Below are 108,233 nucleotides of genomic sequence, written 5' to 3'. Positions count from 1 at the left end.
TTTTCAAGGATTTCCTTAACAACTTCAACCACTTGCGCTTCAGATCTCTCATCAGCGGGAGGCGAATTCTACAGCGTTACCCGCTGATGTCAACACCTCTTTTTCAACTTCCTTTTGGCTTCGATGAACTGAAGCAACCTGCTGCCGAAAACTGCGTAACTCTTTGTTTACCAAGGAATTTTCCGTTTCGACTGCGCCGGAAGTGGGGCGAATTATAGACACCTGAGATCTGCCGTCAAGCACTGATTTTGCTTTTCTATCAATAGCTTGCAGAAAGGACCTGCCTACCCTCTATATAGAGGTGCAAATACGCGCCTCTATATAGAAGACATAATCAAAGAACGCCGGACGCTTTGAAAGCAGACACCACCGAAGCATCCATTCCCAGCACCCGCTGTAACACCTCCAGCGTATGCTCACCCAGCAAAGGCGGCGCATTACGGTACTCCACCGGCGTCTCCGACAGACGAATCGGACTCGCTACCTGAGGCACTATTCCGGCCAGCGCATGCGGCAGTTCGATTGCCAAGCCACGCGCCTTGACCTGGGGATCGGCAAACATCTGTGCCAGATCATTGATAGGCCCGCACGGAACACCAGCTTGCTCCAGCTGTGCCACCCATTGCGCCGTAGTCTTGAACACTGTCGCCTGACGTATCAGCGGAATCAGCACTGCCCGGTTAGCCACCCGCAATTTGTTGGTCACAAAGCGCGGGTCGTCTGCCCACTGCGGCTGCCCAGCCACTTCCGCGAACTTGCGGAACTGTCCGTCATTACCCACGGTAAGGATGAAATCACCATCCGCCGTAGGAAAATCCTGATACGGCACGATGTTCGGATGAGCATTACCCAAACGTTTTGGCGCATTGCCCGTGGTCAGATAGTTCATCGCCTGGTTGGCCAGGCATGCCACCTGGACGTCGAGCAAGGCCATATCGATATGCTGACCACCACCATCGTGATCCCGATGCGCAAGCGCCGCCAGGATCGCGACTGTCGAGTAGAGCCCGGTCAGAATGTCCGTCAACGCGACGCCCACCTTCACCGGTCCTTCACCTTCTTCGCCTTCAGGTCGCCCAGTCAGGCTCATGAGCCCGCCCAACCCCTGGATCATGAAGTCATAACCAGCACGCTTGGCATACGGTCCAGTCTGACCAAACCCGGTAATCGAGCAATAGATCAGATCCGGATTGATTGCCTTCAGCGACTCATAGTCCAAACCATAAGCCGCCAGGCCTCCGACCTTGAAGTTCTCGATCAGGATGTCCGACTTGGCGGCCAGATCACGAACCAGTTTCTGCCCTTCTGGACGCGTGAAGTCGATGGTGACCGATTGCTTGTTGCGATTGGCCGACAGGTAGTAGGCGGCCTCGCTGGTGTTCTCGCCATAGGCGTCTTTAAGGAACGGCGGCCCCCAGGCACGCGTGTCATCACCGTTGCCCGGGCGCTCGACCTTGATCACTTCGGCGCCAAGGTCGGCCAGGATCTGCCCGGCCCAAGGCCCTGCCAGCACCCGCGATAAATCCAGTACCCGTAGATGCGATAGCGCGCCCATGGACGTTCTCCTATTAATAGAACGCCTGGAGGCCAGTCTGCGCACGACCCAGGATCAGTGCATGGACGTCGTGCGTACCTTCGTAGGTGTTCACCACTTCCAGGTTGACCAGGTGACGTGCAACGCCGAACTCATCGGAAATACCATTGCCACCCAGCATGTCACGAGCCATGCGGGCGATGTCCAGGGACTTGCCGCAAGAGTTGCGCTTCATCATCGAGGTGATTTCGACCGCCGCCGTGCCTTCATCCTTCATACGCCCCAGACGCAGGCAACCTTGCAGTGCCATGGTGATCTCGGTCTGCATGTCGGCCAGTTTTTTCTGGATCAACTGAGTAGCGGCCAATGGGCGACCGAACTGTTGACGATCCAGGGTGTACTGACGAGCGGTGTGCCAGCAGAACTCGGCGGCACCCAATGCACCCCAGGAGATGCCGTAGCGCGCGGAGTTGAGGCAGGTAAAAGGACCTTTCAGGCCACGGACATCCGGGAAGATGTTCTCTTCCGGAACAAACACGTTATCCATGACGATCTCACCGGTGATCGACGCCCGCAGGCCGACCTTGCCGTGAATCGCCGGAGCGCTCAGGCCTTTCCAGCCCTTTTCCAGTACGAAGCCACGGATGTCGCCAGCATCGTCCTTGCCCCAGACCACGAACACATCGGCGATCGGGCTGTTGGTGATCCACATTTTGCTGCCGGTCAGGCTGTAGCCGCCTTCGACTTTGCGTGCACGAGTAATCATCGCGCCCGGGTCGGAACCGTGGTTAGGCTCGGTCAGACCGAAGCAACCGATCCATTCACCCGACGCCAGTTTCGGCAGGTATTTCTGCTTCTGGGCTTCGGTACCGAATTCATTGATGGGCACCATCACCAGCGAAGACTGCACGCTCATCATCGAACGATAACCAGAGTCGATACGCTCGACTTCTCGGGCGATCAGGCCGTAGCTGACATAGTTCAGACCGCTGCCGCCGTATTCCTCCGGGATGGTGGCGCCCAACAGGCCAACTTCGCCCATCTCGCGGAAGATCGCCGGATCGGTCTTCTCATGGCGGAAAGCTTCAAGAATGCGAGGCGCAAGACTCTGCTGGGCGAATTGCGCAGCGGTGTCGCGAATCATGCGCTCTTCTTCAGTAAGCTGTTGATCCAGCAGCAGTGGATCGATCCAGTTGAAGCTAGCTTTACCGGCCATGAGTGTGTCCTCTCGAAACAGGTCAAATAACGTGGACTGATCCTAGGCCGGGTTCGTCGTCTCGGCAAACGAGGATTTCGCATACTGTTGTGCTAATTTCTCACTTCGAAACGTCGCAGAAGAGCCTTTATGCGATGCATTAGTGAGGTTGACGTACATGCGCAGGAAGATTCCCAGTACCACCGCCCTGATCAGCTTCGAGGCGGCAGCACGCCATGAAAGCTTTACCAAGGCAGCCCAGGAATTGTCGCTGACCCAAGGGGCGATTTGCCGACAGATCGCCAGCCTTGAGGAGTTCCTCAGCGTGGAACTGTTCCGACGCTCGAGACGCGGAGTGAAGCTGACGGAGGCCGGACTTTCCTACAGTCGCCGCGTCGCCACCCAGCTCGATGCCGTTGAACGAGACACGCTGTCGGTCATGGGCCAGCAGGGCGCCAATGTGATTGAGCTGGCCGTGGTTCCGACCTTCGGCACCCAGTGGTTGCTGCCGCGCCTCAAGGACTTCCAGCAAAAACACCCTGAGGTGACAGTCAACCTGACCAACCGCACACGCCCGTTTCTGTTTGCAGACACCGAATTCGACGCGGCAATCTATTTCGGCGATGCAGATTGGTCAGGTACGGAATCCCACAGGTTGATGGGTGAAAATCCGATGCCTGTGTGCAGCCCCAACTTACTGGGAAAAAAGCCTCTTCTGACGCCCGGCGAAATCGCTGACCTGCCCCTCCTGCAACAAACCACACGCCCTTACGCCTGGCGCCAATGGTTCGACTCTCAACACCTGAATGTCCCCCGAGACATGACAGGACCGCGCTACGAACTATTCTCCATGCTTGCCCAAGCAGCCATGCACGACATGGGCATTGCCCTGATCCCGCCGTTCCTGATTCAGCGTGAACTGGCCGAGAAACGCCTGGTGATTGCCAACCCTCAGGCACTCTCCAGCATTAAGGCCTATTACCTGATGATTCCAGAGCGAAAGGTCGAATCCGCGTCATTAAGGGCCTTTCGTGACTGGCTGGTAAATCAGGCCCACGGCTACAGCCTAGAAGGATAAAGGCTCGAAGCCATTATCTGACCTCGTAGTCAGCAAACACAAAGCCCTACAGATATAAGTATTTGTCGCGTAACAGCAAACTGTACTAAGCAGCCGAACAATCGTCCCACAAGCGCCGGTTGACGCGGCTTTGCGCCACTATTTTGCGACGATGCCGCATCATTCATACGGCCGATGTGCAAATTATTGAATTTCGCTCAAAATCCTTACAAAGCACGGTCTACAAGGGATCGGGCCTGTCGGTTGCGACATTCGGTCACGGGGTGACTTGTAGTTAATTTTCCGTCACCCGTCATAATCCCTTGAAGGGCACAAAGTTCGCCTGCAAAATGCCGCGCCCCGCCCTGATTTGGCGGGATCGTGCTGATCGGCCGCCCCAGCCGCACCATCCGTAGTGCATGGGTTTACTCAATAAGATCACGCAGGAGATTTGACGTGCACATTGGTGTTCCTCTCGAAACCCAGACCGGTGAAACACGGGTTGCTGCAACCCCGGAAACCATCAAGAAGCTGATCGGCCAGGGCCATAAGGTCACTGTACAAAGCGGCGCCGGCATTAATGCCAGCGTTGTCGACAGTGCCTATGAAGCGGCAGGCGCAAGCATTGGCAGCGCCAACGATGCGTTTGGTGCAGAGCTGATTCTCAAAGTTGTCGCCCCCAGTGACAGCGAGCTCGCACTGATCAAGAGCGGCACCATTGTGGTGGGCATGCTCAACCCGTTCAGCAATGAAACCATCGCAAAAATGGCCGAGTGCGGCATTACTGCCTTCGCTCTGGAAGCGGCGCCTCGTACCTCACGCGCCCAGAGCCTGGACGTGCTGTCCTCGCAAGCCAACATCGCCGGTTATAAAGCCGTGTTGCTGGCTGCTCACCACTATCCGCGCTTCATGCCAATGCTGATGACCGCTGCGGGCACCGTGAAAGCGGCGCGCGTGCTGATTCTCGGTGCCGGTGTTGCCGGCTTGCAGGCGATCGCCACGGCCAAACGCCTGGGTGCAGTGATCGAAGCGTCTGACGTGCGTCCTGCGGTTAAAGAGCAGATCGAATCCCTCGGCGCCAAGTTCGTTGACGTGCCGTACGAGACCGATGAAGAGCGTGAATGCGCCGTCGGTGTCGGCGGTTACGCACGCCCTATGCCAGCCAGCTGGATGCAGCGCCAGGCCGCGGCCGTACACGAACGCGCCAAGCAGGCTGACATCGTCATCACTACCGCACTGATTCCGGGTCGCAAGGCTCCGACGCTGTTGAGCGCGGAAACCGTGTCGCAGATGAAGCCGGGCTCGGTGGTCATCGACCTCGCGGCAGCCCAGGGCGGCAACTGCCCGCTGACCGTGGCCGATCAGGTGGTCATCGAGAATGGCGTGACCATTGTCGGCCCGACCAACCTGGCCGGCGCGGTGGCGGCTGACGCTTCGGCGCTGTATGCCCGCAACCTGCTGGACTTCATGAAACTGTTGTTCGATAAAGAAGGACAACTGGTGATCAACCTTGAAGACGACATCGTCGCCGCGTGCCTGATGTGCCGCGACGGCCAGATCGTGCGCAAGAACGGCTGAGGATAAAAACAATGGAAGACATGCTGATCTCTGACGGTATCTACAACCTGATCATCTTCGTGCTGGCGATTTATGTCGGTTACCACGTGGTCTGGAACGTGACGCCTGCGCTGCACACCCCGTTGATGGCGGTGACCAACGCGATCTCGGCGATCGTGATCGTCGGTGCCATGCTGGCAGCGGCTTTGACCGTGACGCCACTGGGCAAGACCATGGGCACTCTGGCTGTGGCCCTGGCCGCGGTGAACGTGTTCGGTGGCTTTTTGGTCACCCGTCGCATGCTGGAAATGTTCAAGAAGAAAGCGCCAGCAAAAGCGCCGGCCGCCAAGGCTGAAGCAGTCAAGGCTGAGGTGCAGCAAGCATGAGCATGAACCTGGTTACGTCCCTGTATTTGATCGCCTCGGTCTGCTTCATCCAGGCGCTCAAGGGCCTTTCGCACCCCACCACGTCGCGTCGCGGCAACCTGTTCGGCATGCTCGGCATGGGCCTGGCGATCCTCACCACGGTCGGCCTGATCTACAAGCTCGGTGCCGAACTGGCACAGGACGGTATCGTCTACGTGATCGTCGGCCTGCTGATCGGCGGTACCGCCGGTTCGATCATGGCCAAACGCGTTGAAATGACCAAGATGCCGGAGCTGGTCGCCTTCATGCACAGCATGATCGGTTTGGCTGCGGTGTTCATCGCCGTGGCTGCCGTGGTCGAGCCACAGTCGCTGGGGATCGTCCATCAGCTCGGCGACGCAATTCCGGCCGGTAATCGCCTGGAACTGTTCCTCGGCGCGGCCATTGGTGCAATCACCTTCTCCGGTTCGGTGATCGCGTTCGGCAAGCTGTCAGGCAAGTACAAGTTCCGCCTGTTCCAGGGTGCCCCGGTGCAGTTCACCGGCCAGCACAAGCTGAACCTGCTGCTGGGTCTGGCGACACTGGGCCTGGGCGTGACCTTCATGCTCACCGGCGACTACACCGCTTTCGCAGTGATGCTGGCCCTGGCCTTCGTGCTCGGCGTGCTGATCATCATCCCGATCGGTGGCGCCGACATGCCGGTCGTGGTGTCGATGCTCAACAGCTACTCCGGTTGGGCGGCAGCGGGTATCGGCTTCTCGCTGAACAACTCGATGCTGATCATCGCCGGTTCGCTGGTGGGTTCGTCCGGTGCGATCCTCTCGTACATCATGTGCAAGGCGATGAACCGTTCCTTCTTTAATGTGCTGCTCGGTGGCTTCGGCAATACGGCGGATGCGGCCGGCCCGGCGGGTTCGAAAGAAGCCCGTCCGGTGAAATCCGGTTCGGCTGACGACGCGACCTTCCTGCTGACCAACGCCGACACCGTGATCATCGTTCCGGGCTACGGCCTGGCGGTAGCGCGGGCACAGCACGCACTGAAAGAACTGACCGAGAAGCTAACTCATCGCGGCGTGACCGTGAAGTACGCGATCCACCCGGTTGCCGGTCGTATGCCGGGCCACATGAACGTATTGCTGGCCGAGGCCGAAGTGCCTTACGACCAGGTGTTCGAGATGGAAGACATCAACTCCGAGTTCGGCCAGGCCGACGTGGTATTGGTATTGGGCGCCAACGACGTGGTCAACCCGGCCGCCAAGAACGATCCGAAGTCGCCGATTGCCGGCATGCCGATCCTCGAAGCGTTCAAGGCCAAGACCATCATCGTCAACAAACGCTCGATGGCCAGCGGTTATGCCGGCCTGGACAACGAACTGTTCTACCTGGATAAAACCATGATGGTGTTCGGCGACGCTAAAAAGGTCATCGAAGACATGGTCAAAGCCGTCGAGTAATTCTGCGCGGCATACAGAACGCCCCGATTCGTCGGGGCGTTTTTGTTTGCGCAAATCGTCGGACAAAACTACGCTTTTGTTACCGATCCGGTAATGGTGTTTTGCTCAAAAGGCCCGAAATAGACAGCTCTTTTGCGACCTTGGTAGCGGGACAGGACTCGGCGTAATTCACTAGACTGCACGTCCTGTTACTTGTTGCCCGAGATAATAATCCATGTACCGTGACCGTATTCGCCTGCCTTCGTTGTTGGACAAAGTGATGGGCGCTGCCGAAGCCGCCGCCTTGATTGAAGACGGCATGACCGTCGGCATGAGTGGTTTCACCCGCGCCGGTGAAGCCAAGGCCGTGCCACAGGCACTGGCCGAACGCGCCAAGGTCACGCCGCTGAAGATCACCCTGATGACAGGTGCGAGCCTGGGCAACGACCTCGACAAGCAACTCACCGAAGCCGGCGTGCTGTCACGACGCATGCCGTTCCAGGTCGACAGCACCTTGCGCAAGGCGATCAACGCCGGCGAGGTCATGTTCATCGACCAGCATTTGTCCGAGACCGTGGAGCAATTGCGCAACCAGCAACTGAAGCTGCCGGACATCGCCGTGATTGAAGCTGTGGCAATCACCGAACAAGGGCACATTGTGCCGACGACTTCGGTGGGCAACTCGGCCAGCTTCGCGATTTTCGCCAAGCACGTCATTGTCGAAATCAATATGGCGCACAACCCGAACCTCGAAGGTCTGCACGACATCTACATCCCGACCTATCGCCCGACCCGCACGCCTATTCCGCTGGTCAAGGTCGATGACCGTATCGGCAGCACCGCCATCCCGATTCCACCGGAAAAGATTGTCGCCATCGTCATCACCAATCAGGGCGACTCGCCATCCACGGTGCTGGCGCCAGACGCCGAGACTCAGGGCATTGCCGACCACCTGATCAACTTCTTCAAGCAGGAAGTCGCGGCTGGGCGCATGACCAACAAGCTCGGCCCGCTGCAGGCCGGTATCGGCACCATTGCCAACTCGGTGATGTGCGGCCTGATCGATTCGCCGTTCGAAGACCTGACGATGTATTCCGAAGTACTTCAGGACTCGACCTTCGACCTGATCGACGCCGGCAAGCTGAGCTTTGCGTCGGGCAGCTCGATCACCTTGTCGAGTCGACGTAATGCCGACGTATTCGGCAACCTGGAGCGCTACAAGGACAAACTGGTGCTGCGCACGCAGGAGATTTCCAACCATCCTGAAGTCGTGCGCCGCCTGGGCATCATCGGCGTCAACACGGCGCTTGAGTTCGACCTCTACGGCAACGTCAACTCCACTCACGTTTGCGGTACGCGGATGATGAACGGGATCGGTGGTTCTGGCGATTTCGCGCGCAATGCGCATTTGTCCATCTTCGTGACCAAGTCGATCGCCAAGAACGGCGCGATCTCAAGCGTAGTGCCGATGGTCAGCCACGTAGACCACACCGAGCATGACGTCGACATCCTCGTCACCGAAGTCGGCCTGGCGGACCTGCGCGGCCTGGCGCCTCGGGAGCGGGCGCGCATCATCATCGATAATTGTGTGCACCCGGATTATCGCCAGGCGCTTGATGACTACTTCACAGCCGCTTGTGCTCTCGGTGGACACACCCCGCATATCCTGCGCGATGCACTGAGCTGGCACATCAACCTGGAAGAAACCGGGCAAATGCTGAAGAAGTAATTGATACAGATAGGAGCTGACGCAAACACAGTTTCGTCAGCTCCTCATTGTCCGTTTCTATTATTGAAAAAACTGTACTGCTGTACTGGTCATTTCCTACCGAAAAAGCCTACACCCTCCGACCAAAAACCTAAAAATGCACAGAATTAGTGCAGATAGGTACAGTTGCCTCAATTTAGACCAGTACACCCCCTATAAACAGTTAACTGAGCTCTCACAATACAGATGAACTGTATCTACAGAGACTAGGCAAAGAAGAGGAACATGGGCACCAGTTAAACCACTACCTGATCCCGCCACAAGCGGAAGGATGTCAACCATGGAACGTACACTCAGTTCCGAACTGTTCTTCGAAAACACTGCTGCAAAAACCCAGGCTTCCATGCCTCTGCGCGTTATCGCCAACCTGATGCTGTGGCAGCGCCGCATCTCCAGCCGCCACCAATTGGCTCGCCTGGATTCGCGTCTGCTGGCTGACGCCGGGATTAGCGAAGCACAACGCTACGAAGAGCTGAGCAAGCCGTTCTGGCGCTAAGTTAGCGTCGCTGGCTCTGACCTGAAGGGTCCACCGCCAGCACCCGAATTGAACAAACAAGACCCGTCGTGGGAAACCACGACGGGTCTTGTCGTTTAAGGGTCAAAAAAGTAAAAATAGTACAGTTTCACAAAATCAAAAAATGCACAGGTACAGTTGAACTGTAAGGTTTAACCTTGCAGCTGTTACACAGAGTTTTTTCAAGCAGGCTGGTCGACCGACATATACAGGCCTAATATCCAACCAGAACGGGGTGATCGAAGCTCCGGCGCTGAATGGCCGGGCACGCACCTCTCATCGAGCTTTTCCAAAGGAGTAACACCATGTCCCGACTACGTCTGCTCAGCGCTGCAGCCTTGCTTGCCGTGGCTGCCAATTCCCACGCCACCAGCTTCATCGTGACCACCGACGCCGTCGTTGGAGCACTCAAGTCGAGCTCCGATTCGACGTCCGACGTCACGTCGTCCTTCAAGGATGACAAGATCGTGCTTGCTGCCCGTGATGACGCTGCCAGCTTCGTCGCCAGCGAAGGCTCTATCCGCGGTGTAAAACTCGAAAGCGCACTCGACCACATTCGCCACCAGGCGCCTGCGTTGAATGCGACAGACGCACAGCTGGCGCAAGCCATCCTGTCGATCTAAGCGAAACCGCTGATATGGGACGCGCCGGTCGCGTCCCGATATTTCGGCGCTGGCTCTAGAATGGGCCTTACGCTAGCCTTGGGACTCACTTGCAACTGTCGAGTCTCATGCGTTTTCTTTCAAATCTGTTGATCGCTCCAGTGTTCCTTGCTCTTGGCTATAACGGTTCGGCCCAAGCCTACGACGCTTTCAACCTGTCTACCCAAGGCACGGTTGCCAGCGGTTACGCCACAAGCCTGGTGACCTCCGCCCCCTTCGACCATAAACTGCTCGACGCCCGGGATGATGCCGCGGCATTCATTGCCAGTGACGGTCGATTGAGAGGCGCGCAACTGGAAGCGGCCCTGCTGTATCTACGCCAGACCCAGCCGAAACTTCATGCTGGCGACCTTGAACTGGCACAGGCAATACTCGTCCAATAGTTATCCTTGTTTTATCTGGAGTCGTTCCATGCGTAACCCGCTCATTGCTGCCGTCTTAGGCCTGTTTCTGTTGGCCGACGTGGCCCAGGCACAAACTCTGGTCGCCACCAGTAACATTCTGATTCGCGCTACCCAGCGCACACTTGATTTCACTTCCGATACCACCACGTCCATTCGCGATTCGAAGATTGTCCGCGAAGCCCAGGACGATGCCGCCAGCTTCGTCGCCAGCAATGGCGATATTCGTGGCGCACACCTGGAGTCCGCGTTTGATTTGTTGCGCACCCGCGTGCCGGAAGCTCGTGATGCCAGTGACCAGGATCTCGCCGAAGCCATCCTCGCACTGTGAAGGGTCCAGGCGCCTGGCTGCTGGCCGGGGCCCTGTTGCTGCTTGGCAACACGGCCCACGCTGGCCTTCAATTACAGCTCAAGACCGAAGGTCTGACGCCCGCGCAACAGCAAGCCAGCCAGGCCCTGCTCGATGAAGCCATGCAGGCCCTGCCGCCGCGCTTCATCGAGCAACTGGACCGGCGCATTGATGTCGGCTGGACCGATGACATGCCCAAGAATGCCTACGGACAGGCATCACTGGTCTCGGAGCTCGATCTGAATCGCAATCTGTTGGCCAGCCTCACGGACGGCAGTGCCGCGACCAAAAAGACTTATCGCCCCCACGGCACTGTGCGCCGGGAAATGCTGGCCACCGTCCTGCATGAGTTGACTCATATTTATGATCGTTCGCGCCTGTGGTCGGATATCGAGCGCAAACTGATTCAGCGTTGCACCCAACGCAGTAACAGTTCGGGCCTGATTGGCATTCCGGACGAATGCCGGAGCCAATCCGATCGGCGCTTTACCCTCAGCGACGATCCGCGCCTGCTTGACCTCGCCGGGTGGCAGCAATACGTCGGCCGTCGTGGCGAGCGCGAACAGCACAACCGGCAGATCGCCCGCAGCCCGGACATCTACGAGACAAGCAGTCCGAAGGAGTTCGTCGCGGTCAACATGGAGTACTTCCTCCTCGACCCGAGCTACGCCTGCCGTCGCCCCGCGCTGTATCGCTACTACGAAGAACGCTTTGGCTGGGCGCCCGCTGCCAGGAACGCTTGCGGCCAAACCTTCGCCTTCCTCAATGCCGGTAATGACTTCGCCAAAACGCCGTTAGGCCACGTTGATCCGGAACGGGTCTACGCCGTTGACTATCTGCTGGCCGAGGCCAATCAGAACTGGGTCAGCCGCTGGGGCCACAGCATGTTGCGGCTGGTGATCTGCGCACCGGGCCGTCCACGCGGGCCGGATTGCCGGCTGGATCTGGATCAGCATCTGGTGCTGTCGTACCGCGCCTTCGTCGGCGACGTTCAACTGTCGAGCTGGGACGGACTTGTGGGTAAATACCCGTCACGCCTGTTTGTTTTGCCCCTTGCCCAGGTCATCGACGAATACACCAAGACCGAACTGCGCAGCCTGGCCTCCGTGCCGTTGAACCTGTCGCGCAGCGAGATCGATGGCGTGGTGGAGCGTGCCGCCGAAATGCACTGGAGTTACGACGGCAACTACTTCTTCCTGTCGAACAACTGCGCAGTGGAAGAGCTGAAACTGCTACGCGGCGGCACCAACAATGCGCAACTGGTCGCCCTCGACAACATCATGCCCAACGGTTTGCTGGAAGTGTTGAAAGGCCGCGGACTGGCGGACACCAGCGTGTTGAACGATCAACGGGAAGCCCTGCGTCTGGGCTATCGCTTCGACTCTTTCCGCGATCGTTATCAAGCCATGTTCGAAGTGCTGAAGAAGCACCTGCCGATCAAGCAGGACACCGTCGAAGAATGGCTGGACTTGAAAGCCCATGAGCGCCGCGAATGGTTCGGCCAGGCTGACTTGCGCACCAGCGCAGCCTTGCTGCTATTGGAACAGGCGAGCTTTCGGCGCCAGATGCTGTTGGCTCAGGATGAAGTGAAGCAGCGATATCTAGGCGCTCGAGAGCTGAAGAACGGCGGCATGGACAGGGCCAACGAAACGCTCAGGCAGATTCTCGACAACAGTGGCTTCCTCAGTCGCCCGGCGGAGTTGCTGGGCACTGGCGGTTATGGATTGCCGCAGCCAAGCGAGTCGCAGCATCTGGAAGCGGAAACCAGTTTGCGCCAGAAAAAACTCCAGGCACTGACCGGTGATCTCGACAAAGAGGTGAGGGCGCTGCTCGAACCGAGCCGAGCCGCCGAGATGGCCGCCAATGAAGCCAACGTGAAGCAAATCGGCGAACATCTGCGCAAACTGCATAAGGCATCGGGCGGACTGGAGTTGCCTTGATAGCTTAGAAAGCAAAGATCGCAGCCTGCGACAGCTCCTACAGATCACATTTCATCTGTAGGAGCTGTCGCAGGCTGCGATCTTTTGATGCACGTTACTTTCAGCTGATGCGGGCCTTGCGCACGCCTTCGGCCAACGCCGAGCAGAGGCTCAGCACGCCATCCACCGCTTGTTCCGGCGAGGTGGCATTGGCGATGTGATCGATCAATGCCGAACCCACCACAACACCGTCGGCCAGACGCGCGATAGACGCAGCCTGTTCAGGGGTGCGGATACCGAAACCGATGCTGATCGGCAGATCGGTATGACGACGCAGACGAGCGACGGCTTCTTCAACGTGCTCCAGCGTCGCGGCACCGGCACCGGTCACACCGGCCACCGATACGTAATACACAAACCCGGAGCTGCCGTTGAGAACGGTCGGCAGGCGGACATCGTCGGTGGTCGGCGTGGTCAGACGGATAAAGTCCAGGCCCGCGGCCTGCGCCGGGTCGCACAGCTCGCCGTTATGCTCCGGCGGCAGATCGACCACGATCAGGCCGTCAACGCCGGCCTCTTTGGCATCGGCGATGAAACGCGGCACGCCGTACATGTGGATCGGGTTGAAGTAACCCATCAACACCAGCGGCGTCTCTTGATTGCCTTCGCGGAACTCGCGGACCATTTGCAGGGTTTTCGCCAGATTCTGTTTGGCGCCCAACGCACGAATGTTGGCCAGTTGAATCGCCGGGCCATCGGCCATCGGATCGGTGAAGGGCATGCCCAGTTCGATCACGTCTGCACCAGCGGCCGGCAAGCCTTTGAGGATGGCCAGGGACGTGTCGTAGCTCGGGTCGCCCGCGGTGACGAAGGTCACCAGGGCGGCGCGGTTCTGTTCCTTGAGTTCGGCAAAACGCGTTTGCAGGCGGCTCATCAGTGTTTCTCCTGCTTGGATTGTTCCATGTGGTGCATCACGGTCTGCATGTCTTTGTCGCCACGGCCGGACAGGTTGACCACCATCAGGTGATCCTTCGGCAAGGTCGGTGCGCGCTTGAACACTTCGGCCAGGGCATGGGCACTTTCCAGGGCAGGAATGATGCCTTCCAGACGGCAGCACTGGTGGAACGCGGCGAGGGCTTCGTCGTCGGTCACCGAGGTGTATTGAACGCGGCCGATGTCATGCAACCAGGCGTGTTCCGGGCCGATGCCTGGGTAGTCCAGGCCAGCAGAAATCGAGTGGGCGTCGATGATCTGGCCATCGTCGTCCTGCAGCAGGAAGGTACGGTTGCCGTGCAATACGCCCGGTACGCCACCGTTCAGGCTCGCCGCATGCTTGCCGGTTTCGATGCCGTAGCCAGCGGCTTCAACGCCGATGATTTCGACGCTCTTGTCGTCGAGGAACGGGTGGAACAGGCCCATGGCGTTGGAACCACCGCCAATGCACGCTACCAGGCTGTCCGGCAGGCGGCCTTCCTGGGCTTGCAGCTGCTCACGGGTTTCCTTGCCGATCACGGCCTGGAAGTCGCGAACCATTGCAGGATATGGGTGTGGACCGGCCACAGTGCCGATCAGGTAGAACGTGCTGTCGACGTTGGTCACCCAGTCACGCAACGCTTCGTTCATCGCGTCTTTCAAGGTGCCGGTGCCCGCCACGACCGGGATCACTTCAGCGCCCAGCAGCTTCATGCGGAATACGTTGGCCTGCTGACGCTCAATGTCAGTGGTGCCCATGTAGATCACGCAGTCCAGACCGAAACGCGCAGCCACGGTGGCAGTGGCCACACCGTGCATGCCGGCGCCGGTCTCGGCGATGATGCGTTTTTTACCCATGCGCCGTGCCAGCAGGATCTGGCCGATGCAGTTGTTGATCTTGTGCGCGCCGGTGTGGTTCAGCTCTTCACGCTTGAGGTAGATCTTGGCGCCACCACAGAATTCGGTCAGGCGCTCGGCGAAATAGAGCGGGCTTGGACGACCGACGTAGTCACGCTGGAAATAGGCCAGCTCTTCCTTGAAGGCAGGATCTTCCTTGGCCAATTCGTATTCGCGGGCCAGGTCGAGGATCAGCGGCATCAGGGTTTCAGCGACGTAACGGCCGCCGAACGCGCCGAACAGGCCGTTGGCGTCGGGGCCGTTGCGCAGATTAGTCTGGGTCATGGGGCGCTCCAGTTGAATGCGTGAAGTGATAATGGGCTTCACTCTACCCCTGACGTCCTCGGCTGAAAACCGATAAGATCACCACAACCTGTCAGGAAAACTCACAGATCTAATGAGCCACGATCTCCCACCGCTGAACGCCTTGCGCGCCTTCGAAGCCACTGCTCGCTTAAACAGCGTCAGTCAGGCTGCCGAACAGCTGCACGTGACCCATGGCGCCGTCAGCCGTCAGTTGAAAGTGCTGGAAGAGCACTTGGGTGTGAGCCTGTTCATCAAGGAAGGTCGCGGCCTTAAACTCACAGATGCCGGCATGCGACTGCGCGATGTGAGCGCCGAAGCGTTTGAACGCTTGCGCACCGTGTGCGCTGAGCTCACGCAAAGCACCGCCGACGCACCCTTCGTGCTTGGTTGTTCGGGAAGCCTGTTGGCGCGCTGGTTCATCCCGCGCCTGGGACGGCTCAATGCGGATCTGCCAGACCTTCGGTTGCACCTGTCTGCCGGAGAAGGCGATCTCGACCCACGACGGCCGGGGCTGGACGCACTCCTGGTGTTCGCCGAACCGCCGTGGCCAGCGGACATGCAGGTCTTCGAACTGGCCAGCGAACGCATCGGACCGGTCATGAGCCCGCGCTTTGCCGGTTATGAAGGACTAAAACACTCGCCTGCTACGGCACTGCTGAGCGAACCACTGTTGCACACCACATCACGCCCACAAGCCTGGCCAAGCTGGGCGCAGCAGCGCGACCTCGACGCCGGGACATTGACGTATGGTCAGGGCTTCGAGCATTTGTATTACTTGCTGGAGGCTGCCGTTGCGGGGCTGGGTGTGGCGATTGCCCCCGAGCCGTTAGTGGCCGAGGACTTGAAGGCTGGCCGCCTGGTTGCACCTTGGGGTTTCAGCGAAACCTCGGCGCAACTGGCGTTGTGGCTGCCCAAGCGCGCCGCAGACGGACGCGCCCGGCAACTGGCGCAGTGGCTCAAGAATGAGCTGCGTCGAGCGGATTAATCACGCTTGCACAGCAAATAAGCAGCCAACAGGCCCAACGCACCCACCGCGACTCCGGCTGTTGTCCAGGGATGTTCCTGAGCGTAATCGCGGGTGGCGATCCCGGTTTCACGGGTTTTGACCTTGACCTCTTCATAGGCATCGGAGAGTAGGTGTCGCGAATGCGTCAACGCATTCTCGGCGTTGACTTTCAGGCTTTTCAGGGTTCTACGCGACTCGTCCGAGGTGTCGTCCTTAAGGCTTTCCAACGACTTGAGCAGACTCTCGATCTCGGCTTCCATGCTTTGCAATGAGGCTTTACGTAACGAAGTGCTGGCCATGGTGGCTCTCCTGCATTGGTGATGAGTAGCGTGTGTTGGTTGGGACTTCAGGTGAAGGAGAAAGTGCAGTAAATCTGAACTTCACTGCGGATGTGTCGACTGAAGTAATAGGAAAAATCACTGCTAGGCTGTAATTCACACGCCGAGGAGAACGCCATGACTGACCATCACACCTATAAGAAAGTCGAGCTGGTCGGCTCGTCCACCACCAGCATTGAAGATGCGATCAACAACGCACTGGCCGAAGCCAGTAAAACCATCAAGTATTTGGAATGGTTTGAAGTGACCGAAACCCGAGGGCATATCAAGGATGGCAAGGCCGCGCACTTTCAGGTGACCCTTAAGGTCGGGTTCCGGATTGCCAGCAGCTGACTTTAGTCTAGTCTTCTGAACTTGCGTGCTGGCCGTATGCCACAGGGAATGGCAAAGCGCTGTATGAGCGCGTCTGGCAGACCGCTGGATAACCCTTTTGATTCGACCAGGGGATGCAACCGATGAAGAAATTTATATTGGCAGCAGGTTTGTTGAGCCTTGCCGGTTCTGTGTTTGCGGCCGGCAAGCCATGCGAAGAACTGAAAGCCGAAATCGCAGCGAAACTGGATGCCAAGGGCGTTTCCGGTTATTCACTGGAAATCGTCGATAAAGGCGCTGAGGCCGGCGGACAAATCGTCGGCACCTGTGAAAGCGGCACCAAGGTCATTGTTTACAAGCGATAGCCCGATTTCTGTGCGTTATTAAAAGCCGACGCCAAGGCGTCGGCTTTTTTGTCATCGGGTTTTCGCATCAACCTTTCATGACTTGCGCCAGCAGTTCGTAGGAATGCACGCGATCGGAATGTTCGTACAAGTCACAGGTAAAAATCAGCTCGTCCGCCTGAGTCTGCTCAATGAGCACGTCCAGCTTGGCGCGGATTTTCTGCGGGCTGCCCACCATGGCCAACCCCAGGAAATCACGCACAGCTTCTCGCTCATGGGGTAGCCACAGGCCATCCATGGATTCCACCGGCGGACGCTGCACCAGGCTCTGACCACGCATGAGCGCGAGAATCCTTTGGTACACCGACGTCGCCAGGTAATCGGCTTGCTCATCGGTGTCGGCAGCCACCAGCGGCACACCGAGCATCACGTAGGGTTTGTCCAACACGGCCGATGGCTTGAAATGGTTGCGATAGACGCGAATCGCCTCGTGCATGTAGCGCGGCGCGAAATGTGAGGCGAATGCGTAGGGCAAACCGCGCTCACCTGCCAGTTGTGCACTGAACAGGCTCGAACCCAACAGCCAGACCGGTACATTCGTACCGGTGCCCGGCATTGCGATGATGCGTTGGTCCGGGGTTCGCGGGCCTAGGTAGCGGACCAGTTCGGCGACATCTTCCGGGAAGTCATCGGCGCTGCCGGAGCGTTCACGGCGCAGCGCGCGCGCGGTCATCTGATCGGAGCCAGGCGCACGGCCAAGGCCCAGATCGATCCGGCCAGGATAGAGGCTTTCCAGGGTGCCGAACTGCTCCGCGATCACCAGCGGCGCGTGGTTGGGTAACATCACGCCACCCGAACCGACACGAATGGTCGATGTGCCGCCCGCAAGATAGCCGAGCAGCACCGATGTAGCGGAACTGGCGATGCCATCCATGTTGTGGTGCTCGGCGACCCAGAAGCGGTTGTAGCCGAACTTCTCGACGTGTTGCGCCAGGTCCAGCGAGTTGCGCAGCGACTGGGCGGGGCTGCCGTTCTCGCGCACAGGCACCAGATCGAGGGTCGAGAACTTGATATCGGACAGTCGTTTCATAAACCTGCTTCTCCAAATGAGGGCGCAGGTTTTTATGCGAGCAAAAACCTGCCGAATCCAAAGGCGTGTTTCATGCAATGTGGGCATATACCCGAGATTCAATAGCCGGGTAAAAAATCCTGCAAAAAAAGCGTCCCGATCGGACAGGATGAACTTTGCGCCTCGGTCTATCCTCACAACCCTGCTAATCGAAAACCACAAAGGCGTGACATTTCGCGCCGCTCTTGAGGAGACAGGCATGGCTATCACCAAGAAAGCATCGGCTCATTGGGAAGGGGACCTGAAAACCGGCATCGGCTCGATTTCCACGGAAACCGGCGTACTCAGAGAGGCACCTTATGGCTTCAAAGCGCGCTTCGAGGGCGGCAAAGGTACCAACCCGGAAGAGCTGATCGGCGCAGCCCACGCGGGTTGTTTCTCCATGGCGTTTTCTATGATTCTGGGGGAGGCGGGGCTGAAAGCCGACAGCATCGATACCAACGCTGAAGTGACTCTGGACCAGGTGGATGGCGGCTTTGCGATCACGGCCGTGAAACTGATCCTCAAGGCGAAAATCCCCGGCGCAACTCAAGCCCAGTTCGAAGAGCTGAGCAACAAGGCTAAAGAAGGCTGTCCGGTGTCCAAAGTGCTGAATGCGAAAATCAGCCTGGATGCGACGCTGGTTGGCTAATACGCTTGCGCTTCGCAGCCTTCGGGCTGCGAACTTTTTGCCCTGAAACAAAACCTGAACGGCAAAACTGTGGTCGAATAAATGACAGCAGCCAAAACGCATTACCGTGCGTGCTGCCTCAAAGGAGCTTCAACCATGAAACGTTTTGCCTTGGCGGTTATCTGTTGCGCGCTGGCCACATCGGCGATCGCCGCACCGAAACCCTGTGAAGAACTCAAGGCCGAGATCGAAGCCAAGATCCAGGCCAGCGGAGTAACCTCCTACACGCTTGAAATCGTCACCAACGACGAAGTGCACGACAAGAATATGGTCGTGGGTTCGTGTGAAAACGGCACCAAGAAGATCATCTACCAGAAGAACGACCGCTGACACTCACATCAGGCAGTAGGCTTCCCGATCTTCAGCGACGATCTCCCGCTTGGCGTTATACAGCCGGGCGCCAGGGGTGAAGGCGATTGAGCGGCCTTCGAGCACGTAACGCTGACCGGCTTCGAAATGATCATATCTGATGGTCAGGTAGCAAAGCCGTTCCGAGGGCCCACTCATCATACTCATGCCCCCGCCACCGGGTACTTCGAAGTCGAACCGGACGACCAGCTCATGGCTGCCGGGCAACACTTCGAAATAACGCCCGTCGCGCAATCGCTGCTTGTCGAGGCGCTCGGCCATCAACAACTTGTCGTTAGGGAAGGGCGTAGAGAACTCCACCCAGGCCATTTGAGGATTGGGTGTCGGCATCGGGGTTTGGCAGCCCGCGACCACACTGGCGGCGAACAACAGCATCAACCTGCGCATGTTGGATGTCTCAAGGGGTAGGCATCCAGCATAACGCTGATCAGGTGCGTTGGCAGCCCGCCGGCGTGCCCTGACCAATCACTTTGCGCTGTTGATCGTAGAGCTTTGCCCAAGGCCGGAAACCGATATTGCCCGCCTGCAGTTCATAGCGCTCGCCGGCATTGAATTCCTTGAATTTCACGTTGATCTGACAATCGCGCCACAGCGGCTCAGCGTCGGGCCCGATGTTGGTGGGTTGCACGGTGAACTGGTAGCGAACGGTCAACTCATGGCTGCCGGGTTGAACCTCAAAGTAGCGCTTGTCCTCAGTGGCCTTGTCGTCGACCTCCAGTGCCTGCAAAGCCGTATCTTCTTGTTGTGAATCCAGATCGATCCAGGCTTGCGAGGGATCGTGGTGCGGTAGTCCAAATCCAGCACAGCCAGCCAGCAACAGCAGGCTTCCCGTCAGCATCAACATGCGCATAGCGGAGCTCCAGTCAGGCGGGATAGTCTTGCGGGCAGACTCTCCAGGGTAAATTCATTTTGATCAGGCCACTTCCAAGCCTTGGGTTACTTGATCGCGTTTTTCGCGTTTTGTTTCCGGGTGTGATGTTTTTGTTGCTCAACGGTTGCAGCAGCGTCAGCTATTACAGTCAGTTGGCCAGTGGCCAGCTGCAACTGTTGCGAGCGCGGGAGCCTGTTTGCGAAGTGATCGCCGATCCGGCTCGCGATCAAAAACTGCGCGCTCACCTGGCCCAGTCACAAAAGGCCCGGACGTTCGCCAGCCAGCAGCTGCGTCTACCGGACAACCAGAGCTATCGCCTGTACGCCGATATTGGCCGGCCATATGTGGTCTGGAATGTTTTCGTCACGCCGGAATTCTCCCTGACCCCGCAAAACCACTGCTTTCCCATCGCGGGTTGCGTGGCCTATCGCGGTTATTACAGCCAGAGCGCGGCTCGCGGTGAAGCAGCCCTGCAACGTCTGCAAGGTATGGATGTGTCGATTGGCGGTGTCGAGGCCTATTCGACACTCGGCTGGTTCAACGATCCGATCTTGAATTCGATGATGGGTTGGGGCGATGAACGACTGGCTACGCTGATTTTTCACGAGTTGGCGCATCAGCGTATGTATGTGAAGGACGACACCGAGTTCAACGAGTCGTTTGCCACGTTTGTCGAGCAAGAGGGCACTCGTCAGTGGCGCGCCTTTCGCAACCTTCCTCCCGATAACAATGCGCAGGCACGCCAGCGTGATCAGTTCATCGAACGGGTGCTGGATACCCGCAAGCGGTTGGAGAAGCTCTACGCGCTGCCATTGCCGGCCGAACAAATGCGTCAGCGCAAAGCGGCGGAGTTTGAGCGGTTACGTGGCGAATACCGGCAAATGCGCGACCGTCAGTGGGCAGGCGACAAACGCTACGACGCCTGGATCAATGCTCCGATGAACAATGCCCGATTGCTGCCGTTTGGCCTGTATGACCAATGGGTACCCGCATTTGCGGCATTGTTCAACCAGGCGGGCGGTGACTGGCTGAAGTTCTACGCCGCCGTGGAAAAGCTTGGCGCCTTGCCGCTCGAGGAGCGCAAGACAGCACTCAAAGCGCTGTCCGGATCAGCAAGCACCCATCAACCGAAGAACCAGTAGCAAACGCCGATCGCACCGAGCACCCCGGCCAGTTCCGCCAGCAGCGCACAACCGACCGCATGCCGAGCGCGCTGGATGCCCACGGCGCCGAAGTACACCGCCAGCACATAGAACGTCGTTTCGGTGCTGCCCTGGACGGTTGCCGCCACCAGCGCCGGGAAGCTGTCCACGCCCGAGGTCTTCATGGTTTCAATCAACATCGCCCGGGCAGCGCTGCCGGAGAAGGGTTTGACCATGGCGGTTGGCAACGCATCGACGAATCGCGTATCCCAACCAGCCCATTCCACCAGATGACGAATCCCGTCCAGGCCAAAGTCCAGCGCCCCGGACGCCCGCAGCACGCCCACCGCACACAGCATCGCCACCAGATACGGCAGCAGGTTCTTCGCGACATCGAAGCCTTCTTTGGCACCCTCGACGAAGGCCTCGTAGACCTTCACTTTGCGCAGCGCGCCGATCACAAGGAACAGCATGATCAGACCGAACAGCGTCAGGTTGCCGAGGATCGATGACAAACCGGCCAGTGCGGCGGCCGACATCGTGCCCAACAGCGCCATGAAGCCACCGAGGATGAGGGCACCGGGAATCATGTAGGCCAGCACCACCGGGTCCCAGATGCGCAGGCGTTGCATGAAGGCCACGGATAAAAAGCCGACGATGGTCGAGCAACTGGTGGCCAGCAGAATGGGCAGGAACACCAGCGTCGGGTCAGGCGCGCCTTGTTGGGCGCGGTACATGAAGATCGTCACCGGCAACAGCGTCAGGGACGACGCGTTGAGCACCAGGAACAGGATCTGCGCGTTACTGGCGATGGTGGCGCTGGGATTGAGCTCCTGCAGGGCCTTCATGGCTTTGAGGCCAATCGGCGTGGCTGCGTTGTCCAGGCCCAGGCCGTTGGCGGCGAAGTTCAGGGTGATCAGGCCGATGGCCGGGTGACCGGGCGGGACTTCCGGCATGAGGCGCAAAAACAGCGGGCCGAGCGCCTTGGCCAGCCATTCGACGATCCCGGCTTTCTCGGCGATCCGCAGAAAGCCGAGCCAGAGGGTGAGGGTGCCGAACAGCAGGACCATCACTTCGACCGACAGCTTGGCCATGGCGAAAATGCTCTCCACCATCGCCGCAAAAATCCCGGCATTACTGCCGACCAGCCACTGCACCAGCGCCGATATTGCGGCCACAACGAAGAAGCCAAGCCACAGGCCATTAAGCATCAGTCAAATCCCCCAAAAGATGCGCGAATGATAGCGGGGTGGCCAGAAACGACAAACCCCGGATTTCTCCGGGGTTTGTCTATGCGCTACACATCTGTAGGAGCCGGCTTGCTGGCGATTGCTGCACCGCGGTGTATCTGTCACATCGCGTTATCGTTCATCGCCAGCAAGCCGGTTTCTACAGAGGGTGTCAGTTGCTGGAAACTTCACCAGCCGGCAGCTTTTCCTTGCTGCGCCAGTGTGGCAGGGAGTTCCAGTAGCGCTGGCCCTTGGCATCGTCGTACATGCCTTCCCAACGCGAGATAACCAGTACGGCCAGGGCGTTGCCGATCACGTTCAGTGCGGTACGCGCCATGTCCATGATGCGGTCGACACCGGCGATGAACGCCAGACCTTCCAGCGGAATACCAACGCTGCCCAGAGTTGCCAGCAGTACCACGAAGGACACGCCCGGTACGCCGGCGATGCCTTTGGAGGTGACCATCAGGGTCAGGACCAGCAGCAGTTGCTGGCCGACCGACAGGTCAATGCCGTACAGCTGAGCAATGAAGATCGCCGCGATGCTTTGATACAGGGTCGAACCGTCGAGGTTGAACGAGTAGCCGGTCGGTACCACGAAGCTGCAAATGGCTTTCGGTGCGCCGTAGGCTTCCATCTTCTCGATCACGCGCGGCAGCACGGTCTCGGAGGAAGCGGTGGAGTAGGCCAGCACCAGCTCATCCTTGAAGATGCGCATCAGCTTGATCACCGAGAAGCCGAACAGGCGTGCGATCAGGCCCAGCACCACGAAGGCGAAGAAGGCGATGGCGACGTAAACCAGGATCACCAGTTTCGCCAGCGGCAGCAGGGAAGCGAAACCGAAGTTGGCCACGGTTACCGCGATCAGTGCGAAGACGCCGATCGGGGCGTAGTTCATGATCATGTGGGTGACCTTGAACATGCTTTCCGACACGCCCTGGAACATCGTGACCAGCGGATCACGCAACTCTGGCTTGAGGCTCGACAGACCGAGACCGAACAGCACGGAGAAGAAGATGATCGGCAGCATTTCGCCGCGGGTCATGGCCGCGAAGATGTTCGACGGGATCAGGTTGAGGATGGTCTCAATGAACGCGTGTTCATGCTGGACCTCCGCCGCCGTCGCCTGGTACTTGGAGATATCCACCGTTCCCAGCGTGCTCATGTCGATGCCGGCACCCGGATGGAACAGGTTGGCCATCAGCAGGCCTACGACGATGGCAATGGTGGTGACGACTTCAAAGTAGATGATGGTTTTGAGGCCGATGCTACCGAGTTTCTTCGCATCACCCACACCGGCAATGCCGACGATCAGCGAAGAGATCACGATCGGGATCACAATCATCTTGATCAGACGGATAAAGATATCGCCTGCCGGTTGCAGGACGTTGCTGATCCACCAGGCTTTTTCGGCACTGAAATGGTTGAGCAGCGCACCGATTGCAATCCCCAATACCAGACCGATGAGGATCTGCCAGGCGAGGCTAAGCTTTGCCTTCTTCATATCTTTACCCTTACTTCAGTTTGACTCGGACAGACGCATGGACTGGCCCGCTTGTGGCGAAACCGTCTGTGCATCTGCCCCCGTATAAGGAGCCCCGGAGCACTTGTTAATAGCTCTCTGGCAGGCGAAAAAAGGCGCAACTATTCCGATGCAAGGAAGCGACGTCTAATGCCGTAAACGCCTACCCCATGCCGAATCGGCATGAGGTTTTTTTACTGAAAGCGACGTCGCAATCGGTTCGAATACGACATTTCAGCAGGCATAAGCGCCGTGAACCGGTCATCACAGAGCAGGTTGGTTGTTTTTTGAGCAGGGCAGGATCGTGGTTTTTTCAGCAAAATCCCACGTGATGGCGAGAAAAATCACAGCAAAATAACGGTTATTTTTCTCGATATACGGTCACAGAGATTGCTGCGCAAATCATGTTTGTGAGCGCAGATGACCAACGGGAGAGGAAAAACGAAGGAATGACGGTCTCAAGCGTATGTGTGATCAAGCCCTTCGCAAGTCCGTCGAGCCTGGGTCGGTCGGCGAACTTGCGACGCAGCTTTTCCTGACCCGGCCCTCGCGCAGGCACTCCCTGTACCCGTAGGTCACTCCGCCCCTGACACAGGCAGAACGTCCCGACCCCATGGTCATGCGCCGGCCTTCCTCAGGTGGCGCAGATGGAAAGAAGCGCGGCGGCCTCTTTCCTGTACAAATTCTGATCTTTCAACAAACCCTGCATACGCAGATCAGGCATGTCGGCAAGCCCTGGCACTACCGCCCAACAGCAGGGCGGCTGCCAGTGTTTTCGACAAACCGCTCATGTCAGCCGCGACCGCGACGGCTAAAGAAGAAGGAAGCAATGAACATCACCAGGAACACGACAAACAGAATCTTGGCGATACCCGTGGCGGTGCCCGCGATACCACCGAAGCCCAGTACGGCAGCGACAATGGCAATGATCAGGAATGTGATTGCCCAGCTCAACATGGTGATTCTCCTTACGCGTCTATTAAAGGTGCTGCGTTTCCCGGCGCATCAAAGGCGACAGGTGTATTGCCTAGAACACCCAACGCTCCTGGGGACGCATCTCGTCCACAGGCTGGGCCTGGTCGACGTCCATCATTCGCATCGGGGTGCTGTCGGCCTGGCTGCTGACAGCGCTGAATTGGGTTTGGGTCGGGTACTGAAACGTTGGGCGCGCCGCGTCTGGCTGCTGACTCTGCTCCCAGCGCACAAACTGCTGGCCGCCGATCAATGTGATCATCAGCGCCAGAGCAGCGAACAAGCCTTGCTGGAAATACAGCGGCGATAGGCGCAAGTGGGCGGCACGTTGACGGTTCATCCTGAAGCTCCTCCCAATCAAGTCGGGATTGACGGGCGTTTGTTCTTGAATGCCCTGGTTAATCAGACCATTGCACCCTGCATGCCAGATTTTTTTGAGAACAAAACACCTTTTAAATCAATACGTTATCAACTTAACGAAAATCACTTCAGGCGCATCCTGCACGATGCCGACCCTAGAACCGTGCGAATTGCACGATCCCAATCAAGGAAGTCGTAATTTTTTTGGAATTGCGAGGAGGGCGCAGATGTCAGAAATGGACGCAGGACGTTGTCTGAAACCGGGATTCTATTAAAAGACCCAAAGAATCAGGCTGCTAACTGATCATTGAGATGAGCGCTACCCTCTCTGTGCAGGAATGGCTCAGAATCAACCATGCAACTTGCCCGATTTTTCCGGGACTAAATTCAGACCATTCACTAAGGAGCGTAGGAAAATGGAATCAGCCACTGAGCATCAAGGCCGTATTCTGCTGGTGGACGATGAATCCGCCATCCTGCGTACTTTCCGATATTGCCTCGAAGACGAAGGCTACAGCGTGGCCACTGCCACCAGCGCCGCGCAGGCAGAGACGTTGCTGCAACGTCAGGTTTTCGATCTGTGCTTCCTCGATTTGCGCCTTGGCGAAGACAACGGGCTCGATGTGCTGGCGCAAATGCGCGTACAAGCGCCCTGGATGCGGGTCGTGATTGTCACGGCGCACTCGGCCGTCGACACGGCAGTGGACGCCATCCAGGCCGGTGCCGCCGACTATCTGGTCAAGCCATGCAGCCCTGATCAATTGCGACTGGCCACCGCCAAGCAATTGGAGGTGCGGCAACTGTCGGCGCGCCTGGAAGCCCTGGAAGGTGAGGTACGCAAACCCAAGGATGGTCTGGACTCCCACAGTCCGGCCATGAAGGTGGTTCTCGAAACCGCCCGACAGGTCGCCACCACCGACGCCAACATCCTGATTCTTGGCGAATCCGGCACCGGCAAGGGTGAGTTGTCCCAGGCGATCCACGGCTGGAGCAAGCGGGCGAAGAAATCCTGCGTCACGATCAATTGCCCGTCGCTGACGGCCGAGCTCATGGAAAGCGAGCTCTTCGGCCATAGCCGTGGCGCATTCACCGGGGCGAGCGAAAGCACCCTGGGTCGCGTCAACCAGGCTGACGGTGGCACGTTGTTTCTTGACGAAATCGGCGATTTTCCACTGACGTTGCAGCCAAAGTTGCTGCGCTTCATCCAGGACAAGGAGTATGAACGCGTCGGCGATCCCGTGACCCGTCGCGCCGATGTGCGCATCCTCGCGGCCACCAACCTCAACCTTGAGGACATGGTGCGTGACGGCCGCTTCCGCGAAGATCTGCTCTATCGACTGAACGTCATTACTTTGCACCTGCCGCCGCTGCGTGAACGCCGCGAAGATATTCTCACCCTCGCCGATCGGTTCCTGGCGCGGTTCGTCAAAGAGTACGCACGTCCGGCACGGGCCTTCAGCGATGAGGCGCGGGAAGCGCTGCTGAGCTACCGCTGGCCGGGCAACATCCGCGAGCTGCGCAATGTCGTCGAACGCGCGAGCATCATCTGCCCGCAGGAGCGCGTCGAGATCAACCACCTGGGCATGGCCGAAACCCCGGTCAACAATGCGCCACGTATCGGCGCGGCGCTGAGCCTGGACGAACTGGAAAAAGCCCACATCGGCGCAGTCCTGGCCACCGCCGACACGCTCGACCAAGCCGCCAAAACCCTCGGCATCGATGCTTCGACGCTGTACCGCAAACGCAAGCAGTACAACTTGTGAGCCACTGCCAATGAAACTGGCGATGAAGTTGAGGACACGGCTCTTCCTGAGCATTTCCGCACTCATCACCGCAGCCTTGTTCGGGCTGCTACTCGGGCTGATCGGCGTGATGCAGATGGCGGCTAGCCAGGAATCGCTGATCCGCAACAATTTCGCCACTCTGGATCTGGGTCTCAAGCTACGTCAGACCCTGGGCGACCAACTGGTCATCCTGCTCAGCGACAAACCCGATCCAAATGCCTTCGAAGCCTCCAAGCAGCAATACTTCAGTTTGCTTGAAGAAGGTATCGCCCAAGAGCCACAAGACGAGAAAGGCAACGAGTACGGATTCAGAAAAGCCAAGGCGGATTACCAGAGCTTCATCCAGGCGTATGAGCTGTCCCCGAACACCACAAATGTCCTCGGCAGCCACAATGACCTCGCCGACAAGTTCAACGCACTGCGTAATGGCTTGATCATCGAACACAAACGCGCGCTGGACGCCATCAACCTGATCCAGCAACAGGCCCGTGAACGTGCGCTTCTGGTAGCCGGGTTACTCGGGCTGGTGGGACTGGCAGTGCTGATCATCGGCTTCGTCACCGCCCATGCCCTTGCTCGGCGTTTCGGAGCGCCGATTGAAGCCCTGGTCCAGGCAGCGGATAACATCGGCCAAGGTAATTTCGACGTCACCCTGCCGATCTCGTCGGCTGCGGAGTTGAACCAACTGACCCGGCGTTTCGGGATCATGGCCGAAGCATTGCGTGACCATCAGGCCACCAACGTCGACGAGCTTCTGGCAGGTCAGCAGCGTTTGCAGGCAGTCCTCGACAGTATCGACGACGGTCTACTGATGATCGACCGCCAGGGCAACCTGGAGCACCTCAACCCCGTGGCCCAACGCCAACTCGGCTGGGACTCTGACCGCTTGGGGCAGGGCTTGGGCACGGCATTGGAGCGCCCTGAACTCGATCCGCAGCTGCAACTGGTCCTGCGCGGCGGCACGCTGGAGCGAGCGCCGGACGATTTGAGCATCGAGGTCGACGGTGAAGCGCGCGTGTTGACCTACAGCCTGACCCCGGTCAGCCATACCCAGGGCCATATTCTCGGTGCCGTGATGGTGCTGCATGACGTAACGGAACAGCGGGCCTTCGAACGGGTACGCAGCGAGTTCGTGTTACGAGCGTCTCATGAGTTGCGAACACCGGTCACCGGCATGCACATGGCGTTCGGTCTGTTTCGCGAACGTGCGCACTTTGCCCCTGACTCCCGGGAGGCCGATCTGCTGGACACGGTCAACGAAGAGATGCAGCGCCTGATGCAACTGATCAACGACCTGCTGAACTTCTCCCGCTACCAGAACGGCTTGCAAAAACTCACCCTGACACCCTGTTCCATCGAGGATTTGCTGGAGCAGGCTCAAACACGCTTTGCCGAATCAGCCAGCGAAAAGGAAATCGACCTGCTGGTAGAAGTGCAGGGACCGTTGCCTTGGCTGCAAGCTGACCAGCTGCAATTGGACCGGGTACTCGATAACCTGATCGACAACGCGCTGCGCCACACCGGCTCGGGCGGGCGCATACGTCTGCAGGCCCGACGGCATGGCGATCGGGTGATCATCAGCGTTGAAGACAATGGCGAAGGCATTGCCTACGGCCAGCAAGGACGGATCTTTGAACCGTTCGTGCAGGTCGGGCGCAAGAAGGGCGGTGCCGGGCTCGGTCTGGCCCTGTGCAAGGAAATCGTGCAATTGCATGGCGGTCGGATGGGCGTCTATTCACGACCAGGACAGGGCACACAGTTCTACATGGCGCTGACCGTTTAGAGCGGCGTCAGGCTTCATCATCCAATCGTCGCACCGTGCGGCGGCGCCCTCGGGTGATCAGTTCAATGAACTGCACCGCGCTCAGGGCCTGGGCGAACAGCCAGCCCTGACCGAACTTCACGCCCTCGCTGCTGAGTAACGCAGCCTGGGCTTCATGTTCGATGCCCTCGGCAATCACCTTGAGGTGCAGTGACTGGGCCATGTGGATGATGTGCGGAGCCACACCACTGCTGGCGGCGTCATGGCCCAGGGCGTCGATAAACGCCTTGTCGATTTTCAGGCAGTCCACCGGCAAGGTTTGCAGGTAGGCGAGGCTGCAATAGCCGGTACCGAAATCATCGATCAACACCTGATGCCCGACATCCCGCAAGGCTTGCAGGTTTTCCCGGGCCACTACCACATCGATCAGGCCGCGCTCGGTGACCTCGAAGGCAATCTGCCGGGCCGCGACCCGATGCAGTGTCAGCAACCGCTCCATGACCTGGCCGATCCGCGGAACCATCACGTCACACGCCGCGAGATTGACCGAAATGTAGAGCTGAGGATTGGCGCGCAGCAGTTGCCCGAGTTGTTCAAGCAGGCGTTGCAGCACGAAGTCTGTCATCTGGCGAATTTGCCCGGTGTTCTCCGCCATTGGAATGAACAGATCGGGACTGGTCAGTGTGCCGTCCGGCCTGCGCCAACGCAGCAGGGCTTCAGCGCCCACACAGTTACGGCTATCGAGGTCGAAGATCGGTTGATACAACACCTGCAACTCGCCGCGTCGAATCGCGCCGGTCAGCTCGGCGTCCAGCGACTGTCGCTGACGCACCAGCAGAAACACCAGGAATCCCACGCACACACCCAACGCCAAACTGGCCGGCAACAACCACCACCAGACCGTCGGCACATGCATGCCGCTACGTGGACTGATCAACACCAATTGGTATTCCGGGTTGTCGGTGGGCATGCGGTAAATCAGGCGCGTCCCGGTAATTTGCAGCGCGTCTCGATTTTTCGGTGGCCAGCCTTTTTTCGGTGGCCAGGGCTGTGAGACCCCCAGCACCGGAATGGCCCGCGCGCCATCGTCCAGAACAACCAGCAGGCTGCTACCCGGCGACAGATCGACCATGTCGGTCAAATGCCCACGAGACGTCGCCACGCGAAAATTGCCGCGCCCGAGCATCAGCGCGGCACGGTTTTCGTCGGGTTCAGTCGTGGTATTGAGCCAGTAACTGTAGGTAGGGCCTTCGATGTCTGGCGGTCGAATCAGCGACAACCCTTCCTGACGCGGTCGATTTGAGCAGACACGCGAAGCATCCATGTAGGCTGCTTCGTAAACGAAACGGTAATTGAAACTGACCGCCTGCAAGGTCGCGATCATCTCATCGTCGCAGCCTCTTAACGGCTGGGCCTCAAGGTCGTCGAGACTTTCTCGCAACTGCCCGAAAAGTTGTTCCAGACGGGCGAGGAAACGTTCGCCCTGAGCGTTCATTTCCTCGCTCTCGTTTTGCTCAACCTGATGCAGTGCGACGAACAGACTGCCTGTCATCAACATGCCTGTGCTCAAGACAGCCGCCATCAACCCCAGAAACCAGGGGTGATAGAACCAACTTCGAAAGGTATCTCGAGCAGCAGCCATTGTGGAATTCCGGCGAATTACCAATGAGTTATAGCTGCTGATTGAGAAAGCGCCCGCACCGTCGGGCGGTCGTCATTATTTTGTCTGATTTAAGACCATCAACATCGCCGCCGTTTGCGCATCCGGCGTGCCGTCGAAACGGGCTGGCCGGAAACGCATCTGAAACGCTGCGATCACATGCCGTGTTGCAACATCCAGCTCACCGGTTTGTGGCGTGGAATAGCCTAATCGTGCCAATTGCGACTGAAACCAGCTGATGCTCGGCAATTGTGCGGCGAACTGCATTTGCTGGCGCGCCACGGCCTGTTCGTTCGGCCAGATGCCGATACCCTCGGCGGCGAGGCGCTTCCAGGGGAACAGCGGGCCCGGGTCCAGTTTGCGCAGCGGTGCGATGTCACTGTGACCGATGATGTAGCGAGGATTGATGGTGTAGCGCTTGCTGATGTCCTTGAGCAGCACGATCAAGGACTGAATCTGATCCTCGGTGTACGGATACCAGAGCCGGCCGGTCGGGGTGTCCTTGAAGCCCGGATTGACGATTTCGATGCCGATGGAGCTGGAGTTCAGCCAGGTCCTGCCGTCCCACTCGCTTTCACCGGCGTGCCAGGCACGCTGGCTTTCGTCCATCAGCTTGAAAATGGTGGCGCCCTTGTCATCACCGATCAGGTAATGACTGCTGACCTCGCCATGGGTCAGCAATTGCAGCGAACGCTCCATTGAGGCATTGGTGTAGTGCACCACCACGAACTGGATGCGGCTGTCGAAATTGGCAGACTTGTGACGGGTGTCGAATCGAGGGCCGCTGGCACAGCCGGCCAGCAGGATCAGAGACACGATGAGGGCGAAATATTTCATGGCGAGAGGCAGTACGCAGGAGTCGATAATGCAACAGTGTAACGTACCGTCCCGAACACGGACGGCATTCACGCTGAATTAAACATAATGGAACAATTGGCGATCAGCCCGGTTCGACCCGATTACGACCTGCATTTTTCGCTCGATATAACGCCTGATCGGCCCTTTTAAGCGCCTGATCGCTATGCTCGCCCGGGCGCAACGCTGTCATCCCCATAGAAATGGTGATGGTCACCGGCTCACCCTTGAAGTGAAACGGGCAGGCCTCGATGGCAGCACGGAGGTTTTCCAGCAGTTTCAGACCGGCCGCAGGCACCATGGAAGGCATCAACAGGACAAACTCTTCACCACCGAACCGGGCAATGAAATCCGTACCACGCAGCCGCTTGCGCAACACACCGGCAATGATTTTCAACACTTTGTCGCCCGCCAGGTGCCCGTAGTTATCATTGATGCGCTTGAAATGATCGAGGTCGAGCATGGCCAGCAACAACGTGTTGCCATGTTGCTGCCACTGTTTGACTTCATCCTCCAGCCGCTCGCTCCAGGCGGCCCGATTGGGCAGCCCGGTCAACGGATCGATCAAGGCTTTCTGGCGCTGCTCTTCAAGGTGTTCGCGGTAACCTTGGGCTTCCTGCTCCATATGGGCGACCCGTTCCGCCAGACTGTGCAGGCGTGCGGCGACCTCTTGCTCGCGTTCGTCGCGTTTTTTCTGGTGCTCGTCCATGGTGCCGAGCAGGCCTTCTAGGTGGTTTTCCAGGACGACTTTGAGATCGTCCAGATCCGCCGCTTCTTGCATGCTGCTCTGCAAACCGTCGACCTGTTCGCGGATCTGCGTGTCCATCTCGCGTGCGGCCGAACGGTTGTCGGCGTGACCGGCGCTGGCTGCCTGAAGGTTGCTCTGGAACGACTCAAGACGCTCGTTGAGTCGCTGCAGGTAGGCTTCGAATTCGTGCTGGCCACTATCAGTAATCGCCAGCATCAACGTCGCGAAATCGTCGAGGATCGGCAGCAATTCGTACCAGTTCAAACCATTTTTCAGACGATCACGCATGGACTCGGCTTGCGGTCGATGGCGCTCGGGCAACGTCAGGTTCTCCAGCAGGCCCAGCAGTGTGTCTTCAATATGGCTGGCCACCGAGCTGTAAGACGGCTCGGGGGAGTCTGGCAGGGCGTAAAGGATGTGCTCGGATAACGCCGGATCGACCGGGGTGATTTCAACCGTGGCGGTCGGTGGACGGGGCGCGTTTTCTGCCGATGCCTGGGTGATCAGTTCATCGGGGTTGATGGCCGATACAGTAATTGGCAGCAGCGTCTCGGGGGCCTGTTGCTCCTGGGTTTCGCTTACTGGAGCAGGTTCGGGATGGCCCACAACAAGCGGCTGGACGATTGAATCGTCGGCCGGCACAAGTAATTCGGTAAGCCGGGGTTCGGGCGCCAGTGACTGTGGCTTCGACACCTCGACCAAAGGTTGCCGGGCCGTAGGTGGCTCGACGCTGACAGGCGCCGCAGGGGCATCCGGGGTGTTCGCTGCCTCCGCATCACGATGTCCAAACAACCGCTGCAACAGACCCGGTCGATCCTGCTCGGCCGGGTTCTCAAGCTGGCTCAGCGCTTTACCTTGCAGACCACTCAGCTCACTGAGCAACAATGGAATCTCACGCGCCTGACCCACTCGGGCATCCAGTTGTTTGGCAAAACTCTTGAGCGGCCGACTCACTTCCCGTGGCAACGGCAGTGTTTGCAACTGAGTGACCAGCGCGGTCAGGGCGGCGCTGGTCTGGTTGATCCGGGTTTCGCGGCGTTGCTCAGAGTCGAGCACGGCTTTTTCCAGACGCGGAATCAACGCCGCCAGGCCGGCGTCCATGTCATCGGTACGCACGACTTCGCGCATTTCCTTCATGCACTGGTCCACGGCGCGGTCGGTGCCTTCCGCCGCCAAGGTGCTGCGCACCAGCCCGCGCCGCAACAGGTCGAGTCGTGCATCCCAACGGCGTTCGAGTTTTTCCTGTTGTTCGATGCTTTTGAGGTACTTCTCTTTCCAGCGCTGTGTTTCGTCGCTCATTCAGGGGTTCCGCGAAGGGCAGGACTCAACGCGGGCAATGCATCGGCCGTGAGCGAACCCGGCAGACGAATCTCTACCGCGACCGGCAGGTGATCGGAAATGGGTTGGGCCAGCACCTCGACCTTTTCAAGGGTCAGGGTCGGACTCAAAAGAATATGGTCCAGGCAGCGCTGTGGGCGCCAGCTGGGGAACGTCGCTTCCAGCTGCGGGGCCAGCAGGCCGAGGTCACGCAATGGAGAGTTTTGCAGCAGGTCACTGGCATGGGTGTTCATGTCGCCCATCAGCACCTGGTGCTTATAGCCACCAATGAGCTCGCGGATATAAGCCAATTGCAGGCTTCGAGTACGCGCACCGAGCGCGAGATGCATCATGACCACCACCAGTGCCTCCGGACCTTCGCCGAAGCGCACCAGAATCGCTCCACGGCCTTTTGGCCCAGGCAATGGATGGTCCTCGATCGCCCATGGGCGCAGACGGCTGAGCACGCCATTGCTGTGCTGGCCGAGACGGCCGAGATTGCGATTGAGCTGTTGATACCAGTAGGGGAATGCGCCGAGCTGGGCCAGGTGTTCGACCTGATTGACGTAACCTGAACGCAGGCTGCCGCCATCGGCTTCCTGCAAGGCGACCAGATCGAAGTCGCCCAGCAGATTGCCGATCTTCTGCAGATTACCGGCGCGCCCGGTGTGGGGCAGCAGATGTTGCCAGCCCCGCGTCAGGTAGTGCCGATAGCGCTCGGTACTGATGCCGACCTGAATATTGAAACTGAGCAGGCGCAAACGACTGTCTGCGGGCAGGCCCGTCGACTCCAGATGGTGCTCGTTAACCCGCGGATCATGCAGGCCAACGATGCGTTCAGTACCCCAGCGGCGCATGGAAAACGATGCCCTTAGTTGGCGGCAGCCTTATTAGCCGCTCGCTCTTTGTCGATCAGTTTATCGGCCAGTTGCAAGGCTTGTTCGGCACCGCCGGCAGAGCCCACGTCGAAGCGATACTTGCCGTTGACGATCAAGGTTGGAACGCCGGTGATTTCATATTTTTTGGCCAGTTCAGTGGCTTTGGTGATTTGGCCTTTGATGGCGAAAGAATCGAAAGTCGCCAGGAATTTGTCCTTGTCGACGCCCTGGGTGGCCAGGAAATCGGCCATGTCATTCTTGTCGGTCAGCTTTTTGTGCTCTTTCTGAATCGCTTCGAACACCGCGGTATGGACCTTGTGCTCGACACCCATCGCTTCGAGGGTCAGGAACAGCTGGCCGTGTGCGTTCCAAGGGCCACCGAACATGGCAGGGATACGGACGAAGTTCACGTCGGAAGGCAGCTTCTCGACCCATGGATTGATCACCGGCTCGAAAGCGTAGCAATGCGGGCAGCCGTACCAGAACAGCTCAACCACTTCGATCTTGCCAGGCACGGCAACCGGAACCGGATTGGTCAGTTCGACATAAGGGGCGGCTGGGGCTTCGGCGGCCTGGGCAGTCATGCCGAACAGGCTGGCAGCGGCAAAAACGGCGCTGATGATCAGATTACGCATGCTTTACTCCTGGACAATTTTATCGCCTCGCGCGACCTGTTCTCAGACAGATCGCGGCGGGCTCGAGTTCTGTAGTGTAGCGGCAGCGGCCACAAAAAAGGGCGGCCAAAGCCACCCTTTTTATACTTGCTGTGACGGATTAATCGAGCGTTAACGTTGCAAGAGATATGCAACCGCGTCACGCCCGATTCGTCGGTCTTAGTGCAGGCCCTGAATGTAGCTGGACACTGCGGCGATGTCTTCGTCGCTCAGGCGCTTGGCGATGGTCTGCATGGTTTTCGCATCGCCATCGTTGGTGCGACCGCCTTCTTCCTTGCGGAAATCAGTCAGTTGCTTGGCGACGTATTGAGCGTGCTGGCCACCCAGGTGCGGGAAACCGGCGGCAGCGTTGCCGGTGCCGTTTGGCGAGTGACAGCCGGTGCAGGATGGCAGGCCCTTGGCCATGTCGCCGCCACGGAACAGTGCTTCACCCCGTGCCACGATTTTCGGATCGGCGGCGCCGACGCTGCCTTTCTGGCTGGCGAAGTAAGCGGCGATGTCCGCCAGGTCCTGATCGCTCAGGTTGGTCAGCAGGCCGGTCATTTCCAGAACCGTGCGCTTGCCCGACTTGATGTCGTGCAGCTGCTTGGTCAGGTAGCGTTCGCCCTGACCCGCCAGTTTTGGAAAGTTTGGCGCCATGCTGTTGCCATCCGGTCCGTGGCAAGCGCCACATACGGCGGCTTTTGCCTGGCCTGCGGCGGCGTCACCGGGTTTTACTGGCTCACCTGCAGCATTGGCAATGCCGGAGATCCCCATGGTCAACAGCAGACTCACGATCAATTTGTTCATCAGCTAATCCAACTACGGCTAAGGGTTGAAGAGTTATGGACCGGGCTTACTCGCTCATCCAATGGATGATGGCTTGGTAATCCTCGGCACTGCAGTCCATGCACAAACCACGCGGCGGCATCGCCTTGAAACCCTGGGTCACGTGTTGCACCAGCGTCTCCATACCTTTCGCCAACCTCGGCGTCCAGGCTTCCTGATCGCCCTTGCGGGGCGCCGTTGGAAGCTGGCCGGAATGACAGGCACCACAAACACGGTTGTACACAGCTTCCGGATCCTGTGTAGCCTGAGCGCTGTAAAGCGGCATCAAGACACCGGCAGCTAGCAGCCATTTCGTCATAAAACGACCTTTTCAGGGTTGAGAGCGTGCTGCGTTCTAGTGCGCAATCAAGGTCTGTCGCTCTCGTGAACTTCATCCTACGCTGGGACAAAGCGCACACAAAATCTGCGGCATTATATACTGGCGTCACTGAAACGGAAGCGACACTGCTTGCCGCACCTATTCCTGGCGCCGCCCACATCGGAAATCCCATGCAACTCAAGAATCCCATCCTCGGTCTGTGCCAACAGTCCACCTTCATGCTCAGCGCCGCCAAAGTCGACCAATGTCCGGATGACGAAGGCTTTGAAGTCGCCTTCGCCGGGCGTTCCAACGCTGGCAAATCGAGTGCACTGAACACCCTGACCCACGCCAGCCTGGCGCGGACCTCGAAAACCCCGGGTCGCACGCAACTGTTGAATTTCTTCAAGCTAGACGATGAACGCCGTCTGGTCGACCTGCCGGGCTACGGTTATGCAAAAGTACCGATTCCGCTCAAGCAACACTGGCAGCGTCACCTGGAAGCCTATCTCGGCGGCCGCGAGAGTTTGAAGGGTCTGATTCTGATGATGGACATCCGCCATCCGATGACCGATTTCGACCTGCTGATGCTCGACTGGGCCGTGGCCGCGGGCATGCCGATGCACATTCTGCTGACCAAAGCGGACAAGCTGACCTACGGCGCCGCCAAGAACACGCTGCTCAAGGTTCAAGCGGAAATCCGCAAGGGCTGGGGCGATCTCGTGACCATTCAGCTGTTTTCGGCCCCCAAGCGCATGGGCCTGGAAGACGCCTACACTGTATTGGCAGGGTGGATGGAATTGGCGGACAAGGGCTCCGAAGCAGAAGCCGAATAAGCGAGAAAAACTGCCTGTGACGCACTCAGGCAGTTTTCTTCAGGCAAAAAAAACCCCGGACTTCTTATGGGGAGGGGGAAGTTCCGGGGTTCAAATTCTAGACCGCTAGGGCGGGGTCCAGATATCTGCCAACACTTAACACAACATAGGAGCTCGAAGGGCTTCACCAGCCATTCAGTAACTCTGAGTGCCTGAATCGAAGATTAGTTCAGATTTTTTTCGATTAGCTTTGGAATAACCCCAAGAACGCTTCGAACTAAGCAGCCCTCGCCCCCTCTGCCGCGGCATTTCGCCGCGCAGAAACGATGATTTCTCTGTTGGAGCGAGCTTGCTCGCGATGGAGTGTCATCCAAGTCAATGTGGCTGATACACCTTCGCGAGCGGGCTCGCTCCTACAGGGGGCCGTGGCCTTTTCAGACGGGTTAGTGAGCCTCATCCCAGTTGTTTCCGACGCCGACTTCCACCAGCAGCGGAACATCGAGCTTCGCCGCTTCGCTCATGTGCACGCGAATTTCTTCGCGGACCTGATCGACCAGATCCTCACGCACCTCAAGCACCAGTTCATCGTGCACCTGCAGGATGACTTTGGCGTCCAGGCCCGAGGCTGTCAGCCAGTCATCCACCGCGACCATGGCTTTCTTGATGATGTCTGCAGCGGTGCCCTGCATCGGCGCGTTGATCGCCGTGCGCTCAGCGGCAGCGCGTTCTTGCGGCTTGTTGGAGTTGATGTCCGGCAGGTACAGGCGCCGTCCAAAGAACGTCTCCACGAAACCTTGCTCGGCCGCTTGGGCACGAGTGCGATCCATGTACTGGCGAACGCCGGGATAACGGGCGAAGTACGTATCGATGTAAGCCTTGGCGGTCTTGGTGTCGACGCCAATGTCCTTGCCGAGCTTCTGCGCACCCATGCCGTAGATCAGGCCGAAGTTGATCGCCTTGGCGCTGCGGCGCTGGTCGGAGGTCACGTTCGCCAGGTCGTCCACCTTGAAGACCTCGGCGGCGGTCGCGGTATGCACGTCCAGATTGTGGCGGAAGGCGTTCATCAACCCTTCATCTTTGGACAGGTGCGCCATGATCCGCAGTTCGATCTGCGAATAGTCCGCTGCGAGTAATTTGTAACCGGTCGGTGCCACGAAAGCCTGACGAATGCGACGCCCTTCAGCCGTGCGCACCGGAATGTTCTGCAGGTTCGGATCGCTGGAGGACAGCCGGCCGGTGGACGCCACCGCCTGATGATACGACGTGTGAATCCGCCCGGTGCGCGGGTTGATCTGTTCCGGCAAGCGGTCGGTGTAGGTGCTTTTCAGCTTGCTCATGGAACGGTATTCCATCAGCACCTTAGGCAACCGGTAGTCGTCCTCGGCCAGTTTCGCCAGCACCTCTTCGGCGGTGGACGGCTGGCCCTTGGCGGTTTTCTTCAGCACCGGCAGACCGAGTTTTTCGTAGAGGATCACGCCCAGTTGCTTGGGCGATCCAAGGTTGAACTCTTCCCCGGCAATCTCGAAGGCTTCACGCTCCAGCGCGACCATCTTGTCACCCAACTCGATGCTTTGAATGCCGAGCAACGCGGCATCAACGAAAGCGCCTTGGCGCTCGATGCGCGCCAGCACCGGCACCAAGGGGATTTCGATGTCGGTCAGCACGCTGGCCAGGCTCGGGATGGCGCTGAGCTTTTCATGCAGGACCTGATGCAGACGCAAGGTGATGTCAGCGTCTTCGGCCGCATACGGACCGGCCTGTTCAAGAGCGATCTGGTCAAACGTCAGCTGCTTCACGCCTTTGCCGGCGATGTCCTGGAAACTCACCGTGGTGTGATCCAGGTATTTCAGCGCCAGGCTGTCCATGTCGTGGCGAGTCGCCGTCGAATTGAGGACGTAAGACTCGAGCATGGTGTCGAACGCAACGCCGCGCACGGTGATGCCGTTGGCTTGATCGCCGCCGATGGCGCAGTTGGCCAGGATGTTGATGTCGAACTTGGCGTGCTGACCCACTTTGAGCTTGTTCGGATCTTCCAGGATCGGCTTCAGCGCGCGCAGGACGGTGTCGCGATCCAGCTGCTGCGGTACGCCGATGTAGGAATGGGTCAACGGGATGTAGGCCGCTTCGTTGGCCTGCACCGCGAACGACAACCCCACCAGTTGCGCCTGCTGCGCATCAATGCCGGTGGTTTCGGTATCGAAGGCGAACAGCTTGGCGTTGTTCAGTTTTTCCAGCCAGACATCGAAACGCGCTTGATCGAGGATGGTTTCGTAAGCGGCTTCAGCAGCGACGATCGGTGCTTCGGCCTCGGGTTCGCTGAACAGGTCGACGGCCGGTGCAGGCTCGGCGGCAGCGCTCAGCTCCAGGCGTTTGGCGTCGCGATCAAGGTCGTTCAGCCAGCTTTTGAATTCCAGCAGGGTGTACAACTCGTAGAGTTTCGCCGGATCTTCCGGACCCATTTGCAGATCGTCGAGGCCAATGTCCAAAGGCACGTCGACCTTGATGGTCGCCAGTTGATAGGAGAGGAATGCCATCTCCTTGTGCTCTTCGAGTTTGGCCGGCAGGGTCTTGGCGCCACGGATCGGCAGGGTCGGGACGATGTCGAGCTGCGCATAGAGGTCGGTCAGGCCACCATTCACGCCAACCAACAGGCCGGAGGCGGTCTTCGGACCGATGCCCGGAACGCCCGGGATGTTGTCGGACGAATCGCCCATGAGTGCCAGATAATCGATGATCTGCTCGGGAGCGACGCCGAATTTCTCCTTCACACCGTCCACGTCCATGCTGCTACCGGTCATGGTGTTGACCAAGGTAATGTGACCATCGACCAGTTGCGCCATGTCCTTGTCGCCGGTCGAGATGATCACCGGGCGATCGGCGGCCGCGCTGCTGCGGGCCAGGGTGCCGATCACATCATCGGCCTCGACGCCTTCGACGCACAGTAACGGGAACCCGAGGGCGATCACGCTCTGGTGCAGCGGTTCGATCTGCACGCGCATGTCGTCGGGCATGCTCGGACGGTTGGCCTTGTATTCGGCGTACATTTCATCGCGAAAAGTCCCACCCTTGGCGTCGAACACCACGGCGAACGGACTGTCCGGATATTGCTTGCGCAGGCTCTTGAGCATGTTCAACACGCCCTTGACCGCGCCGGTCGGCAGGCCTTTGGAAGTGGTCAGCGGTGGCAGCGCGTGAAAGGCGCGGTACAGGTAAGAAGAACCGTCCACCAGGACGAGGGGGGCTTGGCTCATGAGCAGGATCAACCTTTTCGGCGGGTCCGGCGCTAGAATAGCGGGACCGTTGACGACAAAGGGACAAGGTTATCATGCGCACACTAAATCGCCTGTTGCTGGCTGGCTTGTTTGCAATCACACCGTTGGCCGCCATGGCGGCGGACGATGCGCCATCGCCGGAACCGGAAGTTACCATCCGCACGGAAGGGGACAAGGTCATTCAGGAGTACCGCCAAAACGGTTTCCTGTATGCGATCAAGGTCACGCCGAAGGGTGCGCCACCGTATTTCCTGGTGCGCTCTGACGGGACGGATGCAAACTTCATCCGCTCGGATCAGCCAGATATGCTGATTCCCGCGTGGAAAATCTTTGAGTGGAAGTAGTTTCTTAATTTCAATCGGCGCTGGCCCAACAGCGGCGCCCGTACTGGCAGTTTAAACATGTCTGTGTTCACCCCCCTGGCTCGGCCCGAGCTGGAAGCTTTTCTCGCCCCTTATGGCCTCGGCCGCCTGCTTGATTTCCAGGGGATTGCCGCCGGTAGCGAAAACACCAATTTCTTTATCAGTCTGGAGCAGGGTGAATTCGTCCTGACCCTGATCGAGCGCGGCCCGGTTCAGGAGATGCCGTTCTTCATTGAACTGCTCGACGTACTGCATGACGCCGACCTGCCGGTGCCTTACGCGATCCGCACCACCGACGGCGTGGCCTTGCGTGAACTGGCCGGCAAGCCTGCGCTGTTGCAACCGCGCCTGGCCGGCAAGCACATCAAGCAAGCCAACGCGCAGCATTGCACGCAGGTGGGCGAGCTGCTGGGGCATCTGCACCTGGCGACCCAGAACAACATGATCAAGCGCAAAACCGATCGTGGCCTGGACTGGATGCTGGAGGAAGGCACGCAGTTTCTATCGCACGTTAATGCCGAGCAAAAAAATCTGCTGCAACGGGCGCTGGACGAAATCGCACAACAGAAAGAGAAAATTCTGGCGCTGCCACGCGCCAACATCCACGCCGACCTGTTCCGCGACAACACGATGTTCGAAGGTACGCACCTGACCGGGCTGATCGACTTCTATAACGCCTGCTCGGGGCCGATGCTCTACGACGTGGCGATTGCCTTGAACGACTGGTGTTCGGACGACGACGGTTTGATCGACGGACCGCGAGCGCGGGCCTTGTTGGGCGCTTATGCCGCGTTGCGTCCGTTCACGGCGGCCGAAGCCGAACTGTGGCCGACGATGTTGCGGGTGGCGTGTGTAAGGTTCTGGCTGTCACGCTTGATTGCGGCGGAGTCGTTCGCCGGTCAGGACGTGTTGATTCACGATCCGATGGAGTTCCAGTTGCGATTGGCGCAGCGGCAGACGGTCAATACACCGTTGCCTTTCGCCCTTTAAGGCAAAAGATCGCAGCCTTCGGCAGCTCACAGAGATATGCGTAACTCTGTAGACGCCGGCTTGCTGGCGATGGTCGTTAACGATAACGCGTAGGGCATGGTTAAACGCGGTGCCCTTGAGTCCATCGCCAGCAAGCCGGCTCCTACATGGGGCTGCAATCTTTTTATGGGGTTACAACGACTCCAGGCACCCCGCCAAATCATTCCCCAGCTTCTCCAGCAGCTGCTCATACCCCTGAGCAGTCGCAGGCGTGTACCCGCCCAGCGCATCCAGTTCCGCCAGTTTCACCGGCAGCCCCGCCACCAGTGTTTCAGCCAAACGCGGACGCAGCGGCGGTTCGCTGAACACGCAAGTCTTGCCGACTTCCTGCAAACGCGTGCGCATCGCCGCCACGTGCTGGGCACCGGGTTGTACTTCCGCAGCGACACTGAACACGCCCGCGTGCTTGAGGCCATAGGCGTCTTCGAAGTAGTCGAAGGCTTCGTGGAACACGAAGTAGGGTTTGCCTTCAATGCCGGCCAGACGTTTCTTCAGCCGAAGGTCGATCGCATCGAGACGCTCATCGAACGCCTTGAGGTTGCTTTGATAGCGCGTGGCATTGGCAGGGTCGGCAGCGCTGAGGTCGGCAGCCATTTTACTGGCGATAACCCGGGCGTTGACCGGAGACAGCCACAAGTGCGCGTCCAGGCTGCCGGGACGGTGATCGTGGTCATGTTCGTCGGCTTCTTCGGGATGGGAGTGGTTATCTTCGGCGAAATGTCGGAGTTTCAGCCCAGGCAGGTCCTGCACGGCAATGCTCGGCAGCGTACGACCCTTCAGCACGCGGGGCAGGAAACCTTCCATGTCCGGGCCAATCCAGTACAGCAGATCCACCGACTGCACCTTGCGTACGTCGGACGGGCGCAAGGCATAGTTATGCGGCGATGCACCGGGTGGCAGCAAAACCTCTGGAATCGCCACACCGTCCTGCACTGCCGCGGCAATCAACTGCAACGGCTTGATGCTGGTAAGAACCTTGACCTCGGCTTGCGCCGTACCGATCAGCAGAAAACTTGCGATAAATGCGACAAAGATAGAAAAAAGTCGGGACACGATGACCACTCGAAGAGGCGAGAACGGGTAACATAATAACGTCTCTCACAAAACTCGTCGCCGCTCATGCCTAAAACACCGATTGCCAGCCGCCCCCACGACCACTCTCATTGCGTTCACAGCGCTTTGTCCGAGGCCGATGTCCTGTGCGCACGTCAGGGTCTGCGCCTGACCGCATTGCGCCGGCGGGTGCTGGAACTGGTGTGGCAAAGCCACAAGCCGCTGGGTGCGTACGACATTCTCGCGGTGCTCAGCGAGCAGGACGGCCGCCGCGCCGCGCCGCCAACCGTGTACCGCGCGCTGGATTTCCTGCTGGAAAACGGCCTGGTACACCGCATCGCCTCGCTCAACGCCTTCATCGGCTGCAATCATCCGGGGCACGCTCACCAGGGCCAGTTCCTGATTTGCCGTGTATGCCACGCCGCCATCGAACTCGAACAGAAGTCCATCAGCGACGCGATCATTACCAGCGCCAAAGATGTCGGGTTTGTCGTCGAAGGCCAGACCGTCGAAGTCGTCGGTCTCTGCTCGGGTTGCCAGGGGGCTTGATGAGCAACGCGCTGATTCGCCTGGAGCAGGTTGCCGTCACATTCGCCGGACAGCCCGTGCTGGATAACATCGAGCTGAGCGTCGAGCCGGGGCAGATCGTCACCCTGATCGGTCCGAACGGCGCCGGCAAGACCACACTGGTGCGCGCCGTGCTCGGCTTGTTGAAGCCCGACAGCGGCAGCGTCTGGCGCAAGCCGAAACTGCGCGTGGGCTACATGCCGCAAAAGCTTCACGTCGATCCGACGCTGCCGCTCTCGGTGCTGCGCTTCTTGCGTCTGGTGCCGGGTGTGGACCGTGCGATGGCATTGGCCGCGCTCAAGGAAGTCGGCGCCGAGCAGGTCATCGACAGCCCGGTGCAAAGCGTTTCCGGCGGTGAAATGCAGCGCGTGTTACTGGCCCGTGCCTTGTTGCGCGAGCCGGAATTACTGGTGCTCGATGAACCGGTGCAAGGCGTCGACGTGGCTGGACAGGCCGAACTCTATAGCTTGATCACCCGCCTGCGTGACCGCCACGGTTGCGGCGTGCTGATGGTTTCTCACGATCTGCACCTGGTGATGAGCACCACCGACCAGGTGGTCTGCCTGAATCGCCACGTCTGCTGCTCCGGCCATCCAGAGCAAGTCAGCGGCGATCCGGCTTTCGTCGAGCTGTTCGGAAAGAACGCACAAAGCCTGGCGATCTATCACCACCATCACGACCACGCCCACGATTTGCACGGCTCGGTGGTCAAGGCACCCGCGTCGGGCCAACCCCATGTTCACGGAGATAGCTGCAAGCATGGCTGATTTTCTGCTCTACGCCCTGCTTGCAGGTTTGGCTTTGGCCGTCGTCGCGGGACCGTTGGGGTCGTTCGTGGTCTGGCGGCGCATGGCCTATTTTGGCGACACGCTTTCTCACGCGGCGTTGCTGGGTGTGGCGCTGGGCTTTCTGCTGGATGTCAGCCCGACCGTCGCGGTCACCGTCGGCTGCTTGCTGTTGGCGATCCTGCTGGTGACATTACAACAGCGCCAACCGCTGGCGTCCGACACCCTTTTGGGAATTCTCGCACCGAGCACACTCTCTCTGGGCCTGGTGGTACTAAGCTTCATGCACGAAGTGCGGATCGACCTGATGGCCTATCTGTTCGGCGACCTGCTGGCGATCAGTCCGACCGACCTGGCCTGGATCCTCGGCGGCAGTGCAGCGGTGCTGGCGTTGCTGGTGACGCTGTGGCGCCCGTTGCTGGCGATCACCGTGCATGAAGAGTTGGCCAGGGTCGAAGGCTTGCCCGTGGCGGGGCTGCGCATGGCGCTGATGTTGCTGATCGCCGTGGTGATTGCCGTGGCGATGAAAATCGTCGGCGTATTGCTCATTACTTCGTTGCTGATCATTCCGGCGGCTGCGGCACAACGTCACGCCCGATCACCGGAACAGATGGCACTGGGCGCGAGCCTGCTGGGCATACTCGCCGTGTGTGGCGGGCTGGCACTGTCCTGGTTCAAGGACACCCCGGCCGGACCGTCAATTGTCGTGGCGGCCGCCGCGCTATTTCTGCTGAGTTTTGTTCTGCCCCGTCGAGGGGTGTAGACTTGCTCGTTTTTTGCGCAAATAGAGAGTCGCAGGAATGAAGTCGTTCGCCTCCCGTTATCTGCTCCTTGTCGCATTTTCTGTGCTACTGGGCGCCTGTCAAAGCACGCCACCGGCAGCCACCCAGGCCTCCGATGCGCGGGCCACGGCCATCGCGCAACTGGAACAAAGCCTGGCCAGCAGCGAGCTGGCCACCGCCGAAGATCAATTGGCAGCCTTGCAAGCTGAATCGCCCAACGATCAATCCCTTGAGCAGTACCAGCGGCAACTGGCCGAAGCCTATCTGCTGCGCAGCCAGATCGTGCTGCAAAAGGGCGATGTCAATGCAGCCGCCACCGCCCTGGCCCGTGCCCGCGCCTTGATGCCGAAGGCGCCAGCGCTAACCGGTGGCGTAAACGGTCCTATTGCTGAAGCCCGCAAAGCTGAACTGGAAAAAGCCGAAGCTGCCCTTAAAGCCGCTGAGGCAATGCCAAAAGCCAAAGTCATTGACCCAACCGCTGAAAGCACCACGGTTGCACTGAACATCAACGACATTGCCAAACTGCGTCGCCAAATGGATGCGATCGCCGCCGATGTGGTGAATTATCAGTGCGATGTCAGCATTCAGGCGCCGCGTACTGACGACTATCCATGGCTGGCGACCTTGCTGACCAAGCGCGTGACGAAGCTCGATCCGGAATTTGATCTGAAGCTTGAGCGGCAGATTTTGCGTAGCGTGCCGGCGCAGATGGTTTTGAGTCCGCGTAAGCCTTAACAGCATCGTCGGAACGCCGCCCGGAGCAAGCTCGCTCCTCCCCCCCTGTAGGAGCGAGCTTGCTCGCGATGGCGGCCTCTCTAGCTCCGTAGAGCTTCAGGCCGGAATCGCCTTGGCCTTCTCCTCCCGCTCCCACACCCGATGCTGCCCGATCGCGGCCAGAAACGGTTTGATCAGCTTCGCATCCACGCCCACGATCAACCCCGCATCAACCTCTAGCTTCAACACATCCAGCAACTGCTTCGCTTCGCCCTGCAGCGCAATGGCTTTCAGGTGTTTGTAGGCTTCAAGCAGGTAATGCAGCGCCACGCCGTCAGTACTCAACGCTTTGATCGACGCCGCGCCGCCGGGCACGAACACCGCATCGAAGGCTACCGAGGGCGAACCTTCCATCGAGGCATCGACCGCTAGGGTTTTGCCATCGGCAGTTTTCACTGGCGCCGAACTCGGACCTAACAGCTTCCCGTGCGCACCCTCGGCTTTCAGCGCTTTCTTCATCGCATCAATGGCCGCGCCATCGACACCGTTGGCCGCCAATATCGCCACCTTGCGGGTTTTGATGTTCTCCGGCAGCAGGTTCGCCTGACTCAGCGCCGGAGAGTGATCCAGCGAGATTTTCGGGACCTCGACAGTGCCCGCGGTCGGCGCTGGCAACCCCAGGTTCTGCGCCACGCGCTTGGCCAGCTCCAGATCAATGCTGGAGAGAATCTCATTCACTTCGCGGGCGCGGATCGTTTCCCGTTCGACCTTGCCCAGCTCGAAGCTGTAGGCAGAGATGATGTGCTCCTGTTCATGTTTGCTCATGCTGTGGAAAAACAGCCGTGCCTGGGAGAAATGGTCGCTGAACGACTCGCTGCGCTGGCGGATCTTGTTGGCGTCGATGCGTTCCGGATAGCTCTCGAAGCCGCCATCCTGAGCGGCGGGTGGCGTTTCCTTCGGCCAGCCACCATCGATGGAATTCGGCTCATAAGAGGCGCGCCCCTTGTCGATGGTGGTGCGGTGTTGCGCATCCCGCTGACCGTTGTGGAACGGCGCGACCGGACGATTGATCGGGATCTCATGAAAATTCGGCCCGCCGAGTCGGCTGATTTGCGTATCGGTGTAGGAAAACAACCGGCCTTGCAGCAATGGGTCGTTGGAGAAATCGATCCCCGGCACGATATGCCCAGGGCAGAAGGCGACCTGTTCGGTTTCGGCAAAGAAGTTGTCCGGGTTGCGGTTGAGCACCATTTTGCCCAGCGGTGTGATGGGCACAATTTCTTCGGGAATGAGTTTGGTCGGGTCGAGGAGGTCGAAATCGAAGGCGTGTTCGTTTTCTTCCTCCACCACCTGAACACCGAGTTCCCACTCCGGATAGTCACCGATCTCGATCGACTCCCAGAGATCACGGCGATGGTAGTCGGCGTCTTTTCCCGCAAGCTTCTGCGCCTCGTCCCACACCAGTGAGCAAGTGCCCGCCGTAGGGCGCCAGTGGAATTTGACGAAGCGCGACTTGCCCTCGGCATTGATCATGCGAAACGTGTGCACGCCGAAGCCCTGCATGCTGCGCAGGCTCTTGGGGATGGCCCGGTCGGACATCGCCCACATCACCATGTGCGCCGACTCCGGCACCAGCGAAACAAAGTCCCAGAACGTATCGTGGGCCGAGCCACCGGTAGGGATTTCGTTGTGCGGCTCGGGTTTTACCGCGTGCACGAAGTCGGGAAACTTGACGGCATCCTGGATAAAGAACACCGGCATGTTGTTTCCGACCAGGTCGAAATTGCCTTCGTCGGTGAAGAACTTCACCGCGAACCCTCTGACGTCCCGCACGGTATCGCCCGACCCACGTGGACCTTGCACCGTGGAAAAACGCACGAACACCGGGGTTTTCTGCGACGGGTCCTGTAGGAACCCGGCTTTGGTCAGCACCGAATGGTTTTCGTAACACTGGAAAAAACCATGGGCTCCGGTTCCGCGGGCGTGAACGATACGCTCGGGAATGCGCTCATGGTCAAAATGCGTGATCTTTTCACGCATGATGAAATCTTCCAGCAACGACGGCCCGCGCGCTCCGGCCTTCAGGCTGTTCTGGTTGTCCGCCACTTTCACGCCCTGATTGGTACGCAGGGCCTGTGCAGTGGCGTCGGAGCGGAAGGTTTCCAGGCTGTCGAGCTTGGCGTTGGTGTTGTTGCGGTCGGGGGTATCGGTCCCGGCCAGTGCGCTCTGGGTGGCGGCAGGCTTCTTGGTACTCATCAGGCGTGAACTCCTCGGGCGGTTTGCAGTGGCCTAAGTAGTGACTGGCGGGCATCTTTAGCCGTTCCTTTTTTCTGACCTTTGATCGCGTTATTGCTAAATGGCAGGACAAATACGAAATAAATGCTAAGAACCTCTATACGGACAGGCTAAAATGCGCGCCCGGCTAACCGCTGATCCTTTTCTAACGCGCCCCACAAGGTTCGCTACGTGATCGAGTTTCAAAACGTCCACAAAACCTACCGCGTCGCCGGTAAGGAAATCCCCGCACTGCATCCGACCAGTCTGACGATTGAGAACGGGCAGGTTTACGGCTTGATCGGTCATTCCGGCGCAGGAAAAAGTACCCTGCTGCGTCTGATCAATCGCCTGGAAAATGCCAGCGGCGGCAAGATCATCGTCGACGGTGAAGAAGTCACCGCGCTCGACGCCAACGGCCTGCGCCGCTTCCGTCAGCAGGTCGGGATGATTTTCCAGCACTTCAACCTGCTGGCCTCCAAGACCGTCGCCGACAACGTGGCGCTGCCGCTGACCCTGGCCGGCGAACTGTCGCGCAGCGAGATCGATGCGCGCGTGGCCGAATTGCTGGCGCGAGTCGGTTTGTCCGACCACGCCAAGAAGTACCCGGCGCAGTTATCCGGCGGACAGAAGCAGCGCGTGGGCATTGCCCGCGCCCTGGCGACCAAGCCGAAAATCCTGCTGTGCGATGAAGCCACCAGCGCCCTCGACCCGCAGACCACTGCGTCGGTCCTGCAATTGCTGGCCGAGATCAACCGCGAGTTGAAGCTGACCATCGTCCTGATCACCCACGAGATGGACGTGATCCGCCGCGTTTGCGATCAAGTGGCGGTGATGGATGCCGGCGTGATCGTCGAGCAAGGTTCGGTGGCCGAGGTGTTCCTGCATCCCAAGCACCCGACCACCAAACGCTTCGTGCAAGAAGACGAGCAGATCGACGAAGGCGAACAGCGTGACGACTTTGCGCACGTCCCGGGCCGCATCGTGCGTCTGACGTTCCAGGGCGAAGCGACCTACGCGCCGTTGCTCGGCACCGTCGCCCGCGAAACGGGTGTGGACTACAGCATCCTCGCCGGTCGTATCGACCGCATCAAAGACATCCCTTACGGGCAACTGACCCTGGCCGTGACCGGCGGTGACATGGAAGCAGCCTTCGCCCGCTTCACCGCGGCTGACGTCCACATGGAGGTGCTGCGCTAATGGAAGCCCTGACAAGTTTCTTCGCCAATATCGACTGGTTCGAAATCTGGCTGGCCACCGGCGACACGATGCTGATGCTCGGCGGTTCGCTGTTGTTCACCGTATTGCTCGGTTTGCCGCTGGGCGTTCTGCTGTTCCTGTGCAGCCCGCGCCAGTTGCTGGAAGCCAGAGGCATCTACGCGATGTTGTCGCTGGCGGTGAACATCCTGCGTTCGCTGCCGTTCATCATCCTGTTGATCGTGATGATTCCGTTCACTGTGTTGATCACTGGCACCTCCCTCGGTGTTGCCGGCGCGATCCCGCCGCTGGTGGTCGGGGCCACGCCGTTCTTTGCACGGCTGGTGGAAACCGCCCTGCGTGAAGTGGATCGCGGCATCATCGAAGCGACCCAGGCCATGGGCGCGACCACGCGGCAGATCATCGTCAATGCCTTGCTGCCGGAAGCCCGCCCGGGCATTTTCGCAGCGATTACGGTGACAGCGATTACGCTGGTGTCCTACACGGCAATGGCCGGTGTTGTAGGCGCTGGCGGTCTGGGTGACCTGGCGATCCGTTTCGGTTACCAGCGTTTCCAGACCGATGTCATGGTGGTGACTGTGGTGTTGCTGCTGGTCCTGGTTCAGGTACTGCAAACCGTAGGCGACAAACTGGTCGTCCACTTTTCCCGTAAGTAAGAAATGAGCCGGCCATTCGCTGGCAGGTGCCAAACGGGCACCTCATATGGAGTTAGCTGAATGAAAAAACTACTCGTGGCCTTCGCGGCCGTTGCCGCGTTCTCTGCTCACGCTGAAACCCTGACCGTCGCGGCCACCCCGGTACCGCACGCCGAGATCCTCGAATTCGTGAAGCCGACCCTGGCCAAAGAAGGCGTGGACCTGAAGGTCAAAGTCTTCACCGACTACATCCAGCCGAACGTACAGGTTGCGGAAAAGCGTCTGGACGCCAACTTCTTCCAGCACCAGCCGTACCTGGATGAGTTCAACAAAGCCAAGGGCACCAGCCTGGTTTCCGTGGCCGGCGTACACCTTGAACCCCTGGGCGCTTACTCCAGCAAATACAAAACTCTGGAAGAGCTGCCAAGCACCGCCACCGTAGTCATCCCGAACGACGCCACCAACGGCGGCCGTGCGCTGTTGCTGCTGCAAAAGGCCGGTGTGATCCAGTTGAAGGATGCGAACAACATCCTGTCGACCGTCAAGGACATCACCGCGAACCCGAAAAACCTGAAGTTCCGCGAACTGGAAGCCGCCACCATCCCGCGCGTGCTGACCCAGGTCGACCTGGCGCTGATCAACACCAACTACGCGCTGGAAGCCAAGCTTGATCCGGCCAAGGACGCGCTGTTCATCGAAGGCAGCGACTCGCCGTACGTGAACATCCTCGTGGCCCGTCCGGACAACAAAGACAGCGACGCGATGAAGAAACTGGTCGCTGCCCTGCACAGCCCGGAAGTGAAAGCCTTCATTCTCGAGAAGTACAAAGGCGCAGTCGTGCCGGCGTTCTGATCTGTTGCTGAAATGAAAAAAGGAGCTCCTCGGAGCTCCTTTTTTTACGCCTGGAATTCGGACTCCGTAGGAGCCGGCTTGCTGGCGATTGCGATTCACCGACGCCATCGCCAGCAAGCCGGCTCCTACAAGGGTCGTGTGCTAGTTACGTTTGAGCATGACCGGCAACTGCGCCACCAGTTTCACGTTGTTCAACGGCGCCCGAATGAACCCGCGCTGGGTGCCGTCAGGTCCGATCACGGCGAGGTTGCCGCTGTGGTCCACGGTGTAGTTGGGTTTGCTGGTGTCAGCCGGGATGAACGGGATGCTCAGCGCGTTGGCGACTTTCTGCAGTTCTTCGATCGAGGTCGGGGTCAGGCCGATGAATTGCGGATCGAAGTAGCCCAGGTACTGCTTGAGCTGCTTGGGCGTATCGCGATTGGGGTCGACGCTGACCAGCACGATTTGCAGTTTATCCACCGCCTCGGGTGGTAACTCACTCTTGATCTGACGCAGCTGCGCCAGCGTGGTCGGGCAGATGTCCGGGCAGAAGGTGTAACCGAAGAACACCAGGCTCCACTTGCCTTTCAACTCGTTGATGGTGACCGGTTTACCGTCCTGATCGGTCATCGTCACGTCCGGCAGGTTGCGGCTCTGCGGCAACAGGATGATGCCGGCGTCGATCAACGCTGTCGGGTCGCCCTGGCCCTTGCCGGACAGCACTTTGTTGATGGTCAGGCCCAGGACCAGTGCGATCAGGGCCACAAGGATGAAGACGGTTTTCTGGGTTCGAGTCATAGGTTCAACAGTAAGTAGTGGTCTACGAGCAGGGCGATAAACAGCAGGAACAAGTAGTAAATAGAGTACTTGAACGTGTTGATCGCCGCGTGCGGCCGAGTGCCACGGTACAACACCACGGCCCATTGCAGAAATCGCGCACCCAGCCCAAGCGCGCACACCAGATAGAGCGTGCCGCTCATGTGAATCACGTAGGGCATCAGGCTGACGGCGAGCAACACGAAGGTGTAAAGCAGGATGTGAACCTTGGTGTAGTGCTCGCCATGGGTGACCGGCAGCATCGGGATGTCGGCCTTGGCGTATTCCTCTTTGCGATGAATCGCCAGTGCCCAGAAGTGCGGCGGGGTCCAGGCGAAGATGATCAGCACCAACAGCAGCGGTTCGGCGCTGACGTGACCGGTGGCTGCGGTCCAGCCGAGCAACGGTGGCGCGGCACCGGCGAGGCCGCCGATGACGATGTTCTGCGGGGTCGCACGTTTCAGGAACCCGGTGTAGATCACCGCGTAGCCGAGCAATGAGGCAAGGGTTAGCCACGCGGTCAGCGGGTTGGTGAAGGCCAGCAGCATGGCTTGCCCGAGGGCGGCCAGGACCAGCGCGAAGGTCAGCGCCGCCGTCGGCGAGACCCGGCCTTCGGCCAATGGCCGCTTGTGGGTGCGCGCCATGATCGCGTCGATGCGCCGGTCCACCACATGGTTGACCGCCGCCGCACCACCGGCACACAGGGCGATCCCCAGATTGCCGAACACCAGCACCGTCCACGGCACCCCGGCGCGGGTCGCGAGGAACATCCCGACCAGCGAGGTGATGAGCATCAGCACGACTACTTTGGGCTTGGTCAGCTCCAGGTAGTCACGCCAGATCGCCTGACTGGGACGTTCGCCGATCAGAATCGCCATGGCATTTCTCCTTTTATTGTTATGGGCCCGGCTGAGTGTTTACGCGGGCTGAAGTGCCAGCGCGCTTGCTTGACCCGGACCAGGCTGGTCCGGGCGTGGTAATTGACCAGCACCAGGGTCAGCAACAACGCCGCCCCGCCCGCGTTGTGCGCAACGGCCACCGGTAATGGCAGATGGAACAGCACATTGCTGACGCCCAGGGTGATTTGAGCGGCGAGGGCGATCAACACCAGGCCTGCCAGGCGCGTCATGCCGACCGCTTTGAGTTGCCAGGCCAGGCCGACCAATACCAAAGTCACCAGCAGGGCGCCGATACGGTGCGTCAAATGAATCGCCGTGCGCGCGTCGCTGTCCAGTTGCCCGCCGAGGTAATTCGGGCCGATGTGTTGGGTCAGGTGAAAGCCGTTGGCGAAGTCCGCTGCGGGCATCCATTGGCCGTGACAGGTCGGGAAGTCGATGCAGGCCACCGCGGCATAGTTGGAACTGACCCAGCCACCGAGGGCGATTTGCCCGATCACCAGCAACAGCCCCGCCGTCGCCCAGTGCTGCAAACGTCGCGGCACGGTCAGCGCCGGCAGCACGCCGGACAAACGCAAGGTCAGCAAAAACAACAGGCTCAAGGTCGCAAACCCGCCGAGCAAATGCCCGGTAACCACTTGCGGCCAGAGCTTGAGCGTCACCGTCCACATGCCGAACGCGGCTTGGCCGATCACGACCGCCAGCAGGAACAACGGCAACTTCACCGGTTGCCCCGGATGGCGACGATGCACCCAGGCGCGACCGGCCAGCACCGCGATCAACAGCCCCAGGGTGCCGGCGAAGTAGCGGTGGACCATCTCGTTCCAACCCTTGTGGGCCTCGACTGGTGCGTCCGGAAAATGCAGTTCGGCATGGGCCAGCTGGGCTTCGCTTTTCGGCACGCTGATAAAGCCGTAGCAGCCCGGCCAGTCCGGGCAGCCGAGGCCGGCGTGGGTCAGGCGAGTGTAGGCACCGAGCAACACCACAATCAGTGCCAGCAAGGTGGCAAACAGCGCGAGGCGAAATCCAGGTTTGGCCATGACGATGCCCTTATCCGATGTTCGACAGTTTCAGCAGGTGACGCAGGTCGTTAAGCAGGTCCTTGCCCTTCACCGACGGGTCGTAGCGCAGCACCAGATTGCCGTGGGGATCGATAATCCACAGTTGCGGCACGCTCTGGTCGCCGGTGGTGCGGCTGAAGGTGGTCAGGTCCAGTGGATAACGTTGCAGTTGAGGATATTCCCGTTGCAGCTTGGCGTCGTAGTCGGCGCTCAGCGGTTGCGCGGCGGCCAGGGCATGGCTGGCGCGGGACGCGTCGCGACTGAGGCCGATCTGGACTTGCCGCGCCAGATACACCAGCTGCTGGCAGTCCACCGCGCAATCCTTGGGCGCCGTCACCAACATCTGCCAACGATCGTCCTGGGCCTGCACGCCAATGTCGGCACGGGTCTGACCGTTGCCGATCAGTTCGCCGTGGTAACTGCGGCCCTCGGGCACCCAGAAATTCAGCTTGTACATGCCGGTGGCGAGGATCATCGGACCGATCACCCCGAGCAGGATCAATAGCAACTGCAAGCGGCCCTTGCGCCGGTTCACCGACGGTTTTGCCTCAGACATGCTGGGTGGATTCATGGCCGCTCCCATGGTGTTTCTCCTTTGCGTTGTGCCAGCCGAGATAGAGATAAAGACCGAACAGGGCGATCGCCATAGCGAACCACTGCACGGCATAAGCGATGTTTTTTTCCGGCCCCATGGCCACCACCGGCCAATCGGCCTGATAGGTTGCGGCGCCGGTTTCGGCACGTAATTCGTAGGCAAACCCTTCACGGCTGAGCGCGCTCCAGAGCCTGGCCGGTTCAACCGCCGTCACCAGTTGCGGCCAGGTGTTGCTATCCGGATCGGCATGCAGCTGGAAGGTGGCACCGGGGGAAACGTAGACCCAGGCGTCGAGACTCAAGGCTTGTGTGGGGGTGGTGAATTGCGGCGGGGTGCGCCGGTCCGGCCAGGGCAGCCAGCCACGATTGATCAGCAGCCAGAGCCCGGTCGCGTGGTCCCGGAACGGTTGCAGCAACTCGACCCCGACCTTGCCGTCGCGCTGGCGGTTATCCAGCAGCAGGCTGTGCGCAGCGTCGAACTCGCCCTGCAGACGAACCCGGCGAAAGGCCGGGTCCTGAGTGTGTTGCAACTCGGTGCTGGCCATCGGTTCGGCAGCCCGGCGCTCGGCGTAGTTTTGTAGCAGTGCGCTTTTCTCCGCGCCCCGGCTCAACTGCCAGAACCCCAGGGACACCAACAGCGGCAGCAACAGCGCCACGACCACTGTCGGCACGACGCCCGGCCGGAAACGCTTCATGGCGTCGCCCGCAAATCGGTCCGTGCGATAGCTATACTCAAGTGCATCGCTTGTCCCCCCGGAGTCTCACCATGCTCAAAGCAGCCATCGTCCTGATGCTGATTGCCACGGTTGTCAGCCTGTTCAGCGGCCTGTTTTTTCTGGTCAAGGACGACAGCAGCTCAAACCGCCTCGTCATTGCCTTGAGTGTTCGTGTGACTTTGGCCGCCCTGACCCTGGGTTTGATTACCTGGGGCTTTTTCAGCGGCCAACTGGTCTCCCATGTGCCTTGGTAAAAGGTTTAGAGCACGTAAACGAACACGAACAACCCGATCCACACCACGTCCACAAAGTGCCAATACCAACTCGCTGCCTCGAAAGCGAACTGGTGCTCGTTATCGAAATGCCCGCGCAAGATCCGCATCAGCATCACGAACAGGATGATGGTGCCAATGGTCACGTGCGCACCGTGGAAACCGGTGAGCATGAAGAAGGTCGCGCCGTAGATGCCGGAACCCAGAGTCAGGCCCAGCTCGTGGTAGGCGTGGATGTATTCTTCAGCCTGAAAGCCGAGGAACGCGCAGCCGAGCAGAACCGTGATCGCCAGCCAGATTTTCAGCGCGCCGCGATGGCCTTTTTTCAAGGCATGGTGGGCGATGGTCACCGTCACGCTGGAACTCACCAGCAGCACCGTGTTGAGCAACGGCAGACCCCAAGGGCTGATGACGTCCTTGGGCGGTGGAAACAGTTTCGAGTCGGGGTTGTTCAGCAGCGGCCAGGTGAACTGGAAGTTCGGCCACAGCATGTGCGCCATGCCTTTGGCGCCTTCACCACCGAGCGCCGGCCCGGAAATGTGGCGCACATAAAACAGCGCGCCGAAGAAGGCGATGAAGAACATCACCTCCGAGAAGATGAACCAGCTCATGCCCCAGCGGAACGAGCGATCCATCTGTGCGCTGTACAAGCCGCTGCGACTTTCCTTGATCACCGTGCCGAACCAGCCGAACAGCATGTAAGCCACCAACAGCCCGCCGATGAAAAAGATCAGCGGCCCGTGGGATTCCGGTCGTGCAGCCTTCAGATCGTTGAACCAGGTCGCCAGACCGAACACCGTGACGAACATCCCGACCGTGGCGATGATCGGCCATTTGCTCTGGGCCGGGACGTAATAATGTTCATGAGTTGCCATTTATTGTTCTCCTTATCGGGCACGCTCAACCGCCAGTGATTACGGCTACCGGTGGATGTCGGGCGGTGATATCGAACAGCGTGTAAGACAGCGTCAGGTGCTTCACATCTTTGGGCATGTCACGGTCAACGATGAATCGCACCGGCATCTCGATCCGTTGACCGGGCTGCAGCACTTGCTGGGTAAAGCAGAAACATTCGGTCTTGTGGAAATACGCCGCCGCGGCGCTTGGCGCGATGCTCGGCACGGCCTGGGCGCTCATCGGTTTATCGGTGGGGTTGTGGGCGATGAAGATCATCTCGTTCACCGCCCCCGGGTTCGCGGTCAACTCGTCATGCTTGGGGTAAAAGTCCCATGGCATGTCGGCGGTGTTGGTCGACAGAAACTGCACGCGCACCTGCCGCGAGGTGTCGACCGTTTGCTCACCTTCGTACTGCCCGGCGGTCTTGCCGTTGATGCCGAAGGCCCTGCACATCACGTCGTAGATCGGCACCAGGGCAAACCCGAACACAAACATCGCCACCACCACGGTCAGCAGACGCGTGACCAGTTTCTTCATCGAAATTGAGTCAGCCATGACTTCTAACCCCTACTCCAAATCCTGTAGGAGCTGGCTTGCCAGCGATAGCGGTGTGTCTGACACACCGTTTTAGCTTCATCGCCAGCAAGCCGGCGCCTACAAGGGCGTTGTTCATTTCACTTCCGGCGGCGTAGTGAAGGTGTGATACGGCGCCGGTGACGGAATGCTCCACTCCAGGCCTTCCGCCCCATCCCACGGTTTGGCCGGTGCCGGCGGGCCGCCGCGAATGGTCTTGATCACGATGAACAGGAAGAAGATCTGCGTGGCGCCGAACATGAATGCGCCGATCGACGACACCATGTTGAAGTCGGCGAATTGCAGGTTGTAGTCCGGAATCCGCCGAGGCATGCCCGCCAACCCCACAAAGTGCATCGGGAAGAAAGCCATGTTCATACCGATGAACGACAGCCAGAAATGCAGCTTGCCGAGTGTTTCGTCGTACATGTGGCCGGTCCATTTCGGCATCCAGTAGTAGGCCGAAGCGAAGATCCCGAAGATCGCCCCCGGCACCAATACATAGTGAAAGTGCGCGACCACGAAGTAGGTGTCCTGATACTGGAAGTCCGCCGGGGCGATGGCCAGCATCAACCCGGAGAACCCGCCGATGGAGAACAGGATCACGAACGCCACCGCAAACAGCATCGGCGTCTCGAACGTCAGCGAGCCTTGCCACATGGTGCTGGCCCAGTTGAACACCTTCACGCCCGTTGGCACCGCGATCAGCAGCGTGGCGTACATGAAGAACAACTCGCCCACCAGCGGAATGCCGACCACGAACATGTGGTGCGCCCAGACGATGAACGACAGGAAGGCGATACTCGCCGTGGCGTAGACCATCGAGGTGTAACCGAACAGCGGCTTGCGCGAGAAAGTCGGGATGATCGCGCTGACGGCACCGAAGGCCGGCAGGATCATGATGTACACCTCGGGGTGTCCGAAGAACCAGAACACATGCTGGAACAACACCGGATCACCGCCACCGGCGGCACTGAAGAAGCTGGTGCCGAAGTGGATGTCCATCAGCATCATCGTCACGCACCCGGCCAGTACCGGCATCACCGCGATCAGCAGGAACGCGGTGATCAGCCAGGTCCAGACGAACAGCGGCATTTTCATCAGCGTCATGCCGGGGGCGCGCAGGTTGAGGATGGTGGCGATCACGTTGATCGCGCCCATGATCGAACTGATCCCCATCAAGTGGATGGCAAAGATGAAGAACGTCACGCTTTCCGGTGCATACGTCGTCGACAACGGCGCGTAGAACGTCCAGCCGAAGTTCGGCCCGCCACCGGGGGTGAACAGGGTCGAGATCAGCAGAATGAACGCCGCCGGCAACAGCCAGAAACTGAAGTTGTTCATGCGCGGCAAGGCCATGTCTGGCGCGCCGATCATCAGCGGAACCATCCAGTTGGCGAGGCCGACGAATGCCGGCATCACCGCACCGAAGACCATCACCAGACCGTGCATGGTGGTCATCTGGTTGAAGAATTCTGGCTGGACGATTTGCAGCCCCGGCTGGAACAGCTCGGCGCGAATCACCATCGCGAACGAACCGCCCAGCAGGAACATGGCGAACGCAAACCACAGGTACAGCGTGCCGATGTCCTTGTGGTTGGTGGTCAGCACCCAACGCATCAGGCCTTTGGCGGGGCCATGGGCGTGGTCGGTGGCGGTATGAACATGTTCATCGATTACAGCAGTCATGTCCTGTCTCCTGCAAACAGATGGGCTGGGCAGGCCGGGGTACATTGCCCCGACCGGTTCCTTACGTGCGCAATAGACCGGGTCATTTGCTTTCCGCCTGTTTCAGCTCCAGCACTTCTTTTGGCGTGACCATGTCGCCCTTGTTGTTGCCCCAGGCGTTGCGTTCATAGGTCACGACCGCTGCGATATCGACTTCCGAGAGCTGTTTGCCGAACGCCGCCATCGCTGTGCCAGGCTTGCCATGGAAGACAATGCCCAGGTGAGCGTCTTTCGGCCCGGTGGCGATTTTCGAGCCCTTGAGTGCCGGGAACATTGGCGGCAGGCCCTGACCTTCGGCCTGGTGACAGGCCACGCAGGTGGTGTGGTAGACCTTGTCGCCGCGCTCCTTGAGCTCGTCGAGTGTCCATTCCTTGCTGGTCAGCTCTTTGAGTTGCGCGGCCTCAGCCTTGCGCTCGGCCAACCATTTTTCGTAATCGGCCTTTTCCTTGACCTCGACCACGGTCGGCATGAATCCGTGATCCTTGCCGCACAGTTCAGCGCACTGGCCGCGATAGATGCCGGGCTTTTCGACGCGGGTCCAGGCTTCGTTGACGAACCCCGGAATCGCATCGCGCTTGACCGCGAAGGCCGGCACCCACCAGGAGTGGATCACGTCCGCGGACGTCACCAGGAAGCGCACCTTGGCACCGACCGGCAACACCAACGGCTTGTCGACCTCAAGCAGGTAATGCTCGCCCTTGGCTTCCTTGTTGTGGATCTGATCGGCGGGTGTGGCCAGGTTGCTGAAGAACTCGACGTCCTGGCCCAGGTATTTGTAGTGCCACTTCCACTGATAACCGGTGACCTGGATATCGATCTCCGGCTCACTGGCGTCGTACATCTTGATCAGGGTCGCGGTAGCGGGAATCGCCATCACCACCAGGATAAGAAAGGGCACGATGGTCCAGAGGATTTCGACGGTGGTGCTTTCATGAAATTTGGCGGCCACCTGCCCGGTCGAGCGGCGGTGGAGGATCATCGACCAGAACATGGCCCCAAAGACGATGATGCCGATCACTACACAGATCCAGAAAATGGTCATGTGCAGGTCAAACACAGCGTGACTGATTTCAGTCGCTCCAGGCGCCATATTCACAGTCCAGGCCGCTTGCGCCTGACTGAAAATCGACCACAACAGGAGGCCCATCCAGACATGTGGATGTCGCATCATTGCGGGTTCCCCTTATCGTTCTTGTTATCCCGCCGGCTTTCACCTGCGGCAAGGGAGCGGCTGCATCAGACTACGAACTTGAGCACCGGGCCTTGCTGCATATGCAGTCGGGCGTCATCAGCTAACTCCATTCCAACCCGAGTATAGACAGCACCTCCGACCTCGCAATGTGAAGGCGTAAATGATCTGAAACAGCATTCACTTGCTTTGCAGGGTGCGAATGGAGAAGGATGCAGACGAGTGGTGGCGAACCGATATAACGGGGGCGTCTCAAGGATGAAATAATTATGACAAATGCGTCTTAGCATTTTTCGTAAGCCAGCTAAGTTATGTCTTCCATATTTCATTGCCTTGTTCCCTGGAGTTTTCATGAACACCGCCGCATTGCGCGAGCAGATCCAAACAGCCCAACAACACGAAGCCGAGACCCGCCTGCTGACACGTCAGCTGGAAAATAAACTGCCTCATCTACACCCGGCGATCCAACTGCCGGAAACCGATACCAACGGCGTTCTGACGCGTTTTGTCGCCGCCTACATTGAAGAAGTACCTGATCTGCTGGATGCAGCCAATGAAGTCGCCAGGGAAGCGGGCATTGAGTCACAGATCAAACCGGTGCTGAAAATCGCCGAACAGTATTTCATTCAGCCACCCGCCATCATGGCCGGGCACATCGGGCTGGACGGTTTGCTGGACGAAGCCTATCTGGCGCACCGTTTTGTCGAAGAGGTCAACGACCTGTACATCAAGCATTTCGGCCAGCCACTGATCCCTTTGGACATGACTGTCGCCAACCTGATTGCTCACCAATTGATCGGTGAGGAATTTGCCAACCAACTGGACGAAGTGGTGCATCACGCCATTGACGAGATGCTCAACGACGAAAGCTTCGCGCTGGAATCGGTGGAAGCCTACCGTGAGAAACTCAACAGCCCGGACACCGGCGCCGCGTGGAAACGCTGGCCGTGCATGTCCCGCCGCCTGGGCGTAGGCCTGGAACTGGATCAGCCGGCGGCTTGATCCACCGGTAAACACATCCCCTGTAGGAGCGAGCTTGCTCGCGATGAGGCCATGTCATTCAACATCAATGTTGACTGATCCGCCTCTATCGCGAGCAAACTCGCTCCTGCATTGGTTTTTAGCCAGCCGCACCGATACCGGTGTTGGTACGAACCCTGCCTTCAAGCCTGCGCTTCAACCCTCGCGACTCAATCAACAGTTTCGAGCCCTTGGCCGAATTCGCCCGTCCCCATTCCTCCAGCAATTCCAGACACGAATGATCGATGTAGCTCAGGTTATTGAGCGGCACATGCACCGTCGTACCCGCAGGAATGCTGCCCAGCACCTGGGTCAGCGCCGGCACTTTGAGGAAGGTCGCCGCGCCCACCAGACGCAATTCCATTTCCCCCTCCTGTGGCAGGTCGATCAGGCTGATTTTCAAGCGTGAGGCTTTCAACGCCAGCTTCACCAACGTCAAGCCAAAGCCGATCAACACACCCGTCAGCAGATCCGTGAACACGATGGCGAGGGCGGTGGCCGCATAGGTGAACATCGGCGCTCGACCATAGCGGCCCAAACCGCGAAAGACCTTGAGGTCCACCAGTTTGAAACCGGTGTACACCAACACGCCCGCCAGGCTCGCCACCGGAATGCTCTGCAGCACGCTGGACAGCAACAGCACGAACGCCAGCAACCACAGCCCGTGGAATATGGTCGAGAAGCGGGTCGTGGCGCCGGCCTGCACGTTGGCCGAACTGCGCACAATAACGCCCGTCATCGGCAATGCACCGAGCAAGCCGCACAACATGTTGCCGATACCTTGCGCCGACAGTTCCCGGTCGAAGTCCGAGCGCTGCCCGCTGTGCATGCGATCAACCGCCGCGGCCGAAAGCAGCGTCTCGGCGCTGGCGATGAAGGCCACGGCAAACGCGGCAATCAGCAAGGTCGGATCAGCCAGGTTGAGCAAATCCGCCGGTTTCAGCCAGTCGATGGCCTCCGTCAGGTTGGCCGGCACTTCAACCCGTTTGACCTGCAATGCCAACACCAGGCTGGCAAGTGTTGCCAGACCGACGCCCAGCAGCGCGCCGGGGATGAAGCGCAGGGATTGTGGGCGGAATTTTTCCCACAGCCACATGACGACAATCGTCGACAACCCGAGCAAACCGGCTTGCCATCCCAGCGTCGGCAACGCCTGAGCCAGCGCTGCCGGGAAACCGGCCAGGTTATCCAGACCCGAGGGTTTAGGCACGGCATCCAGCATCACATGCACCTGGGACAGAACAATCAGCACGCCGATCCCGGCCAACATGCCGTACACCACCGCAGGTGCTGTCACGCGAAACCAGCAACCCAGTTTCAAACGACCGGCCACCAGTTGCAGAAAACCCGCGAGCAACAGAATCGGCCCGAGCATGGCGATGCCGTGCTGGCGCACCAGTTCGAACACCAGAACCGCCAGGCCCGCCGCCGGGCCGCTGACTTGCAGCGGCGAACCGGCCAGCCAACCGACCACCAGGCCACCGATGATGCCCGTTATCAGACCTTTGGCCGGTGGCAGTCCCGAGGCAATCGCGATGCCCATGCACAAGGGCAGGGCGACCAGAAACACAACCACCGAAGCCAGCAGCTCCCGTGGCAGAACAGTTTTGAGTTGAGCTGCACGCATGGTGAGTCTCCCGAAGTTTTCTTCAGGCATGGCAAAGCCGGGCTGCCTGATCGGCAGCCTCGGCTAAACCACACAAGGATTTAGGAGTATTTAGAAGCGCGCTTTGGGCGTCGCCACGGGAATCGGCAGGCTGCCATTGAGCGGCAGGAAACAACCTTTATCAGCGTCGTAGGCTTTGATTTCGCTGGTTTCGATGTTGTAGACCCAGCCGTGGATAAACAACTGACCGTTGGCCATGCGCGAGGCCACCGACGGGTGGGTGCGCAAATGCTGCAACTGGGCGATGACATTCTCTTCGGTGAGGATGTGCATGCTTTCGCTTTCGTTGGCGCAATTGCAGTTGTCCTGGACCATGGTCTTCGCCACTTCGGCATGCCGCAGCCAGGCTTTGACCGTGGGCATTTTTTCCAGGCTCTGGGGGTTCAGCACCGCACGCATCGCACCGCAATCAGAATGCCCGCAGATGATGATGTGATGCACACCGAGGGCCAGCACCGCGTACTCGATGGCGGTGGAAACACCACCGTTCATTTGCCCGTAGGGCGGCACAACGTTGCCGACGTTGCGGGTCACGAACAAATCGCCGGGAGCGCTTTGGGTGATCAGTTCCGGAACGATGCGCGAGTCGGCGCAAGCGATGAACATCGCGCGCGGCCGTTGGGCCGTGGCGAGTTTTTTGAAGAGTTCTTCCTGCTGCGGAAAGATCTCATGATGAAAATGCAAAAAGCCTTCAACGATATGCTGCAGCGCTGCATCGGCGGTTTCCGCCTCGGGTTCGGCGGAAGCCGACGCAGCCAACGGCTGTTTATCCTTGTCACTCATGATTCATCCTCTTTGGCGGAGTCAGGGAATCTTCCCGTGTTGTCCGGTATGAAGCCAGTGCCTGTGTAAAAAACATCCAGGCCGAGCATCTCGACCCATCAGTCACTCGATGAACAAGGTAGCGGCCGAATCTTAATTCAAACTGAAGAAACCGCTCTGGAATGCGTGTTCCAGATCACAAAAAACGTGACCAGCCTAATGGCAAAGTGAAATCCACCGTACTCAACCATAGGCCAATTGTCCTCAAATCAACGACATCTGGCGACCCGGCGGACAAAAGGCATCACAGTCCAGATTAAAGCCTTCCCGGTGATTGAGTCCCAGACGCCTGATCGCTTTGCTAAAACGTTGCGCCAACAGGTCGGCAAAAGGACCTTCACCACGCATTCGCGCACCAAAGCGACTGTCGTAGAGTTCGCCGCCCCGGCTCTGGCGAATCAGGCTCAACACGTGCGCGGCCCGTTGCGGGTAGTGGGCAGCCAGCCACTCTTCAAACAACGGCGCCACCTCCAGCGGCAGGCGCAACATCATATACGCAGCGCTTTGCGCCCCGGCCGCCTGAGCCTCGGTGAGCAGGCTTTCGAGTTCGCTGTCGTTGATCATCGGAATCATCGGGGAACACAACACGCCGACCGGAATGCCCGCGTCGCGCATCACCCGGATCGCGCGAAGCCTGGCCTTGGGCGCCGCCGCGCGGGGTTCAAGGATGCGCTTGAGTTCGTCGTCCAGGCTGGTCAGGCTGATCATCACCGCCACCAGCCTGTGCCGGGCCAGCTCGGTCAGCAGGTCGAGGTCGCGCAGAATCAGCGAGCCCTTGGTGACGATGGTCACCGGATGCCGGTAGCGCAGCAGCACTTCGAGGGTTTGTCGGGTGATCTTGTATTCGCGCTCGATCGGCTGGTATGGATCGGTGTTGGAACCCAGATTGATCGGCGCGCATTGATAGCCGCGTTTGGACAGCTGTTGCTCCAGCACATCGACGGCATTGGTCTTGGCGATCAGTTTTGTTTCGAAATCCAGCCCCGGCGACATGTCCCAGTAAGCGTGGCTCGGCCTCGCGTAACAATAAATGCAGCCGTGTTCGCAACCGCGATAGGGGTTGATTGAACGATCAAAGGGCAAGTCCGGCGAAGTGTTGCGGGTGATGATGGATTTCGCCGTCTCAATGCTCACCTCGGTACCCTGCGTGGTGGGCACCTCTTGATACCAGCCGTCGTCCTCAGCCACTGATCGGCTGGGGGCGAAGCGATTATGGGGATTGGTCGCGGTGCCGCGGCCACGTGGGGGCAAGGGCGTGTGCATGGGGAAACCCTGATAACTGTATGCGCATACAGTATCCCGACAAGAACGCGCTCACCAGTGCCGTTCGGCATTTTCCTGGAGGCTGGTTAGTGCGAAGCAACTAAGAGATACAGATAACGGCTGGCTCAAAAGTTTGAAACACCGGTATCGTTGTTTCGCTGCACACAGGGATATTCATATTAATTAAAAGGATTTAGTGATGTCGTTCTTCAACCGTCGCGGTATCTTTCTGCAAAAGCTTGGCCCAACTATTGTCGACCCAAATGAAGTTCTCGTTTCAATGCAGTTCGCATTGAAAGAGGACGGATGGGATGCTGAAAACTCGCTGAAAACCACGGCGCTGCTAGATTCCACCAGCCTGATCGCCTCTTCGTATGATGGCGGAAAATCGTTCAACCTCGGCAACGTCAATAAAGACATTGATGGAGACGGCGATATCGACGCCGATGACAAGGCCAAACTTCTGGCACTGGCTAAAGCCTATGTCGATATTGTCAGGCCTTGATTAAAACTTAAAAAAAGCCCCCATTGCAGGACGCAATGGGGGCTTTTTTGATTACTCGTTTTATTACTCGTCCGACTTCTTCTTGAGCTTCGGATTCGGGAAAAACTGAACCGCCTGAACCTTGGTATCCGGAGCTTTTGGCGCGGTGACGTTCACCCGCGTTCCCAGCTCCTTGGGCACCGAAAGCCCCTGTTCATTCAGCGTGTCAGAGTATCCACAAGCCACGCACTCGCGATGTGGCACGCTGTCCTCATTCCACATCATCAGTTTGTCCGGCTCGCTGCAGGCCGGGCAGACCGCCCCGGCGATAAAGCGTCGTTTGGTAATCACAATCCCCTCACTCATGCTGCCGCGTCCTCACTCAGGCCGCTGTGGCGCAAGAGTGCGTCAATCGAAGGCTCACGGCCACGGAAGTCGACGAACAGCACCATCGGTTCCTGGGAACCACCGCGCGCAAGGATCGCTTCACGGAATGCGCGACCGGTGTCGGCGTTGAGCACGCCGTCCTCTTCGAACTTCGAAAACGCATCCGCCGACAACACTTCAGCCCACTTGTAGCTGTAGTAACCCGCCGCGTAACCGCCAGCGAAGATGTGCGCAAAGCTGTTGGGGAAACGGTTGTAAGCCGGTGGCCGCATGACCGAAACCTCGTCACGCACGCCTTCGAGCAATTGCAGCACGCTGCGGCCATCGCCGTGGGTGGCATGCAATTCGAAGTCGAACAGCGAGAATTCCAGTTGGCGGACCATCATCAGGCCGGACTGGAAGTTTTTCGCTGCGAGCATCTTCTGCAGCAAGTCTTGCGGCAGTGGTTCGCCGCTTTCGTAATGACCGGAAATCAGCGCCAGGCCTTCCGGCTCCCAGCACCAGTTTTCCATGAACTGGCTCGGCAGCTCGACCGCGTCCCAAGCAACGCCGTTAATGCCGGACACACCGGCGTGCTCGACGCGGGTCAGCAGGTGGTGCAAGCCGTGACCGAACTCGTGGAACAGCGTGGTCACTTCATCGTGGGTCAGCAGCGCAGGCTTGCCGCTGTCGGCCGGGGTGAAGTTGCACACCAGGTTGGCCACCGGGCTTTGCAATACGCCCTCGGCGGTACGGCGACGGTCGCGGGCGCCGTCCATCCAGGCTCCGCCACGCTTGTTGGCGCGGGCGTAGAGGTCGAAGAAGAAGCGGCCGACGTGCTGGCCGTTTTCCTTGATTTCAAACAGGCGAACATCCGGGTGCCAGGTGTCGAAGCCTTTCTGTTCGGCAATCTCGATGCCGTACAGGCGCTGAACAATGGCGAACAGGCCGCCCAGCACTTTATCGATCGGGAAGTAGGCGCGCAGGGCTTCCTGGGCCACGCTGTAGCGTTGCTCACGGAGTTTTTCACCGTAGAAACCGCTGTCCCAGCTTTGCAGATCCGGGCAACCCTGTTCGGCGGCGTACGCCTTGAGCTGCTCCAGGTCCTGAGCGGCGAACGGCTTGCTGCGCTTGGCCAGGTCGCGCAGGAAACTCAGCACCTGATCGCTGGACTCGGCCATTTTGGTCGCAAGGCTCAGTTCCGAAAAACTGGCGAAACCCAAGAGTTTGGCCAGCTCCTGACGCAGGTCGAGGATTTCTTCCATGACCGGGCCGTTGTCGTTCTGGCCGGCGTTCGGGCCTTGGTCCGACGCACGGGTGCAGTAGGCGGCGTAGACTTCTTCGCGCAACGCACGGTCGTGGGCGTAGGTCATCACCGCGTAGTAGCTCGGGAATTCCAGGGTGATCAGCCAGCCGTCCAGGCCTTTGGCTTGCGCGGCGGCCGCCATTTGCGCCTTGGCCGAATCGGTCAGGCCGGCGAGGGCGGCTTCATCGGTGAGGTGCTTGGTCCACGCCTGGGTGGCGTCGAGCAACTGGTTGGAAAAGCGGCTGCCCAACTCGGACAACTTGCTTTGCACTTCGGCGTAGCGCTTCTGCTCGGCTTCCGGCAGGTCGATACCCGACAGACGGAAGTCACGCAAGGAGTGTTCCAGAATAGTCTGCTGCGCCACGTCGAAACCGGCAGCTTCCGGGCTGTTGGCCAAGGCTTCGAAGGCCTGGAACAGTTCGCGGTTCTGGCCCATTTCGGTGGAATAGGCGCTCAAGGCCGGCAAGCACGACTCGTAGGCTTCGCGCAGTTCGGCGCTGTTGCACACGGCGTTGAGGTGGCTGACCGGGCTCCAGGCAGCGCCGAGGCGATCATTGAGCTCGTCCATCGCCAGCACCAGGCCGGCCCAGGTCGGCTGTTTGCCCTGGGTCTTGAGGATCTCGAGGATGGCGGCGCGGTTGTCAGCCAGGATCTGTTCAATGGCCGGCTGCACGTGTTCGGCACGGATCGCAGAGAACGGCGGCAAGTCGTAGGACTGCAAAAGAGGGTTGTTCACGCTCACAGTGGGCACCTTGGCTGGAGAAACATGCGGCCATCTTAATTACAATCGACGCTCACCGCAGCTATCAGCAACAGAGAGAAACCCTATCGTGAACCTTCGCAAGTATCAGAACCACACGCCGTTGCTGGGCAACGGGGCATTTGTCGACCGTTCGGCGGTGGTGATCGGCGACGTCGAGATCGGCGAAGACAGCTCGGTGTGGCCGTTGACGGTGATCCGCGGCGACATGCACCGCATCCGCATCGGCGCACGCACCAGCGTGCAGGACGGCTGCGTGCTGCACATCACCCACGCCGGGCCGTTCAACCCGGACGGTTACCCGCTGTTGATCGGTGATGATGTGACCATCGCCCACAAAGTCATGCTCCACGGTTGCTCGGTGGGCAGCCGGGTGCTGATCGGCATGGGCAGCATTGTCATGGACGGTGCCGTGGTCGAAGACGACGTGATCATCGGCGCCGGCAGCCTGGTGCCGCCGGGCAAACGCCTGGAAAGCGGTTTTCTGTACGTGGGCAGCCCGGTGAAACAGATCCGGCCGCTGACGGACAAGGAACAGGCCTTTTTCACCTACAGCGCGGCGAACTACGTGAAGCTCAAGGATCTGCATCTGGCCGAAGGCTACGACCAGCTCTGAACCGGCGCACCAACATCCAGGAATTTTCATGCATTACCAAACCGTTTTGTTCGACCTCGATGGCACCCTGACCGACCCGCGCGAAGGCATCACCCGTTCGATCCAGTTCGCCCTGAGCAAACTGGGGATCGATGAGCCGGACCTGAGCAAACTCGAACACTTCATCGGCCCGCCGCTGTTGCAGGCGTTCATGCAGTTCTACGACTTCGACGAGCCGAAAGCGTGGAAGGCGGTGAATTTCTACCGCGAGCGCTTCAAGGTGACCGGCCTGTACGAAAACCGCGTGTTCGACGGCGTCACCCCGCTGCTCGAAACCCTGGGCGGGCAAGGGCGACAGCTATACATCGCGACCTCGAAGCCTTGGATTTTCGCGCGGGAAATCGCCCGGCATTTCGACTTCGCCAAACACTTCAAGGTGATTTACGGCAGCGAACTGGACGGCACCCGGACCAACAAGGTCGAGTTGATCGCCCATCTGATCGCTGAAGAAGGCCTGGACCCGGCCAACACCTTGATGATCGGCGACCGTAAACACGACCTGATCGGCGCACGCAGCAATGGCCTGGACGCGGCAGCGGTGGGTTATGGCTTCGGCAGCCATGAAGAATTGAGCGCCGAAGCGCCGGCGTATCACTTTGAAACGCTGGAAGCGATGCATCAGGCGTTTTTGCGTCGCTGAAGGCGCCTGTAGGAGCAATCTTGCTCGCGATGACGCTCGCACATTCAAAATCAATGTGACTGACAGACCGCTATCGCGAGCTCGCTCCTACAGAGGACTGCATCAGGGTCTGGGTGGCGGGGCGAGCCTCTGCCCTTGTTCAACCGCCCAGTTCACCACCTGCGTGGTCAATTGATCATTCGCCTGACCAAACCCGGCCACCACCGCAGGCACCTGTACATCATTCAGCGGCTGGCGTACTTCAAAGCGGCGACTGGCGAGGATGCGCTGGTCGTAACCGCGCACCAGCAAAGCATCCAGGCGCACGACCACGCTCGCCGAGGTGCCTTGGTACTCGGTCTGGAAGGCCTGCAGATTGCCGCCCAGTTCCAGGTCGCCATGAAAAAGGCTGTCATCGGTGCTCAACAGCGCCACCCGTCCGTCACGCTGAAAACCGTCCAGCAGACGATTGCGCAACAACACCGGCGCCGGGTCGCTCCAGCGTGAACCCTTGTAGTGGCTGAACACATCGCCCTGGGGAATCACTGCAATGTTCGGACTGTTCAACGCTTCGCTGGACTGGAATTTTGTCAGGCGCAGCGACCAGCGCTGCGGCGTGGCATGGCTGGCCGATGCGCTCTGGGCCGACGGCAATCGATAGATCTCGAAGGGCTCAGGCTTGGGCAGGATCGAGCACGAACAAATCAGGGTAACGCTGGCGAGCAAGGCCATTCGGGACAGCTTCATGGTGTGAATTCCTTGGTCTTGTCACTGCCCAGCAGGTAACCGCTGGGGTTGGCTTCCAGGCGTTGGGAGATGGTGCGCAAGGACGTCAGGGTTTCGCGCAGCTCGCGCACCGCCGGGGCCAGGCCGTTGAAGCCCTGCATGCCGCTGTTGATTGAGTCTTCGTTGGCGGCGAGCAATTTGTTGATGGTGGCGGTGCTCTGCTCCAGGGACTTCATGGCGTGCTCGGCGCTGCTGAACATCTGTTTACCGTTGTCATTGAGCAGACCGTTGGCGTTACGCATCAGGGCCGTGGTCTGCTCGAGCATGCTGTTGGCCTGCTTGCCGACCGAGGCCAGTTGCTGCATGGCCTGACGGATATCGCCGCGCTGATCGGCAATGGCTCCGGTGGTTTGCTCCAGATGCGCCAGGGTCTTGCTGATGTTCTCGATGTTGGCCGTGGAGAACATCCGGTTGGCGTTATGCATCAGCGTGCTCACCCCGGCCATCAGGTCTTCACTGTCATTGAGCAAACGGGCGATGGGCGACGGCGAAGCGACGATGGTCGGCAGGTTGCCGTCCTTGCCCTTGAGCGTCGGGCTTTGTGGTGTACCGCCGCTGAGCTGGATGATCGAGGTTCCGGTGACGCCGGTCAGGGCCAGTTTGGCCTGGGTGTCTTCCTTGACCGGGGTATCGCCGGCCAGACGGATCCGTGCCAGCACCCGGCGCGGGTCTTTCGGGTCCAGGCGCAGCGTCACCACGTCGCCGACCTTGATCCCGCTGTACTGCACGGAACTGCCCTTGGACAGGCCGCTGACCGCCTCGTTGAACACGACTTCGTAATCCTTGAACTCGGTGTCGACGCTGGACTTGGCCAGGAACAAACCGAAAAGCAGGGCGCCTGCCACCACGATCACGGTGAACAGGCCGATCAACACATGATGGGCTCGGGTTTCCATGTCAGACCTCGTGAAGCTGTTGGGCGGCCGTCAGCGCCGCGCGGCCGCGAGGGCCATGGAAGTATTCGTGAATCCACGCGTCGTCGGTTTCCGAGACCTTGTCGATGGCGTCCGCCACCAGCACTTTTTTCTGCGCCAGCACCGCCACCCGGTCGGTGATGGTGTAGAGCGTGTCGAGGTCGTGGGTCACCAGAAACACACTCAAGCCCAATGCGTCGCGCAGGGTCAGGATCAATTGATCGAACGCCGCGGCGCCAATCGGATCGAGGCCGGCGGTGGGCTCGTCGAGAAACAGGATGTCCGGGTCCAGTGCCAGTGCACGGGCGAGGGCTGCACGTTTGATCATGCCGCCTGATAGCGACGCCGGATACTTGTCCGCCGCCGACAACGGCAACCCGGCCAGGGCCATTTTCACCGCCGCCAGGTGCTCGGCGTCGTTGCGGCTCAAACCCGCGTGCTCGATCAAGGGCAGGGCAACGTTCTCGGTCACCGTCAGCGACGAGAACAGCGCGCCTTTCTGGAACAGCACGCCAAAGCGCCGTTCCACCAATGAGCGCTCATGCTCAGACAAGCTTGGCAGGTTCTTGCCGAAGACTTTCACCATGCCTTCGCTGGGCTGACGCAAACCGACAATGCTGCGCAGCAGCACCGATTTGCCGCTGCCGGAACCGCCGACCACGGCGAGGATTTCGCCCTTGTACAAATCCAGGTCAAGGTTTTCGTGCACGCTCTGGCGGCCAAAGCGATTGCACAGGCCACGCACTTCAATCACCGCCTCGGAGGGCGCTCGGGGTTCACGACTCACCAGCCCATCTCCATGAAAAACAGCGCAGCCACCGCGTCGAGCACGATCACCACGAAAATCGACTGCACCACACTCGACGTGGTGTGGGCACCCACGGATTCAGCGCTGCCGCTGACCTTGAAGCCTTCGAGGCAACCGATGGCGGCGATCAGGAAGGCGAAGAGCGGCGCTTTGACCATGCCCACCAGAAAGTGCTGAACACCGATGTCCGATTGCAGCAGCGACAGGAACATCGCTGGCGAAATATCCAGCGACACCGCGCAGACCACGGCGCCACCGATAATCCCCGAAATCATCGCCAGAAAGGTCAGCATCGGCAGCGCAACCAGCAGGGCCAACACACGCGGCACCACCAGCAACTCCATCGGATCGAGACCCAGGGTGCGGATGGCGTCGATTTCCTCGTTGGCCTTCATCGAGCCGATCTGCGCCGTGAACGAACTGGCGGTTCGCCCGGCCATCAGGATCGCGGTCAGCAACACACCGAATTCGCGCAGGAAGGCAAACCCCACAAGGTCCACGGTAAACACGCTGGCGCCGAACGTCGCCAGCACCGTCGCCCCGAGAAACGCCACCACGGCACCGACCAGAAAGGTCAGCAGGGCCACGATGGGCGCGGCGTCCAGGCCCGTTTGTTCGATGTGCGAAACCATCGGTGTAATGCGCCAGCACTTGGGACGGAACAGGCCGCGGGCGATGGTTTCGATGATCAGGCCGACGAAGCCCAGCAGTTGCAGGGTGTCTTGCCAGACGGTGTCCACGGCGCGGCCGATGCGGGTGAGCAATTGAATGCTGACGCTGATTTCCGGTTCTTTGACCGGAACGCAGAAGTCGGTCAGCGAGCAGTACACCGTTTGCAGCAACGCGCGATCAGCGGAAGAAAGGGTGCAATCGGGATGCTGGGCAGAGCGGCCGATGCGCTCGGAACCCAGCAGTTCCACCAACAACGAGGCGCCCGCCGTATCGAGGGTGCCAAGACCGTTGAGATCGATCTGGGTATCGGTGTCATACTGGCCGCGGAGTTTTTCGCTCAGCTGCTTGAGGTCGGCGTAGTGGGCAAGCGTCCAGTCGCCCGTCACCCGCAACCATGCAGGGGTGAGCGAAGTATCCAGTCGGGCATCGCCGGCCATTGAGCTGCTGGTCATAAGCTCCTTGCTTGTTCGGCTATCAGGCAGATCTACGTAATAGCACGAACCCGGTTACTTTTCTTTGATCGCTGTGCTGTCCGTGACGACGAAGCGCAGTACGCCGATCAACTGGCCGTCTTCGGTCAACACCCGGACCTGCCATTTACCGGCCGGATTGCCGGGGAAATTCTGCTTGTGGGTCCACGCCCGGTAACCTTCCTTGCGCCCGCCATGGATATCCAGCGGGATGCGATCGACCTCTTTGCCGTTGAATTTCCACACATGGTAAATCCGCTCGTCCAGGCCACGCGGGGCGTTGATCGCGGTGTACGCATAAAGCCCGCCACCGCGGATCTGCTCGACGCTGACTTCGTCGAGGCTGGCGCCAGGGATGCGGTCCTGCATTTGCGTGCTGATGGCCACGTCGGTCATCCACAACGTGGCCGGCGGCACCCATGAACGCAACACCCAGCCGACGCCGCCGATGCCCACGGTGATAATCAGGATCGCCAGGGCGTTGCGCACGGTGCGGATCGGGAAAATCGACGCCAGGCTCGGGAACGACAACAGCACGGCGATGCCCAGCGCCCATTTGAAACTCTGCGACGTGGTCAGGTGCATGATCACCGGCAACGCCGTGAGCAGGGCGGCAAACAGGGTCAGGGTGTGCAGCGCCAGGAACGCCCAGCGCCGCGGGGCCAGCCACTTGTAGTAGAGCGGGTCGATGATCGAAATGAGTGCCGCGATGCTCAACAGGCCGGTGAAAAACAACTGGCCGCTGTTCCAGGTCGTGGTGATGAAAAAGAACGGCAGGACGAAGAACAGGCTTTCCTGATGGATCATCTGCGTCGCGTAACGCAACAGCGGCTGCGGGATCTCACGCTTGAAGATGCGCGTGAACAGCTTGGTCAGGCTGTTTTCCAGCATCAGCCAGATCCAGCTGATCAGCATGATGGTGGTGATCCAGCTCGCCAGGCCTTGCTGGCGGTCGACCAGAATGAAGCTACCGACCCCGGAGACAAAACCACCGAGCGCAATGACCCCCGGATAACGCTTCATCAATTCGAGGATGCGCTGTAAGAAAAGGGTCAGGTTCGGCATTCGGCGTTTCACAGTAGTCGTGGGGAAAATCCTCGACAGGGTACCGCTGGCGCGCCCCTGTGGCGAGGGTCCCGGTCAGCCTGACCGAACATAAATCCCGGCGAACGGACATAGGTGCAATTGTGGCGAGGGAGCTTGCTCTCGCTGGGGTGCGAAGCGCCCCCTTACCCGTCAACGGCTACCGTCAGAAATACCTCGCATGCCATTTGACGACTGCTGCGCAGCCGAGCGGGAGCAAGCTCCCTCGCCACAATGTGTATGCACTTATTTTCTGCGCTGAACCCGCCAGCCCACCAACATCAAGACGATCAACCCCAACACCCCGGCAATCGTCCACACCAATTGATCATCACTCAACAAAGGCTTCTCGACCCGCAGATACCCCGGCTGCAAGAGCAATTCGCGCATCGCCTTGTTCGCCTCTTGCAACGACACCGCTTGCAGTTCCCTGGCCGGGTTGGCGAAACGGTCGTCCTCGTAGTCGCCAATGGCGCTCCAGTAGTAATCGGCCAGTGCGCTATTGCCCTGCACGGCCCAGGCCTGGCGGGCAATGGCGGCCTGCTTGAGGCGGTTGAAGGTCTCGGCGTTGAGACCATCCTTGAGTAATTGGGCTTTCAACTCCTCCAGCACCTGTTCGGCTTCGGCCACATCCTCGCGCTCCAGGTCGGCATTGAGGCTCATGAAGCCGACGCCACCGAACACCTCGCGCTCGGCCCACGGTCCATAGGACAAGCTGTGCGCCAGGCGCAACTGGCGATAGAGCGCCCAGTCGAGGTAATCCTTGAGCAGGTCGAAGGTTTCGTCGTGCTGATCCTGCAGCACCGGCTCCGGCACCAACCAGTGCAACTTGGCGCCATCGCCCACGAACCCGCGCGTCAGGGTGCGCTCATGGGCAGCGCTGGCCTGGATTTGCGGCAGCGGCGGATGTTCGCTGGGGTTGATCGCGTCGAGAGCGCCGTAGGTGCGATCCAGATAGGCCGGCAGCAACTTGTCGAGGTCGCCGACCACGATCAGGGTCATGTTGTTCGGCGCATACCAGGCCTTGCGCACACGCTCCAGCTGTTCGCGGGTCAGGTGATCGACCTGCGCCCGCTCGGGGCATTTGAGGCCCAGTTCCACGGCCAGCTGGTTGCTGGCGGTGTGGCCCAGGTCCTGGCGATCGAGCCAGCGTTGCAGGTGCGTGTAGTGCCCGCCATCCTCGCGCTCGACCACTTGCTTGGCGGCGTTGATGGCGTTGTCGTCGAAGCGGGTCTGGGTCAGCAGCGCCAGCAACAGGTCGAGCACCTTGCGCTGGTTCTTCGCCGGGGCTTCGATCACAAACGTGGTGTCGGCGTTGCTGGTGAAGGCGTTCCACTCACCGCCCAGCGCCTGCATGCGTTCTTCCAGGCCACCTTCGCCACTGGCATCGATGCCGCTGAACAGCAAATGTTCGAGCAAATGCGGCAGCTCTTTTTCATCGCAGCTGAAATCATCCAGGCCCACGCCGACCACCAGGCGGATCGCCACGTGCCCGCGCTCAGTGCCGGGTTTGAGCAGCAACTGCAAACCGTTGCGCAGCGTGTAGCCCTCGACCTGGAAGCGATCCAGGGCAAACGAAGGAAAAGAACCCAGCAACAGACAGGCGAACAACAGACAACGCATAACGAGCTTCCATACGGCTTGCGTGAATTCAACAGACTTCAGGCCACTGTGGACGTTCAGGGAGAATGCGTGATGTCCGCCAAATCGTCGACCACCAGCGCACCGGTGTCGTGCGTTTCCAGCACCACATAGGCACTGCTGCAAAACAGCGAGTTCAGGCGCTTCATGTCGGCAATCAACTCCAGGTGCAACGAACTGGTTTCGATACTTTGCACGATCTTACGTTGCAAACGGCTGACATGAGCGTGGGCCAGACGGCGTTCCTGTGCGCGAAAACGACGTTTTTCACGCACCAGCTGGCGCGCGCTTTCCGGATCACCGCTGAGAAATACCGACATCCCAAGCCGCAAGTTGGAAATCAACTGAGTTTGCAGCACGGTCAATTCGTCCAGCCCGACTTCGGAAAACGACCGACGCTGCGAGGTTTTCTGCTGCTGGACCTTGCGCAGCATGCGTTCGATCAAGTCGCTGGCCAGTTTCAGGTTGATCGCCAGCTCGATGATTTCCGCCCAGCGCCGGCTGTCCTGATCACTGAGATCTTCCCGAGGCATTTGCGCCAGATACAGTTTGATCGCGCTGTAGAGCGCTTCGACATCGTCGGTCAGACGGCGCATCTCCTGGGTGACGGCAGTTTGCTTGCCCTGCAAAACGTCGAGCATGGCTTCGAGCATGCTGTCGATCAGGTCGCCCATGCGCAGGGTTTCCCGGGCCGCGTTGGCCAGTGCCAAACCCGGCGTCACCAGCGCCGTCGGGTCGAGGTGCCGGGGTTTAGCCATGCCGTTGGCCACTGGGCGCTCCGGCAACACCCAGGCACAAAACCTGGCCATCGGCGCGGCGGTGGGCAACAGGATCAGACAGCGCACGGTGTTGTAGAGCAAGTGGAAGCCAATCACCAGTTCCTGCGGGCTGAAGTCGAGGCCATCGAGCCAGCGCACCAACGGACCGAGTACCGGGATGATCAATACAAGACCAATCAGTTTGTACAGCAGGCTGCCCAATGCCACTTGGCGCCCGGCGGCGTTCTGCATGCTGGTGCTGAGGAAGGCGAGCACGCCGCTGCCGATATTGGCGCCGATCACTAGCCCGATGGCCACTGGCAGGCTGATCACATTGGCGCCAGCCAGCGTCGCGGTGAGCAGGACGGCCGCCAGGCTGGAGTAGGAAATCATCGCGAACAGCGCGCCGACCAGGGCGTCGAGCAAGATGTCGCCGGTCAGCGAGGCGAAAATCACCTTCACCCCTTTGGCATGGGTAATCGGGTGCGCTGCTTCGACAATCAGTTGCAGCGCCAGAATGATCAGCCCCAAGCCAATGGCGACACGGCCCATCTGCCCGAGTCGGGTCTGCTTGCGGGACAGAAAGAAAATCACCCCGACAAAAATCAGCAGCGGCGACAACCACGACAGATCGAACGTCAGCACCCGCGCCATCAGCGCCGTACCGACATCCGCACCGAGCATGGTGACCAGCGCCGGGGTCAGCGCCATCAGGCCCTGGCCGACAAACGAGGTGACCAGCATGGCGGTGGCATTGCTGCTCTGGACCATCGCCGTCACGGCGATGCCGGAGAGGAAAGCCAGCCAGCGGTTGGTCATATTATGGCTGATGACATGACGCAAGTTGGTGCCGTAGACCCGCAGGATGCCGGTTCGGACGATGTGCGTGCCCCAGATCAACAGGGCCACGGCGGAAAGCAGATTGAGCAGGGTGAGCATACAGACCCCCTGTGGTGTAGCGCCCCAAAGGAGCAAATTGACGGTACCGCGCGACGTTTTACGTTCTGGTACTTAAGCTGTAGTTGGCTAACGGACTGAGCGCCAGCATCGCATAGCTAAAGAAGGGATTGAAACAGAACTGTCATGAAATGAGATTTATGCGGGCCATAAAAAAGGAGCCTGCGATGGCTCCTTTTTCGCACGTCCTGATAACCACCGAAGGACTGTGGCGAGGGAGCTTGCTCCCGTTGGGTCGCGAAGCGCCCCTGAAACCATTGCATGCAATTTGTCAGACATACCGCATGCAATGGTTCACGACTGCTGCGCAGCCGAGCGGGAGCAAGCTCCCTCGCCACAAAAGCTCATCTTTCAGAGAGCTTCGTTGCCACAGGGTTACTGCCCCGGAATATCCTTGCGCAGTTTTACCGGATCCTTCTGCTTGCGCTTTTTCGCGATGGAAGAGCGCATCTTGATGTTGATCGCTTCAACCGCCAGCGAGAACGCCATGGCGAAGTAGACGTAGCCTTTTGGCACATGCACGCCCAGGGAATCGGCAATCAGCACGGTACCGACGATCAGCAGGAACGACAGCGCCAGCATTTTCAGCGACGGGTGCCTTTCGATGAATTCGCTGATCTTGCCCGAAGCCAGCATCATCACCAGCACCGCCACGATGATCGCCGCGACCATGACCGGAACATGGGAAACCATGCCGACCGCGGTAATCACCGAGTCCAGCGAGAACACGATGTCGATGATCGCGATCTGGACGATGGTGTAGAGGAAGTTGCCGCCCTTGCCGCCCGGCGTATCGTTGGTTTCGTCTTCACCTTCCAGCGCGTGGTACATCTCTTGCGAGCTCTTCCACAACAGGAACAGGCCACCGAAGAACAGGATCAGGTCACGCCCGGAAATACCCTGGCCGAACACTTCGAACAGGTCGGTCGTCAGGCGCATGACCCAGGTGATCGACAGCAGCAGCAGGATTCGCGTGATCATGGCCAGCGCCAGACCGAAAATCCGGGTGCGCGCCTGCATGTGCTTGGGCATGCGGCTGACCAGGATCGAAATCATGATGATGTTATCGATACCCAGGACTATTTCCAGGGCGGTCAGGGTGAAGAAGGCAACCCAGATTTCAGGGTTGGTCAGCCATTCCATGTGTATTCCTTTGAGCGATTGTTTAAACCAAAACGGGCCCGGCTTCTTATCACGGAGCCTGGACCCGAAGTGGCGAGTCTTGGGCTTATAGAGTGCTGAACATCGGGAAAGTCCCCAACAGCAGCGCAGCAATCAGTATGCAGATACAAACCAGCACTGCCCACTTCAGGGTGAAGCGCTGGTGGTCACCGAAGTCGATGCCGGCCAAAGCCACCAACAGGTAAGTCGATGGTACCAGCGGGCTCAACAGGTGGACGGGCTGACCGACGATCGAGGCACGCGCCATTTCCACCGCGGTTATACCGTAATGGCTGGCGGCTTCGGCAAGTACCGGTAACACGCCGTAATAAAATGCATCGTTCGACATGAAGAACGTGAACGGCATGCTCACCAGCGCGGTAATCACCGCCAGGTACGGGCCGAGAAAGTCCGGAATCACCGCCAGCAAGCTTTTCGACATGGCATCGACCATGCCGGTGCCCGACAGGATACCGGTGAAGATGCCCGCCGCAAAGATCAGACCGACCACCGCCAGCACGCTGCCGGCGTGGGCCGCAACGCGATCCTTCTGTTGTTGCAGGCAAGGGTAGTTGACGATCATCGCAATACTGAACGCCACCATGAACAGCACCGGCAACGGCAGCAGGCCAGCAACCAGGGTGCACATCAGGCCCAGGGTCAGGGCGCCGTTGAACCAGATCAGTTTCGGACGACGGGCATCCGGGAACTGCGACACGCTGATTTCGCTGTGGTCGACTTCATCGCCCACCAGGTGCAGTTCGCCCAGGCGCGCACGCTCACGTTTGCCGTAGAAGTAAGCAATGGCCAGGATCGCCATCACACCAGCGGCCATGGCCGGGATCATTGGCACGAAGATGTCGGACGGGTCCACGTGCAGTGCACTGGCCGCACGGGCGGTCGGGCCACCCCATGGGGTCATGTTCATCACGCCACCGGCGAGGATGATCAGGCCGGCCATGATCCGCGGGCTCATGCCGATACGGCTGTAGAGCGGCAGCATGGCGGCCACGCAGATCATGTAAGTGGTCGCGCCGTCACCATCGAGGGAAACGACGAGCGCCAGCACGGCGGTGCCGACCGAAACCTTCAGCGGGTCGCCCTTGACCATTTTGAGAATCTTGCGCACGGCCGGGTCGAACAGGCCGGAGTCAATCATCAGGGCGAAGTACAGAATCGCGAACATCAGCATCACGCCGGTCGGCGCAAGTTTGGTGATGCCTTCGAGCATCATCGGGCCGATTTTCGGACCGAAGCCGCCGAACAGGGCGAAGATGATTGGAATAAGGATCAGGGCGATCAGCGCGGACAGGCGCTTGGTCATGATCAGGAACATGAACGTGATGACCATGGCGAAGCCAAGGAAAGTCAGCATGGGAATACTCCAGGCGTAGCGCGGCTAGGGAATGGGCGGATCGCGGGGATCAGCGCAGAACGGGAAGCACGAGACGTACGGGCGGAGTTGCAGCGAAGCGGCGGGTAGTAAAGGACATCAGGGTCACCATTGTTGTTGTTAAATGGGCTGTGCGAGCGATAAAACACTGGCATTGGCCGACCGGTCTGTTGCCGGTAGTGAGGGCGATCCTAATCGGGGAAGCTTTCAGCCAGCTTTCGGCGATGAAAGCGTTGAGCGGAATTACAGCCGGTCGTCGGGTTGGGGCATGGCGTAAGCGCACTGATCACAACCGTAGGAGAGCGGTCAGTCATTGCTCGATCTGCCGTCGGGTCAGCGGCGGCATCGTGACTACCTGGATCACTTGCCCGGCGAGCCAGAAGAAACCCTCTGATCAAAAAGCAGACAGGTCGAGCGGGCACATCGCGCCCATCCAGATCGCGTGCTCGGTGTGGTCCAACAGATCGTCGCCGGTGTCCGGGTGCAGAAACACCACCAAGCCTTTGCGATTGAGCGCCAGCCACGGCAACACCTCGCCGATCAGTTCCGGACCGAATGCCAGTTGGCAACTCCAGTCCGGGTGCGGGCCGACCGGGCGCTCATGCACGCGGCCCATTTTCAGGGGGAACAACTGCGCCGCCAGCTCACACAAGGTGCGCGCCTGATTGATCGTATTGGCGTCGAAATACACGTGAGCGTGATAGCCCTTGATCTGATGCATGGAAATCCCTCTGAAGCGGGTCGAACCCTCACCGTTTCCTGCGAGTCACACGCCATATAGGCAGGAAAGAATGGAGCTCAGCATGAAAAATGCCGAAACCCCGGTGGTGAAAGTGGTGCTTTATGGTGCCATGAGTAGCCTGGGCAGTGCGCTGATGGCTGAAATGCTGCACCGCCAACATGAAGTGATCGCCATCCTCGATGACCTGACCGCGCTCGCACCGCGCCCCGGTTTGCGCACCAAGGCCGGCGATCTGTTCGACGCAAAACGAGTGAAACAAAGCGTGGCGGGCAGCTCTGTGGTCGTCTGCCTGCTGGGCGCACCAGGTTTGCCGTTCAACAGCGAATCGGTGGAGAAAACCTTCGTGCCCGGCCCGGTCGAACAGGTGCTCGCGGTGGACGCGTTGATTGACGGCATGCAGGCGGCGGGCATTGCGCGGTTATTTCTAGTGGGCGATTTCGATGTTCTGGATGACCCGGAGGCCGAAGACCAATTGCAATTGCATGCTGCCGAAGAAATTCGCGAGGCCCTGCAAAGCAGCCCGTTGCGGTGGACAATGGTGAACGCGCCGTGGGCGGTCGCAGGGCTCGGTATCGAGCATTTCACCCACATCAGCAGCAGCCTGGAACCAGGCCTGGCAGAAACCCTGGAGCGACTGAACCGGGTAGCCGTGGGGATTGCCGATGAATTGCAGCTGAATCTGCACGTTGGTGAACATGTGAACTTTGTGGCGGTTACGCCACGGTAAACCTGGGTAGGCGCTGCCGAAGGCTCGGTCCGCGCTCGGGCGATCTTTTAACGTTCAAACGGCAATCGAAGGAAACGACAGCCCTGTCAGCGATTGCGCACTGCTGGCCTGCTCGGCCATCAACCAATCCACGAATTGCTGAATCAACGCCCCACGCCGTTTGCGCTGGGGCAGTACCACGTAATATCCAAGCCTGGACATCGCCGTCTCGGCAATCGGTCGACACAACAATCCCTGCACCAGCAAGTTATCCACAAGGTGCCGCCAGCCAATGGCCACGCCCTGACCGCCAATCGCAGCCTGAATCAGCAAGGTGTAGTTATCGAAGCGCAACTGCCCAGGGGCTGGCGGTGACGTAATCCCCAGTTCGCGGAACACGCCGCTCCAGTCGAACCAGTTGCTGCTGTTCTCACCGCGCAGGTGCAGCAGCGGAAACTCCAACAAGGATTGGGCCGGCAGAGGCAGTGGACGATCAATCAACAATTGCGGGCTGCACACCGGAAACACTTCTTCGCTGAACAGCCAATGGCTTTCGCCTTGCTTGAAACGACCATCGCCAAACAGCACTGCCACGTCGATATCCGTGCGCAGCATGTTGTGGCTGCGTTCACTGGTGACCAGGCTCACGTCCACCTGAGGATTGGCCGCGTGAAAACGGTGCAGGCGCGGCATCAGCCAATAAGCGGCGAACGCAAAGTCGGTCGCGACTTGCAGCACTTCATGCTGTTGCTGTGAGCTGATCGCGCTCAATCCTGCGTCTATGTTCTGCAAACCCAGCTGAACTTGCTCGAACAGGATCATTCCCGCCTCAGTCAGTTCGATGCCGCGATAAATGCGGTCGAACAAACGCGTCGCCAACTGTTCTTCCAGGCGTTTGATCTGCTGGCTGATGGCCGGTTGCGTGGTTCCAAGTTCATTGGCGGCAGCGGTAAAGCTGCGCTGGCGAGCCGCCGCTTCAAAGGCGCGGAGCAAATCCAGAGACAGGTCACCGAGGGCGTCATACATAAGCTGTGCTTATCCTAGTCATTGCCGCGCATGGGCTTTACCGCAAAGTGCATGGGTTACATCCTCGATCCCAGCACTCTCGCATAAACATTCACTATGGAATGCCGCGATCACATGAAGCGCAAGAACATTCTTTTCATCATGGCCGATCAAATGGCCGCGCCAATGTTGCCGTTCTATGGCCCTTCGCCTATCAAACTGCCTAATTTGAGCCGCCTCGCCGCCGGAGGCGTGGTGTTTGACTCCGCTTACTGCAACAGCCCGTTGTGCGCGCCGTCGCGCTTCACCCTGGTCAGTGGCCAGTTACCGAGCAAGATTGGCGCCTACGACAACGCGGCCGATTTCCCTGCCGATGTACCGACCTATGCCCACTACCTGCGTCGCCTCGGCTACCGCACCGCGTTGTCGGGAAAGATGCACTTTTGCGGTCCCGATCAGTTGCACGGCTACGAAGAACGCCTGACCAGTGACATTTACCCGGCCGATTACGGTTGGGCGGTGAACTGGGATGAACCGGATGTACGTCCGACCTGGTATCACAACATGTCGTCGGTGCTGCAAGCCGGACCATGCGTACGCACCAATCAGCTGGATTTCGACGAAGAGGTGGTGTTCAAGGCTCAACAGTATTTGTTCGATCACATTCGCGAAGACGGCGATCAGCCGTTCTGCCTGACCGTGTCGATGACCCACCCCCACGACCCGTACACGATTCCCAAGGCATTTTGGGATCTGTACGACGATGCTGATATCCCGTTGCCTACAACGCCGGACCCGCATGACCTCGACCCGCATTCCCAGCGTTTGCTCAAGGTCTACGACCTGTGGGACAAGCCGCTGCCTGTGGATAAGATCCGAGTCGCTCGCCGTGCGTATTTCGGCGCGTGCAGCTATATCGACAGCAACGTCGGCAAACTCCTGCAAACCCTCGATGAAACCGGGCTAATCGAGGACACTATCATCGTGTTTTCCGGGGACCACGGCGACATGCTCGGCGAACGCGGGCTCTGGTACAAAATGCACTGGTACGAAATGGCCGCCCGCGTACCTCTGTTGATCAGTGCGCCGGGGCATTTCGGTGCCGGTCGAGTCAGTGCTTCGGTATCCACCGCCGACTTGCTGCCAACCTTCGTCGAACTGGCCGGAGGCTCGCTGGAGCCAGGCTTGCCACTCGATGGCCGCTCGCTGGTCCCGCACCTGCAAGGGCAGGGCGGTCACGACGAAGTGTTCGGCGAATACATGGCCGAAGGCACGATCAGCCCGTTGATGATGATCCGCCGTGGCGCCTACAAGTTTATCTACAGCGAAGACGACCCTTGCCTGCTTTTCGATGTGCAAAATGACCCGCGTGAAATTGAAGAACTCAGCCAATCGCCACAACATCGCCAACTTTTCGAAGATTTTCTCACCGAAGCGCGGGCCAAGTGGGACATCCCGACGATCCACCAACAAGTGCTCGCGAGCCAGCGACGTCGGCGTTTCGTGGCCGACGCCCTGACGATCGGCAAGCTGAAGAGCTGGGATCACCAGCCGCTGGTGGACGCCAGTCAGCAATACATGCGCAACCACATCGACCTCGACGATCTGGAACGTAAAGCACGTTATCCACAACCCTGCCAAAACCAATAATGTTAAGGGGAAGCCCATGCAAAAGTTATCCACAGTACTGACGGTCGGGCTCCTGGCACTGGGCAGCGCATCGGCGTTTGCCGATCAGAGCTGCGAGACGGTGAAGATGGCCGACCCGGGCTGGAGCGACATCGCCGCGACCAACGCCATCACCGGGTTTCTGCTGGATGGCATGGGCTACAAGGCCAAGGTCGATACCCTCGCGGTGCCGATCACCTTTGGCGGGTTGAAGGACGGCCAGGTGGATGTGTTCCTGGGTAACTGGATGCCGGCGCAGCAGGGTTTCTACGACAAGTTCGTGGCGACCGGCGATGTCACGCAACTGGCGAAAAACCTCGATGGCACCGAGTTCACGCTTGCGGTTCCGGATTACGTTTGGGACGCCGGTGTGCATAACTTTGCCGACCTGAACAAGTACGCGGACAAATTCGACAAGAAGATCTACGGCATCGGCTCCGGCGCGCCGGCGAACCTTTCGCTGCAAGAGATCATCAAGAAGAACGACTTCGACATGGGCCAGTGGAAACTGGTCGAGTCCAGCGAGCAGGCGATGCTGGCGGAAGTATCCCGAGCGGTGAAAAAACAGAAGTTCGTAACCTTCCTCGGCTGGACCCCGCACCCAATGAACGTGCAGCTGAAAATGCATTATCTGAAGGGTGGCGAGAAATACTTCGGCGACACCGGCAGCGTCTACACCCTGACCCGCAAAGGTTACGCACAGGCCTGCCCGAATGTCGGCAAGTTGCTGACCAACCTGAGTTTCACTCAGGAGATGGAGAACAGCATCATGTCCGAGGTGGTGAACAAAAAAGTCAGCAACGCGGATGCCGCCAAGGCATGGATCAAGGCCAACCCGGCGGTGCTGGATAAGTGGCTGGATGGGGTCAAGACCTTGGATGGCAAGGATGCGTTGCCGGCGGTCAAAGCCAAACTATAAGTGCCTCTGTGAAAGAGCCTTCGTGGAGGTGCCTTTGTGGCGAGGGAGCTTGCTCCCGCTGGACCGCGCAGCGGTCCCAAAACCATTGCATCAGGTTTATCAGGTCCACCGCATGCAAAGGTTTTACGATTGCTCCGCAATCGGACGGGGGCAAGCCCCCTCGCCACAGCAAGCTCCCTCGCCACAATGATTGCGTGGTCCTGCTACCCTTGCGCCAAACCCAACCCGAGAGGCCCCATGGCCCTGCCAAGCCGCCATTCACTCTTCCCCTTCCTTACCTGGTTGCCCCGGCAAACCCGCGCCAGCGTCGGGCGTGACCTGATCGTCGGCCTCAGCGGCGCGATTCTCGCGTTGCCGCAATCCATCGCCTACGCGCTGATTGCCGGTCTCCCACCGGAATACGGCTTATACGCTGCGATCATCCCGGTTTTGATCGCGTGCCTGTGGGGCTCGTCGTGGCATTTGATCTGCGGTCCTACAGCGGCCATCTCCATTGTCCTGTACGCCAGCGTCAGTCCTCTGGCCGTTCCGGCCTCGCAGGACTACGTCACGCTGATCCTGCTGCTGACATTCCTGGCCGGTGTTTTCCAATGGTTGCTGGGGCTGCTGCGCTTTGGCGCGCTGGTGAACTTCGTCTCGCACTCGGTGGTACTCGGTTTCACCCTTGGCGCCGCCGTGGTGATTGCCATCGGCCAATTGCCCAACCTGCTAGGGCTGGATTTGCCGAGCCAGGCCACCGCGCTGGACAGCTTTATCCTGCTGTGTAAACACCTCGGCGAAGTGGACAAGCCCTCGCTGGCCCTGGGGTTGGCGACCGTGATCGTGGGGGTGATCCTGAAACTGTGGTTACCGCGCTGGCCGACGCTGTTGATCACGCTGGTCCTGGGCGCATTGCTGGTCTGGCTTTGGCCATCGATGTTTGGGCATGTGCAATTGGTCAGTGCGTTTGTCGGTCAGTTGCCGCCCTTCAGCCCGTTGCCGCTGGACCTCGATCTGATCCTGCGCCTGCTACCCAGTGCGGTGGCGGTGGGCATGCTGGCGTTGGTGACCAGTCTGTCGATTGCCCGCTCGATTTCCGCACGCTCTCAGCAGCTACTCGACGCTAATCAGGAAATCCGCGCTCAAGGCTTATCCAACATCGTCGGGGCGTTTTTTTCCGGGTCGCTGTCGGCCGGGTCATTCACCCGCTCGGGCCTGAGCTACGAAGCGGGAGCCTGCTCTCCGCTGGCCGGGATTTTTTCGGCGTTGTGGGTGGCACTGTTTGCGATCTTTGGCGCCCAGTTGATCGCGCACATTCCGATCCCGGCCATGGCCGGCAGCATTCTGTTGATCGCCTGGGGTCTGGTCGATCATCGCGGCATTCGTGCGTTGTTGCGCGTCAGCCGCGCCGAGTTTCTGGTGATGGCGCTGACCTGCCTCGCCACGTTGCTGCTGGAGTTGCAGACCGCTATTTACGCTGGCGTGCTGGCGTCGCTGTTCTTCTACCTCAAGCGCACTTCGCAACCGCGGGTGCAGCATTGGCGCAACGGTGAAGAAGACATCCTGCGGGTCGGCGGCTCGATCTTCTTCGGCGCCAGCCATTACCTGCAAGTGCGCCTGCAACGGATGCACGGCGCGCGGGTGGTGATCGAGGCACAGCAGATCAACTTCATCGATTATTCAGGCGTGGAAATGCTGCATCAGGAAGCGCGGCGATTGCTGCGCCAGGATCGTAGCCTGACCTTGCGCCGGGCGCGGCCGCAGGTGGTGGAAGAGTTGAGGAAGCTGGAAGGCGCGGAGAAATGCCCGATCCGGTTTGAAGACTGAACACCTTCTATTGAAAGCACCAATCAACCCTGTGGCGAGGGAGCTTGCTCCCGCTCGGGTGCGAAGCGCCCGCAATTGGTTTACGCATTCTGCCTGATACATGGCATAGCAGGTTTTAGGGCCGCTGCGCAGCCCAGCGGGAGCAAGCTCCCTCGCCACGGAAAACCTGTCTGATCAGAGAAATCTACAAGGCCAACTGCCGGCGAAGTTCAGCCAGCACCGGCGCCGTGTCCGGACGCACGCCGCGCCACAGGAAGAACGCTTCCGCCGCTTGCTCGGCGAGCATCCCCAACCCATCCATCGCCACCGCCGCACCGTGTTCACTGGCCCAACGGCAGAACGAGGTCGGCTCTTTTCCGTACATCATGTCGTAGCACACGGTCTTGCCCGGTTCGATCAGACTGCTGGCAATCGGCGGCACGTCACCGGTCAGGCTGGCGGATGTCGCGTTGATGATCAGGTCCACCGACTCGCGCAACCAGTCAAATCCGCTGGCCGCCACCGGCCCCAGATCGGCAAACAGCTCGGCCAGCAACTCGGCTTTTTCCACCGTGCGGTTGGCGATGATCACCGATGCCGGCTGCTCGGCCAGCAACGGTTCCAACGCGCCGCGCACCGCACCACCCGCACCGAGCAACAGGATACGTTTGCCCTTGAGGCTGAAACCCAGGTTGACCGTCAAATCCCGCACCAGCCCGGCGCCATCGGTGTTGTCACCCAACAGACTGCCATCCGCCAGTTTGCTCAGGGTATTCACCGCGCCTGCCCGCTGCGCCCGCGCCGTCAGGGTGTTAGCCAATCGATAGGCCTCTTCCTTGAACGGCACCGTCACGTTCGCCCCGCGACCTTCGAGGAAAAAGGTGCGGGCGCAGGTGGAAAAGTCGTCCAGGGGCGCCAGCAACGTGCTGTAGTCGAGCTGCTGCGCAGTCTGTTCAGCGAACAGGCGATGGATCAGCGGCGACTTGCTGTGGCCAATCGGGTTACCGAATACGACGTAACGATCCATCTACACACCCTCACCCGTAGGAGCGGCCGAAGGCTGCGATCTTGTTCGCAGCCTCGACGACGTAAACCAAAACCTTGATGTCAGCCTTTGGCCAACCAATCGCGGTCTTGCAGAAAGTACTCGGTCAGACGCGCTTCTTCGCTGCCAGGCTCGGCTTTCCAGTCGTAACCCCAGCGCACGTGCGGCGGCAGCGACATCAAGATCGATTCGGTACGCCCGCCCGATTGCAGGCCGAACAGCGTGCCACGGTCATAAACCAGGTTGAACTCGACATAGCGCCCACGGCGGAACTCCTGGAATTCCCGCTGTTTTTCGGTGTACGTGTCGTTCTTGCGGCGCTGCACGATCGGCAGGTAGGCGTCGATGTACGCATCGCCGATAGCGCGCATGAAGGCAAAGCTGGTGTCGAAGTCCCACTCGTTCAGGTCATCGAAGAACAAGCCGCCGATACCCCGGGGTTCGTGACGATGCTTGATGTGGAAGTAGCTGTCGCACCAGGCCTTGTAACGCGGGTAGACATCCGCACCGAACGGCGCGCAGGCCTGCTCGGCGATGCGGTGCCAGTGGATGCAGTCTTCTTCATTGCCGTAATACGGGGTCAGGTCGAAGCCGCCGCCGAACCACCAGACCGGCTCTTCGCCTTCTTTTTCAGCGATGAAGAAACGCACGTTGGCGTGGGACGTCGGCACATGCGGATTGTGCGGGTGAATCACCAGCGACACGCCCAGGGCCTCGAAGCCACGGCCGGCCAGTTCCGGGCGGTGGGCGCTGGCGGACGGTGGGAGACCGCTGCCGAAAACGTGGGAAAAGTTGACGCCGCCCTTTTCAATCAACGCCCCGTTTTCAATCACGCGGGTACGACCGCCACCGCCGGCAGGCCGGGTCCAGGCATCTTCAACGAAGCGCGTGCCACCGTCTTCGGCTTCCAGGGCAGCACAAATACGGTCTTGCAGGTCGAGCAAATAGGCCTTTACGGCCTCGGTGCGGGTCGTCATGTCATCACCTTGAATCGGGCAAAGCTACGCGGCGCTCCATCGGAGCTCAGCCTGCGCAAATGGGCGCGTAGCATAACACCGCAAGTTACCCCTTCGCAGTTGACGAAGATCAAGCTTCGGAGTCCGATAGGGCGCTTGGTAACACGACCTCAGGAGAGAACAGATGGCAAAGCGTATCCAGTTCCGCGCCCATGGCGGCCCAGAAGTGCTCGAATATGTGGATTACCAGCCTGCCGAGCCAGGTCCGAAGGACGTGCGTGTGGCCAACAAGGCCATCGGTCTGAACTTCATCGACACCTATTACCGCAGCGGTCTCTACCCACCTCCAGCCCTGCCTTCGGGTTTGGGCGCGGAAGGCGCAGGCGTGGTCGAAGCGATCGGCAGCGACGTGACCCGGTTCAAGGTCGGTGACCGCGTGGCGTATGGCAGCGGCCCGTTGGGCGCCTACAGCGAGCTTCACGTCTTGCCCGAGGCCAATCTGGTGAAACTGCCGGAGGCCATCAGCTTCGAACAAGCGGCGGGCGTGATGCTCAAGGGCCTGACCGTGCAATACCTGCTGCGCCAGACTTATGAACTCAAGGGTGGCGAAACCATCCTGTTCCACGCCGCCGCCGGTGGTGTCGGCTCTTTGGCTTGCCAATGGGCCAAGGCGTTGGGCGTGAAGTTGATCGGCACGGTGAGCTCGGCGGAGAAAGCCGCACTGGCCAAGGCCAACGGTGCCTGGGCGACCATCGACTACAGCCATGAAAACGTCGCACAACGCGTACTGGAATTGACCGACGGAAAAAAAGTCCCGGTGGTGTACGACGGCGTCGGCAAGGACACCTGGCTGACCTCACTCGACAGCGTCGCGCCGCGTGGGTTGGTGGTGAGTTTCGGTAATGCGTCTGGCGCAGTGGACGGCGTGAACCTGGGGATTCTGGCGGGGAAGGGCTCGCTGTACGTGACCCGGCCGACATTGGGCACTTATGCGAACAACGCCGAGAACCTGCAGCGTATGGCGGATGAACTGTTTGGGATGATTACCAGTGGCAAGCTGACTGTGGACATCAGCCAACGCTACTCGCTGGCTGATGCAGCGAAGGCGCAGACCGAGCTGTCGGCGCGGCGTACGACCGGTTCGGTTGTTTTGCTGCCCTGACGGACGCCATCGCTAGCAGGCTAGCTCCCACACTGACCCAATGTGGGAGCCAGCTAGCCTGCTAGCGATGGGCGCACCTCGGTCTTAATCCGGGCGCACAACGTGCCCGGTCGCCACATCACGAATCACACTCGGGTTCTTGCGCCCGCCCAGCATCCCGCCGAGCACCAGATCTATCTGCCCCCGGAAATACTGCTCGATGCGAATCCGCGTGCGCGCCGCCGGACGACCCTGCGGGTTGGCCGATGTCGACACCAGCGGCCCGACCAACGCGCACAAGTCCCGCACCAGGGGATGATCGCTGACCCGCAGCGCCACCGTTTCGTGCACACCGGTAATCCACGGCGGCAGCAGGTTTTGATGCGGCACCAGCCAGGTGTTCGGGCCCGGCCAGGTGCTGGCCATGCGATCCATCCACAGCTCCGGGAAGTCTTCGAACAGGAAGTCGAACTGGCGGATGTTATCGGCCACCAGTATCAGGCCCTTGTCCACCGAACGACCCTTTATATCCAGCAGTCGCTCCACCGCATCCAGGTCCCACGGATCGCAACCCAGGCCCCAGACTGCTTCGGTTGGGTAGGCAATCACCGCCCCGGCGCGAACTGCTTGCGCGGCTTGTTGCACACGCCAACTGTTGACCATGAAAAACTCTCCAGAAATAGGCTCTGCGCAGTTTACCGATCTTGTTTATAAAACCTAGCTCACCCGTGCAAACCAGCGGCCGTTTTCGCACACCGCACGGCCGTCCATTTCCAGTTCCGTCAACGCCGCCAGCACTTTCGGCAAGGCCCAGCCGCTGGCATCGACCAGCGCTTCACTGGTCAGGGGAGCCGCATGCAACAACATCAACAGGGGATGAGTCGTCGTAACTTCGCACATCTCTGTGAACAACGGTTGTTGCTGCCAGCCACGCAAGGCTTCGAGGATGTGCTCAATGGTTTCAACCAACACCGCGCCATCGCGGATTAACTGATGGCAGCCCCGGGCGCCGGGATGATGGATGGAGCCGGGAATGGCAAACACTTCGCGTCCTTGTTCCGCCGCCAGCCTCGCGGTGATCAGCGAACCGCTGGCGACACTGGCCTCGACCACCAGCACGCCGAGGGACAAACCGCTGATGATCCGATTGCGTCGGGGGAAGTTGCCAGCACTGGGGCCAGTATCCAGCGGAAACTCTGAAAGCACCGCGCTGCCCGAGGCGATCATGGCGTCTGCCAGGCGTCGATTGCGCTGTGGATAAAACTTCTCAAGGCCCGTCCCCAGCACTCCGACCGTTTGCCCGCCGATGTCGATTGCAGCCTGGTGCGCGGCGGCATCAATGCCCAGCGCCAGACCGCTGGTGATGACAAAACCGGCGCCGGCCAGGCTGCGGGAAAACGCGCTGGCGGTGTCCATGCCCGGTCGCGATGCACGTCGGCTGCCGACCATCGCCAGCTGAGGTTTTTCCAGAATGCCCGGATCGCCCGCGACGAATAACAGCGGCGGTGCATCGCTGATTTGCGCCAGCATCGCCGGGTAGTCAGGCTGGTCCCACATCAGTAAATGCTGGCCCGGACGCTCAAGCCAGGCCAGTGCGTGGCTGGCGCCATCACGAATTTCAGTGCTGCGCCTGGCCTCCGAACAGGCCGGCGGCAGACCCAACGCGTGCCAGGCACTGGCGGGTGCGCTGATGGCTTTGGACGCCGAGCCGAAGGCCTCCAGCAACTTTTTGAAGCGTGCCGGGCCGAGCTCGGGCAACCGGTGCAAACGTAAACGGGCTTCCAGTTCCGCAGGGGAAACCGGTGTAACGGCAGGCAGCGACATGGATCATCCTTGATCGTTTTGAGTCCCCGTCGATACGGGAACAAGCTGTGGATAACTCTGTTGGTAACTTGTGAAGCACGCTTACGGATTTCGCACCTTATCCATCACCGCCAGCGAGCGCGAGGCGTCAAGCACCAGCCCGTAGCTGAGTTTGTCGTAGGTGCGAAAAACCATCAGCAGACCGGCGCGCTGATCGGGAATTTTCAGGGATTGGCCGGTGATCCGGTCGCGAACGGTTTCGCCGGTTTTCATCACCGCCAACACGTTGCCCTCGACCAGACCGTCACGCTGCCCCTTGTTCAGCGTGACCACGTCCATCGCACCGATTTGCGTCACACCGCGCGGTACATCAATGATCAAGCCGTTGATTTCGGCACTAGGAGCACTGGGCGTGAAGGTCGAATGGATCGAACGCTCCTCGCCTCGGAACAATCGATCGCCCAGTCGCACTTCCTGAGTCGTGCGCTGCACGTCGAGCGTAGCCACGTCTCCTTCGATGGCGACCACCTCGCCACCGCCGATGTCATCGGCGTTGATCCCCAGAACCTCGTGGCTCTGCGGGTCGGTGTAGACCTTGCCCTGGCGAAAGATTCCATACACCGGTTGCGTCGGGTCGAAGTGACCCCGAGCGAAAATGCGGTCACCGCTGCCACTGAGCACGCGCTCGGCATCGCCGGCGACGATGTAGGGCGCCTGGTCGAAATCCTCGGCCTTGTCGACGATGCGGTTACTCAATAAAAAACTGTTGATCGACTTCAGCGCAACGCTCGCAATGGTCTCGGTCACCGGGCTGACACGCACCTGGGGCGACAGCTTTACGGTGGGAATGTCTTGCCCGGGCAGCGCCTGGCCCTGTGCGAAACCGGCCGAGGCCAGAAGCAGCAGGGCGAGTAGTGATTTCCTCATGCGGTGAATCCCTTTATTATGTGCATTCGCGTGAAACGACAAAGTCTTCGTGGCTCGCTCCCGGCTTGCCAATCAAAAGAAGGGAGCTACGTTTCACACCGGTTGCCTGCATCTTCGGACCGCCAGGCCATCGACCCGACCTTACTTCACACGTGCAGTCATCAAGCTTATGGCCATTTTAAACATCCTCGAATTTCCTGATCCGCGTCTGCGCACTATCGCCAAACCAGTGGCCGTAGTGGACGACGAAGTGCGTCAGTTGGTCGACGATATGTTTGAAACAATGTATGAAGCGCCAGGCATCGGCCTCGCCGCGACCCAGGTCAACGTGCACCAACGCATCGTCGTCATGGACCTCTCCGAAGACCGCACCGAACCTCGGGTGTTCATCAACCCCGAGTTCGAGTCCCTGACCGACGAGATGGAGCAATACCAGGAAGGCTGCCTTTCGGTACCGGGCTTCTACGAAAACGTCGATCGCCCGCAACGGATCAAGGTCAAGGCCCTGGACCTTGACGGCCAGCCTTACGAACTGATCGCCGAAGGCCTGCTCGCGGTGTGCATCCAGCACGAATGCGACCACCTCAACGGCAAATTGTTCGTCGACTACCTGTCCACGCTCAAACGCGACCGCATCAAGAAGAAGCTGGAAAAACAGCATCGCCAGAACGCTTGATGCCCTCCTTCAAAGGCTTGCTGCGGCAAGCCTTTTTCTTTTCAAGATGCTTTGCAATAGAGAACACCCATGACTGAGCCACTGCGCATCGTCTTTGCCGGCACCCCGGAATTCGCCGCCGAACACCTCAAGGCCCTGCTCGCCAGCCCTTACGAGATCGTCGCGGTCTACACCCAACCGGATCGCCCGGCCGGTCGTGGGCAAAAACTGATGCCGAGCCCGGTCAAGCAGCTGGCGCTGGAAAACAATATCCCGGTGCTGCAACCGCCAACCCTGCGCAATGAAGAGGCTCAGGCTGAACTGGCCGCATTGAAGCCGGACTTGATGGTGGTGGTCGCCTACGGCCTGATCCTGCCGCAAGTGGTGCTGGATATTCCGCGCCTGGGTTGCATCAACAGTCACGCCTCGCTGCTGCCACGCTGGCGTGGTGCGGCGCCGATCCAGCGCGCCGTGCAAGCAGGTGACGCCGAAAGCGGCGTGACCGTGATGCGCATGGAAGCCGGCCTCGATACCGGGCCGATGTTGCTTAAAGTCAGCACGCCGATCAGTGCCGAAGACACCGGCGGCAGCCTCCACGATCGCCTGGCGGAAATGGGCCCACCGGCCGTGATCCAGGCCATTGCCAGTCTCGCCGCAGGCACGTTGGAAGGGGAAGTGCAGGACGACAGCCTCGCCACCTACGCGCACAAATTGAACAAGGACGAAGCACGTATCGACTGGACTCGCCCGGCAGTTGAGCTGGAACGTCTGGTCCGCGCCTTCAATCCATGGCCGATCACCCACAGCACCTTGAACGGCGAAGCCCTGAAAGTGCTGGCCGCGACGCTCGCCGAAGGCAAAGGCGCACCGGGTGAAATCCTCGGCGCCAGCAAGGACGGCCTGATCGTCGCGTGCGGCGAACAGGCCCTGTGCCTGACCCGCCTGCAATTGCCCGGCGGCAAGGCGCTGAACTTCAGCGACCTGTTCAACAGCCGTCGCGAGAAGTTCGCTACCGGCATAGTCCTCGGCCAAGCGGCGGACGCTCAATGAACCCGCGCCTGGCCGCCGCCAAGGCACTCGCCGCTGTCCTGAGCGGAAAGGCCTCGCTCAACAGCTCACTGCCGACGCAGATGGACAAGGTCGAAGACCGGGATCGCGGTTTCACCCAGGACCTGGCGTTCGGCACCGCACGCTGGCAACCGCGCTTGTCGGCGCTGGCGGCCAAACTGTTGCAGAAGCCGTTCAAGGCCGCCGACGCCGATGTCGAAGCCTTGCTGTTGGTCGGCCTCTATCAGTTGCTCTACACCCGCGTCCCGGCCCACGCCGCCATCGGCGAAACCGTCGGTTGCGCCGACAAGCTGAAAAAACCTTGGGCCAAGGCCTTGCTCAACGCCGTGCTGCGTAATGCTCAGCGCGAAAGCGAAACGATTTTCGCCGAACTGGAACGTGATCCAGTGGTGCGTACCGCCCACCCACGCTGGTTGCAGAAATCCTTGAAGGCGTTCTGGCCCGAGCAATGGGAAGCCATTTGCGCAGCCAACAATGCGCATCCGCCGATGATTCTGCGGGTCAACCGTCGCCATCACAGCCGTGATGCCTACCTCGGATTATTGACCGACGCCGGTATCGCCGCGACGCCATGCGTTTATAGCCGCGACGGTATCGTGCTCGAAGCCGCCACCGACGTGCGCAGCCTGCCAGGTTTCGCCGACGGCTGGATCAGCGTGCAGGACGAAGCCGCGCAACTGGCCGCCGATCTGCTGGATCTGGCCCCTGGCCAACGGGTGCTCGACGCCTGCTGCGCTCCGGGAGGCAAGACCTGCCACATCCTCGAAGCCGAGCCAAAGCTGGCCGGCGTCGTCGCGGTGGATCTGGAAGCCAAGCGTCTGGTGCGGGTTCGCGAGAACCTCGAGCGCCTGAAGCTCAGCGCCGAACTGATCGCCGCCGACGGCCGCGACACTCAAGTATGGTGGGACGGCAAGCCGTTCCAGCGCATCCTGCTGGACGCCCCGTGTTCGGCGACCGGTGTGATTCGCCGTCACCCGGACATCAAGCTGACCCGCCAACCCGACGACATCGCTGCGCTGGCGGTACTGCAAGGCGAATTGCTCGACGCCATGTGGATAACGTTGGAAGTGGGCGGCATTCTGCTTTACGCCACCTGTTCCACATTGCCGACCGAAAACACCGAAGTCATCGAAGCGTTCCTTGCCCGCACACCGGGCGCCCGTGAACTGGATCTCGCCACCATGGCCGGGATCAAGCAACCCCATGGTCGCCAGTTGCTGGCCCAGGAAGGCGGGCACGACGGGTTCTACTACGCCAAGCTGATCAAGATCGCCGCCGCGCGCGGCTAAATGGATTCAATGGAGTGACTGGATGAAAATCATCATCCTCGGAGCAGGGCAGGTCGGCGGTTCGCTGGCCGAACACCTGGCGAGCGAAGCGAACGACATCACCGTGGTCGACACCGATGGCGAACGCCTGCGCGACCTTGGTGACCGGCTGGACATCCGCACGGTTCAGGGCCGCGGTTCGTTCCCGACCGTGTTGCGCCAGGCCGGTGCCGACGACGCAGACATGCTGGTCGCCGTGACCAACAGCGATGAAACCAACATGGTCGCCTGCCAGGTGGCCCACACCCTGTTCCACACGCCGACCAAAATTGCCCGGGTGCGCGAAGCCGCGTACCTGACCCGCGAAGAACAACTGTTCCAGAACGAAGCGATTCCGGTCGACGTGCTGATCAGTCCGGAACAAGTGGTCACCAACTACATCAAGCGCCTGATCCAGCATCCCGGCGCCTTGCAGGTGATCGACTTCGCCGAAGGCAAGGCGCAATTGGTGGCGGTGCGGGCTTACTACGGCGGACCGCTGGTGGGCCAGCAACTGCGGCAGTTGCGCGAGCACATGCCGAACGTCGAAACCCGCGTCGCTGCGATTTTCCGTCGCGACCGGCCGATCCTGCCCCAGGGTGACACGGTGATCGAGGCCGACGACGAAGTCTTTTTCATCGCCGCCAAAGCGAACATTCGCGCAGTCATGAGCGAAATGCGCCGTCTCGACGAGACCTATAAACGCATCGTCATCGCCGGTGGCGGGCAGATTGGTGAACGTCTGGCCGAGGCCATCGAGAGCCGCTATCAGGTGAAGATCATCGAGATGAACCCGGCGCGTTGCCGACATCTTTCGGATCATCTCGACAGTACCGTGGTGTTGCAGGGCAGTGCCTCGGACCGTGACCTGCTGATGGAAGAGAACATCGCCGACGCGGATCTGTTCCTGGCCCTGACCAACGATGACGAAGCCAACATCATGTCGTCGCTGCTGGCCAAGCGCCTGGGCGCGAAGAAGGTGATGACCATCATCAACAACCCGGCCTATGTCGATCTGATCCAGGGCGGCGATATCGACATCGCCATCAGCCCGCAGCTGGCGACCATCGGCACGCTGTTGGCCCACGTGCGCCGTGGCGACATCGTCAGCGTGCACTCATTGCGCCGGGGCGCGGCAGAAGCCATCGAAGCCATTGCCCATGGCGATGCGAAGTCGAGCAAGGTGATCGGCAAGGCCATCGAGAACATCGGTTTGCCGCCGGGCACCACGATCGGCGCGATCATCCGCGACGAAGAAGTGATCATCGCCCACGACGACACCGTGATCGAAGCGGGCGACCATGTGATTCTGTTCCTTGTGGATAAAAAGCATATCCGCGATGTAGAGAAACTGTTCCATGTGGGGTTGAGCTTCTTCTGATCCTTTAGACCGCCTTCGCTGGCAAGTCAGCTCCTACAGAGAATCGCGCATAACCTGTAGGAGCTGGCTTGCCAGCGAAGGCGATTTCGAAAACGACAACCATTCGGAAACTCCCCCATGCTCGAATCCCTGGAAAAAATGCTCGCCAAGGGTGTGGATAACTCACTGCTGCGCTTCGGTCTGGGCAAGGGTTATCTGGATCTGGGGGAGAACGCCAAGGCTGCGGAGCATTTCCAGCGCTGCGTCGAGTTCGATCCGAAGTATTCAGCAGCCTGGAAGTTGTTGGGCAAGGCCCATCTGGCGCTGGCGGACCATGCGGCCGCACGCCAAGCCTGGGAGCAAGGCCTGGAAGCCGCCCGCGCCCATGGCGACAAACAGGCAGAGAAGGAAATGACGGTGTTTCTGAAGAAGCTCGAACGTCAGGCGCACGCAGGCCAATAAAGACCAAAAGATCGTCCGAACGCGGCCCGAGCCATCGGCAGCTCCTGCAGGGTGTACGCCGAGCCTTTGCAGGAGCCTGCGATCTTTTGATTTTTTACATCAATACCAGCGAGCTTCGCCCGGCGGACGCTTCTTGAAGCGCTTCATGCTCCACATGTACTGGCTCGGATAGGCCCCGACATATCGCTCCACCACTTTACTCATGGCCGCGCATGACTCGGCGGTATCGGTGCTGTACATGGCTTCGGGTGCGGCTTCCAGGATCACTTTGTAGCCAGAGCCGTCCGGTAGGCGCAACGCATGCAGGAACACGCCAACCGCTTTGCCGCCCGCCAGCATGTTTGGTACAAACTTGCTGGTCAGCGCCTGGGTGGCGAAGAACGGCACGAAGATCCCGGCGGACTCGGACGGTTCCGGGTCAGCGGGAATGCCCACTGCCCCCCCTCTGCGCACTTCCTTGATGACGCTGAGGATGCCTTCCTTGGTGGAAGCGGCAACCTTGTTGCCCAACTGCACGCGCTGCTTTTGCAGCAATTCATCCACCGCCTTCAACTTCGGCGGGCGATAGAAAATGATCGGTTTGCACTGGCTGCAATAGAAGTGATTCAGCACTTCCCAGTTGCCCAGGTGACTGGTTATGCCAACGACGCCTTTGCCGGAGGCGAGGGCCTCTTTCAATATGTCGAGGCCTTCGACCTCACGTACCAGATCGATAGAGCGCTGGGCCGGCCAGATCCAGGCGCAGGCGCTTTCGGTCAGGGACTTGCCGATGTCTTTCAGGCTCTGGCCGACCAGGCGTTCGCGCTCGGCCGGGTCCATGTCCGGAAAGCACTTGGACAGGTTGATCCGCACCACGTCGCGAGAACGGTTGGGGAATTTCCACATCATCCAGCCAATCGCCGAGCCGACGGCCTGAACGGCCCCCCACGGCAACAGGGCAAACAGCCGCAGAGCGCCTACCAGCAAGGCGCCTTTTAACTTATCCACAGGTCACTCCTGATCTTGTGCTGTGCGCGAGGCGGCCATTCTAACCGCCGTTCGCCAACAGCGCGTAGCGGTCGCAATCGCGGGTGTGGTCCATGACCATGCCCGAAGCCTGCATCAAGGCGTAGCAAATGGTCGGGCCGACGAACGTGAAACCGGCTTTTTTCAGGCCCTTGCTCATCTCTACCGCGGTTGGCGTGACGGCCGGGACTTCGCTGCGATCCTTGAAATGATTGACCACAGGCTGGCCACCGACGAACGACCAGAGAAACGCCGCCGGGTCCTCCAGCGCCAGCCAGGCCTGGGCATTACGCCGGGCCGCGTTGAGCTTGAGACGGTTGCGGATGATCCCCGGATCGAGCATCAACTCGTCGATTTCCGCGTCGCTCATCTGCGCCACACGCTGGACATCAAAACCAAACATTACCTGGCGATAATGCTCGCGTTTACGCAGCACGGTGATCCAGGAAAGGCCGGCCTGGAACCCTTCGAGCAAAAGCAACTCGAACAAACCCTGCGCATCGCGTAGCGGCGTGCCCCACTCCTGATCGTGATAAGCCATGTACAGCGGATCTTCGGAACACCAAAAGCAGCGTGGCATAAGGCTCCAGGGGGCGTGCGCAGCAACGAATCGGGTATACTCCCGCTCTTTAAATCGCAGCCCAAGAAACAGGTGAATTTCGTGAGCCAGCCTACGCCAGCCGTGCGTACCTTCCAAGACTTGATCCTCGCCCTCCAGCAATACTGGGCCGAGCAAGGTTGTGTGGTACTTCAGCCCTACGATATGGAAGTAGGCGCCGGCACTTTCCACACTGCAACATTCCTGCGCGCCATTGGCCCGGAAACCTGGAACGCCGCCTACGTGCAGCCAAGTCGTCGTCCGACTGACGGCCGCTACGGCGAAAACCCGAACCGTCTGCAGCACTACTACCAGTTCCAGGTTGTCCTGAAGCCAAACCCGGACAACTTCCAGGAACTGTACCTGGGTTCCCTCAAGCACGTCGGCCTGGACCCGTTGGTCCACGACATCCGCTTCGTCGAAGACAACTGGGAATCGCCGACCCTCGGCGCCTGGGGTCTGGGCTGGGAAGTCTGGCTCAACGGCATGGAAGTGACGCAGTTCACCTACTTCCAGCAAGCGGGCGGCATCGAGTGCTACCCGGTGACCGGCGAGATCACCTACGGTCTCGAGCGTCTGGCCATGTACCTGCAAGGCGTGGACTCGGTCTACGACCTGGTCTGGGCTGACGGCCCGATGGGCAAAGTGACCTACGGCGACGTGTTCCACCAGAACGAAGTGGAGCAGTCGACCTACAACTTCGAACACGCCAACGTCGAGAAGCTGTTCGAACTGTTCGATTTCTACGAAAGCGAAGCCAAGCGCCTGATCGAACTCGACCAGCCGCTGCCGTTGCCGAGCTACGAAATGGTGTTGAAGGCTTCCCATACCTTCAACCTGCTGGATGCACGCCGGGCGATTTCCGTGACCGCGCGCCAGCAATACATTCTGCGTGTACGCACCCTGGCGCGTTCCGTTGCGCAAGCCTACCTGCTGGCCCGCGCCAAGCTCGGCTTCCCGATGGCGACCCCGGACCTGCGTGACGAAGTACTGGCCAAGCTGGAGGCTGCACAATGAGTGCTCTGGATTTTCTGGTTGAACTGGGCACCGAAGAACTGCCACCCAAAGCCTTGAACACCTTGGCCGAGGCGTTCCTCGCCGGTATCGACAAGGGCCTGCAAGCTGCCGGCCTGAACTACGAGACCAAAACCGTTTATGCCGCGCCGCGCCGTCTGGCCGTGCTGATCACCGCACTGGCCACCCAGCAGCCGGATCGCAGCATCAACCTCGATGGCCCGCCACGTCAGGCCGCGTTCGATGCTGAAGGCAACCCGACCCAAGCGGCACTGGGCTTTGCCAAGAAGTGCGGCGTCGACCTGAGCGAAATCGATCAGAGCGGCCCGAAACTGCGCTACAGCCAAAGCATCGCCGGCAAGCCGACGTCGAGCCTGCTGCCGACCATCGTCGAAGACTCGCTGAACGACCTGCCGATCCCGAAACGCATGCGTTGGGGTGCGCGCAAAGAAGAATTCGTGCGTCCGACCCAATGGCTGGTGATGCTGCTCGGTGACCAGGTCATCGACTGCACCATCCTCGCCCAGAAGGCTGGCCGTGATTCCCGTGGTCACCGTTTCCATCATCCGGAAAACGTGCGCATCGGTTCGCCGTCGAGCTACCTGGCCGACCTGCGTGCCGCCTACGTGCTGGCCGACGCCAACGAGCGTCGCGAGATCATCAGCAAGCGCACCGAAGAGCTGGCCACCCGTCAGGAAGGCACGGCAATCGTTCCGCCAGCCCTGCTCGACGAAGTGACCGCACTGGTCGAATGGCCGGTGCCGCTGGTGTGCTCGTTCGAGGAACGTTTCCTCGACGTGCCGCAAGAAGCGCTGATCACCACCATGCAGGACAACCAGAAGTACTTCTGCCTGCTGGACGCCGACGGCAAGTTGCTGCCACGTTTCATTACCGTGGCCAACATCGAGAGCAAAGACCCGCAGCAGATCATCGCCGGTAACGAGAAAGTGGTTCGCCCACGCCTGACCGACGCCGAGTTCTTCTTCAAGCAAGACAAGAAGCAGAAACTCGAAGACTTCAACCAGCGCCTGCAAAACGTGGTGTTCCAGGAAAAACTCGGCAGCGTCTACGACAAGGCCGAACGTGTTTCCAAACTCGCCGCTTACATCGCAGCGCGCATTGGCGGCAACGCTTCGTGGGCGGCTCGTGCAGGCCTGCTGTCCAAGTGCGACCTGGCGACCGAAATGGTCGGCGAGTTCCCGGAGATGCAAGGTGTCGCCGGTTACTACTACGCCCTCAATGACGGTGAGCCGGAAGACGTCGCACTGGCGCTGAACGAGCAGTACATGCCACGCGGTGCTGGCGCTGAGCTGCCTGCCACTCTGACCGGTGCAGCCGTCGCTATCGCTGACAAGCTGGACACCCTGGTCGGCATCTTCGGTATCGGCATGCTGCCAACCGGCAGCAAAGACCCGTACGCCCTGCGCCGTGCAGCGCTGGGTGTGTTGCGTATCCTGATCGAGAAGCAACTGGATCTGGACCTGAACGACGCCGTGGCTTTCGCCGTGAATGCGTTCGGTACCAAGGTCAAGGCTGCCGGCCTCAACGACTCGGTGCTGGAGTTCATCTTCGACCGTCTGCGTGCCCGTTACGAAGACGAAGGTGTCGACGTCGCGACCTACTTGTCGGTACGTGCCCTGAAGCCGGGTTCGGCTCTGGACTTCGACCAGCGCGTGCAAGCCGTCCAGGCTTTCCGTCAATTGCCGGAAGCTGCAGCCCTGGCCGCCGTGAACAAGCGTGTGTCGAACTTGCTGAGCAAGGTCGAAGGCTCCATTCCGACCGTCGTGGAAGCCAAGTACTTCGATAACGCCAACGAGTTCTCCCTGTACTCGGCGATCCAGCAGGCAGACCAGGCGGTTCAGCCGATGGCTGCAGCACGTCAGTACAGCGAATCGCTGGCACGTCTGGCTGCGTTGCGCGAGCCAGTGGATGCGTTCTTCGAAGCCGTAATGGTCAACGCGGAGGACGCAAAAGTCCGCGCCAACCGTTATGCGTTGCTGGCGCGTCTGCGTGGGCTGTTCCTCGGCGTTGCCGACATTTCGCTGCTGGGCTGAGGAATTGCTGTTGAAACTGCTGATTCTCGATCGGGACGGAGTGATCAACTACGACTCCGACGCTTACATCAAGTCGGTGGAGGAGTGGATTCCACTTCCCGGTTCGATCGAAGCCATTGCGCAGTTGAGCAAGGCCGGCTGGACGGTAGCGGTCGCTACCAACCAGTCGGGCATCGCTCGCGGCTATTACGACCTCGCCACCCTCGATGCCATGCACGAGCGCTTGCGCTCACTGGTGGCGGAGCAGGGTGGTGAAGTCGGGCTGATCGTCTACTGCCCCCACGGGCCGGACGACGGTTGTGATTGCCGCAAACCGAAACCCGGGATGCTGAAAACCATCGCCGGGCATTACAACGTGTCGCTGACCAATCTCTGGTTCGTCGGCGACAGCCTTGGTGACCTGGAAGCCGCAAAAGCCGTCGATTCACAGCCAGTTTTGGTAAAGACCGGAAAAGGCGTAAAGACTTTGGGCAAGACCCTACCGGTTGGCACATTGATTTTTGACGATCTGGCGGCGATTGCCGCAGAACTTATCCACAATTAGAGTGCTTCTGATGTTTTCCTGATAAAGGATTGATCAGGGGTGCGCTTTATACAGGCGGGTATTGCCCGCAACGGTAAACGTCACCATGTCGATATTGCAGGCGATCAGAACCTTCCTCTTTTACCTGCTGCTGGGCACCAGCTCCTTGCTGTGGTGCAGCCTGAGTTTTTTTATCGCGCCATTTCTGCCTTTCAAGGCGCGCTATCGTTTCATCAACGTGTATTGGTGCCGCTGCGCCCTGTGGTTGAGTAAGGTCTTTCTGGGCATCAGCTACGAAATCAAAGGCGCCGAGAACGTCCCTGAACGGCCTTGCGTGATTCAGTCGAACCACCAGAGCACGTGGGAGACTTTTTTTCTCTCCGCCTACTTCTCACCGTTGAGCCAGGTGCTCAAACGTGAATTGCTCTTTGTTCCGTTCTTCGGTTGGGCCATGGCCATGTTGCGGCCGATCGCCATCGACCGGGACAACCCGAAAGCCGCACTCAAGCATGTGGCGAAAAAGGGCGACGAACTGCTCAAGGACAATGTCTGGGTACTGATTTTCCCTGAAGGCACACGCGTTCCTTTCGGCACCGTCGGGAAATTCTCCCGGGGTGGCACCGCACTGGCGGTCAATGCCGATCTTCCCGTACTGCCGATCGCACACAATGCCGGCAAGTTCTGGCCGAAAACCGGTTGGGCGAAGAAGAAGGGCGTGATCACGGTCATCATCGGCGCTCCGATGTATGCCGAAGGCAGCGGGCCGCGTGCGATCGCCGAATTGAACGACCGGGTTCAAGCCTGGAACGAGCAAATGCAACGGGAAATGGGCTCGCTTCCACCTGCTCCGCAAGCTCCGGTCTCCAACGACTCGATGGCGGTCTGAGATTCTGTGGATAAGCTGTGTACCGTTTCATTGAAAAGTGTCATTTCTCTATTCTAACTTTATGTTTTTAATACATATTTTATAGAATGATAAAAACCATAAAAACGTGCATAAGTTTTTTTTTGGCGCAAAGAAACCGGCTGATATAGCCGGTTTTTTTATGCCCGCGAGAACGACCTCCATTCACTCTTCAAGCAACGGGAATTCCAGCGTGAAACACGTGCTTTCGCCGACCACGCTGCGGCATTCAATTCGTCCGCCATGGTGATCCATGACGGCTTTCACCATCGACAACCCCAATCCCACCCCATCGATCCCCTGGGCTGAAGAGAAACGCCGATACTGAGTGAACAGCGCGGGAAGCTCTGCGGCCGCGATGCCTTTGCCTTGATCGGTGAGCTCACACGTTAGCCAGCTGTCGCTGTGCCTGACGCTCAAGCAGACGCGAGTTCCTGCAGCGCTGTACTTGATGGCGTTTTCCAGCAGATTGAACAGCGCCCGGGTCAGCAGCGCCTGATCCGCCATGATCAGGCTTTCCTGCGCTTCATCCTGCACGTCATGCACCAATTGGATCTGCTTCTGTTGCGCAAGGGGAAGTGCCTGATCGAACACATCCATCACCAGCATCGCAAACAGGCTCGGCTGAAATTGATAGGCGTCGGACTCGGCTTTTGCCAATTGAACGAATCCGTCAGTCAGACTCAGCGCCCGACGCACTTGAAGCTCGATTTGATCGAAGAGCCGCGAGTCACCGCCGACCTGATGCCGGTGCACATCGAGCAGCGCAAGAATCGCCGAGTGCGGTGCCCGCAAGTCGTGGGACAAGAAACGCAACATTACGGCCCGCTGTTCTTCTGCGTCGCGTTCGATACTCAGGTCGATCAGGCTCCATAACCAGCCAACGGGCGTTTCCCCGTCTGCCGGCAGCAACACTGCGCGTTCCAGTCGCAAACTGCGCTCTTTGACGTCGCGAAACTCCAGCAACGGCAGCGTTGATAGTTGCCCGATGGCGCCGTGGATCAGGTCGGGGTAACCGAGTTGTAACAACTGCTCAACCACGCCATCGCCCACCAGACTTGCGCCAAACAAATCGCGGGCTTTGCGGTTGCCGAGCAAAATTTGTCCACGGGGATCGCTGATCAACGTGGCGACAGGTAAATACTCCAGACCATCGGCGATGAAACGATGGGTATCGCGCGTCCGGCTCATGGCCTGTTCAAGGGCCATGACCTGCTTCTGCAAACGGTCGCCACGGGGAAACCGGGTTCGACGCCGCTCCGGAAAAACCTTCGGTTCGCTGTCGAGCCGCGCCAGCTCCCAGCCAAAATAGGTCAGCACCACACTGAGGCGCCGCCAGTTCCAGATCAGGTAACCAAACAGCATGCTGAGTACAGCCGGCATCGGCGACCACAACCGGTTCAACTCAGCGAGACCAGCGCTGGTCAGCAGCGTACACGCCATGCCAATCATCGTCAGCCAAAGTGCGAGACGCGGACGCCATAGCAGCAATCCCAGAACACCTGCCACCCAGGCAACGGAAAGCGATGCGCTCAAGCCCGGCGACACGTCGTGCAGTTTGATTTGTGCCCGATAAGACACCAGCGCAGTCAACGGCAGTAACACTAAACTTATCCACACCCACTCACGGACCAATTGCCGGAACAAGTGCTGTACCTGACTTGGCACACGACTTTCGCGGCGCCATGACTTACTCATGGAATAAAGAGGAGGGTGGGGTGAATGATTTCATAGCGCTCAGATCTAAGGACGGACACCGAAGAATCATAGCGGACGTTAACCAACCATGGACCGCTTACTTTCACTGTGTTGATCAAGCCGCTATTGTCGACAACCAACTGCTCAAGCGACAAGGAGTCACCGCATATGCGCGTTGCGATACTGGACGATGAACCCGCCGAACTACGCCGGGTTGAACAAACCCTGCAACAGATGGCTGAACCCGGAGAACAGCCGTGGTCACTGCACAGTTTTGAACGCGGGGAAGACTTGTTGCGCCAACTGCGCCGGGAAACATTCGATCTGCTGATCCTCGACTGGCAATTACCCGATCTCAATGGTTTGTCGCTGCTGCGTTGGACCCGTGAACACATGAAGGCACCACCGGCTGCAATCATGCTCACCAGCCGTGATGGTGAAAACGATATCGTCCTGGCCCTGAATGCGGGTGCCGACGACTACGTCAGTAAACCGTTCCGGCCCAACGAACTGAAAGCCCGGGTTAGTGCCGTGCTGCGTCGGCACAATCAGCAACGGGCGGTCGCTGAAGAGTTGAGCTTTAACGACCTGGTGTTTGACGATGCAGAACTCACTGTCACTCGCGACGGCAAACCGATCGCCATGACAGAACGTGAGTATCAGCTGGCGAGCTGCTTGTTCAGCAACCTGGGTCGACCGTTGTCGCGAGACTACTTGTACGAGCGGTTCTGGCCCCATGAGGAAATGTCTTCGTCGCGCCCGCTGGACACCCATATCTATCGCCTGCGCAACAAGCTTGGGCTGACGGCAGACCGGGGCTGGCAGCTGCTGACGATTTACGGGTATGGGTATCGGTTGGAAAGTGTGACGCCGGCAAGCGAGTGAACCGCCGGGCATAAAAAAAGGCCAACGCATATGCGTTGGCCTTTTTTCGTTGGTGCCGACCGGGATCAGAAGTCCAGGTTGGAAACCGCCAGGGCGTTGCTTTCGATGAAGTCACGACGAGGTTCGACCGCATCACCCATCAGGGTGTTGAAGATCTGGTCCGCGCCAATGGCGTCTTCGATGGTCACTTTGAGCATCCGGCGCTGGCTTGGGTCCATGGTGGTTTCCCACAACTGATCCGGGTTCATTTCACCCAGACCTTTGTATCGCTGGATGGTGTGACGCTTGGTGCTTTCAGCCATCAGCCACTCAAGGGCTTCCTTGAACTCGGTCACTGGCTTTTTGCGCTCGCCACGCTGGATGTACGCGCCGTCGTCCAGCAGGGTGCTCAGTTGAGCGCCTAGCGAAACGACAGTCTTGTAATCGTTACTACCGAAGAAGTCGCGGTTGAAGGTGACGTAGTTCGACAGGCCGTGGGAAATCAGCTCGACCTCTGGCAGCCAGACGTTACGTTCACGATCTTCACGCAGGCTGGCTTTGTAAACCAGGCCGGACTTCTCTACGGTGCGCAAGCGAACTTCGTACTGAGCCAGCCAATCTTGCATTGCTGCGTGATCGGACAGTTGCTCCATGCTCACCGGTGGCAGGTAGATGAAGTGCTCGGTCAACTCCTGAGGGTACAGGCGCGACAGACGCTTGAGGGTCTTCATCACCAGACGGAAGTCATTCACCAGGCGCTCAAGCGCTTCACCGGAGATGCCAGGGGCTTCTTCGTTCAGGTGCAGGCTTGCATCTTCCAAAGCCGACTGCGTCATGTACTCTTCCATGGCTTCGTCGTCTTTGATGTATTGCTCTTGCTTGCCTTTCTTCACTTTGTACAACGGCGGCTGAGCGATGTAGATGTAGCCACGCTCAATCAGCTCCGGCAACTGACGGAAGAAGAAGGTCAGCAGCAGGGTACGGATGTGCGAACCGTCGACGTCAGCATCGGTCATGATGATGATGTTGTGATAGCGCAACTTGTCGATGTTGTACTCGTCACGGCCGATGCCACAACCCAGCGCAGTGATCAAAGTGCCCACTTCTTGCGAAGAGATCATCTTGTCGAAGCGCGCCTTCTCGACGTTCAGAATCTTGCCTTTGAGCGGCAGGATGGCCTGGGTGCGGCGGTTACGTCCCTGCTTGGCGGAACCGCCAGCAGAGTCACCTTCCACGAGGTACAGTTCGGACAGGGCAGGGTCTTTTTCCTGGCAGTCAGCCAGTTTGCCCGGCAGGCCAGCGATATCCAGCGCGCCTTTACGACGTGTCATCTCACGGGCTTTGCGCGCGGCTTCACGCGCACGTGCCGCATCGATCATCTTGCCGACGACCAGCTTGGCTTCGTTCGGGTTTTCCAGCAGGAAGTCCGAGAAGTACTTGCCCATTTCCTGTTCGACCGCGGTCTTCACTTCGGAAGACACCAGCTTGTCTTTGGTCTGGGAGCTGAACTTCGGATCCGGAACCTTGACCGAGATAATCGCGGTCAGGCCTTCGCGGGCGTCGTCGCCGGTGGTGGCGACTTTGTGTTTCTTCGCCAGGCCTTCAGCTTCGATGTAGGTGTTCAGGTTACGCGTCAGTGCGGAACGGAAACCCACCAGGTGAGTACCGCCATCGCGCTGAGGAATGTTGTTGGTGAAGCACAACAGGTTCTCGTTGAAGCTGTCGTTCCACTGCAGGGCGATTTCCACGCCGATGCCGTCTTCACGCTGGATGTTGAAGTGGAACACCTGGTTGACCGCAGTCTTGTTGGTATTCAGGTATTCAACGAACGCACGCAAACCACCTTCGTACTTGAACAGCTCTTCCTTGCCGCTGCGCTCATCCTTGAGGACGATGCCGACACCGGAGTTCAGGAAGGACAGTTCACGAATCCGCTTGGCCAGGATGTCCCAGCTGAAGTGGATGTTCTTGAAGGTTTCAGCCGAAGGCTTGAAGTGAATCTGCGTACCCGTGGTTTCGCTCTCGCCAACGATTTTCATCGGCTCTTGCGGAACACCGTGGACGTAAGTTTGTTCCCAGATCTTGCCGCTACGGCGAACAGTCAGGATCAGTTCTTTGGACAGCGCATTCACTACGGACACACCTACACCGTGCAGACCGCCGGATACTTTGTAGGAGTTGTCGTCGAACTTACCGCCGGCGTGTAGCACGGTCATGATGACCTCGGCTGCCGAAACGCCTTCTTCTTTGTGCACGTCTACCGGGATGCCACGGCCGTTGTCGCGAACGGTGATGGACTCATCCGGGTGGATGATGATGCTGATGTCGTCGCAATGGCCGGCGAGCGCTTCGTCGATGGAGTTATCGACCACCTCGAACACCATGTGGTGCAGACCGCTACCATCATCGGTGTCGCCAATGTACATACCGGGACGTTTGCGTACGGCATCCAGGCCTTTCAGCACTTTAATGCTCGTTGAGTCGTACGTATTTTCTTCGCTCAATGCCTTCACTCCCGATGGTCGTGGGTCTGGGTGATACGGCCCTGTTCCACGTGGAACAGAGCGACTGGCGTTTCCGTCTGCCAGCCTTCCCTCAATAATTCGTGGTCTACACAGGTGATAAACACCTGGCAGCGTAAGTCTTCCAGCAAGCGGCAAAGGGCGCGACGGTGGTGCTCGTCCAATTCGGACGGCAAGTCATCCACCAGATAAATACACTGCCCGCGGCGAGCCTGGCTTACCAGGTGTCCTTGAGCAATCCGCAATGCACAGACCACCAGCTTCTGCTGGCCTCGGGACAAGATGTCCGCTGCGTTGTGTGCGCCCAATCTGAGACGCAAATCAGCGCGTTGTGGTCCAGCCTGGGTATGACCCATTTGCTGATCCCGCTGTAGGGACCCAGCGAGCACAGCGCTCAGCTCTCGGTCTTTATCCCAACCGCGGTAATAGCTGAGCGTTAAACCCTCAAGCTCAACCAGGTCGCTCAGGGTCTGTTCAAAGACTGGTTTCAAGGCTTTGATGTAAGCGCGGCGGTATTCATCGATTTCAGCGCTGGCCTGGCACAGTTCCCTGTCCCAAACCGCTTGCGAAACGGCGTCAAGTGTACCATGTCGCAGCCAAGAGTTTCTCTGGCGCAGGGCCTTCTGCAGACGCTGCCATGTGGACATGAAGCGAGGTTCCACGTGGAACACACCCCAATCAAGAAACTGTCGGCGAATCTTCGGCGCCCCTTCCAGCAAGCGGAAGCTGTCAGGGTTGATCAGTTGTAGAGGCAGGATCTCGGCCAGCTGTGCGGCACTGCGAGCGTTCTGCCCGTCGATGCGGATCTGAAACTCGCCTTGG

106 protein-coding genes and 1 pseudogene (1 of these 107 cut by a window edge) are annotated in these 108,233 nt (G+C 59.4%); 50 read left to right on the top strand and 57 right to left on the bottom strand.

The window, feature by feature from the left end; translation table 11 throughout:
- Nucleotides 1–218 (top strand): hypothetical protein (locus tag QYH43_RS13015; RefSeq protein WP_301157153.1); only part of this gene is annotated, 218 nt, incomplete at its 5' end.
- 116 nt (nt 219–334) lie between these two features.
- Here the strand turns inward: QYH43_RS13015 and QYH43_RS13010 are convergent.
- Both QYH43_RS13010 and QYH43_RS13005 read right to left on the bottom strand, forming a co-directional pair.
- A complete protein-coding gene (locus QYH43_RS13010) occupies nt 335–1,555 on the bottom strand; it encodes a CaiB/BaiF CoA-transferase family protein (RefSeq protein ID WP_095059685.1) in 1,221 nt (406 codons plus the stop codon).
- Nucleotides 1,556–1,568: 13 nt separating this feature from the next.
- Nucleotides 1,569–2,750, bottom strand: a complete 1,182-nt coding sequence (locus QYH43_RS13005; RefSeq protein ID WP_095059686.1) for an acyl-CoA dehydrogenase — start codon at nt 2,748–2,750, stop codon at nt 1,569–1,571.
- Between the two features lie 157 nt (nt 2,751–2,907).
- Here QYH43_RS13005 and QYH43_RS13000 point away from each other — a divergent pair, with 157 nt between their 5' ends.
- The 10 genes from QYH43_RS13000 to QYH43_RS12955 all read left to right on the top strand — a co-directional run bounded on the left by QYH43_RS13000 (nt 2,908) and on the right by QYH43_RS12955 (nt 12,775).
- Nucleotides 2,908–3,807 (top strand): LysR family transcriptional regulator, encoded by a 900-nt coding sequence (locus QYH43_RS13000; protein WP_095059687.1) that lies wholly within the window; start codon nt 2,908–2,910, stop codon nt 3,805–3,807.
- Nucleotides 3,808–4,242: 435 nt separating this feature from the next.
- Nucleotides 4,243–5,364 carry a Re/Si-specific NAD(P)(+) transhydrogenase subunit alpha gene (locus tag QYH43_RS12995; RefSeq protein WP_095059688.1) on the top strand — a complete coding sequence of 374 codons (1,122 nt, stop codon included), beginning with the start codon at nt 4,243–4,245 and terminating at the stop codon, nt 5,362–5,364.
- An 11-nt stretch (nt 5,365–5,375) separates the two neighbouring features.
- Complete coding sequence (locus QYH43_RS12990; protein WP_057712569.1) at nt 5,376–5,729, top strand: NAD(P) transhydrogenase subunit alpha; 354 nt, start codon at nt 5,376–5,378, stop codon at nt 5,727–5,729.
- Complete coding sequence (locus tag QYH43_RS12985; protein WP_095059689.1) at nt 5,726–7,162, top strand: NAD(P)(+) transhydrogenase (Re/Si-specific) subunit beta; 1,437 nt, start codon at nt 5,726–5,728, stop codon at nt 7,160–7,162. Before QYH43_RS12990 ends, QYH43_RS12985 begins: the two co-directional genes overlap by 4 nt.
- A 214-nt stretch (nt 7,163–7,376) precedes the next feature.
- Complete coding sequence (locus QYH43_RS12980; RefSeq protein WP_095059690.1) at nt 7,377–8,870, top strand: acetyl-CoA hydrolase/transferase family protein; 1,494 nt, start codon at nt 7,377–7,379, stop codon at nt 8,868–8,870.
- A 319-nt stretch (nt 8,871–9,189) separates the two neighbouring features.
- Nucleotides 9,190–9,405 carry a DUF1127 domain-containing protein gene (locus QYH43_RS12975; RefSeq protein WP_095059691.1) on the top strand — a complete coding sequence of 72 codons (216 nt, stop codon included), beginning with the start codon at nt 9,190–9,192 and terminating at the stop codon, nt 9,403–9,405.
- A 323-nt stretch (nt 9,406–9,728) separates the two neighbouring features.
- The gene (locus QYH43_RS12970) at nt 9,729–10,046 is read left to right on the top strand and encodes a DUF2388 domain-containing protein (protein WP_095059692.1); all 318 of its coding nucleotides are present in this window, start codon (nt 9,729–9,731) and stop codon (nt 10,044–10,046) included.
- 107 nt (nt 10,047–10,153) lie between these two features.
- Nucleotides 10,154–10,468, top strand: a complete 315-nt coding sequence (locus QYH43_RS12965; protein ID WP_095059693.1) for a DUF2388 domain-containing protein — start codon at nt 10,154–10,156, stop codon at nt 10,466–10,468.
- Nucleotides 10,469–10,496: 28 nt separating this feature from the next.
- Nucleotides 10,497–10,817: a DUF2388 domain-containing protein gene (locus tag QYH43_RS12960; RefSeq protein WP_095059694.1), complete on the top strand. Its 321-nt coding sequence runs from the start codon at nt 10,497–10,499 to the stop codon at nt 10,815–10,817.
- The gene (locus tag QYH43_RS12955; protein ID WP_301157152.1) at nt 10,814–12,775 is read left to right on the top strand and encodes a DUF4105 domain-containing protein; all 1,962 of its coding nucleotides are present in this window, start codon (nt 10,814–10,816) and stop codon (nt 12,773–12,775) included. The genes QYH43_RS12960 and QYH43_RS12955 overlap by 4 nt, the downstream gene beginning before the upstream one ends.
- Nucleotides 12,776–12,875: 100 nt before the next feature.
- On the opposite strand, the gene trpA is transcribed toward QYH43_RS12955, so the two are convergent.
- Nucleotides 12,876–13,688, bottom strand: coding sequence for a tryptophan synthase subunit alpha (gene trpA, locus QYH43_RS12950; protein WP_095059696.1), 813 nt, complete (start codon nt 13,686–13,688; stop codon nt 12,876–12,878).
- Nucleotides 13,688–14,908 carry a tryptophan synthase subunit beta gene (gene trpB, locus QYH43_RS12945; RefSeq protein ID WP_008002146.1) on the bottom strand — a complete coding sequence of 407 codons (1,221 nt, stop codon included), beginning with the start codon at nt 14,906–14,908 and terminating at the stop codon, nt 13,688–13,690. The genes trpA and trpB overlap by 1 nt, the downstream gene beginning before the upstream one ends.
- A gap of 112 nt (nt 14,909–15,020) precedes the next feature.
- On the opposite strand from trpB, the gene QYH43_RS12940 reads away from it, so the two are divergent.
- Entirely contained in the window at nt 15,021–15,914 is an 894-nt protein-coding gene (locus QYH43_RS12940; RefSeq protein ID WP_095059697.1) for a LysR family transcriptional regulator, read from the top strand.
- Here QYH43_RS12940 and QYH43_RS12935 read toward each other — a convergent pair.
- Nucleotides 15,911–16,234 (bottom strand): YqjD family protein, encoded by a 324-nt coding sequence (locus QYH43_RS12935; RefSeq protein WP_095059698.1) that lies wholly within the window; start codon nt 16,232–16,234, stop codon nt 15,911–15,913. The genes QYH43_RS12940 and QYH43_RS12935 overlap by 4 nt on opposite strands.
- 156 nt (nt 16,235–16,390) lie before the next feature.
- Between QYH43_RS12935 and QYH43_RS12930 the strand changes: the two genes are divergently transcribed.
- Nucleotides 16,391–16,606 carry a dodecin gene (locus QYH43_RS12930; protein WP_095059699.1) on the top strand — a complete coding sequence of 72 codons (216 nt, stop codon included), beginning with the start codon at nt 16,391–16,393 and terminating at the stop codon, nt 16,604–16,606.
- Between the two features lie 122 nt (nt 16,607–16,728).
- Complete coding sequence (locus QYH43_RS12925) at nt 16,729–16,950, top strand: DUF1161 domain-containing protein (protein WP_095059779.1); 222 nt, start codon at nt 16,729–16,731, stop codon at nt 16,948–16,950.
- Between the two features lie 67 nt (nt 16,951–17,017).
- Here QYH43_RS12925 and QYH43_RS12920 read toward each other — a convergent pair whose 3' ends face one another.
- Nucleotides 17,018–18,019: an LLM class flavin-dependent oxidoreductase gene (locus QYH43_RS12920; RefSeq protein WP_095059700.1), complete on the bottom strand. Its 1,002-nt coding sequence runs from the start codon at nt 18,017–18,019 to the stop codon at nt 17,018–17,020.
- Nucleotides 18,020–18,257: 238 nt separating this feature from the next.
- Here QYH43_RS12920 and QYH43_RS12915 point away from each other — a divergent pair, with 238 nt between their 5' ends.
- Both QYH43_RS12915 and QYH43_RS12910 read left to right on the top strand, forming a co-directional pair.
- The gene (locus QYH43_RS12915; RefSeq protein WP_301157151.1) at nt 18,258–18,689 is read left to right on the top strand and encodes an OsmC family protein; all 432 of its coding nucleotides are present in this window, start codon (nt 18,258–18,260) and stop codon (nt 18,687–18,689) included.
- 135 nt (nt 18,690–18,824) lie between these two features.
- The gene (locus QYH43_RS12910; RefSeq protein WP_095152832.1) at nt 18,825–19,058 is read left to right on the top strand and encodes a DUF1161 domain-containing protein; all 234 of its coding nucleotides are present in this window, start codon (nt 18,825–18,827) and stop codon (nt 19,056–19,058) included.
- A 3-nt stretch (nt 19,059–19,061) separates the two neighbouring features.
- Here the strand turns inward: QYH43_RS12910 and QYH43_RS12905 are convergent, their stop codons facing one another.
- A complete protein-coding gene (locus QYH43_RS12905; RefSeq protein WP_095059703.1) occupies nt 19,062–19,484 on the bottom strand; it encodes a hypothetical protein in 423 nt (140 codons plus the stop codon).
- A gap of 40 nt (nt 19,485–19,524) precedes the next feature.
- Nucleotides 19,525–19,947: a hypothetical protein gene (locus QYH43_RS12900; RefSeq protein WP_095059704.1), complete on the bottom strand. Its 423-nt coding sequence runs from the start codon at nt 19,945–19,947 to the stop codon at nt 19,525–19,527.
- 59 nt (nt 19,948–20,006) lie between these two features.
- On the opposite strand from QYH43_RS12900, the gene QYH43_RS12895 reads away from it, so the two are divergent.
- Nucleotides 20,007–21,110 (top strand): aminopeptidase, encoded by a 1,104-nt coding sequence (locus QYH43_RS12895; protein ID WP_301157150.1) that lies wholly within the window; start codon nt 20,007–20,009, stop codon nt 21,108–21,110.
- Here the strand turns inward: QYH43_RS12895 and QYH43_RS12890 are convergent.
- The 4 genes from QYH43_RS12890 to QYH43_RS12875 all read right to left on the bottom strand — a co-directional run bounded on the left by QYH43_RS12890 (nt 21,092) and on the right by QYH43_RS12875 (nt 25,173).
- Nucleotides 21,092–22,321, bottom strand: a complete 1,230-nt coding sequence (locus QYH43_RS12890) for a nucleoside recognition domain-containing protein (RefSeq protein WP_301157149.1) — start codon at nt 22,319–22,321, stop codon at nt 21,092–21,094. The two genes, QYH43_RS12895 and QYH43_RS12890, sit on opposite strands and share 19 nt — an antisense overlap.
- A gap of 190 nt (nt 22,322–22,511) precedes the next feature.
- Nucleotides 22,512–23,843, bottom strand: coding sequence for a glutamate/aspartate:proton symporter GltP (gltP, locus tag QYH43_RS12885; RefSeq protein ID WP_095059707.1), 1,332 nt, complete (start codon nt 23,841–23,843; stop codon nt 22,512–22,514).
- A gap of 810 nt (nt 23,844–24,653) precedes the next feature.
- Entirely contained in the window at nt 24,654–24,818 is a 165-nt protein-coding gene (locus tag QYH43_RS12880; protein ID WP_020798027.1) for a DUF1328 domain-containing protein, read from the bottom strand.
- A gap of 70 nt (nt 24,819–24,888) precedes the next feature.
- Complete coding sequence (locus QYH43_RS12875) at nt 24,889–25,173, bottom strand: hypothetical protein (protein ID WP_095059708.1); 285 nt, start codon at nt 25,171–25,173, stop codon at nt 24,889–24,891.
- Nucleotides 25,174–25,609: 436 nt separating this feature from the next.
- Here QYH43_RS12875 and algB point away from each other — a divergent pair, with 436 nt between their 5' ends.
- Together algB and QYH43_RS12865 are read left to right on the top strand one after the other, a co-directional pair.
- Complete coding sequence (algB, locus tag QYH43_RS12870; RefSeq protein WP_095059709.1) at nt 25,610–26,956, top strand: sigma-54-dependent response regulator transcription factor AlgB; 1,347 nt, start codon at nt 25,610–25,612, stop codon at nt 26,954–26,956.
- Between the two features lie 10 nt (nt 26,957–26,966).
- Nucleotides 26,967–28,760 carry a KinB sensor domain-containing domain gene (locus QYH43_RS12865; RefSeq protein WP_301157148.1) on the top strand — a complete coding sequence of 598 codons (1,794 nt, stop codon included), beginning with the start codon at nt 26,967–26,969 and terminating at the stop codon, nt 28,758–28,760.
- 7 nt (nt 28,761–28,767) lie between these two features.
- On the opposite strand, the gene QYH43_RS12860 is transcribed toward QYH43_RS12865, so the two are convergent.
- The 7 genes from QYH43_RS12860 to QYH43_RS12830 all read right to left on the bottom strand — a co-directional run bounded on the left by QYH43_RS12860 (nt 28,768) and on the right by QYH43_RS12830 (nt 35,997).
- Entirely contained in the window at nt 28,768–30,381 is a 1,614-nt protein-coding gene (locus QYH43_RS12860; protein WP_095059711.1) for an EAL domain-containing protein, read from the bottom strand.
- A gap of 75 nt (nt 30,382–30,456) precedes the next feature.
- Nucleotides 30,457–31,236, bottom strand: coding sequence for an N-acetylmuramoyl-L-alanine amidase (locus QYH43_RS12855; protein WP_301157147.1), 780 nt, complete (start codon nt 31,234–31,236; stop codon nt 30,457–30,459).
- Between the two features lie 103 nt (nt 31,237–31,339).
- The gene (locus tag QYH43_RS12850) at nt 31,340–33,301 is read right to left on the bottom strand and encodes a diguanylate cyclase (RefSeq protein ID WP_301157146.1); all 1,962 of its coding nucleotides are present in this window, start codon (nt 33,299–33,301) and stop codon (nt 31,340–31,342) included.
- Nucleotides 33,298–34,176, bottom strand: a complete 879-nt coding sequence (locus tag QYH43_RS12845) for an endonuclease/exonuclease/phosphatase family protein (RefSeq protein WP_095059714.1) — start codon at nt 34,174–34,176, stop codon at nt 33,298–33,300. The genes QYH43_RS12850 and QYH43_RS12845 overlap by 4 nt, the downstream gene beginning before the upstream one ends.
- Before the next feature lie 14 nt (nt 34,177–34,190).
- Nucleotides 34,191–34,832, bottom strand: coding sequence for a thiol:disulfide interchange protein DsbA/DsbL (locus tag QYH43_RS12840; RefSeq protein ID WP_095059715.1), 642 nt, complete (start codon nt 34,830–34,832; stop codon nt 34,191–34,193).
- Between the two features lie 198 nt (nt 34,833–35,030).
- The gene (locus QYH43_RS12835) at nt 35,031–35,660 is read right to left on the bottom strand and encodes a cytochrome c (protein WP_095059716.1); all 630 of its coding nucleotides are present in this window, start codon (nt 35,658–35,660) and stop codon (nt 35,031–35,033) included.
- A gap of 46 nt (nt 35,661–35,706) precedes the next feature.
- Entirely contained in the window at nt 35,707–35,997 is a 291-nt protein-coding gene (locus tag QYH43_RS12830; protein ID WP_095059717.1) for a cytochrome c5 family protein, read from the bottom strand.
- Between the two features lie 191 nt (nt 35,998–36,188).
- On the opposite strand from QYH43_RS12830, the gene yihA reads away from it, so the two are divergent.
- Nucleotides 36,189–36,833 (top strand): ribosome biogenesis GTP-binding protein YihA/YsxC, encoded by a 645-nt coding sequence (gene yihA / locus QYH43_RS12825; RefSeq protein ID WP_095059718.1) that lies wholly within the window; start codon nt 36,189–36,191, stop codon nt 36,831–36,833.
- A 422-nt stretch (nt 36,834–37,255) separates the two neighbouring features.
- Here the strand turns inward: yihA and polA are convergent, their stop codons facing one another.
- On the bottom strand, nt 37,256–40,063 hold the full coding sequence (gene polA, locus QYH43_RS12820; protein WP_301157145.1) for a DNA polymerase I: 2,808 nt from the start codon (nt 40,061–40,063) through the stop codon (nt 37,256–37,258).
- A gap of 74 nt (nt 40,064–40,137) precedes the next feature.
- On the opposite strand from polA, the gene QYH43_RS12815 reads away from it, so the two are divergent.
- Complete coding sequence (locus QYH43_RS12815) at nt 40,138–40,428, top strand: DUF2782 domain-containing protein (protein WP_095059720.1); 291 nt, start codon at nt 40,138–40,140, stop codon at nt 40,426–40,428.
- 57 nt (nt 40,429–40,485) lie between these two features.
- Entirely contained in the window at nt 40,486–41,436 is a 951-nt protein-coding gene (locus QYH43_RS12810; protein ID WP_095059721.1) for a homoserine kinase, read from the top strand.
- Nucleotides 41,437–41,607: 171 nt separating this feature from the next.
- Here the strand turns inward: QYH43_RS12810 and QYH43_RS12805 are convergent, their stop codons facing one another.
- Nucleotides 41,608–42,528: a zinc ABC transporter substrate-binding protein gene (locus QYH43_RS12805; RefSeq protein ID WP_301157144.1), complete on the bottom strand. Its 921-nt coding sequence runs from the start codon at nt 42,526–42,528 to the stop codon at nt 41,608–41,610.
- 66 nt (nt 42,529–42,594) lie between these two features.
- Between QYH43_RS12805 and zur the strand changes: the two genes are divergently transcribed.
- Genes zur through QYH43_RS12785 form a run of 4 tightly spaced genes read left to right on the top strand, consistent with a single transcriptional unit; the run spans nt 42,595 to nt 45,397 of the window.
- Nucleotides 42,595–43,077: a zinc uptake transcriptional repressor Zur gene (zur, locus tag QYH43_RS12800; protein WP_095059722.1), complete on the top strand. Its 483-nt coding sequence runs from the start codon at nt 42,595–42,597 to the stop codon at nt 43,075–43,077.
- The gene (gene znuC / locus QYH43_RS12795; protein WP_007989407.1) at nt 43,077–43,862 is read left to right on the top strand and encodes a zinc ABC transporter ATP-binding protein ZnuC; all 786 of its coding nucleotides are present in this window, start codon (nt 43,077–43,079) and stop codon (nt 43,860–43,862) included. The genes zur and znuC overlap by 1 nt, the downstream gene beginning before the upstream one ends.
- Complete coding sequence (gene znuB / locus QYH43_RS12790) at nt 43,855–44,643, top strand: zinc ABC transporter permease subunit ZnuB (RefSeq protein WP_095059723.1); 789 nt, start codon at nt 43,855–43,857, stop codon at nt 44,641–44,643. Before znuC ends, znuB begins: the two co-directional genes overlap by 8 nt.
- 37 nt (nt 44,644–44,680) lie before the next feature.
- Nucleotides 44,681–45,397, top strand: coding sequence for a PA5502 family lipoprotein (locus QYH43_RS12785; RefSeq protein ID WP_095059724.1), 717 nt, complete (start codon nt 44,681–44,683; stop codon nt 45,395–45,397).
- Between the two features lie 96 nt (nt 45,398–45,493).
- Here QYH43_RS12785 and katE read toward each other — a convergent pair whose 3' ends face one another.
- Nucleotides 45,494–47,632 carry a catalase HPII gene (gene katE / locus QYH43_RS12780; protein ID WP_095059725.1) on the bottom strand — a complete coding sequence of 713 codons (2,139 nt, stop codon included), beginning with the start codon at nt 47,630–47,632 and terminating at the stop codon, nt 45,494–45,496.
- A gap of 210 nt (nt 47,633–47,842) precedes the next feature.
- On the opposite strand from katE, the gene QYH43_RS12775 reads away from it, so the two are divergent.
- Genes QYH43_RS12775 through QYH43_RS12765 form a run of 3 tightly spaced genes read left to right on the top strand, consistent with a single transcriptional unit; the run spans nt 47,843 to nt 50,355 of the window.
- Nucleotides 47,843–48,850 (top strand): methionine ABC transporter ATP-binding protein, encoded by a 1,008-nt coding sequence (locus QYH43_RS12775; protein ID WP_095059726.1) that lies wholly within the window; start codon nt 47,843–47,845, stop codon nt 48,848–48,850.
- A complete protein-coding gene (locus QYH43_RS12770; protein WP_095059727.1) occupies nt 48,850–49,524 on the top strand; it encodes a methionine ABC transporter permease in 675 nt (224 codons plus the stop codon). Before QYH43_RS12775 ends, QYH43_RS12770 begins: the two co-directional genes overlap by 1 nt.
- Before the next feature lie 60 nt (nt 49,525–49,584).
- Complete coding sequence (locus tag QYH43_RS12765) at nt 49,585–50,355, top strand: MetQ/NlpA family ABC transporter substrate-binding protein (protein ID WP_095059728.1); 771 nt, start codon at nt 49,585–49,587, stop codon at nt 50,353–50,355.
- Nucleotides 50,356–50,496: 141 nt separating this feature from the next.
- Here QYH43_RS12765 and QYH43_RS12760 read toward each other — a convergent pair whose 3' ends face one another.
- From QYH43_RS12760 to QYH43_RS12740, 5 genes are read right to left on the bottom strand one after another with little or no spacing between them, the layout of a single operon-like run.
- Nucleotides 50,497–51,132 (bottom strand): SCO family protein, encoded by a 636-nt coding sequence (locus QYH43_RS12760; RefSeq protein ID WP_095059729.1) that lies wholly within the window; start codon nt 51,130–51,132, stop codon nt 50,497–50,499.
- Nucleotides 51,129–52,028 (bottom strand): heme o synthase, encoded by a 900-nt coding sequence (gene cyoE / locus QYH43_RS12755; protein WP_095059730.1) that lies wholly within the window; start codon nt 52,026–52,028, stop codon nt 51,129–51,131. Before cyoE ends, QYH43_RS12760 begins: the two co-directional genes overlap by 4 nt.
- On the bottom strand, nt 52,016–53,086 hold the full coding sequence (locus tag QYH43_RS12750; protein ID WP_301157143.1) for a heme A synthase: 1,071 nt from the start codon (nt 53,084–53,086) through the stop codon (nt 52,016–52,018). The genes cyoE and QYH43_RS12750 overlap by 13 nt, the downstream gene beginning before the upstream one ends.
- A gap of 10 nt (nt 53,087–53,096) precedes the next feature.
- Nucleotides 53,097–53,690 carry a hypothetical protein gene (locus tag QYH43_RS12745; protein WP_095059732.1) on the bottom strand — a complete coding sequence of 198 codons (594 nt, stop codon included), beginning with the start codon at nt 53,688–53,690 and terminating at the stop codon, nt 53,097–53,099.
- Entirely contained in the window at nt 53,656–54,396 is a 741-nt protein-coding gene (locus QYH43_RS12740; RefSeq protein WP_301157142.1) for an SURF1 family protein, read from the bottom strand. The genes QYH43_RS12745 and QYH43_RS12740 overlap by 35 nt, the downstream gene beginning before the upstream one ends.
- Nucleotides 54,397–54,467: 71 nt before the next feature.
- On the opposite strand from QYH43_RS12740, the gene QYH43_RS12735 reads away from it, so the two are divergent.
- Nucleotides 54,468–54,671, top strand: a complete 204-nt coding sequence (locus tag QYH43_RS12735) for a twin transmembrane helix small protein (RefSeq protein ID WP_053152840.1) — start codon at nt 54,468–54,470, stop codon at nt 54,669–54,671.
- 5 nt (nt 54,672–54,676) lie between these two features.
- On the opposite strand, the gene QYH43_RS12730 is transcribed toward QYH43_RS12735, so the two are convergent.
- The 4 genes from QYH43_RS12730 to coxB form a co-directional block, all read right to left on the bottom strand.
- Entirely contained in the window at nt 54,677–55,564 is an 888-nt protein-coding gene (locus QYH43_RS12730) for a cytochrome c oxidase subunit 3 (protein ID WP_095152818.1), read from the bottom strand.
- A 25-nt stretch (nt 55,565–55,589) separates the two neighbouring features.
- Nucleotides 55,590–56,141: a cytochrome c oxidase assembly protein gene (locus QYH43_RS12725; RefSeq protein WP_095059735.1), complete on the bottom strand. Its 552-nt coding sequence runs from the start codon at nt 56,139–56,141 to the stop codon at nt 55,590–55,592.
- 114 nt (nt 56,142–56,255) lie between these two features.
- Entirely contained in the window at nt 56,256–57,848 is a 1,593-nt protein-coding gene (gene ctaD, locus QYH43_RS12720) for a cytochrome c oxidase subunit I (RefSeq protein WP_095152817.1), read from the bottom strand.
- 82 nt (nt 57,849–57,930) lie between these two features.
- A complete protein-coding gene (gene coxB, locus QYH43_RS12715) occupies nt 57,931–59,058 on the bottom strand; it encodes a cytochrome c oxidase subunit II (protein WP_095152816.1) in 1,128 nt (375 codons plus the stop codon).
- A 369-nt stretch (nt 59,059–59,427) separates the two neighbouring features.
- On the opposite strand from coxB, the gene QYH43_RS12710 reads away from it, so the two are divergent.
- Entirely contained in the window at nt 59,428–60,078 is a 651-nt protein-coding gene (locus QYH43_RS12710; RefSeq protein WP_095059738.1) for a hypothetical protein, read from the top strand.
- A gap of 118 nt (nt 60,079–60,196) precedes the next feature.
- Here QYH43_RS12710 and QYH43_RS12705 read toward each other — a convergent pair whose 3' ends face one another.
- The 3 genes from QYH43_RS12705 to QYH43_RS12695 all read right to left on the bottom strand — a co-directional run bounded on the left by QYH43_RS12705 (nt 60,197) and on the right by QYH43_RS12695 (nt 63,847).
- Nucleotides 60,197–61,723: a SulP family inorganic anion transporter gene (locus QYH43_RS12705; RefSeq protein WP_095152814.1), complete on the bottom strand. Its 1,527-nt coding sequence runs from the start codon at nt 61,721–61,723 to the stop codon at nt 60,197–60,199.
- Between the two features lie 90 nt (nt 61,724–61,813).
- On the bottom strand, nt 61,814–62,545 hold the full coding sequence (locus QYH43_RS12700; RefSeq protein WP_095059740.1) for a carbonic anhydrase: 732 nt from the start codon (nt 62,543–62,545) through the stop codon (nt 61,814–61,816).
- A 243-nt stretch (nt 62,546–62,788) separates the two neighbouring features.
- Complete coding sequence (locus QYH43_RS12695; protein ID WP_095059741.1) at nt 62,789–63,847, bottom strand: PA0069 family radical SAM protein; 1,059 nt, start codon at nt 63,845–63,847, stop codon at nt 62,789–62,791.
- Nucleotides 63,848–64,046: 199 nt separating this feature from the next.
- Here QYH43_RS12695 and QYH43_RS12690 point away from each other — a divergent pair, with 199 nt between their 5' ends.
- Complete coding sequence (locus QYH43_RS12690; protein ID WP_095059742.1) at nt 64,047–64,352, top strand: hypothetical protein; 306 nt, start codon at nt 64,047–64,049, stop codon at nt 64,350–64,352.
- A 63-nt stretch (nt 64,353–64,415) separates the two neighbouring features.
- Here the strand turns inward: QYH43_RS12690 and QYH43_RS12685 are convergent, their stop codons facing one another.
- On the bottom strand, nt 64,416–64,697 hold the full coding sequence (locus tag QYH43_RS12685; RefSeq protein ID WP_095059743.1) for a YheV family putative zinc ribbon protein: 282 nt from the start codon (nt 64,695–64,697) through the stop codon (nt 64,416–64,418).
- Nucleotides 64,694–66,745, bottom strand: a complete 2,052-nt coding sequence (gene prlC / locus QYH43_RS12680) for an oligopeptidase A (RefSeq protein WP_301157141.1) — start codon at nt 66,743–66,745, stop codon at nt 64,694–64,696. The genes QYH43_RS12685 and prlC overlap by 4 nt, the downstream gene beginning before the upstream one ends.
- An 88-nt stretch (nt 66,746–66,833) precedes the next feature.
- Between prlC and QYH43_RS12675 the strand changes: the two genes are divergently transcribed.
- Together QYH43_RS12675 and QYH43_RS12670 are read left to right on the top strand one after the other, a co-directional pair.
- Complete coding sequence (locus QYH43_RS12675) at nt 66,834–67,379, top strand: gamma carbonic anhydrase family protein (protein ID WP_095059745.1); 546 nt, start codon at nt 66,834–66,836, stop codon at nt 67,377–67,379.
- 28 nt (nt 67,380–67,407) lie between these two features.
- Nucleotides 67,408–68,058, top strand: coding sequence for an HAD family hydrolase (locus tag QYH43_RS12670; protein ID WP_095059746.1), 651 nt, complete (start codon nt 67,408–67,410; stop codon nt 68,056–68,058).
- Nucleotides 68,059–68,160: 102 nt separating this feature from the next.
- Here the strand turns inward: QYH43_RS12670 and QYH43_RS12665 are convergent, their stop codons facing one another.
- From QYH43_RS12665 to QYH43_RS12625, 9 genes are all read right to left on the bottom strand, one after another.
- Nucleotides 68,161–68,784, bottom strand: a complete 624-nt coding sequence (locus QYH43_RS12665; protein WP_095059747.1) for an ABC-type transport auxiliary lipoprotein family protein — start codon at nt 68,782–68,784, stop codon at nt 68,161–68,163.
- On the bottom strand, nt 68,781–69,719 hold the full coding sequence (locus tag QYH43_RS12660; RefSeq protein WP_095059748.1) for an MlaD family protein: 939 nt from the start codon (nt 69,717–69,719) through the stop codon (nt 68,781–68,783). The genes QYH43_RS12665 and QYH43_RS12660 overlap by 4 nt, the downstream gene beginning before the upstream one ends.
- Before the next feature lies 1 nt (nt 69,720).
- Nucleotides 69,721–70,524: an ABC transporter ATP-binding protein gene (locus QYH43_RS12655; RefSeq protein WP_095059749.1), complete on the bottom strand. Its 804-nt coding sequence runs from the start codon at nt 70,522–70,524 to the stop codon at nt 69,721–69,723.
- Nucleotides 70,521–71,669: an ABC transporter permease gene (locus QYH43_RS12650; RefSeq protein WP_095059750.1), complete on the bottom strand. Its 1,149-nt coding sequence runs from the start codon at nt 71,667–71,669 to the stop codon at nt 70,521–70,523. The genes QYH43_RS12655 and QYH43_RS12650 overlap by 4 nt, the downstream gene beginning before the upstream one ends.
- 54 nt (nt 71,670–71,723) lie before the next feature.
- Nucleotides 71,724–72,752 (bottom strand): DUF5924 family protein, encoded by a 1,029-nt coding sequence (locus QYH43_RS12645; protein ID WP_095059751.1) that lies wholly within the window; start codon nt 72,750–72,752, stop codon nt 71,724–71,726.
- A 264-nt stretch (nt 72,753–73,016) separates the two neighbouring features.
- Entirely contained in the window at nt 73,017–74,393 is a 1,377-nt protein-coding gene (locus QYH43_RS12640) for an insulinase family protein (protein WP_095059752.1), read from the bottom strand.
- Between the two features lie 56 nt (nt 74,394–74,449).
- Nucleotides 74,450–76,108, bottom strand: a complete 1,659-nt coding sequence (locus QYH43_RS12635; protein WP_095059753.1) for a Na/Pi cotransporter family protein — start codon at nt 76,106–76,108, stop codon at nt 74,450–74,452.
- Between the two features lie 393 nt (nt 76,109–76,501).
- Complete coding sequence (locus tag QYH43_RS12630; protein ID WP_095059754.1) at nt 76,502–77,269, bottom strand: TerC family protein; 768 nt, start codon at nt 77,267–77,269, stop codon at nt 76,502–76,504.
- A gap of 85 nt (nt 77,270–77,354) precedes the next feature.
- The gene (locus tag QYH43_RS12625) at nt 77,355–78,662 is read right to left on the bottom strand and encodes a CitMHS family transporter (RefSeq protein WP_095059755.1); all 1,308 of its coding nucleotides are present in this window, start codon (nt 78,660–78,662) and stop codon (nt 77,355–77,357) included.
- A 329-nt stretch (nt 78,663–78,991) separates the two neighbouring features.
- Between QYH43_RS12625 and QYH43_RS12620 the strand changes: the two are divergent.
- Nucleotides 78,992–79,057, top strand: a pseudogene (locus QYH43_RS12620) (GFA family protein); the annotation flags it as partial.
- Nucleotides 79,058–79,074: 17 nt separating this feature from the next.
- On the opposite strand, the gene QYH43_RS12615 reads toward QYH43_RS12620, so the two are convergent.
- Nucleotides 79,075–79,401: a DOPA 4,5-dioxygenase family protein gene (locus QYH43_RS12615; RefSeq protein WP_095059756.1), complete on the bottom strand. Its 327-nt coding sequence runs from the start codon at nt 79,399–79,401 to the stop codon at nt 79,075–79,077.
- 82 nt (nt 79,402–79,483) lie between these two features.
- Between QYH43_RS12615 and QYH43_RS12610 the strand changes: the two genes are divergently transcribed.
- Nucleotides 79,484–80,149 (top strand): NAD(P)-dependent oxidoreductase, encoded by a 666-nt coding sequence (locus tag QYH43_RS12610; protein WP_095059757.1) that lies wholly within the window; start codon nt 79,484–79,486, stop codon nt 80,147–80,149.
- 54 nt (nt 80,150–80,203) lie between these two features.
- On the opposite strand, the gene QYH43_RS12605 is transcribed toward QYH43_RS12610, so the two are convergent.
- Nucleotides 80,204–81,154 carry a LysR family transcriptional regulator gene (locus QYH43_RS12605; RefSeq protein ID WP_301157140.1) on the bottom strand — a complete coding sequence of 317 codons (951 nt, stop codon included), beginning with the start codon at nt 81,152–81,154 and terminating at the stop codon, nt 80,204–80,206.
- A gap of 114 nt (nt 81,155–81,268) precedes the next feature.
- Between QYH43_RS12605 and betC the strand changes: the two genes are divergently transcribed.
- From betC to QYH43_RS12590, 3 genes are all read left to right on the top strand, one after another.
- Entirely contained in the window at nt 81,269–82,783 is a 1,515-nt protein-coding gene (betC, locus tag QYH43_RS12600) for a choline-sulfatase (protein WP_095059759.1), read from the top strand.
- 16 nt (nt 82,784–82,799) lie between these two features.
- Nucleotides 82,800–83,720: a choline ABC transporter substrate-binding protein gene (choX, locus tag QYH43_RS12595; RefSeq protein WP_095059760.1), complete on the top strand. Its 921-nt coding sequence runs from the start codon at nt 82,800–82,802 to the stop codon at nt 83,718–83,720.
- 237 nt (nt 83,721–83,957) lie between these two features.
- On the top strand, nt 83,958–85,526 hold the full coding sequence (locus tag QYH43_RS12590; RefSeq protein WP_301157139.1) for a SulP family inorganic anion transporter: 1,569 nt from the start codon (nt 83,958–83,960) through the stop codon (nt 85,524–85,526).
- Nucleotides 85,527–85,710: 184 nt separating this feature from the next.
- Here QYH43_RS12590 and aroE read toward each other — a convergent pair whose 3' ends face one another.
- Nucleotides 85,711–86,532: a shikimate dehydrogenase gene (gene aroE / locus QYH43_RS12585; protein WP_301157138.1), complete on the bottom strand. Its 822-nt coding sequence runs from the start codon at nt 86,530–86,532 to the stop codon at nt 85,711–85,713.
- Between the two features lie 80 nt (nt 86,533–86,612).
- Nucleotides 86,613–87,527, bottom strand: coding sequence for an oxygen-dependent coproporphyrinogen oxidase (gene hemF, locus QYH43_RS12580; RefSeq protein ID WP_095059763.1), 915 nt, complete (start codon nt 87,525–87,527; stop codon nt 86,613–86,615).
- A 163-nt stretch (nt 87,528–87,690) separates the two neighbouring features.
- On the opposite strand from hemF, the gene QYH43_RS12575 reads away from it, so the two are divergent.
- Complete coding sequence (locus QYH43_RS12575; protein ID WP_095152572.1) at nt 87,691–88,668, top strand: NADPH:quinone reductase; 978 nt, start codon at nt 87,691–87,693, stop codon at nt 88,666–88,668.
- 84 nt (nt 88,669–88,752) lie between these two features.
- On the opposite strand, the gene QYH43_RS12570 is transcribed toward QYH43_RS12575, so the two are convergent.
- The 3 genes from QYH43_RS12570 to QYH43_RS12560 all read right to left on the bottom strand — a co-directional run bounded on the left by QYH43_RS12570 (nt 88,753) and on the right by QYH43_RS12560 (nt 91,377).
- On the bottom strand, nt 88,753–89,310 hold the full coding sequence (locus QYH43_RS12570) for an L-threonylcarbamoyladenylate synthase (protein WP_095059765.1): 558 nt from the start codon (nt 89,308–89,310) through the stop codon (nt 88,753–88,755).
- Between the two features lie 54 nt (nt 89,311–89,364).
- Nucleotides 89,365–90,471 carry a DNA-processing protein DprA gene (dprA, locus tag QYH43_RS12565; protein ID WP_301157137.1) on the bottom strand — a complete coding sequence of 369 codons (1,107 nt, stop codon included), beginning with the start codon at nt 90,469–90,471 and terminating at the stop codon, nt 89,365–89,367.
- An 81-nt stretch (nt 90,472–90,552) separates the two neighbouring features.
- A complete protein-coding gene (locus QYH43_RS12560) occupies nt 90,553–91,377 on the bottom strand; it encodes a peptidoglycan-binding protein (protein WP_301157136.1) in 825 nt (274 codons plus the stop codon).
- 169 nt (nt 91,378–91,546) lie between these two features.
- On the opposite strand from QYH43_RS12560, the gene def reads away from it, so the two are divergent.
- The 5 genes from def (at nt 91,547) to QYH43_RS12535 (ending at nt 96,229) form a co-directional block, all read left to right on the top strand.
- Nucleotides 91,547–92,053, top strand: a complete 507-nt coding sequence (gene def, locus QYH43_RS12555) for a peptide deformylase (RefSeq protein WP_301157135.1) — start codon at nt 91,547–91,549, stop codon at nt 92,051–92,053.
- Between the two features lie 69 nt (nt 92,054–92,122).
- The gene (gene fmt / locus QYH43_RS12550) at nt 92,123–93,082 is read left to right on the top strand and encodes a methionyl-tRNA formyltransferase (protein WP_301157134.1); all 960 of its coding nucleotides are present in this window, start codon (nt 92,123–92,125) and stop codon (nt 93,080–93,082) included.
- A complete protein-coding gene (gene rsmB / locus QYH43_RS12545) occupies nt 93,079–94,389 on the top strand; it encodes a 16S rRNA (cytosine(967)-C(5))-methyltransferase RsmB (protein ID WP_301157133.1) in 1,311 nt (436 codons plus the stop codon). The genes fmt and rsmB overlap by 4 nt, the downstream gene beginning before the upstream one ends.
- Nucleotides 94,390–94,411: 22 nt before the next feature.
- Nucleotides 94,412–95,788, top strand: a complete 1,377-nt coding sequence (gene trkA / locus QYH43_RS12540; protein ID WP_046042728.1) for a Trk system potassium transporter TrkA — start codon at nt 94,412–94,414, stop codon at nt 95,786–95,788.
- A gap of 117 nt (nt 95,789–95,905) precedes the next feature.
- Nucleotides 95,906–96,229: a tetratricopeptide repeat protein gene (locus QYH43_RS12535; RefSeq protein ID WP_095059771.1), complete on the top strand. Its 324-nt coding sequence runs from the start codon at nt 95,906–95,908 to the stop codon at nt 96,227–96,229.
- 99 nt (nt 96,230–96,328) lie between these two features.
- On the opposite strand, the gene QYH43_RS12530 is transcribed toward QYH43_RS12535, so the two are convergent.
- Both QYH43_RS12530 and QYH43_RS12525 read right to left on the bottom strand, forming a co-directional pair.
- Nucleotides 96,329–97,216 (bottom strand): lysophospholipid acyltransferase, encoded by an 888-nt coding sequence (locus tag QYH43_RS12530; RefSeq protein WP_095059772.1) that lies wholly within the window; start codon nt 97,214–97,216, stop codon nt 96,329–96,331.
- Nucleotides 97,217–97,256: 40 nt separating this feature from the next.
- Complete coding sequence (locus QYH43_RS12525; protein WP_301157132.1) at nt 97,257–97,814, bottom strand: DNA-3-methyladenine glycosylase I; 558 nt, start codon at nt 97,812–97,814, stop codon at nt 97,257–97,259.
- Between the two features lie 81 nt (nt 97,815–97,895).
- On the opposite strand from QYH43_RS12525, the gene glyQ reads away from it, so the two are divergent.
- The 4 genes from glyQ (at nt 97,896) to QYH43_RS12505 (ending at nt 102,309) form a co-directional block, all read left to right on the top strand.
- On the top strand, nt 97,896–98,849 hold the full coding sequence (glyQ, locus tag QYH43_RS12520; protein WP_008155694.1) for a glycine--tRNA ligase subunit alpha: 954 nt from the start codon (nt 97,896–97,898) through the stop codon (nt 98,847–98,849).
- Nucleotides 98,846–100,900: a glycine--tRNA ligase subunit beta gene (glyS, locus tag QYH43_RS12515; RefSeq protein WP_095059774.1), complete on the top strand. Its 2,055-nt coding sequence runs from the start codon at nt 98,846–98,848 to the stop codon at nt 100,898–100,900. Before glyQ ends, glyS begins: the two co-directional genes overlap by 4 nt.
- Nucleotides 100,901–100,904: 4 nt before the next feature.
- Nucleotides 100,905–101,444: a D-glycero-beta-D-manno-heptose 1,7-bisphosphate 7-phosphatase gene (gmhB, locus tag QYH43_RS12510; protein WP_177408843.1), complete on the top strand. Its 540-nt coding sequence runs from the start codon at nt 100,905–100,907 to the stop codon at nt 101,442–101,444.
- An 85-nt stretch (nt 101,445–101,529) separates the two neighbouring features.
- The gene (locus QYH43_RS12505) at nt 101,530–102,309 is read left to right on the top strand and encodes a 1-acyl-sn-glycerol-3-phosphate acyltransferase (RefSeq protein WP_301157131.1); all 780 of its coding nucleotides are present in this window, start codon (nt 101,530–101,532) and stop codon (nt 102,307–102,309) included.
- 183 nt (nt 102,310–102,492) lie between these two features.
- Here the strand turns inward: QYH43_RS12505 and QYH43_RS12500 are convergent, their stop codons facing one another.
- Nucleotides 102,493–104,025 (bottom strand): ATP-binding protein, encoded by a 1,533-nt coding sequence (locus QYH43_RS12500; RefSeq protein ID WP_301157130.1) that lies wholly within the window; start codon nt 104,023–104,025, stop codon nt 102,493–102,495.
- Nucleotides 104,026–104,193: 168 nt separating this feature from the next.
- Here QYH43_RS12500 and QYH43_RS12495 point away from each other — a divergent pair, with 168 nt between their 5' ends.
- Entirely contained in the window at nt 104,194–104,910 is a 717-nt protein-coding gene (locus QYH43_RS12495; protein WP_095059778.1) for a response regulator transcription factor, read from the top strand.
- Nucleotides 104,911–104,975: 65 nt separating this feature from the next.
- Here QYH43_RS12495 and gyrB read toward each other — a convergent pair whose 3' ends face one another.
- Together gyrB and recF are read right to left on the bottom strand one after the other, a co-directional pair.
- Complete coding sequence (gyrB, locus tag QYH43_RS12490; RefSeq protein WP_095057938.1) at nt 104,976–107,393, bottom strand: DNA topoisomerase (ATP-hydrolyzing) subunit B; 2,418 nt, start codon at nt 107,391–107,393, stop codon at nt 104,976–104,978.
- 5 nt (nt 107,394–107,398) lie between these two features.
- Nucleotides 107,399–108,233 carry the 3' portion of a DNA replication/repair protein RecF gene (gene recF / locus QYH43_RS12485; protein ID WP_095057937.1) on the bottom strand. Its footprint extends 269 nt past the window's final position, so only the last 835 of its 1,104 coding nucleotides appear in the window; its start codon lies off the right edge, out of view; it ends in the stop codon at nt 107,399–107,401.

The sequence above is a fragment of the Pseudomonas sp. C32 genome (genome assembly GCF_030417915.1).
Taxonomy (GTDB): Bacteria; Pseudomonadota; Gammaproteobacteria; order Pseudomonadales; family Pseudomonadaceae; genus Aquipseudomonas.
This window is presented reverse-complemented; position numbering and strand designations above follow the sequence as displayed.

Coding starts and splice junctions, on each gene's coding strand:
- QYH43_RS12735 (WP_053152840.1), top strand. CDS start 54,468: ATGCTCAAAGCAGCCATCGTCCTGATGCTGATTGCCACGGTTGTCAGC.
- QYH43_RS12760 (WP_095059729.1), bottom strand. CDS start 51,132: ATGACTCGAACCCAGAAAACCGTCTTCATCCTTGTGGCCCTGATCGCA.
- hemF (WP_095059763.1), bottom strand. CDS start 87,527: ATGACGACCCGCACCGAGGCCGTAAAGGCCTATTTGCTCGACCTGCAA.
- QYH43_RS12865 (WP_301157148.1), top strand. CDS start 26,967: ATGAAACTGGCGATGAAGTTGAGGACACGGCTCTTCCTGAGCATTTCC.
- trpA (WP_095059696.1), bottom strand. CDS start 13,688: ATGAGCCGCCTGCAAACGCGTTTTGCCGAACTCAAGGAACAGAACCGC.
- QYH43_RS12695 (WP_095059741.1), bottom strand. CDS start 63,847: ATGCACACGCCCTTGCCCCCACGTGGCCGCGGCACCGCGACCAATCCC.
- QYH43_RS13005 (WP_095059686.1), bottom strand. CDS start 2,750: ATGGCCGGTAAAGCTAGCTTCAACTGGATCGATCCACTGCTGCTGGAT.
- QYH43_RS12960 (WP_095059694.1), top strand. CDS start 10,497: ATGCGTAACCCGCTCATTGCTGCCGTCTTAGGCCTGTTTCTGTTGGCC.
- QYH43_RS12645 (WP_095059751.1), bottom strand. CDS start 72,752: ATGCCGAACCTGACCCTTTTCTTACAGCGCATCCTCGAATTGATGAAG.
- QYH43_RS13010 (WP_095059685.1), bottom strand. CDS start 1,555: ATGGGCGCGCTATCGCATCTACGGGTACTGGATTTATCGCGGGTGCTG.
- yihA (WP_095059718.1), top strand. CDS start 36,189: ATGCAACTCAAGAATCCCATCCTCGGTCTGTGCCAACAGTCCACCTTC.
- QYH43_RS12990 (WP_057712569.1), top strand. CDS start 5,376: ATGGAAGACATGCTGATCTCTGACGGTATCTACAACCTGATCATCTTC.
- QYH43_RS12665 (WP_095059747.1), bottom strand. CDS start 68,784: ATGAAGCTGTCCCGAATGGCCTTGCTCGCCAGCGTTACCCTGATTTGT.
- QYH43_RS12905 (WP_095059703.1), bottom strand. CDS start 19,484: ATGCGCAGGTTGATGCTGTTGTTCGCCGCCAGTGTGGTCGCGGGCTGC.
- QYH43_RS12980 (WP_095059690.1), top strand. CDS start 7,377: ATGTACCGTGACCGTATTCGCCTGCCTTCGTTGTTGGACAAAGTGATG.
- QYH43_RS12495 (WP_095059778.1), top strand. CDS start 104,194: ATGCGCGTTGCGATACTGGACGATGAACCCGCCGAACTACGCCGGGTT.
- QYH43_RS12840 (WP_095059715.1), bottom strand. CDS start 34,832: ATGCGTAATCTGATCATCAGCGCCGTTTTTGCCGCTGCCAGCCTGTTC.
- znuC (WP_007989407.1), top strand. CDS start 43,077: ATGAGCAACGCGCTGATTCGCCTGGAGCAGGTTGCCGTCACATTCGCC.
- QYH43_RS12900 (WP_095059704.1), bottom strand. CDS start 19,947: ATGCGCATGTTGATGCTGACGGGAAGCCTGCTGTTGCTGGCTGGCTGT.
- QYH43_RS12610 (WP_095059757.1), top strand. CDS start 79,484: ATGAAAAATGCCGAAACCCCGGTGGTGAAAGTGGTGCTTTATGGTGCC.
- QYH43_RS13000 (WP_095059687.1), top strand. CDS start 2,908: ATGCGCAGGAAGATTCCCAGTACCACCGCCCTGATCAGCTTCGAGGCG.
- QYH43_RS12730 (WP_095152818.1), bottom strand. CDS start 55,564: ATGGCAACTCATGAACATTATTACGTCCCGGCCCAGAGCAAATGGCCG.
- QYH43_RS12975 (WP_095059691.1), top strand. CDS start 9,190: ATGGAACGTACACTCAGTTCCGAACTGTTCTTCGAAAACACTGCTGCA.
- QYH43_RS12770 (WP_095059727.1), top strand. CDS start 48,850: ATGGAAGCCCTGACAAGTTTCTTCGCCAATATCGACTGGTTCGAAATC.
- QYH43_RS12710 (WP_095059738.1), top strand. CDS start 59,428: ATGAACACCGCCGCATTGCGCGAGCAGATCCAAACAGCCCAACAACAC.
- znuB (WP_095059723.1), top strand. CDS start 43,855: ATGGCTGATTTTCTGCTCTACGCCCTGCTTGCAGGTTTGGCTTTGGCC.
- QYH43_RS12970 (WP_095059692.1), top strand. CDS start 9,729: ATGTCCCGACTACGTCTGCTCAGCGCTGCAGCCTTGCTTGCCGTGGCT.
- QYH43_RS12525 (WP_301157132.1), bottom strand. CDS start 97,814: ATGCCACGCTGCTTTTGGTGTTCCGAAGATCCGCTGTACATGGCTTAT.
- QYH43_RS12690 (WP_095059742.1), top strand. CDS start 64,047: ATGTCGTTCTTCAACCGTCGCGGTATCTTTCTGCAAAAGCTTGGCCCA.
- QYH43_RS12745 (WP_095059732.1), bottom strand. CDS start 53,690: ATGGGAGCGGCCATGAATCCACCCAGCATGTCTGAGGCAAAACCGTCG.
- aroE (WP_301157138.1), bottom strand. CDS start 86,532: ATGGATCGTTACGTCGTATTCGGTAACCCGATTGGCCACAGCAAGTCG.
- glyS (WP_095059774.1), top strand. CDS start 98,846: ATGAGTGCTCTGGATTTTCTGGTTGAACTGGGCACCGAAGAACTGCCA.
- coxB (WP_095152816.1), bottom strand. CDS start 59,058: ATGATGCGACATCCACATGTCTGGATGGGCCTCCTGTTGTGGTCGATT.
- QYH43_RS12605 (WP_301157140.1), bottom strand. CDS start 81,154: ATGTATGACGCCCTCGGTGACCTGTCTCTGGATTTGCTCCGCGCCTTT.
- QYH43_RS12660 (WP_095059748.1), bottom strand. CDS start 69,719: ATGGAAACCCGAGCCCATCATGTGTTGATCGGCCTGTTCACCGTGATC.
- QYH43_RS12635 (WP_095059753.1), bottom strand. CDS start 76,108: ATGCTCACCCTGCTCAATCTGCTTTCCGCCGTGGCCCTGTTGATCTGG.
- def (WP_301157135.1), top strand. CDS start 91,547: ATGGCCATTTTAAACATCCTCGAATTTCCTGATCCGCGTCTGCGCACT.
- cyoE (WP_095059730.1), bottom strand. CDS start 52,028: ATGGCGATTCTGATCGGCGAACGTCCCAGTCAGGCGATCTGGCGTGAC.
- QYH43_RS12560 (WP_301157136.1), bottom strand. CDS start 91,377: ATGAGGAAATCACTACTCGCCCTGCTGCTTCTGGCCTCGGCCGGTTTC.
- QYH43_RS12570 (WP_095059765.1), bottom strand. CDS start 89,310: ATGGTCAACAGTTGGCGTGTGCAACAAGCCGCGCAAGCAGTTCGCGCC.
- trpB (WP_008002146.1), bottom strand. CDS start 14,908: ATGACCCAGACTAATCTGCGCAACGGCCCCGACGCCAACGGCCTGTTC.
- gltP (WP_095059707.1), bottom strand. CDS start 23,843: ATGAAGAAGGCAAAGCTTAGCCTCGCCTGGCAGATCCTCATCGGTCTG.
- QYH43_RS12630 (WP_095059754.1), bottom strand. CDS start 77,269: ATGGAATGGCTGACCAACCCTGAAATCTGGGTTGCCTTCTTCACCCTG.
- QYH43_RS12855 (WP_301157147.1), bottom strand. CDS start 31,236: ATGAAATATTTCGCCCTCATCGTGTCTCTGATCCTGCTGGCCGGCTGT.
- QYH43_RS12640 (WP_095059752.1), bottom strand. CDS start 74,393: ATGCGTTGTCTGTTGTTCGCCTGTCTGTTGCTGGGTTCTTTTCCTTCG.
- QYH43_RS12590 (WP_301157139.1), top strand. CDS start 83,958: ATGGCCCTGCCAAGCCGCCATTCACTCTTCCCCTTCCTTACCTGGTTG.
- algB (WP_095059709.1), top strand. CDS start 25,610: ATGGAATCAGCCACTGAGCATCAAGGCCGTATTCTGCTGGTGGACGAT.
- QYH43_RS12685 (WP_095059743.1), bottom strand. CDS start 64,697: ATGAGTGAGGGGATTGTGATTACCAAACGACGCTTTATCGCCGGGGCG.
- QYH43_RS12835 (WP_095059716.1), bottom strand. CDS start 35,660: ATGAACAAATTGATCGTGAGTCTGCTGTTGACCATGGGGATCTCCGGC.
- QYH43_RS12700 (WP_095059740.1), bottom strand. CDS start 62,545: ATGAGTGACAAGGATAAACAGCCGTTGGCTGCGTCGGCTTCCGCCGAA.
- QYH43_RS12500 (WP_301157130.1), bottom strand. CDS start 104,025: ATGAGTAAGTCATGGCGCCGCGAAAGTCGTGTGCCAAGTCAGGTACAG.
- ctaD (WP_095152817.1), bottom strand. CDS start 57,848: ATGACTGCTGTAATCGATGAACATGTTCATACCGCCACCGACCACGCC.
- QYH43_RS12925 (WP_095059779.1), top strand. CDS start 16,729: ATGAAGAAATTTATATTGGCAGCAGGTTTGTTGAGCCTTGCCGGTTCT.
- QYH43_RS12845 (WP_095059714.1), bottom strand. CDS start 34,176: ATGCGCCGCTGGGGTACTGAACGCATCGTTGGCCTGCATGATCCGCGG.
- QYH43_RS12535 (WP_095059771.1), top strand. CDS start 95,906: ATGCTCGAATCCCTGGAAAAAATGCTCGCCAAGGGTGTGGATAACTCA.
- QYH43_RS12765 (WP_095059728.1), top strand. CDS start 49,585: ATGAAAAAACTACTCGTGGCCTTCGCGGCCGTTGCCGCGTTCTCTGCT.
- trkA (WP_046042728.1), top strand. CDS start 94,412: ATGAAAATCATCATCCTCGGAGCAGGGCAGGTCGGCGGTTCGCTGGCC.
- QYH43_RS12850 (WP_301157146.1), bottom strand. CDS start 33,301: ATGAGCGACGAAACACAGCGCTGGAAAGAGAAGTACCTCAAAAGCATC.
- QYH43_RS12670 (WP_095059746.1), top strand. CDS start 67,408: ATGCATTACCAAACCGTTTTGTTCGACCTCGATGGCACCCTGACCGAC.
- QYH43_RS12940 (WP_095059697.1), top strand. CDS start 15,021: ATGAGCCACGATCTCCCACCGCTGAACGCCTTGCGCGCCTTCGAAGCC.
- QYH43_RS12875 (WP_095059708.1), bottom strand. CDS start 25,173: ATGAACCGTCAACGTGCCGCCCACTTGCGCCTATCGCCGCTGTATTTC.
- QYH43_RS12880 (WP_020798027.1), bottom strand. CDS start 24,818: ATGTTGAGCTGGGCAATCACATTCCTGATCATTGCCATTGTCGCTGCC.
- QYH43_RS12705 (WP_095152814.1), bottom strand. CDS start 61,723: ATGCGTGCAGCTCAACTCAAAACTGTTCTGCCACGGGAGCTGCTGGCT.
- polA (WP_301157145.1), bottom strand. CDS start 40,063: ATGAGCCAAGCCCCCCTCGTCCTGGTGGACGGTTCTTCTTACCTGTAC.
- choX (WP_095059760.1), top strand. CDS start 82,800: ATGCAAAAGTTATCCACAGTACTGACGGTCGGGCTCCTGGCACTGGGC.
- QYH43_RS12740 (WP_301157142.1), bottom strand. CDS start 54,396: ATGAAGCGTTTCCGGCCGGGCGTCGTGCCGACAGTGGTCGTGGCGCTG.
- QYH43_RS12815 (WP_095059720.1), top strand. CDS start 40,138: ATGCGCACACTAAATCGCCTGTTGCTGGCTGGCTTGTTTGCAATCACA.
- QYH43_RS12650 (WP_095059750.1), bottom strand. CDS start 71,669: ATGACCAGCAGCTCAATGGCCGGCGATGCCCGACTGGATACTTCGCTC.
- QYH43_RS12725 (WP_095059735.1), bottom strand. CDS start 56,141: ATGGCTGACTCAATTTCGATGAAGAAACTGGTCACGCGTCTGCTGACC.
- QYH43_RS12985 (WP_095059689.1), top strand. CDS start 5,726: ATGAGCATGAACCTGGTTACGTCCCTGTATTTGATCGCCTCGGTCTGC.
- fmt (WP_301157134.1), top strand. CDS start 92,123: ATGACTGAGCCACTGCGCATCGTCTTTGCCGGCACCCCGGAATTCGCC.
- QYH43_RS12920 (WP_095059700.1), bottom strand. CDS start 18,019: ATGAAACGACTGTCCGATATCAAGTTCTCGACCCTCGATCTGGTGCCT.
- QYH43_RS12615 (WP_095059756.1), bottom strand. CDS start 79,401: ATGCATCAGATCAAGGGCTATCACGCTCACGTGTATTTCGACGCCAAT.
- QYH43_RS12935 (WP_095059698.1), bottom strand. CDS start 16,234: ATGGCCAGCACTTCGTTACGTAAAGCCTCATTGCAAAGCATGGAAGCC.
- QYH43_RS12860 (WP_095059711.1), bottom strand. CDS start 30,381: ATGGCTGCTGCTCGAGATACCTTTCGAAGTTGGTTCTATCACCCCTGG.
- katE (WP_095059725.1), bottom strand. CDS start 47,632: ATGAGTACCAAGAAGCCTGCCGCCACCCAGAGCGCACTGGCCGGGACC.
- QYH43_RS12915 (WP_301157151.1), top strand. CDS start 18,258: ATGGCTATCACCAAGAAAGCATCGGCTCATTGGGAAGGGGACCTGAAA.
- QYH43_RS12750 (WP_301157143.1), bottom strand. CDS start 53,086: ATGGCCAAACCTGGATTTCGCCTCGCGCTGTTTGCCACCTTGCTGGCA.
- betC (WP_095059759.1), top strand. CDS start 81,269: ATGAAGCGCAAGAACATTCTTTTCATCATGGCCGATCAAATGGCCGCG.
- QYH43_RS12505 (WP_301157131.1), top strand. CDS start 101,530: ATGTCGATATTGCAGGCGATCAGAACCTTCCTCTTTTACCTGCTGCTG.
- QYH43_RS12890 (WP_301157149.1), bottom strand. CDS start 22,321: ATGCTTAATGGCCTGTGGCTTGGCTTCTTCGTTGTGGCCGCAATATCG.
- QYH43_RS12575 (WP_095152572.1), top strand. CDS start 87,691: ATGGCAAAGCGTATCCAGTTCCGCGCCCATGGCGGCCCAGAAGTGCTC.
- rsmB (WP_301157133.1), top strand. CDS start 93,079: ATGAACCCGCGCCTGGCCGCCGCCAAGGCACTCGCCGCTGTCCTGAGC.
- QYH43_RS12930 (WP_095059699.1), top strand. CDS start 16,391: ATGACTGACCATCACACCTATAAGAAAGTCGAGCTGGTCGGCTCGTCC.
- QYH43_RS12785 (WP_095059724.1), top strand. CDS start 44,681: ATGAAGTCGTTCGCCTCCCGTTATCTGCTCCTTGTCGCATTTTCTGTG.
- QYH43_RS12810 (WP_095059721.1), top strand. CDS start 40,486: ATGTCTGTGTTCACCCCCCTGGCTCGGCCCGAGCTGGAAGCTTTTCTC.
- QYH43_RS12625 (WP_095059755.1), bottom strand. CDS start 78,662: ATGCTGACTTTCCTTGGCTTCGCCATGGTCATCACGTTCATGTTCCTG.
- QYH43_RS12830 (WP_095059717.1), bottom strand. CDS start 35,997: ATGACGAAATGGCTGCTAGCTGCCGGTGTCTTGATGCCGCTTTACAGC.
- QYH43_RS12910 (WP_095152832.1), top strand. CDS start 18,825: ATGAAACGTTTTGCCTTGGCGGTTATCTGTTGCGCGCTGGCCACATCG.
- QYH43_RS12965 (WP_095059693.1), top strand. CDS start 10,154: ATGCGTTTTCTTTCAAATCTGTTGATCGCTCCAGTGTTCCTTGCTCTT.
- dprA (WP_301157137.1), bottom strand. CDS start 90,471: ATGTCGCTGCCTGCCGTTACACCGGTTTCCCCTGCGGAACTGGAAGCC.
- zur (WP_095059722.1), top strand. CDS start 42,595: ATGCCTAAAACACCGATTGCCAGCCGCCCCCACGACCACTCTCATTGC.